Raw genomic sequence first — 115343 nt, 5'->3', positions numbered from 1 at the left:
GCGCATATGGAGGCGCTGAAGGGCCAGCCGGTGTTCAACGTGCGCGATGCGGAACGGCATCTGCTGCTGGCGCGCGACCTGCCGGGCTATGACGTGCGGCTGGCGCTGCGCCCGGCGGGAACGGCGCCCGGCGAAGTGGTGGGCGAGGTGCAGGTGGTGCGCCAGCGCGTCGAACTGGACGTCAACATCCAGAATTACGGCAGCAACGCGGTCGGCCGCTTCGGCGGGCTGGCGCGCGTGCGGTTCAACGACATGACCGGCCTGGGCGACAGCACGCTGTTCAGCATCTTCAACACCGCCCAGCCGAGCGAGCAGACGGTGCTTCAGGTCGGCCACAGCATGGCGCTGGGCAACGACGGGCTGCGCCTGTCGGGCGACCTCACCTATGCCTGGAGCAAGCCGGGGATCGACGGCATACCGCTATCGTCCGAAACGATGATCGCGACGGCGGCGCTCGCCTATCCGCTGGCGCGGCGGCAGGTGCATACGCTGCTGGCGACGGGCGGGCTGGACATCGTCAACCAGGACCTGCGCTTCGGCACCGCCAAGCCCAAGGTGCCGCTGTCGCGCGACCGGCTGCGCGTGCTGTTCCTGCGGCTGGAAGGCGAGCTGATCGATCCCGACAGCATCGTCAGCACCCTCGGCTATTCGGGAATAGAGCCGAAATGGCGGCTGGGCGGCATGGTGGAGGCGCGCCAGGGCCTGAAAGGGCTGGGCGCGAGCGATGCGTGCGGCGCGGCTCTCGTCAACTGCGCTTTCCCAAGGACGCCGATCAGCCAGTTGGACGGCGATCCTTCCGCATTCGTGCTGCGGGCGAGTGTCCAGGCGGAATATCGGCCGACCCCGAAGCTGACCTTCACCCTGTCGCCAAGGGCGCAATATAGCCCGGACGTGCTCCTTTCCTACGAGCAGATGAGCGCGGGCAACTACACTGTCGGACGCGGCTACGATCCCGGCATCATCACCGGCGACAGCGGCGTCGGCATAGGGGCGGAGCTGCGTTACGGACGGATCACGCCGCGGGCGCCGGGCGCCATCGCGTTCCAGCCCTTCATCTTCTTCGACGCGGCCTGGATGTGGCATCACAGCGCCAATTTCGCCGGGCTCGACCCGCAGAAGCTCTATTCGGCGGGCGGCGGCCTGCGCGCCACGTGGGACAATCATGCCCGGCTCGACCTGACACTGGCGACCCCCCTGCGCAAGGCTGGTTTCCAGACCGAAAGGGGCGACACGCGGCTGCTCCTTTCCCTGACCACGCAAATCTTGCCGTGGAGGCGTTGATGACCAGGAAGCATGGCACATTCTCGCTCTGGACCCTGCTGGGCCGCACAAGCGCCGTGGCGCTGGCGGTCGGGCTCGGGGCCGGCGCCGCCATTGGCCAGAAGGCGTTTCAGGGCACGCCATCCATAGTTTCGGGCGACGCCTATATCCCGCCGAGCACGGACAGCGTCTCGCTGAACTCGACCCAGGCGGTGATCGACTGGACGCCCGACGATCGCGGGCCGGCCAATGCCGGCACGATCGACTTCCTGCCCCAGGGCAACACGGTCACGTTCAGCTCGTTCAGCGACTTCACGGTGCTGAATCGCATCCTTCCGCTGGACGGCAACGGACTGCCCGTATCGCGGGCGATCGCGTTCAACGGCACGGTGCAGAGCCAGGTCAGCGGCAGCCCGCCAAGCACCGGCGGAGCGGTGTGGTTCTATTCGCCCGGCGGCATCATCGCGGGCGCGAACAGCGTCTTCAACGTCGGATCGCTGGTGCTGACCGCCAACGCCATCGACATCAGCAACGGCCTCGACAGGAACAATATCCGCTTCGCAGGCCCGGCGGGCAGCACATCGTCCGTCGAACTGCTTCCGGGCGCGCAGATCAACGCGCTTTCGGCCGGCAGCTATGTCGCTCTGGTCGCGCCGCGCGTGGTGCAGGGCGGCACGGTCACGGTCAACGGATCGACGGCCTATGTCGGGGCCGAAGCGGCCGACATCCGGATCAACAACGGCCTGTTCGACATCGCCATCACGGCCGGCACCACGGACGCCAATGGCGTGGTGCACAGCGGCACGACGAACGGCCCTGAATCGGCGGGCAGCACCGACCCGCAGCGCATCTTCATGGTCGCGGTGCCGAAGAACAACGCACTCACCATGCTGCTGTCGGGCAATGTCGGCTACACGCCAGCGACGGCGGTCACCCCGGACGGGAGTGCCCTTGTGCTCTCGGCGGGTTCCGACATCGCCCATGACGCTGACGGGAACCTCATCGCCACGCGCAACGCCACGGCGACGGTGGAGGCGGGTTTCAGCATCGGATCGGGCGACTGGCAGAACGACCTGACCGGCACGGCGACCGGTGACATCGTCATACGTCCCGCCGCGACAACGCATTTCCTGGGAAATGTCGCGCTGTCCGCCGAACGCGGCATCACCCTGCGGGCCGATCAGTCCGGCGCGATCGCCGCGGACAGGGACATGATCCTCACCGCCGGAAGCGGCGCTACGGGCGGTCGCATCGACCTGCTCGCCTTCGGCGGCAGCGGCGCGGCCCTGACCAACGGACAGATCGACGTCACCGGCAATCTGATGCTGAACGCCAGCGGCGATGGCGGGGCGGGCGTCAGCGCGCCGCCCCTGATCGGCGGGGACGCGATTGGCGGGACGATCAACCTGATCGCCATGGGCGGATCGATCGCGGCGGCCAGCCTGATCGCCAATGCCGTGGGCTATGCGGGCTATGGCAGCGACAGGTCGGGCAATGCCACGGGCGGGGCGATCACCCTCTCTGCGCTGACCGCCGCCGGGCCCTCCGGCACCGAGGGAGGGAGCCTGCGCTTCGGCAGCACGGCGCTTGACGCCTCCGCGGGCACGGCTTTCCAGGTTTCGGTGCCGCCGGTCGATGGCGGCAGCGCCATGGGCGGCAGCGTTGCGTTCAACGGCACGTCCGGCAGCTTCATAACAGGCGGCCTTGACCTCGGGACCGTCAGCGCCAGGGCGCAGGCGACTGGCGGCATCGCCAGCACGGGCGCGGCGGGCAACGCGACCGGCGGCGACATCCGTGTCGCCATTTCCAGCGGCACGCATGAATGGACCAGCCTGAACGCCGACACCAGCACCGCGCCGGGCTATGCGACGGAGGGCGGCAGCTATGGCGCGGCCATCCCCGGCACCACCGGGATCGACATCGACGTCGGCGGCACGGGCAACCTCAATATCCTGACATCCGTTTCGCTCTATGCGGATGCGCGGGCCTCTGGCGGCGGCGCGTCTGGCGGCACGCTGCGGGCCGGGCGGATCAACATCTCCGCGCATGACGGGGGCAGCTTCGCGATTGCGGAGGACCTCTTCGCCACCGCCAATGCGTCCAGCTTCCCCGCTTTTCCGGGATCGACCTTCCTGACGCCCCGAACGGCCGACGCCTTTGGCGGGACCATCAGCATCGGCGCGGCGGGCGGCAGCTTCGGTGCGGCGGGGCTTTATGCCAGCGCCGGAGGCTTTGCAGGCGATGCGCCGGGCGTGGCGGGGAGCGGCACCGGCGGCGGCGTGACCCTGTTCGCCAGTGCTTCCGGCGGGCAGCGCGGCAGTTTTTCGCTCAGCGACTGCGCCAGCTATTTTTGCCGCGTCTCGGCCGATGGCTGGGGCGCGGCGGGCGCCGACGGATCGAACGGAACGGGCGGTTCCATCCTGCTCCATGCCAGCGATGCCGATTTCTCGGTGCCTGGCGAACTGACGCTGCAAGCCCAAGGCGTGGGCGGCGGCGCGGCGTCCGACGGCGTTGCCGGTCGCGGGGGCGATGGGCTGGGCGGCAGCATCCTCGTGGAAAGCCGCCTCGGTCTTGCCGGTACCGGCGACCTCAGCTTCGGCAGTCTGTTCCTGTCGGCGGAGGGTGCCTCGGCGCCCTCCAGCGACGGCATGTCCTTCAATGGCGGCGATGCCGGCAACGGCACGGGCGGAACGGTCAACATCAACATATCGGGCGGCAGCCTGACCGCCGATCTCCTGGATGCGCAGGCGAGCGGCTTCGGCGGCGCGGCGGGCGAGAACTGCCTTAGCTGCGAAGGCGGGGGCACTACCGCGTTCCTTGCGGGCAGCGGGCAGGGCGGCTCGGCCGGCTTCCTGATCTCCGGCGGCGCGGCGGCCATCGGCACGCTGACGCTGGCCGCTCACGGCACCGGCGGCGAAGCGGACGGCGCGAACGGCCCGTCGTCAGCGGCAGCCATTGCCGGTGCCGGCCTGGGCGGCCATGCACTGCTCGAATCGCGGGGCGGCACGCTGGAACTGGCGACGCTCGGCATCGATGCCAGCGGCACGGGCGGTCTGGGCTATCCGGTCTTTCAGGCCGACGGGGCGGATGGCGGAACCGGCACGGGCGGTACTGCGGGTCTGCTGATGACCGCCGGGAGCGGCGGGCAGGTCACGATCAGCGGCGCGGCCGTCGTCCGCGCATCGGGCCAGGGCGGCGATGGAGCGGAGACGGGCTCCGACGGTCCCGGCAATTATGCCGCCGGTTCCGGCGGCAGTGGAACGGGCGGCGTCGCGGATGTCACGCTGGCAGGCGGCATGCTGACCGCGCCTTCGCTTCTGATCTCGGCGGAGGGCCTTGGCGGGGCGGGCGGCAATAACGGCAGCGACGGGCCGGGCGCGGCAGCGGGCGATGGCTTGGGCGGCACCGCGCGCTTCTCCTATCTGAACGAAGGCCATGCGATCGGCACGGTCACGGTGAAGGCCGACGGGCAGGGTGGGGGGGCCGGCAATAGCGGCTTCTTCAGTTTCGACAATAACGGCAATCCGACATTTTTCTATGGCGTCGCGGCGGGCGGAGCCGGCGGCCGGGGAACGGGCGGCGTCGCCGCCATGCTGGTCGACGTCGATCCGCTTTTCGCCAGCCTGACCGTCAGCGCCGACGGCATCGGCAGCATGGGCGGCGGCGGGGGGACCGGCGGCGCCGGCGGTACGGGGACGGGCGGCGTTGCGACGCTCGATCTGGCGTTCGGCACGACGACGGTGAGCGGCGCGCTGCGCGTCACCGCCGCCGGCCTGGGCGGTGCTGGCGGCACGGGCCATGACGGCAGCGGCGGGCGCGGCGGCGATGCCTTTGGCGGTAGCGCGACGTTCGGCCTGACCGGATCGTCCACCCTGCTGGATGCCGGCGACATCGGCGTGCTGGCCGAGGCGCTAGGCGGGGCGGGCGGCCAGAGCGGCGTGCGCAGCGGCGCAGGCCTTGCCGGGGCGGATGGCGGCGACGCGACCGGCGGCACGGCGCTGCTCGATCTCAATGCTGGAGCGGCGGCGATAACGGGTCTCGCGCTGCGTATCAGCGGCAATGCCACGGGTGGCGATGGAGCCATCGGTACGGCCGGGCCGGTTGGCGGCAATGGCGGTGCGGGCGGCAATGGGTTCGCTGGCTCTGCCACCTTGCATATTGCGGATGCGCGCATGGCGGCTGGCAGCGCTTTGCCCCAGATGCCGGCCTACAGCATCACGGCGGTCGGCCTGGGTGGCAACGGAGCAGATGGCAGCGCGGGCAGCAATGCGGGCCTCACCGGCGGCCTGGGTGGTAGCGGCGGGAACGGCACGGGCGGCCTTGCGGCGTTCGACGCGGGTAATGGCGATTATGTGATGGGCGGCCTCACCCTGCGCGCGGATGGATTGGGCGGGCCTGGCGGAATCGGCGGCGCCGGGCCGGCGGGCGCATCGGCCGGGGGCGCGGCGGGCCCGGGCAGCGGCGGCACCGCCAGTCTTGCCAATGGCGATGGCGGCCTGCTGTCACCGGGCGCGCAGCGGCTGATCGACGCATTGTTCATGAGCGCGAACGGCGACATGAGCGGGCTGGTCCGCTTCACCGACAGCAGCACCGCCGCCAACGGTGGGCTGCGCGTCAACGGATCGCTCGCGCTTGCCAGCCTCGGTGTTCCGGTCGCCGGATTTTCCGGGATCTCCTTTGCGGCGAGCAATGCCGTGCAGGTGAGTGGGAATGCCGGCTTCACGAGCGATGGACCGCTTTCCTTCGCCTTCACAGGGTCGGGGGGGCTGGCCGCGACCGGCGCCCTCACCGGAACTTCGGGCACGCGCATCGACCTGAGCCATGCCGCGCGGCCACTGGGCGGTGACAGCCTGTTTGCGAACAGCATCCTGTTCACGACTCCCGGCGATGTCACCCTGCTAACGGCGGGCAGCCTGCGCGCGGTGGCAGGTCTGACGATCCTCGCCACGGGGGGCAATATCGGCCTTGCCAGCGGCAGCGCCCTGACGGCGGGCGGCGACCTGCGGCTGTTCGCGCAGGGCAGCGTCAACGGCACGGGCGCTGCCGCCAGGGCGGGCGGCACGGCAGCCATCGGCCTGGGCGGGGCGGGCGACATAGTGCTGGGTGATCTGGCGTCAGGCACATTGCTCGATCAGGTCGATTCCGCCGGCAATCTGTTGGGGACGGGCGGCATTGCGATCGGGGGCGACTTCGCCGTCTCCGGCCGGCTGGACATTGGCGCGGGCACCGGCACCCTGTCCGCCGCCAATATCGACATCGGGGCGCTGTCCGCCGATACCCAGCGATTGGCGGCGTCCGGCGCTCCGGTCCGCATCGGCAATGCGCTGATGAGCGGCGATCTGATCGTCAATTCCAGCCTGCTGCTGGGCAATGCCGATATTGCAGGACTCCTCCAGGTGCGCGCGCCGGGGCCGTTAGGCCTTGCGCAGCTTGGCGGCGCAGTGGCGGCGGGCGCGATCGACATCGCCGCGGGCGCCATCGTCAGCAGCGGCCTGACGGCGCGCAATGGCGACCTGTTGCTGCAATCCTCAACCGACCTGAACGTGACGGATGCCCGTGCCTCAGGCGCGATCGTCATGGCCGCCGCCAATCGCCTGACCATCGGCAACGCAGCATCAGGCAGCAGTCTGGCCCTGTCCGGGCAGGGGATCGACGCCGCCAGCCTAAGCGCGGGCGGCCAGAGCCTGCTGAACGCGGGCGCCGGCAGCCTGATGGTGGGCGACATCGCATCGGCTGGAGCGATAACGGCCAGCGGAGGCGTGGTGAGTCTCGGCGCGACCGGCAACATGACCGTAGCGCAGGCCACGGCATCGGCAGGCGCGTTGCTGTTGAACGCTGGCGGCGCTCTTTCCATTGTCGATGCGAGTGCGGGGGGCAATATGACGCTCACCGGCGGATCGATCGATGCGACCGCGCTTGACGCCGCGGGATCGCTGACGGCCACCGCCTCGGGCGTGGCGAGTTTCGGCAATGTGACGTCGCAAACGGGCGGCATCCTGTTTAACGCGGGAGGGTTGCTGAGCCTGACAGCTTCCGTCGGCGCACGGACGATCACGATGGCGTCCGGCGACATCGTCCTTGGCGGGGCAGCGCGGATCGGCAGCCTGAGCGGAACGAGCCGCATCGTCTTCAACGCGGTGAACCTGCAACAGCCCGCTTATGTCGGCGGCAGCGACGTCGCCGGAACCTACAGCCTGTCGGCGGCGGAATTGGCGCGGGTAGCGGCGGCGGACATCGCCATCGGCGCGCCCGCGCGGGGCGTTGCGGGATCGCCCGACATCGTCGTGCGGGATCTGACCCTTGGCACCGCCAATCTGCCGGGTGGCGGCCTGCTGACGATCGGCGCCGGCGGGCATCTGCGCGTCGAGGGGGCGGTACGGCTGACCGGACGCTCGGGGCAGGGCGGGCTGGTCCTGTCGGCGGGGCAGATGTTGGACATCGTTGCCGGTCCCGGCTCCATCGACATCAGCGACGGCAATGGCGGATTGGGCGGCGTTTTGACACTGGACGGCCCGAACATCATCGCCGCGTCCCTGTCGGCCATGGTGGATGTCGCTTCGACAGGCTCGCTCATCGCCAGGGAATTGCGGCTGGCGCAGAATGATGGGCTGGTGAACGATACGGGCATCCTGCGCGCAGGGACGATCCTGGCGAATGCGAGCCAGACCTTCTTCATCCAGAATAGCGGCCTCTCCAGCACGATCCCGGACCGGCGCGGCTTCACGGCCTATGCGCTGCTGATCGGCTCGGGCGGCTCCGCGTTGCAGATCGCCATCAACGGGCGGCTTGCCCTGCCCATGGGCGGTTTCGCGCAGGGGCTGGAGACGGTTCCGCTGGTCGCCGTCAATGGTTCCTACGCCCTGGGTTCGAAGGTCAACGGCTGTCTCATCGGCAATCCCGCCGCCTGTACCGGCACCGGCTTCGACAGCCGGGATACATGGAACGGCGTGCTCGATCCTTCGGTGTCGGTCAGCCGCATCTTCACCCTCTCCCTCATCGAATTGCGCGACATCGTGGCGCAGGGCTATCCGCCGCTGATCGACGAGCCGGTGACGGGCGCTGGCAATGAGGATCTGTGGGAACGCTCCTGCGGCGGACCGGATGAACCGGACTGCGCGGAAGGCGGCGCGCGATGATCGGCGGACAAAGGTAAAACGGGATTGAAACAACGGGTTGAACCCGTAGAGAGAAATGCACGGCGGACGCAGGGGAAAGCGTCCGAATCAGCCGGCACGGGGGCGTGACGAATGGGGGGCGGTAAGCGCAGGGTGATAGGCAGGTCCTTGGGCGGCATGGCGCTGGGCGTCATGCTGCTGGGATGGCTGCTGCTGTCCGGCCTGCCCGGTGGCGAATGGGGCGTGGCGGATGCCGCGCCGGCGGCGCGCGCCTATACCGGCGTAGCCTCCTGCGCGGGGTCCACCTGCCATGGCCGGATGGAGGGCGACGGCAAGGTCGTGCGTCAGGACGAACTGATGCGGTGGCAGGAGCCGTCGACGCCGGGCGGCGCCCACAGCCGCGCCCATGCCGTGCTGAACGGCACGCGCGGCCAGCAGATCGCGGCGACATTGGGGCTGGGCGACGCCGCCTCCGCGCCGGCCTGTCTTGGCTGCCATTCCACCCCGGCGGCGGCGCGCGGCGCGCGTTTCCTGACGCAGGATGGCGTCGGCTGCGAGGCCTGCCATGGCCCGGCGAGCGGCTGGATCGCCTCCCACTATGCCGTGGGCGCGAGCCATGCCGCCAATGTCGCGGCGGGCATGACGCCGCTCGACCGGCCGCAGGCACGGGCATCGGTCTGCCTCGATTGCCATTTCGGCAGCGCGCGGGACGGTCAGTTCGTCACGCACCGCATCATGGCGGCGGGTCATCCGCGCATCTCCTTCGAACTCGACCTCTTCTCCTCCATGCAGGCGCATCATGACGAGGATGGCGACTATGCGCAGCGCAAGGGGCGGACAGACAGCCTGAAGCTCTGGGCCGTGGGGCAGGCGATGGCGGTGGAACGGGCGCTGACCCTCTATGCCGGGGAAAAGGGGACGGAGGGGGCCTTCCCCGAATTCTATTTCTTCGATTGCCAGAGCTGCCATCGCCGCATCTACGACCAGGCGGAGCGCAGCAAGACCTGGGAAGCCAATCCGGGCCGGCCCATTCCAGCGGGCATGCCGCCCTTCAATGACGAGAACATGATCCTGCTGTCCGCGGCGGCGCGTGTGGCCGCGCCGGGACTGGCCGGGCGCTTCGATGCGGACAGCCGCGCCTTCCATGCTGCGATTGCGCGTGATCGGGCCGGGGCGGTCGCGGCGGCGGGCAGACTGGCGGGCAGCGCGCGAGCGCTGGCGGATGCCTTTGCGGCTGGCGGGATGCAGGGCGACATGGCCTTCGCCATCGTGCGCGAGATTGCGGGCAGCGCCATTTCGCCGCGCTTCACCGATTATGAAGGGTCGGTGCAGGCGGTGATGGCGGTCGACACGCTGCTCAACGGTCTGGTGAAATCCGGGCGCGTCACCATCGGCGCGGCGGCGGGCATCCGGGCCGACGTCAACCGCGCCTATGCAGCCGTCAGGGAACCGAACGGCTATCGCCCCGGCGATTTCCGCGCCGCACTGGGCAGCGCGGCGCGCAGCATCGGGGCGCTGCAATGAGGGCGCAGCATCATCGGCTGAGCGCACTCGCCGCGAGCGCAGCGTTGATCCTCTCCTCCTGCGGCGGGGGAGGCGGCGACAGCAGCGGCACGCCGACGCCAGCGCCCACCCCGACGCCAACGCCGGCCAGCCTCTATGGGACGCCCGCGCAGGAATCGCTGACGGTCGCGGATGTCGAAACCGTGGTGGCGCATGCCGTGGCGGAGGCAAAGGCGCGCAACCTGCCCGCCGTGATCGCCGTGACCGACCGGGTGGGCAATGTGCTCGCGGTCTTCCGCATGACCGGCGCGCGGGCAGGCGCCACCACCAGCGCCGCACCCAATGGCGACAATATCGACGCGCAGAACCTGACCGTTCCCGCAGAGGCCGGCGCCATCGCCAAGGCGATCACCGGCGCCTATCTGTCGAGCGGCGGCAACGCCTTTTCGACCCGCACGGCGAGCATGATCGTGCAGCAGCATTTTCCGCCCGCGCCGACCACGGCCGGGCTGGAAAGCGGGCCGCTGTTCGGCGTGCAGTTCAGCCAATTGCCCTGTTCCGACCTTTCGGCGCGCTTCGTCTCCTCGGGCGCGCAGGCGATGATCGGGCCGAAGCGGTCGCCCTTGGGGCTGGCGGCCGATCCGGGGGGCTTCCCGCTTTACAAGAATGGCGTGGTGGTCGGCGGCATCGGCGTCATGGCGGACGGCGTCTATGGTTCCGACGGCAATGTGCTGGACGACGACAATGATCCGGAAGAATATATCGCGCTGGCGGGGACCCTGGGGTTCGAGGCGCCCGAGACTGTCCGCGCTGATCGCATCACGGTGGACGGCACCTCGCTGCGCTATTCCGATGCGGCCTATTCCGGGCTGATCGCGACGGGTGCGGTGAGCTTCGCCGCGATCAACGGAAGCGAAGGCGCGCTGGTCGCGGTGCGCGGCTATTATGGCGATCCCGCGCCGATGATCCTGGCGGGTGTCGCTTATGGTACAGAGGCGTCGGGCGTCCGGCGGGCCCGGTCCGCCGAATTTCCCAAGACCGACGCCTTCGTCCTGACCGACGGGTCGGGCAATGACCGCTTCCCCATCCGCGCCGGAACCGACGCGGGCGATGTGGCGCAGCCGCTCACGACGGCGGAAGTGACCGCGATCCTCGAAGAAGCCTTCACCGTCATGAGCCGGGCGCGGGCGCAGATCCGCCAGCCGCTGGACAGCCGGGCGCAGGTGACGATCAGCCTGGTCGATACGCGCGGGCAGGCGCTGGGCATCGTCCGGTCGCCCGACGCGCCGATATTCGGCACCGACGTCAGCCTGCAAAAGGCCCGGACGGCGGCCTTCTTCTCCGGTTCCCACGCGGCGGCGGACCTGCTGGGCAGCAGCAGCGCCGATGTGGCGGCCTTCGTGGGGAAGGCGCGGACCTTCCTTAACGATCCGTCCGCGTTGACCGGGCGATATGCCTTCACCGATCGCGCCAATGGCAATCTTTCCCGTCCCTATTTTCCCGATGGCGAGGTTGGGCGGCCCAACGGGCCCTTTTCGCGTCCCATAGCGCAGTTCAACCCCTTCTCCACCGGCTTGCAATCGGCGCTGGTGGTGGGCGATCTCGCCGCCCATCTCGCCTTCGTGACGGGGGCCAGCGCGACGGACGCGCCGCAGCGCTGCTCGGCCGTGCCGACCGTCTCCGACCGGAACCGGGTGCAGAACGGCATCCAGATCTTTCCCGGTTCCGTGCCCATCTATCGCGGCAATGTGCTGGTCGGCGGCATCGGCGTGTCGGGCGACGGCATCGATCAGGATGACATGATCAGCTTCCTTGGCCTGCACAATGCCGGCCTGCGCATGGGCGGCGTCGGCAATGCGCCCGCCGCGATCCGCGCCGACCGGATCGTGGTGGACCTGGGCAATGCGACGGTGCGGCTGCGCTATGTGGGCTGTCCCTTCGCGCCGTTCCTGGACAGCGCATCGCAAAATGTCTGCACGGGGCTGTAGGGGATGGGCCTTGTCTCGCTCCTGCCCCTGTTCGCGCTGGCCCAGCCCGGCGAGCCTATGCCGCCCCCTCCGCCGGAAAACTGGCAGGAGCTTTTGGATGCCGACCGTCAATCCATAGAGGGCCGCCGCCGCCCCGGCTATGAAGCGCCGCTGCCCCAAGCCGTGACGCAGGACAATAAGGGTGCGGTTCGAGCGCCGCCGCCGGAGGCCTTTCCGACCGATCAGGTGCCGATCCCGGATCGCTGGCGCCTGATCGAAAGCCTGGGGGTGGTGAAGGAACGCTGGTTCGATCCCTATAACCAGAATATGCTGAAGGGCGACCGGCCGATCGACCGGGAAAAGGCCAAGTGGCTGCCGATCAAGGGCGACGACTGGTTCTTCGTCGCCAATGCGGTGAGCGATACCGTGCTGGAACCACGGACCTTCCCGATTCCGGTGGGCGTGCAGACGACGGAGCGGCCGGGCAGCATCGATGTCTTCGGCAAGGATGCGAGCTATGTGTTCAGCCAGACCTTCATCGGCGGCGTGGCGCTCATCAAGGGCGCGACCGCCTTCAAGCCGCCGGAGATCGAATATCGCCTGACGCTGGCGTTAAACGTCAATCATGTGAACGTGCCCGAACGCCGCGTGCTGTTCGTGCAACCCTCCCGGCCGTCGCGCCGCACCGACCATTTTCTGGGCGTGCAGGAAGCCTTTGTCGACTATCACCTCGCCAACACGTCGGACCGCTATGACTTCCGCTCGCTGCGCGTCGGTATCCAGCCCTTCCAGTCGGATTTCCGCGGCTTTCTGTTCAATGATCAGCAATTGGGCATCCGGCTGTTCGGCAATCGCGACAATAACCGCTTCCAGTTCAATCTGGCGGCTTTCTGGCGATTGGAAAAGGACACCAATAGCGGCCTCAATTCGGTCGTGCAGTCGCCGCGCAGGGACTGGATATTCCTTGCCAATCTCTACCGGCAGGATTTCCTGATCCCCGGCCTCACCAGCCAGATCACCGCCGTCTACAACATGAACCGCGAGAAGCGGGACATAGAGATCGACGACAACGGCTTTCCGGTGCGTCCGGCGCTGCTGGGCGACCTGCGCGGGCGGGAATATGATGTCGTCTATCTCGGCTATAATGCCGACGGGCGGATCGGACGGCTGAATCTGACGGCGTCGCTTTACGGCGCGCTGGGGGAGGATCGGAACAGCATCTTCACTTCGCGGCCCGCGCAGATCAGGGCCTTTTTCGCCGCCGCCGAAGCGAGCGTCGACAAGGACTGGATGCGGTTCCGCATTTCCGGCCTCTATGCCAGCGGCGACGGCGATCCCCATGACAATCGCGAAAACGGGTTCGATGCGATTTTCGAGAATCCCGTCTTTGCCGGCGCGGACACCAGCTATTGGATCAGGCAGTCCATTCCCTTTGCCGGCGGTGGGCGCGTGATCGGGATCAACGGACGCAACGGCATATTGAACTCCCTGCGTTCCTCGAAGGAACAGGGGCAGTCGAACTTCAACAATCCCGGCACGATGCTGCTGGGCGCGGGGGCCGATTTCGACCTGATGCCGGAACTGCGGCTGTCGACCAACGCCAATCACCTCTGGTTTCAGAACACGGCCACGCTTCGGGCGCTGCGCAACGAGGGCAGCATTCCCACGGCCATTGGCTGGGACCTGTCGACGGCGGCGATCTGGCGACCCAGGGCGACGCAGAACATCGTCTTCCGCCTGTCGGGCGCGACCCTGTTGCCGGGCGCTGGATTTCGCGACCTCTTCACCAATAGCGAGCGCAACCGGAACTATTATTCCGTGCTCGCCAATTTGATCTTGAGTTACTGATGCGTTGGCCTTTTTCCCCTCTGTCATTCCCGCCTTCGCGGGAATGACGGTGGTGGTGGTGCTTGCGGCGTTGCTCCTTCCCGTGGCTATCCTCTACGCTTCCGACGCCGAAAAGCCGGTCGAGCGCCACTATGCCCCCGCGCCGCCAGCGCCGATGAGCCAGACCGCCGAGCAGGTCGCGGCGAAATCGGACGGCTGCTATAGCTGCCACAGCAAGACCGACGAGCCGTCCATGCACGCGACCCCTGCGGTGATGCTGGGCTGCACCGACTGCCATGGCGGCAATGCGGCGGTGCGGGGCGATCCCGCATTGGGCTTCGAAGACCCCGTCTATGTCGCGGCGCGGGAGAGGGCGCATGTGCTGCCGCGCTATCCCAAGAGCTGGCACTATCCCTCCTCCGCCAATCCGCAGCGGACTTACACGTTGCTGAACCGGGAAGCGCCGGAGTTTGTGCGCTTCGTCAATCCCAGCGACTATCGGGTGGCGCGGGACGCCTGCGGGTCATGCCATATGCAGGTCATCGAGGCGGCGGAACGCTCGCTGATGGCGTCGGGCGCGATGCTGTGGGGCGGGGCGGCCTATAATAATGGGATCGTGCCGTTCAAGAACTACATCTTCGGCGAGGCCTATACCAAGGATGGGAAACCCGCGAAGATCGTCTCGCCCGGCAGCCCGCCCGGCACGCTGACCGCTGAACAGAAGGCGCGCGGCGCCCTGGCGGAACTCTATCCGCTGCCGACATGGCAGGTGATCCCGCCCGGCGACGTATTCCGCGTATTCGAACGCGGCGGGCGCAATATCGGCACGCAATTTCCCGAAATCGGCCTGCCCAATCCCACCGGATCGATCCAGCGGCTGGAGGAGCCGGGGCGGCCCGACCTCAAGCAGTCCAATCGCGGCCCCGGAACGGGTTTGCGCGTGGCGATTCCGGCGCTCAACATCCACAAGACCCGCCTCAACGATCCCTATATGTGGTTCATGGGGACCAACGACCAGCCGGGCGATTATCGCCATTCGGGCTGTTCGGGGTGCCATGTCGTCTACGCCAACGACCGCGAGCCGCGCCACAGCCTGATCTACGCCCAATATGGCCGGGACGGGCAGACCGCCACGGTCGATCCCACCATCGCGGCCAAGACGAGCCATGGCGGATTGAAAGGCCCGCATGGCGAGACCGTCAAGCCGGATCATCCGGCCAGCCCCGAACACCCTGTCGGCGCCGTCAAGGAAAGCGGCCATCCGATCCGCCACGCCTTCACCCGCGCCATCCCGACCGCCCAGTGCATGAACTGTCACATGCACCAGCCCAATATCTTCCTGAACAGCTATCTGGGCTATACGATGTGGGACTATGAGTCCGACGCCCCGCTGATGTGGCCGGAAAAGCAGAAATATCCCACCGGGGCGCAGGTCCACCAGACGCTGGAACGCAATCCGGAAGGCGCTTCCCCACGCGGCAAATGGGCGGACCTCGAATTTCTGCGGAATGTCTATGACCTGAACGACAGGGCGAAGGACACGCAGTTCGCGGACTATCACGGCCATGGCTGGAACTTCCGCGGCGTGTTCAAGCGCGACCGGGAGGGCAATCTGCTCGACGCGGACGGCAATATCGTGTCGCCCGACGATCCGGAAAAATGGCGCCGGAAGGGGGAGGACAAGTTCGTCCCCGTCGGCACCAATCCCGGCAAGTCCGTGCACCTGATGGACATTCATGCCGAAAAGGGCCTGCAATGCGCCGACTGCCATTTCGCGCAGGACAGCCACGGCAACGGCTTCATCTATGGCGAAGTGGCCAATGCCATAGAGATCGGATGCAAGGACTGCCACGGCACGGCAGATGCCTATCCGACGTTGCTGACCTCCGGCCCGGCCGCGCCGCCCAAGGGCACCAATCTCGCCCTGCTGCGCAATCCGGATGGCAAGCGGCGCTTCGAATGGTATTTCGACGCCAGCGGGCGGCAACGGCTGATCCAGCGGTCGATCGTCGATCCGAAACTGGAGTGGGAAGTGAGCCTGGTGAAGGATTCGGTCGACCCCGCCAATCCGCACTTCAACGCCAAGGCCGCCCGCGCCAAGCTGATGAGCCGTTCGGGCGCGGAGGATGGCAGCTTCGCCTTCGGTCCCGGCGTCGCGAAGGAAGACCGGGCGCATGGTGACGACAACATGGCCTGCTTCACCTGCCATCTGAGCTGGACCACCAGTTGCGGCGGCTGTCACCTGCCCATCGAGGCGAACTGGAAGACGTCGCTCCACCATTATGACGGGGAGGAGACGCGCAACTTCGCCACTTACAATCCCCAGGTGGCGCGCGACGAGATGTTCCAGCTTGGCAAGCACATGACCACCAAGGGCAATGAAACCGCCCCGGTTCGCTCGACGTCGGCGCTGGTCCTGTCGTCCACCAACATCAATCGCGAGCGCATCTATATCCAGCAGCCGCCCATATCCGGCATCGGCTTCTCGTCGCAGGCCTTCGCACCCCATTTCCCGCATACGGTGCGCCGGACGGAGACGAAGACCTGCACTGACTGCCATTTGTCGGCCAAGGACGACAACAACGCCATCATGTCGCAATTGCTGCTGCTCGGCACCAATTTCGTGAACTTCGTGGGGTTGAATGCCTGGATGGGGCTGGAGGGTGGGTTCGAGGCGATCCGCGTCACCGAATGGGACGAGCCGCAGGCGGTGATCGGCAGCTATCTCCAGAAATATGCCTATCCCGATTACTGGAAGCTGCATGTCGACCAAAACAAGCGCGAACTCAGGAACTGGGTGCGCGGCAAATATTTCGACAAGAAGGCGTCGGGCGAGACCCAGGCCGTGGAGGAGTTTCGCAATGTCGTGAAGGGCACGGCGGGCCGCGTCGGATGCCTGCAACTGCGCGGCGAATATATGTATGTGGCCGAAGGAAAGGGCGGGTTCCGCGTCTATGACGTGGCCTCCATCGCCAACAAGGGCTTTTCCGAGCCGATCCTGAGCGCGCCCTTCTCGAAGCTGGGTCACAATAGCGGCGTGCCGTCGAAGCACGCGACATGCATGGCGCTGGCCACCAACCAGCCGGTCAACCCGCTGCGCAACACGCCGGAGCTGCGGCGGATCAACCAGGAACAGCCCTTCCTGCCGATCTACAGCTATGCGGCGGTGACGGACAGCGTCGAGGGGCTGATCATGGTCAATATCGAGACCATGGCCGATGGCGAATTCCGCAACAATTTCCTGAAGCGGGCCGTCACCTGGAACCCCGATGGCGTGCTCAACGGAGCGCGGCATATCCAGTTGGCGGGGCAGGTCGCCTATATCACCGCCGACGCCGGATTGGTCGTGGTGGACCTCAGCGATCCGCTCCATCCCCGCCTCGCCGCCGTCCGCCCGATGAAGGACGCGCGGGCGAGCGCGATCCAGTTCCGTTATCTGTGGGTGACGGATGCGGAGGGCCTGAAGCTCTTCGACGTGACGAAGCTCACCGATCCGGTGGCGGTGCCGTCCGCCACCGTGCCGCTGGCCGATGCGCGCCGCATCTATCTGGCGCGCACCTATGCCTATGTCGCGGCCAAGTCCGAAGGGCTGGCGATCGTCAACATCACCAACCCGTTGCGGCCGGTCGTCTATGCGAAGGAGACGTTCGGCGGGCAGATGACCGATGTGGAGGATGTGATCGTCGGCACCACCAATGCGTCGCTGTTCGCCTATGTCGCGGACGGCCGGAACGGGCTCAAGGTGATCCAGCTCACCAGTCCGACCAGCCAGCCGAATTTCTATGGCTTTTCACCAGCGCCCAAGCCGGAACTGATTGCCTGGGCAAGGACACCTTCGCCGGCTTTGGCGCTGTCCAAGGGGCTGGACCGCGACCGGGCGGTCGATGAAACGGGCGGGCAGATCGCGGTGTTCGGACGCCTCGGCTCGCGGCCCTTCACCCGCCTGGAAATGGAGCGACTGTTCCTGAACTCCAGGGGGATTCCCTATAAGGTCAGCGACGAGGTGGATATGAAGGGCTGGCGGCCGCCTCTGCTGCGCTGAGCCAGGGTTTCAGGCGCCCGGCACGCCCAATATCCGCGCCTCATCCCTGATCCGTCCCGCCTGCGCCGGATTGGCCGACCGCGCCTGCGCATAGGCCGCCGTCGCCTTGCCCGTCTCGCCCAGCGTCATGCGGCTGCGCATCAGCATGATCCAGCCGTCGACATTGCCCGGATTGGCCTTCAGCCTGGCCTCCAGGCTGGCCACCATGCCCTCGACCATCGCATCCTGCTGCCCCTTGGGAAGCTGCGCCGCGGCCTGCATCTGCTCGCGGCTTGGACCCGGTATCGCCGCTGCCGCCACGGACATGCCGGCGCCCATGGGAGGATGCGGCGCGGTCGGCTTCACCGCCGCCAGCCGCTCCGCGACATTGATGCCGTTGATCTTTCCCACCTGCTCTATTGTCCGGCGCAGATCGGCTTCCCATGGCGCGCCCGGCGGCGTGTCGCCCAGCAGGGCCAGCCAGTCGCGGATCGCGCCCTCATGATCCTTCGCCAGATCCTTGCGCACCGCCAGGAAATAACGTGCCCTGGGGTCCTTGGGGTCGAGCGAGATCGCCTTGTCGAAGGCGTCGGCCGCCTCCTTCGGCATGGGATCGCGCTCGCTCGCCATCACTGCCGCTTCGCCAAGCGAGGACCAGAAGGTGGCGTTCCCCGGCGCCAGCTTCGTCGCATGGCGATAGGCGCGCACCGCATCGGCATGGCGGCCGCTCTCGAAATAGGCCCAGCCCAGCCTCTGCCAGCCCTCCGCATCGTTGGGATTTGCCCCGACCCGGTCCTGTAGCGCGCGGATCGCCGCTTCCGGGTCGCTCGGCCCTTCGTTCGTCAGCGGCGAGGGCAGGACGGGCGCTTTCGTCTCCTCCGGCGCGTGCGTCAGATTATAGCCGATCGATAGGGCGGCGATGCCGACCGCGCCCATCAGGACCACGCGCCTCCAGTTCCAACCCATTATTCTTCCACTCCCCGGCTGTTCCCCGCGATCTTCTCTAGCGTGACGCTGCGGAAATGATAGAGTGCCGCCCGGGACAGGCATCCGGTAACAGCCGGAACGCAGGGGCATATTGGGGGATAATCATTGACTGACCGCGTGCGTATCGCGATCGTCGGATCGGGGCCGGCGGGGCTGAGTGCGGCCGCGCGCGCCGCTGCATTGGGGCTTTCGCACCTGCTGATCGAGAAGACGGACCATCTGTCCGACACCATCTTCAAATATCAGAAGGGCAAGCATGTGATGGCGACGCCCAGCCAGCTCGTGCTGCGGTCCGACTGCGATTTCGAAGCCGGCAAGCGCGAAGCGATTCTCGACCGCTGGAACGCGCAGGCGGCGGACCAAGGCGTCAATGTCGCCTATAATGCGGAGGTGAAGGCGATTGTCGGCATCGGCGATCCCATCCCCGGCAGCATCCAGAAGATCGTCGAGCGCAGGCGCGACGGCACGACCGAAACGAAGGAAATCCAGCGGCTCGCTCCGCCCTATCGACTGACCCTGAGCGACGGGCGGGATGTGATTGCCGATGCGGTCGTCATGGCCATCGGCACGCAGGGCAATCCCAATCTGATGCGTGTGCCCGGCGCCGACCTGCCCCATGTCCAATATCAGCTGGACGATCCGGGGGAATATAATGACGAGCATATCTTCGTCGTCGGCACGGGCGATGCGGGCATAGAAAACGCCCTGGGCCTGGCCGCCGACGTGGCGCAGGGCAATGCCGTCACCATCCTCAACCGCTCGACCGAGTTCGCCAGCGCCAAGGCCGCGAACGTCAAGGCGCTGATGGCCGCCGCCGAAGCAGGACGCCTTGCCATCATGACCGAAACCACCACGGCGAAGGTCGAACCCGGTTTCATCACGCTCGACAGCCGCGACGGCGAGGTGAAGCTGAAATGCGACCGCATCATCGCCCGCATGGGTTCCGCCCCGCCGCGCGCCTTTGTGGAGAGTTGCGGCATTGAGTTCACCAGCGGCGACCGCCTGGCCTTCCCGAAATTGTCGCCGGTATTCGAAAGCACCGCCCCCGGCATTTTCGTGATCGGCGCGCTGGCGGGTTATCCGCTGATCAAGCATTGCATGAACCAGGGTTATGACGTCGTCGAATATATCAACGGCAATCGCGACCTGAAGCCCGCCGACGAACCCATACTCGCCGCCAAATTCGCGGGTTTGCCGGAAAAGAAGAGCGTCGCGGACTGGCTGGAGCATCTGCGCGCCAACGTCGCCATCCTGGAGGGCCTTTCTCCGCTCCAGATGCGCGAATTCATGCTGGACAGCGAAGTGCGCGCCTATCGCAGGGACGATGTGATCTTCGAGAAGTTCGATCCCGGCTCCTCGCTCTTCGGCATCGCGCGGGGGCAGGCGCTGGTGGAGGTCGCGCCGGGCGTCGACATACCCATCGACCAGGGATCGATCTTCGGAGAAGTCGGCCTCATTTCCGGCCGCCGCCGCGGCGCGACCGTGCGGGCGGGCGCGGACTCGATCATGGTGGAGGTGTCGCGCACGGCGGCGCTCAAGCTCATGTCCTCCAACCCGCCGGCCAAGCGCGCCATCACCCGCATCTCGACCGAACGGCAACTGCTCCAGATGTTCGGCGCCGGCCTGACCCCGGCGGATCTTGCCGACATTCTCGACACGGCGGAAATCCGGACCGTGAAGGCGGGGGAAGCGATCCTCAGCGAAGGCGACCTTGGCAATGACATCTATGTGATCCGGGTCGGCTCCATGATCGTGGAGAAGAAGATCGGCGGGAAAAACGTCTTCCTCTCCTATCTTCCCGCCGGCAGTTATGTAGGCGAAATGGCGCTGATCGCGGGCGGGCCGCGCACGGCCACGGTCAAGGCGACGGTCAAGTCGGAGGTCATCAGGCTGAATGGCGACGCCTTCGCCCGGCTGATGGCCGCCAAGCCCGCCCTGCTGGAACGCGCCCGCCGCGACATGGCGGCGCGGCAGGACGTCAACGCCTTCATCGAAAGCCGCAAGGACAGCTTCTCCACCGTTGTCGACATGTATTCGGAAACGGCGAAGTTCCTGGTCGACAACGGCATCGGCGAAGCGACGGACGTGCTGCTGATCGACGAACATCTCTGCGTCGGCTGCGACAATTGCGAAAAGGCCTGCGCGGACAGTCACGACGGCCTCTCCCGCCTCGATCGGGAGGCGGGCCGGACCTATGCCCATCTGCATGTGCCGACGAGCTGCCGCCATTGCGAGCATCCGCACTGCATGGCCGACTGCCCGCCCAACGCCATCCATCGCGGCCCCGATGGAGAGGTCTTCATCGACGAGACCTGCATCGGCTGCGGCAATTGCCAGCGCAACTGCCCCTATGGCGTGATCCGCATGGACAGCGTGCCGCCCAGGAAGCCGGGCCTGCTGAACTGGATGTTCTTTGGCGCAGGCCCCGGCCCCGGCGAACCATCGAAGAAATGGCGCACCAAAAATGCGGAGCCCAACGTCGAAAAGCCGAAGAAGGCGATCAAATGCGACATGTGCTCCGGCATTGAGGGCGGCCCGGCCTGCGTCCGCGCCTGCCCCACCGGCGCGGCCATCCGTGTCGCGCCGGAGGATTTCCTGACGGTCGCCCGGCTGGGCGGGGAGGCGCGCTGATGGCTGCCGGAGTCGCCAGCCCCATTCGCCGCGCCAAGGGTGAAGTGCTGCATGACGGCTTTCTTCGTCACGCCGGTTTCCGCTGGCTGAAGATCGCGACGCTGATCTGCGTCCTGTCGATCGCCAGCTACATGCTGGTCGACGTCACGCCGCGTCATAATGGCGGGAGCTGGTACGGCTATGCCATGGGCACGATCGGCGTGCTGCTGATCCTTTGGCTGACCCTGCTCGGCCTGCGCAAGCGGGCGATGACGCGGGGACGCTGGTCGCTCAAGGCCTGGACCTCCGCCCATGTCTATCTCGGCCTCAGCCTGATCGTCATCGCCACGCTGCACACCGGCTTCCAGCTCGGATGGAATGTCCATACCCTCGCCTATGCGCTGATGATGCTGGTGATCCTGTCGGGTCTGTTCGGCATCGCCGTCTATGCGACGCTGCCCGCCGCGCTCAGCAACAACCGCGCCGAAATGACGCAGGTGCAGATGCTCGACGCGGTGCGCGCCATCGACCGGCAACTGCATGATGCCGCGCAGCCATTGACCCATGAACAGGCCGCGCTGGTGCGCCAGTCGCTGGAGGATGATCCCTTCGGCGGCGGCCTGATCGCCCGCCTGTCGGGCCGCTATCCCCGCTGCGCCACGGCGAGGGCGCAGGCTGCGTTGCGCCGCTGGACGGGCGAGACGCCCGATACCGGCAACGACCCGCTGGAGAGGATCGACGCCCTGCTGGAGCGCAAGCAGGCCATGCTGGCCCGTCTGCGCCGCCACCTGAAGTTGAAGGCGCTGCTGGAAATCTGGCTCTACGTCCATGTGCCCGCCACCTTCGCCCTGCTGGCCGCGCTGACCGCGCATGTCGTCAGCGTCTTCTTCTACTGGTGAGCCTGAGATGAGCTTTCTAGTCCGCCAGATCAGCCTCACCGCCGATGGCCGTGAGATCGTTCGCGCCGCCACCATCGCCCAGGCGCAACTCTCCTTTGGACGAGCGGCGGAAAGCGACATCCACTTGCCCGACCTGGCGCTGGAGCCCGACCATGCCCGGATCGAGCAGGTCGACGAACGCACCATCCGCGTGCGCGCCACCGGCACCTTGGGCTTCGAGCTGGAGGGCCGCACGGTGCTGCGTGCGGAGATCGACCCAGCCAAGGGCGCGGAACTGCGCTTCGGCGGTCATCGCGTCACCCTGTCGCGGGGCGACGACGGCGCGACCATTCTCTCCATCCGCCGCGTCGACGCCGTGTCCGAAGCCTCGGAGGAAAAGGAGGAGACGAAGGTCTTCTCCCTGCGCGGCCTGCTGCCCGGCAAGCGGCTGACGGCCTGGGCGCTGGCGCTGGCGATCCTGATCGGCTTCCTCGCCATTCCGATCTGGAGCTATGCCGGTCGTCCCGCGGACGACACGCGCAACATCTACAAGATGGTAGGCGACAAGGCCTGGTCATCCGGTCCGCTCAGCCAGGCCCACCACGCCCTCGAAGGCCGCTGCGAAACCTGCCATCGAAAGGCGTTCGTCTCGGTCCGCGACAGCGCCTGCCAGACATGCCACAGGGATGCGCACGACCATGCACCGGCCGCCCGCATCGCCATGGCACGGGCTGAAGGGGGGCTGGGCGACAAGCTGCTGGCGGGAGTGGCCGCCGCTTTCGGCAAGCCGCCTGAGGGCGCCTGCGTCGACTGCCACCGCGAACATGAGGGCGCAGGTCCGATGCAGCCGACGCCGCAGGCCTTCTGCACCGACTGCCACGGTACGCTGAAGGACCGGCTGAAGGACACGAAACTGGGCAATGCCGCCGATTTCGGCACCAGCCATCCGCAATTTTCCGCGCTGGTGCAGGCGCGGCCGGGCCAGCATCCCCGTTTCTCCCGCGCATCGCTCGACAGCAGGCCGATGGACGATAGCGGCCTCAAATTCCCGCACGACATCCACCTGTCCGCGAGCGGCGGCGTCGCGAAAATGGCGCGGACGATGAAGGCGCAATATGGCTTTGGCGACGCGCTTGCCTGCAAGGATTGCCACAAGCCGACCGCCGACGGCGTGCGCTTCCTGCCAGTGGACATGGAGCGCGACTGCCAGATGTGCCACAGCCTCGCCTTCGAGACGATCGGCGGCACCGTCCGCACGCTGCGCCACGGCCAGCCGGATCAGGTGGTCGCGGACCTGCGGGCCTATTTCCGTTCGACCGGCCCGGCCCAGCCGGCGGCCTTGGGCGGAACGGCGCGGCGGCGGCCCGGCGATTATGCGCAGGGGCGGCTCTACCATGCCTATTTCGGGGCGGCGGCGGCACGTCCGTCGCGCGCGGACGACGCCGTCACGGCGGTCTTCTCCAGGGGCGGCGCCTGCTACGACTGCCATATCGTCACGCCGCCGGGCACGAACGGCAATGCGGGTTGGCAGGTGCTGCCGGTGCATCAGCCGATGCGCTATATGATGAACGGCTGGTTCGACCATGCCGCACACCGGACCGAGAAATGCGAAAGCTGCCATGCCGCGCCCAAATCGCACGATGCCAAGCAGCTGCTGCTGCCCGGCATCGACAGTTGCCGCACCTGCCATGGCGGGGAAAAGGCCAAGGCGGACGTGCCATCGGGTTGCGCCATGTGTCACAGCTATCATGCCGGCGATGACGCGCCATGGGTTCCCGCCAGCCGTTCGATCGGGAAAGATGCGGCCGACAAGCGGAAGGCGCTGAGCACATCAGCCTATCGCGTGCTGCTGCGCGGGCGGGAGCCCGGTTGAAACGACGGAACCGGGCATAGCCTTTGCAGGAGCGGATGGCGCCGAAGAGTGGCCGAGGACACGAATAAGGGGAGCAAGGACCAATGCTGATCGCGCAGGTCACGGACATCCATCTGGGGTTCGATCCGGACAATCCCGCCGAGTTCAACCGCAAGCGGCTGGACCAGGTCCTGCGTGCCCTGAATGATGGTCCCAACCGGCCCGATCTGTTGCTGGCGACCGGCGACCTGACCGACCGGGGCGATGCGGACAGCTACCGCCGCCTCGCCAACGCCTTCAGCCAGTGCGACTTCCCGGTGTGGCCCTGCATGGGCAATCATGACGACCGGGCGCATTTCGCCGCGCATTTCCCCCACATTCCCCAGGAGGATGGCTTCGTCCATTATGCGATCGTGCAGGATGGGCGGCGGATCATCATGCTCGACACGCTGGAGCCGGGGCGTCATGGCGGCGCCTTCTGCGAGCGGCGCGCGCAATGGCTCGCCGCGCGGCTGGACGAGGACAGCATCACTCCGACGCTGATCGTCATGCACCATCCCCCGGTGGAGGTCGGCATCGACTGGATGAACACCCATCCCGAAGAAGCCTGGGTCCGGCGCTTCGCTGCGACGATCGCCGGTCGCCCCAATCTGCAAGCGATCCTCTGCGGTCATATTCACCGATCCGCAGTGGCGCCGTGGAAAGGCACGACCATTGCGATCTGCTCGTCGACCGCGCCGCAGCTTGCCCTCGACATGCGGCCGATGGACCCGGACGCTCCGGACAACCGCCCGATGATCGTTGCCGATCCGCCGGCCTATGCACTCCACCGATGGACCGAAGAGGGGCTGATCACCCATTTCGAAACCGCGGACGATCATGTGATGCTCGCGAAATTCGACGGCAGCATGCAGCTTCTGGTCCGGACGCTGATGAACGAGCGGCCCTGAGGCAAGGGTTGTGCATTGCCGGCCCGTTCCGGGCTGCTGCCCGATGCCTCGGCATGCGTTATCCTTGTTCACAATTGGATATGGCCGGGGCAAAGCCGGCAAAAGGAAGGAGCCGATATGTCGCGCATTTTCATAACCGGCAGCACCGAAGGCCTGGGACGTGCCGCCGCCGAAGCGCTGATGGACGATGGGCATGAGGTGATCCTGCATGCGCGTTCGCCGGAGCGGGCTGCGGCACTGGACGGGCTGGGAAAGCGGTCCGGCGGGATTGTCGTGGGCGATCTCGGCAGCGCCGCCGAAACACGCGACGTGGCCGATCAGGTCAATGCCCTGGGCAGGATGGACGCCATCATCCACAATGCCGGGATCTACAGCACGGCGGACCGGGGACCGGCTGCAGAGGGACATGCGACGATCTTCGCCGTGAACAGCCTGGCGCCCTATATGCTCACCGCCCTCATCGATCGGCCGTCACGCCTCGTCTATCTCAGCAGCAGCCTGCATTGGGGCGGCGAGGGCTCCCTTGACGATCTCGACTGGGAAAAGCGCGAATGGGACGCGGGCAAGGCCTATGCGGAGACCAAGCTTCATGTCGCTGCCCTTGCCGCCGCGCTGTCGCGCCGCTGGCCGGATGTCGTCTGCAGCGCCGTCGACCCCGGATGGGTGCGCACGCGCATGGGCGGGGCCAGCGCGCCCGTCGACATAGACACAGGCCGCAGGACTCAGGTTTGGCTTGCCGCCAGCAACGACCCGGCGGCGCTGGTCAGCGGTCGCTATTGGCACGATCTTCAGATGGAGGAGCCGGCCGGCGAAGTGACCGACACCGGCTTTCAGGACCGGCTGCTTCAGAGGCTGGAGGAGATAACGGGCATAGGCCTGCCCTGATTGCGGCAGCCTGCCGGACATGACCTGCCGCCGCGATCAGGCGGCGAGCGCACCCCGCGTCGAGGAGATCAGAAGGGCCTCAGCCAGCGCCAGACATTGTTCGAGCGACGGGCCGGCCAGATGCGTGTCGCTGCCGTCCCAATGCCGGATGCTCAATTCCCAGAGCGTTCCGCTGTCGATGCAGGCGGCGCGAGCGTCCTGACCGGCGAAATGCAGCACGTCGCCGAGCCGCTCGCGGTGGAGAAGATGACGCGCAACCGTTGTGTGGCTTTCATGATGCGCGTTGAAGTGCAACTGGATATTTTCGCTATTGGCTGCCAACCATGGAAGAATATTGCTGTCGATCATCGTGCCTGCTTTGCATGACGCGGCCGGTACACAGATCGCCGCTTCTGGCGTATACTCGCGGAACCTGCTTATGTTCCTCGACATTTCTCCTTATTCACTCAGGTTAATGAAATAGGGGGTGCTGGCGAACATTTCGGCTGCCAGCTGATCGACATCACCCTCCAACCGGCTGTCGCTCCACCATTGGGCCGGGGGCAGGGCGCCCTGTTCGGTCAAAATCCGTCCGCAGCGGATCATGACGGCGCAGCAAAGGCGCACGCCCGCATGACGGCGTTCGAACGCGAACATATGCGCCGCCAGGGGGCCAGCCGGGCAAAGCGGACGATAGCTGCCCAGCGCGAACAGGTCGGGATGATCCTTCCGGTAGCGGAGCAGGCGCTGGATGAGGGCCATCTTCTTCCCCTCTGCCACGTCGCCCTCGTCCAACAGGCGGAGCCGGCGTGCATAGTCGACGGGCCGCCGGTTGTCGGGATCGACGAGGCTCAGGTCTTCCAGTTCGCTACCCTGATAGATGTCGGGCACGCCGGGCAGGGTGAATTTAAGGACGGTCTGGACCAGGCTGTCGGCGCGCGCCGCGGGGAGGAGCCGCGCCACGAAGGCCCCCATGTCCTGCGTGAATTCCGGTTTTGCCAGAAGGTGATGCAGCAGCTTCCGGGCGTCCGCCTCATAGCCCGCTTCGGGTTGTTCCCAGCTCGATCGCAGCCGCGCTTCGCGGAGGGACTTTTCAAGCCAGCCGGAAATACGGCCGGGAAAATCCTCCGGCAAAGCCTGATCGGCCGATGCCGGCCAGGCGCCGAAAAGCGTCTGAAAGAGCTGGTAACGATCAGCGGGATGAACGTCCGCGCCGCATTCGTCCGCCATGCGCGACCATCGGCCGACCGCCTCCTCCCACAGTCGCGGGACGGCGCTCAGCACCGCAAGCCGGGCACGAACATCCTCCCCGCGCTTATGGTCATGGGTCGCCGTCGCGAGCATGGCATGGGGAAAGACCTCTGCACGGGCCTGCACCCTTCGGTGAAATTCCTCCGGAGAAAGGGCGAACCGTTCCGGATCGGCGCCCACATCATTGGCGGATAGCAGCGGGGCGTAGCGGTAGAAGGCGGTGTCCTCCACGCCCTTGGCGGCGATGGGTGCGGAAAGCTGCTGGAAGCGCCGCACGGCCTCCGCGGCGCAATCGGCATCGCCCGGACCAGTGCCTCCCAACCAATCAAGGATATGCCTTGCCACCTCCGCCTCGCCGGGGGGGAGGTGCGGCTGAACGGCGTTCCAGGCCCGTTCGCGGACCGTCGCGTCGCTCATCGGCGCAGCGCGGCCGTCGCCATAGGTGCGATAGACGGGAAAGACCCAGAGCAGCCGTTCGATCGCCCTGCGGATCATTGCGGGGGTGACGGCTTCCAGCGCGGCGTCGGCGGTCCGCGCCGAACCGGCAAGGGCAGCGAACGCAGCGACGCAGCCGGCAAGCTGGCCTTCGAACTGCCAGGACAGCATGTCGCGGCGCGCCTCCAGCACCACCCTGGCCGGATCGCCATGATTGGGGTCGAGGTTCTGCCACAACGCCCGGAGCGGCGCTTCACCGGACGGATCGTGGAGAAGCGCCGTCATGTCGCTCATGAAATCATAGCCGCTGGTGCCGTCGACTCCCCAATCGGGCGAAAGCGGCTCGTCCGCGGCCAGGATCTTCTCCACCACGATATAGGCGCGATCCGGTCCGGAACGGATCGCATCGAATGCGGCGCGCAGGGACCGGCAATAGGCGGCGGGATCGGACAGGCCATCGACATGGTCGACCCGCACGCCGTCGATCAGCCCCTCCCGGAACAGGTCGAAATATAGCCGGTGCGTGGCATGGAATATGGCGGCGTCCTCGATCCGCAGGCCCGCCAGATCGTTGATCGAGAAAAAGCGCCGCCAGTTCAGCAGGTCATTGGCGGCGCGCCAGTGGACCAGCCGGTAATGCTGCATGTCCAGCAGGCGGCGCAGCTCGTCAGGTTCCTGTTCCAGCGATCCGGGCTTTAGCGGCAGCCGTTGGTCGCCATAGAGCAGCAGGTGCGGATCGTTTCCGGCTGAAAGCCTGATGTCGCCATCCTCGATCGCTTGGGTCAGGGCCGCGCCCAGCAGCGGCAGCACCAGCGGACCGCTCTGCCAGTCGATGTCGAACCAGCCCGCATAGGGGCTATCCGGCCCAAGGCGAAGAACGTCGTTCCAATAAGGGTTTTCGCCGCCCGCCACGCCCATGTGATTGGGCACGATGTCGATGACGATGCCCATGCCCCGCGCGCGAAGCGCGGCGACGAGGCTGCGGAAGCCGCTTTCGCCCCCCAGTTCGGGATTGATGCGGGTCGGATCGATCACGTCATAGCCATGGCTCGATCCGCTGCGCGCCATCGTGATCGGGGATGCATAGACATGGCTCACCCCCAGCGCCGCCAGATAGGGGACGATGTCCTCCGCCGCCGTGAAGGGGAAGTCGCGGGTCAGTTGCAGGCGGTAGGTAGCGCGCGGGATCAAGCGCCCCGCTCCCGGTTCAGCCGGTCGATGCGGCGGGATACATCCGGCCGGTCGAGCAGCTTTTCCATCCTGTCGGGCAGGCGCCGCCGCCAATTGGGATGCGTGTCGACGGTGCCCGGCAGATTGGGCTGTTCGATCATGCCGACCATATCCTCCATCGGAACAAGAAGCAGGGACGAAGGCGTCCCGGCCAGAAAGGCGAGCGCCCGGTCGATCACCATGTCCGGATCGTCTTTCGCGGGCATGGGCGTTGCTTCACCGATGGCGCGCCACAGCGCCTTGCGGTTCTGGTCCCGCTCCGCCCCGCCGTCCCCGCCGCGATCCAGCAGGTGGCTCCACTCAAGATCGCGTCCGGTCCACCAGCCCGCCAGCGTCGGCGTGTCATGTGTCCCGCTCATCGCCACCGATCGCGCCGGATAGGCGGCGGCGGGCAGGAATTCGCCAGCCTCATCGCGCGAGAAGGGCAGCACCGCCATGCCATGGATGCCCGCCGCCTCCAGCGCGGCGCTGAAGCCTGCAGGCCGGGTGCCCAGATCTTCCGCGATCACGATGGCGCGGGCGCGCCACGCTTCCAGCTTCACCAGCCGCAGCAGATCGTCGAACGGATAGCGGAGATAGGCGCCTTCGCTCGCCGCCCGTCCCTCCGGCACGACCCAGAGCCGTTGCAGGCCAAAGCCGTGGTCGATGCGGATGCCGCCGCCCGCGGGCATATTGGCGCGCAACATGGCGATGAAGGGTTCGAAACCCCGTTCGACCAGCGCCAGCGGGCTAAAGCCCGTCAGCCCCCAATCCTGCCCCCGGGGGCCGAGCGGGTCGGGCGGCGCGCCGATCCGCAATCCCTGAAGAAAGGCGGCGGGATCGGATCGGGCGTCGCTGCCGCCGGGATCGACGCCGACGGCAAGATCGGCGATGAGGCCGATGGCCATGCCCGCCTCCCGCGCCGCTTGCTGGACGGCATCCAATCCACGCCGGGCATGGGATTGCAACAAGCCGGCGTCGTCACCGCCGACAGTCCGGCGGAGCGCCGCCAATTTGGCCGGGCCGGCCTTGCTCCAGTCGATCAGGTCCGATCCATCCGCTGCGGCTATGGGCTCGGCTTCCCCGAAAAGGATGTTGAGGGCAAGGCGGCTGGAAGGGGAATAGGGCGCGAAGCGGGCAGGGTCGTCCAGCGCATGGACCGGGCTGATCGCCACGGCATCGGCGCCCTTCGCGCCCAGCAGCCGCACCGCCTCGCAAAGCGTGCCGAAATCCCCGAAATCGCCGGAGCCGCGAAGGGATGGGATCTGGATGGCGACACCCCAGCAACGGCGGCCTATCGGCGGGCAGCGATCCGGCGCGATGGCGATGCGGATGCTGCCCTGTGCGGATTCCAGGCGGTAATAGCCCGGTTCCGCCACGCCGGATCGACGCAGGCTGTCCATGCCGATGTCGACGGCATGGCCTGCTTCGTCCAGCAATTGCGCGTCATGCAGCCGGTCGGGCAGGGGGATGGGCTTGTTCCGGTCCGCCGTGATCATGGCCGGCAGGCGATCCAGCCGGTGGCGGAGCGAGGCCCTGCTTCTGGCGATCTCCTCCGGCGTCCCGGCCGGCAGGTCCAGCGCCGTCAATATGGCGCGCAGGCTGCCGTCGCTGACCTCCTGCCGCGCGCCATCGGCATCGGTCCAGCATCGCATCAGCCCGGCTTCGGCGGCAAGGCGGTGAAGGTCGCTCATGGCTCCTCGATCCAGGCGGCGAAGCTGGCAGGGGCGCCGGGGGAATTGGTGGCGAACAGGGGTGGATCGGCCAGGATCGGATCGACGGGTGCGTCGCCCAGATTGAGCAGAATGGAAAGATGGCGGCCTGTTCCCAGCCGCCACCGGGCGCTGACGCAGTTCGGGGACAGCGCCCGGGCGCCCATTGCGCGGCATCCCTCCAGACCGGGCACGACATAGGCGTGGCGCAGGGCAAGCAGATTGCGGTAGAGGGTGCGCCATTCCTCCGCATCCTCGCCCGCAGCGATGCGGGATTGCCCGAAAGCCTCAATGGCATTGGGGTCGGGAATGCGCGCGCGGGCTTCCGCGCTGGAAAAGCCGGCAAAACCGGCGAATTCACGCCGCCGCCCCTCGCGCACGGCATCGGCCAGTTCGTCATGGAAATCGGTGAAGAAGAGGAACGGGCTGCGCGCGCCCACCTCCTCCCCCATGAACAGCATCGGGATTTGCGGCATCAGCAGCAGCAGCGCCGTCGCCGCCCTGAGCCGCGCCGGATCGGTCAGGTCGATGATCCGCTCGCCCATCGCCCGGTTGCCGACCTGATCGTGATTCTGGAGGAAGGCGATGAAGGCCGTGGGCGGCAGATGCCCGCTGGGTGCGCCCCGCGTCCTGCCCTGCTGGTGCGGCGAGGCTTCGCCCTGATAGATGAAGCCCTGTTCGAGGCAGCGGGCGAGCTTTTCCGTAGGCTGCCGGGCGAAGTCGGCATAATAGGCGTCCCGCTCGCCGGTCAGCAGCACATGCAGGACATTGTGGAAATCGTCGTTCCATTGCGCGTCATAGCGGCGGCCGGGCATGAGCCGGTCGGGATCGTTGCGTTCATTTTCCAGCATCAGGTGGACATGGCGCTGGGGGCCGATGGCGCTGCGGATTTCACCCGCTAGCCAGTCGAGGAACCGGTCGTCGCCTATGGCATGGACGGCATCGAAGCGCAGACCGTCGAAGCCATAGTCGTTGAGCCACATCAGCGTGTTTTCGCGGAAGAAGGCGGCGACCGGAGGACGGTCCACGGCGACCGCGCCACCCCAGGGCGTATGCCGCTCCGCATGGAAGAAGGGCGAGGCATAGGCGCCGAGATAATTTCCGTCCGGCCCGAAATGATTATAGACCACGTCCATGAAGATCATGAGGCCATGGCCATGGGCGGCATCGACCAGCGCGCGCAGGTCTTCCGGCGAGCCATAGGCTTCGGCCGGGGCGAAGGGCAGGACACCGTCATAACCCCAGTTCCGTGCCCCGCTGAAGGCATTGACCGGCATCAGTTCGATCGCTGTCACGCCCAGTTCCGCAAGTTCCGGCAACCGGGCCCGGACTCCAGCGAAGCCCTCTGCAAGACCGGCATGGATTTCATAGATGACCGTTTCGGTCCAGGGACGGCCGCGCCAGCTTTCGGCCGGCGGGTCGAGCGCCGTGATGACGCTCCACCCATGGACTCCGCCGGATTGCCGTCGGGAGGCGGGGTCGGGCACCGCCCGTTCCGGATCGAGGCGGAAGCGGTAGCGCGTTCCGGGCCCGGCGGGCGCTTCGGCAAGGAACCATCCGTCCGCCTGCGCGGCCATGGCGATCGGCGCGGCGTCTTCGATCTCCAGCGTCACCGCATCCCGGTCCGGTGCCCAGAGGCGGAAGCGCCAGCGGCCTTCTTCCAGTTCGACAGGGCCCCAGAGCGTCATGCGTCCGGCTTCTCGCCCACCCAGCGCACCAGCACGGCCGAATGGGCCTGCACGCCATAATCGCCGGCGATCTCGAACGATTCCCGCTCGGGCTGGGCGCTGTCGATCAGCACTTCATGCGAAGCGGAGGGCGCCGACAGGTGGAAGTCGATGGGCGCATCGCTGGCGTTCAACAGCAACGAAAGGGCCTCTACCCGTCCGTCCTCCAATCGGTGCGCGCGGCGCATCGCCAGCGCGCGCCCCTCCGGATTGTTCCAGTCCTCCTCGCTCAGCGGGTTCCCGCGCTCGTCCCACCATTCGATGTCGCCCACACCGGAGCCCGGGCCGTCCTGGCCGTAGAGAAAGGTCGATGCGCGCAGCACGGGATGGCTCCTGCGCAGGGCGATTAGCCGGGCGGTGAAGTCGAACAAGGCCTGGCCGGCCTCGCCCTCCATCATCGACCAGTCGAGCCAGCTTATCTCATTATCCTGGCAATAGGCATTGTTGTTGCCGCCCTGGGTCCGCCCGAACTCGTCCCCCGCCACCAGCATCGGCGTGCCGAGCGAGGCGAGCAGCGTCGTCAGCATGGCCCGCCGTACCCGGTTGCGCGTGTCGTTGATGGCGGGATCGTCTGTCGGTCCCTCCGCGCCCCAGTTGCGCGAGAGATTATTGTCATGCCCGTCGCGATTATCCTCTCCATTGGCCTCATTATGCCGCTCCTCATAGGAAATGAGGTCGGCCAGCGTGTAGCCGTCATGGCTGGTGAGGAAATTGACGCTGGCCCAGGGCCGGCGGGCGCGGCGGTCGAACAGGTCGCCGGACCCGGAAAGCCGCGCGGCGAGATCGGCGCGCTGCCCCGGATCGCCGCGCCAGAAGCGGCGGGTGGTGTCGCGGAAGCGGTCGTTCCATTCGGCAAAACCCGGCGGGAAATTGCCGAGCTGGTATCCGCCCATGCCGACGTCCCATGGTTCCGCGATCAGCTTCAGCCGGCCCAATATCGGGTCCTGCCGCAGCACGTCGAACAGCCCGGCATTGGGATCGAACCCATGGTCGGTGCGCCCCAGCGTCAGCCCCAGGTCGAAGCGGAAACCGTCGACGCCGAAGCTGGTCGCCCAGTAACGCAGCGAATCCGCCACCATCTGGATCACGCGGGCATGGGTCAGTTTGAAGGTGTTGCCGGTGCCGGTGTCGTTCAGGCAATAGCGTGGCTCGCCCGGCACCAGCCTGTAATAGGTCGCATTGTCGATACCGCGCCAGGACAGGGTCGGCCCCAGTTCGCTCCCTTCGCAGCTATGATTATAGACGACGTCGAGAATGACCTCGATCCCCGCGGCATGCAGCCGGCGCACCGCGACGCGCAGTTCATCATGCGTATCCCCGGCGAAATAGCTGGGTTCCGGCGCGAAGAAGCTGAGCGTGTTATAGCCCCAATAGTTGCGCAGCCCCTTTTCCTGAAGGAAGCGGTCCTGCACGAAGGCGTGGATCGGCATCAGCTCCAGCGTCGTGACGCCCAGTCGCTTCATATGGTCGATGACCCTGGGGTGCGCGAGCGCGGCGAAGGTGCCCCGTTCCTGCGGCGGCGCGGCCTCCAGCAATTTGGTCAGTCCCTTCGCATGGGCTTCGTAGATGACGGTTTCCGACCAGGGCACGTTGGGCCGCACGTCGCGGGACCAGTCGAAACTGTCATGAGTCACCACCGCCTTGGGCATGGCCGCCGCGCTGTCCCGCCGGTCGAAGCCCAGATCGGTGCGCCGCCCCCGTACCGGATAGCCGTGCAGCACGTCGTTCCATCGCAGGCTGCCCGACAGGCGCCGGGCATAGGGGTCGAGCAGCAGCTTGTTCGGGTTGAAGCGATGCCCCTGTTCCGGCGCATAGGGTCCGTGCACGCGATAGCCATAGAGCAGGCCGGGCCGCGCATCGGGAAGATAGCCGTGCCAGACCTCATCCGTGCATTCCGGCAGGGTCAGGCGGGCGATTTCCTTGCGGCCTTTCGGATCGAACAGGCAAAGGTCAACCCGGTCTGCATTGGCGGAGAAAAGGGCGAAATTGACGCCCAACCCGTCGAAGGTGGCGCCCAGGGGGTAGGGTGATCCGCCCTCAAGGCGGTCGGGATATTGGCTCAAGCGGGCTCCGGCTATGCTGGAATGGACGGATCAGGCCGATTTCGTTCGGGAGGCGGGCCTGGAGAGCAGCTCGGCGGCGGCACCGGTCGCCAGCGGATTGGGGAGGGTGCTGTCCTCCGGAAGTCCGCCGATCTCCGCCTCGGCCTGCCGCCAATGATCCTCGGCCAATCCTTCGGGGTGGCCCTGCGCCTCCCATATGGCATAGGCGCGCTCGCGAATCCTGTCTTCGGTATCGTCCGGCATGGAGCCTCCCTCGGCGGCCCTGATGGCTGCCTCGGTCAAATGCGCGGGATGCGAATAGGATGCGCGGTCTGATCTGGATCAGTAAAATTTCAGCCCGGACGTCAGCCCCGCCCAGCGCCATTGCGCGTCATTCGGTAGCAAGTTCGGGATATTTCTCCATGATCGCGCTGGTCACGCCATTGGTCCAACCGAAGCCGTCCTGTGTCGGATATTCGCCGCCGCCGCCGGGCTTGCGTTCCTCCACATCATATTTTTCCAGCATCCGGCCGGTCTCGACATAGGCGGCCGTCACCGTGCCCAGCCAGCGCCTGGCGATTTCGCGCGCCAGCGCGGCTTCACCCGACCGCTCAAGTCCCGCAATCGCGATCCATTGCAGCGGCGCCCAGCCATTGGGCGTATCCCATTGCTGGCCGGTGCGCAGCGTCGTTGTGCGCAGCCCGCCCACCGCCAGCAACCGGCTCCGCACGGTCGCGCCGACCGCCTTCGCCTGGGCGGGCGAAGCGGCGCCGGCGAACAGCGGGTAGAGCGTGGCGGCCGACAGAACCGGCGTCGGCTTGCGGGCGGTGCGGTCCCAATCGGCATAGCGGCCCTCGCGCGCTACCCAGAAATAGCGGTCCAGCGCTCCGCGCCTCTGCCTTGCCAGACGGGTGAAGCGATCGGCGCAGGCGCCGTCCCGCGCTTCGCCGCAACGGCGGGCGATGGTCTCCTCCACGATCAGCATCAGGCTGTTGAGGTCGACGGGCACGATGTCGGCGGTGCGGATCGATGAAAGCCGGCGCGGGTCCGCTAGCCAGCGGCTGCTGAAGTCCCATCCGCTTTCCGCCCCGGCGCGCAGATGGCGGTAGAGCGCCTGGGCGGGGCGCGTCCGGTCCTCTGCCGCCGTCGCCACATCTTCGGCATAGGATTCGTCGCGGGGCTGCGGAACATCGTCCCAATAGCGGTTGAGCAGCGTGCCGTCCGGCATTTTGACGACCCGCGCGCATGCGCCGCCGGCGTCGACACAGCTGGCGCCCCTCATCCAATAATCATATTCGCGGCGCAACGCGGCAAGCCGTCGGGCGTCGACCGTGGGATCGCCCTGTTTCGACAGGCCCAGCATCAGCGCGAAAAAGGGCGGCTGCGACCGGCCCAGATAATAGCTGCGCATGCCGTTGGGAATATGGCCATAGCGCTCGATGGCCGCCGTGAAATCCGTCAGCATGGATTCGATCAGCGGCTGCTGCCCGTCGACGGCCAGGCCGAGCATGGTGAAATAGCTGTCCCAATAATAGATTTCGCGGAAGCGGCCGCCCGGCACGACATAGGGCGCCTCCATCGGCAGGGCGGAACTGCCCGGCGCCACGGCTTCGGGCTGGCGCACCAGCGTGGGCCAGAGCGTCCGGATGTGCCGGCGCAGGGTGCCGGCGTTACGGTCATTGACGCCCGGCACGGCGAAATTGGCAAGGACGAAGCTGCGCAGCGCTTCCTTGTCCTGCGGCCTGCTGCTTCGGAAATCGGCCATGATCGCGTCCGGCGCGCGCCGGGGCACTGCGTCGACGAAGGTCTTGCCGTCGGGGAACAGCCGCTGCGTTTGCACGGCCCGGAACAGGTCGCCATAAATCTCCGCCGGGGAGGTTTGGGCCGAAATCGACGCCGGCAGCGTCAATATTGCAGCCAGCATGACGATACGCCGCCAGGGCGACGACTTCATGGCCGATCGGACGTGCATGGTTCCTCTCTCCTTGACCGAAGACTTTATTATGATGCGCTCCCGTGCCGCGCGGACCGGCTTCTTCTCGCTCTCTTCACCGGAGGGATCAAAGGAAAACCTCTCTCCATTGAGACATTAATGCAACGATTGCGCGGAAAAAAGAAGAGCATAGCGGCTATGGATGCACTTTCCATTCCGTCATCGAAAATAGATGCAGTATGTCAGCGGCAGATCGGCGGGGCATCGATCGCGCCGACTTCGGAAGAGGGAGGAAGTCATGCCGAAAAGCCTTCAACGCCGCCTGATGGCGGGTGTTACCGTCAGCGCCTTTTTCACCGCCTTTCCCGCCCTGGCCCAGGTTGCAGGCGGCAGCGCCGCTCCGCCGGAAGAAGCCAGCGACGTGGAGATCGTGGTCGTCGGCACCGCCGGCGCGGGCACGCGGCGGCAGGATGCGTCCTTCGCCGTCACCTCGCTCAATAGCGAAGCGATCACGCGGGCGGCGCCCAACAGCACCGCCGACCTTCTGCGCACCGTGCCGGGCGTCATGGCGGAAAGCTCCGGTGGCCAGAACGGCGCCAATATCTTCGTGCGCGGCTATCCGTCGGGTGGCGACGCGCAGTTCGTGACCTTCCAGCTTGCCGGCGTGCCGATCTTTCCGCCGCCGACATTGTCCTTCCTGGAAAACTCGCAACTCATCCGGCTGGACGAGACGGTGCAGCGCGTCGAAGCGGTGCGCGGCGGCACCGGCTCCCTCTTCTCCAGCGGCCAGCCGGGCCTGACCGTAAACGTCGTGCCGCGGATCGGCGGGGCGGATTTCAAGGGTTCCGCCAAGATTTCCTATACCGATTATGACGAGATTCGCGGCGACGCCTGGGTCTCCGGCCCGCTCGGCCCCGACACGGGTTTCATGGTCGGCGGCTTCTACGCGCAGGGCAACGGCATTCGCGATCCGCGCTATCGGGCGGAAAAGGGCGGCCAGATCACCGCGAACATCCATCATGACTTTGGCGGCCGCGGTTCCGTGGAGGTATATGCCCGCTATCTCAACGATCACGGCCAGTGGCTGCTGCCGATCCCCGTCGTCTCGAACGGCGGCAAGATCAGCGCCTATCCGGGCTTCGATGCCGGGACGGACACGCTGAACGGTCCGGATACGCGCCGCGTCACCAATCTGGTCGGGCGCGCCGTCGATCTGGCCGACGGACGCGGGGCCAAGGTGATCAACACCGGCATCACCTTCGATTACGAACTGGTCGACGGGCTGCGTTTCCGCGAGCGCATGAGCTTCCTGGGCGGGCGCGCCGACACGGTCGGGCTGGTGCCGGTGGCGGCGCCGGTGGCCGCTTCCGCCATGGCGCAGACGCTGGGCGGAACGGGCGCGACGCTGGCCTCGCTCACCTATGCCAATGGCGGTGGCGTGGTTCCGACCGGAGCCAATACGCAGGTGCTGCGCGCCGGCATCTGGGAAGTGCGCAAGAAAATCTCCTCCTTCGTCGCGGACAGCGCGCTGGAATGGGCATCGGGCAACAACAAGCTGACCGGCGGCTATTATTTCGCGGACTACACCACCCGCGACCAATGGGTGCTGGGCAATCAGGTGCTGTTGCAGGCGGAACCCAATGCGCGGCGGCTCGACATGACGCTGACCAGTGGAGCCGGGGTGTTGCAGGCAGCGACGCTCAACGGTTTCTCCAGCGGGCCCGCCTTCCAGGTGCGCGGCAATTATGAGGGCAAGGACTATGCTTTCTACGCGGTGGATGAATTGCAGATCACGCCCGAACTGCGCGTGGATGGCGGCGTGCGGTGGCAGCGCCATGTGGTCGATGCGACGCTCAGCACATCGGCCGATGGCGGTTCGTTCGATCTGGATGGCAATCCCAACACATTGTACGACAATGCGATTACTCGGCTGGGGCCGCCACGCTCAATCCGTTACCGGGACTCGGCCTGGTCGTGGACCGTCGGCGCGAATTACGATTTCAGCCGGGAGATCGGTGTGTTCGCCCGGTACAGCCGGGGCAACAGCTTCCCGCAATTCGACAATCTGCGCGAGGCGTCCGCCACCAATATTGCAGACAAGACCGGCCTTGCCGCCGTTGCCGAGGTGGATACCTATGAGGCAGGCGTGAAAATATCGACTGCCCTCGCCAATCTCTATGCGACGGTGTTCCACAACAAGTTCGATGGTCTTGCCACCACGACGCTGATCAACAATGTGCCGATCAGTTCGAATGGCGGCGCGAAGGCGACGGGCGTGGAACTGGAAGGCGCGCTGCGGCCGTTCGAGGGGTTCAGCATTTCCGGCGCGCTGACCTGGCTGGACGCCACCTATCGCGGCTTTTTCAGCGGCGGCGGCACGATCGACAACACCGGCAACCGCGTGCAGCGGCAGCCCAAATGGGCCTGGCGCGTCACCCCTGCCTATGAAGTGACGGTGGGCAGCCTCAAACCCTCCGTCTTCGCGACGCTGCAATATACCGGGGACCGCTTCTCCGATCCGGAGAACAACCAGTTGCTGCCGAATTTCTACCAGCTTGACGCGGGCGTGGCCGTTACCGTCAACGACCGCATCCGCCTGGCCGTCACGGGCAACAACCTGACCGACGAGATCGGATTAACGGAGGGCAATCCGCGCATCATCGGCGGGCAAGGCTCCGGCCCGATCCTGGCGCGCCCGATCCTGGGCCGATCCTTCCGGTTCAGCGCCGCGGTCAATTTCTGATCGCTGATGGACCGGCGCGACCTTCTGAAGGGAATGGCCGGGGCGGCGGCAGCGTCCGTCGCCCCGGCCGGCCTGTCCCAGACGCGGCGGGGCAGGGCGCGCAACGTGCTGCTGCTGATTTCCGACGATCAGGGCCTGGACCTCGGCTGCTATGGCGTGCCGATCCGCACCCCGCGCATCGATCGGCTGGCGGGGGAGGGGACGCGCTTCACCCAGGGCTTTGCCGCCGTATCCTCCTGCAGTCCCAGCCGGGCGGTGATCAATAGCGGGCTCTACACGCACCAGAACGGCATGTACGGGCTCCAGCACGACATCCATCACCAGTCGTTGCTGCCGGGACTAGAAACGCTGCCCTCGCTCCTGCGGCGGGCGGGCTATGCGACGGCGCTTGTGGGCAAGAAGCATGTGGGGCCGGACTCGGCCTTTCCCTATGAGGCGGAACTTGTGCCCGAACGGTCGGGCATCCGCGATGTCCGCGAACTGGCGATTGCGGCGTCCAGCTTCATCCGCTCCACGGACGATCGGCCTTTCTTCGTTACCATCGCCTATAGCGATCCGCATCGCGCCGCCGTCGATTATGGCAATGACCGGCCATGGCCGGGCGTGAAGCCGGCCCGCTACGATCCGCGCAAAGTGCCCGTTCCGTCCCATCTGCCGGATCTGCCGGCCATCAGAGCCGACCTGGCGGAATATTATGAGTCCGTCAGCCGTCTGGACAGCGGGGTCGGCATGGTCCTGGACGATCTTGCCGCGACCGGCCGCGCCGACGATACGCTGGTGATCTTCCTCAGCGACAATGGGCGGCCCTTTCCCGGCGCGAAGACCAATCTCTACGACGCCGGACTGCACCTGCCGCTGATCATCCGCGCCCCGGGAAGCGCGACCGCGGTCAACGATGCGATGGTGAGCTGGGTCGACATCGCGCCGACCATATTGGAATGGACCGGCGTCGCCGCGCCGACCGCCTATGCGCTTTCCGGCCGTTCGCTGCTGCCGCTGCTGGGCCGTCGCGCCGATCCGCAACGCGACGCCGTGTTCGCCAGCCACGACTTTCATGAGATCAACCAATATTATCCCATGCGGGCCATCCGCACGCGGACGCACAGCTATATTCTCAACCTCGCCTCGCCGCTGGACTATCCCATCGCCGGAGACGTGGCGGGTTCTCCGGCGTGGAAGGCGATCAGCGCCGATCCCGCCATCCGCCTGGGGAAGAGGACGCAGGCAGCCTATATCAAGCGGGACGCGGAGGAGCTTTACGACCTGACGCGCGATCCGGATGAGCTGGGGAACGTCGCCGCCGATCCCGCCTATGCCGGGGTGAAGCGGACGCTGGCCGAACGTCTGCATGCCATGCGGGCGGCGACCAAAGACCCCTGGCTGGCCGGACAGACCGATCCCTATTCGCATATGGGACGGCCGTGATGGCGGACGAGTTGGACCGGCGCGGCCTGTTGCTGGCCGGCAGCGCGGGGGCATTCGGTCTTTACAGTTGGGCGGCGGCGGATGCCGCGGCCGTTCCGGCCAAAAAGAAGCGGTTGAAGCTGCGCCGCCGCGCAGGGACCAGGCCGAAGAATATCCTGGTCGTCCTCACCGACGATCATCGCTACGACGCGATCGGCTTCATGAAGGCGCAATCCTTCGGGGAGACGCCGACGCTGGACCGGCTGGCGCGGGAGGGGGTGCATTTCAGGAACGCCTTCGTCACCACCGCCCTGTGTTCGCCCAGTCGCGCCACGATCTTCACGGGGCTCTATGCGCATCAGCACAGGGTGGTGGACAATAATCATCCGATACCGGCCGGCCTCATCTACTATCCCGAATATCTCCGGCAGGCGGGCTATGAGACCGCCTTCATCGGCAAATGGCACATGGGGCAGGAAACGGACCAGCCCCAGCCCGGCTTCGACCATTGGGTCAGCTTCAAGGGGCAGGGCACCTATCTGCCGGGCGAGGATGGCCTGAACGTCAATGGCCGCAAGGTGCCGCAAAGGGGCTATATCACCGACGAACTGACCGACTATGCGATGGACTGGATCGGCAAGCGCGACGGCAAGCGCCCGTGGATGATGCATCTGGCGCACAAGGCCGTCCATTCGGAGTTTATTCCCGCCGAGCGGCATGCAGGGCGCTATTCCGGGGAGACGTTCCGCTATCCGGACACGATGAAGCCAGATGTTCCGGGCCGGCCGATGTGGGTCGAAAACCAGCGCAACAGTTGGCACGGCGTCGACTATGCCTATCACGGCAAGCTCGACATCGCCGATTATTACAAGCGCTATATGGAAACATTGCTGGCCGTCGACGAAGGACTGGCGCGTATCATGGACCTGTTGGAACGAAGGGGCGATCTGGACGACACACTGATCCTCTATATGGGCGACAATGGGTTCATGTTCGGGGAACATGGGCTGATCGACAAGCGCGCCGCCTATGAGGAATCGATGCGCGTGCCGATGCTGATGCGTTGCCCCTCCCTCTTCGGCCCGCGGACGGTGGAGGACATCGTCGCCAATCTCGACGTTGCGCCCACCATGCTCGCCGCCGCGGGGCTGGAGGCGCCGGATGGGCTTGCCGGCATGGACATGTTGCCGCTGGCGCAGGGACGGGCGGTCCCGTGGCGCAAGGATCTGGTTTATGAATATTATTGGGAACGCAACTTCCCGCAGACGCCGACCGTCCATGCCCTGCGCGAGGATCGGTATAAATATATCCACTTCCACGGCATCTGGGACGTGGACGAACTGTACGACCTGGCGGCCGATCCGCAGGAGAGCGACAATCTGCTGGCCAGGCCGGGGCATGAGCAACTGGCCGAACGGATGAGCGCGAAGCTGTTCCGGATGCTGGAGGAAACGGGCGGCATGCAGATTCCGCTCAGCCCGGATGCCGGGGAGCGGAACGAACTGCGCGATCCCAAAGGCTCGCCGGCCGCCCCTTTCCCGCCGCGCTTCTATCGGCCATCGGGAAGATAGCGACGCGAAGATAGGGCGGGGCGGACGGAAGGGGACCGGAAGATGAAATTGGTCATCGAACCGTTGCCGACGCCGCCATCACCGCGCGCCCGAACTCGTTGCGCTCGACGACAGCTATGCACCTCTGCCGGCCGAGGAATCGCCGCCGGAAACGCCATCGTCCAGTCCCACCGTATGGGGTCGGAAACCGGCATGGCGCGGCAAGGCATCGGCCATTTCGAACCATGGAATGCGGCTGGCATCCCAGATGTGGAATTGAGGGGCAAGGGCGGAGGGATCGTCAAGCGTGGCAATCGTGAAGTCGATCGTGTCGGGCTGGTGATCGACCTGCATGGTGAGAGGCGTTCCGCACGCGGCGCAAAAGCCGCGCTCGCCAAAGTTGGAGGACCGGCGGACGGCGCGTTCGCCCGCGACGATGCGAAAGTCCCCGACCGGAACCGTGGCGAACGCCATGACCGGCGCGCCGCTCGTCAACTGGCATAGCCGGCAGTGGCAATAACCTGCATCGAAGGGCGGGGAATGAAGCGCATAACGCACCGCGCCGCAGGCGCAGCCGCCGGAAAGCATGGCAGAGGCGTTCATCATCCCTTCTCCCTGGCGCGGGGCGGCGGCGCATCCGCCAGTTCGATCCAGACCGGCGCATGGTCGCTGGTCTTTTCCCAGCCGCGCACGTCGCGATCCACTTCGGCGGCGACGAGCCGGCTCGAAAGGGCTGGGCTGAGCAGCAGGTGATCGATCCTGAGCCCCGCATTGCGCGCATGGGCGTTCCGGAAATAATCCCAGAAGGTGTAGATGGTTTCATCGGGATGAAGCGTGCGGAGGCTGTCCGTCCAGCCCTGGTCGAGCAGGCGGAAATAGGCCGCCCTGACCTCCGGCGCGAACAGCGCGTCGTCGCGCCAGCGTTCCGGCTTATAGACGTCGAGGTCCGTGGGCATGACGTTGAAGTCGCCGGCGAGTACGACCGGCAGTCGCTGGTCGATGAACCCGGCGGCATGGTCGATCAGCCGGTCGAACCAGCGGAGCTTATAGTCGAACTTGGGGCCGGGGCGGGGATTGCCGTTGGGAAGATAGAGGCCGCCTATGAGGATGCCGTTCACCGCCGCCTCGATATAGCGGCTGTGGCTGTCGTCGGGATCGCCGGGCAGGCCGCGGCGGGTTTCGTGGATTTCGCCGACGCGGCTGAGGATCGCCACGCCGTTCCAGCTTTTCTGGCCATGCCAGACCGCATCATATCCAAGGTCACGGATCGGCCCTTCCGGAAACTTCTCGTCGGGCGCCTTGAGTTCCTGAAGGCAGACGATGTCAGGCCGCGCCTCGGCCAGCCAGCGAAACAGGACAGGGAGCCGGCCGTTGACCCCGTTCACATTGTAGGTCGCGACCTTCACGGCCCGGGCGGCTGCCGGCGGGCGTCATGGGCCATGACTGCCGCATCTCGCGCCAAAATATCGTCGCCTGTCTTCATGGTGATTCAGGAGACGCCCGTCCGCGGGACTCGTTCCGCCCTCATGTCGCTTCTTCGGCCATTATCCATGCGGCGCGGCTTTCTTCGTCAGAATTGCCATAGCAGCCCCGCCCGCGCGGCATGGTTCTGACTGGCCGGCGAGAGCGCGCCGCTGTAGCCGAGATTGATCCGCATGTTCGATCCCACCGCCGCTTCCAGCCCGATCTCGCTGACCAGCGTGTCGCGAGCGATCGGCAGGCCCGTCACATGGAAACGCTGGCCGCCCAGGGCGGCTCCCACCACCGGAAGCTGATCTCCGAAAGCATGCTGCCAACCGGCCGAGGCGCGCAGCGTCAGCGATGAAGCGCCCCATTGCAGCCGGGTGTCGCCGCGCAGACCGGCGGTCGCGAAGCTGGTCCGCATCGAATCCCCGCCCAATGCCAGCGCCGCGCTGCCGCCGCTTTCCTGCCCTTTTCCGACCCGAAGCTGCACATGCGCCATGCTGATGAAAAGTTCCAGCGCTCCGGCGGACAGGGCGAAGCGATGGGCCGCCTCGGCAAAGGCCTGGGTCGTCGTGGCGCGGTACCGTGTGCTGAGGCTATCCGCGAACCCAGCGAAGGCGACCGAGCGTCGCGCATCAATGTCCTGCCAACTGACGATAAGACCGCCACGCAGCGTGACTGGCGCCAGCGCAGCGCCGCCATAGAAACCGGCATGGTAGCTGTCGATGTCGGCATAGCCCTGCGCCCTCATGGCGGCGCGATGATGGCCGCCGACGATACCCAGCCGCAGCGTCGTTTCCGGCACCTGCCATTCGGCCCCGAACAAGGCGCCCGACGAACCTTGCGCCACGGCCGACGCATTGTCATGGCCCCGCCGGTTGCCCCATTCGTCAAGCGCCTTCACCCAATAGGCAGGCCCAGGCCGGTCGTCGGCCGGACCGCGCAGCCGTTCCAGCGTGGCATCGCGCGAAAGGCCGCTGGCCTCCACCAGCGCCGTATGGATCGAGGCGTGGAACGCCCCGGAGAGCCGGTCGAAGGCATTGCGCGCCGTGTCCGCATCGCTCAGCAGCACGGCGTCATAGGCCGCATTGCCCGAACCCAGTGTCTGGAGCGCGGCTCCGGCGGCGCGCTGGTTGGACGTGGCGGCCACCTCATCGAACCGGACGTCGTTGCGCCTGAGCGTCAGGGTGACCGCATTGGCCGAATAGCCAAGGCTCGGCGTCAGGAAGGCGAAGGAGGAGGTGACCGTGTCGAACCGCCCCCGGATTCCAGCCTGGGCGGTGAGGATGGTATAGGTCGCGCTTGGCCGATATGCGCCGTTCGCGCCGATATGCGCCACCGTGCCGCCAAGCGTCGCCGCGCCCAGCACATCGATGCGGTCAGTGACCGTGCCCGATGGATCGACCTCGATCTCCGTACGGCTGCTCGGCGACAGTTCCAGATCGCCTTCCACCGTGAGTGTCGCGATGCCTGGCCCCGGCGCCATTATCCCTCCCGGTGCGATCCGCACCGAGCCCAGGCGGCCCCGTCCCGCCAGAAGGCTGCCGCCCTCCACCGCCAGCGCGCCGCCTAGCGCGCCGTCGACCGTCAAGCGACCGAACCGCACTTGCGTGGCGCCGGTAAAATCCCGCGATCCGCCGGTCAGCGTCAGATCGCCGGTTCCTGCCTTGATGAAGCGGCCGGCACCCGCCAGCGTGCCTGCATAGCGGCTGTCGCCCGGTTCCTCGAACAGCAGTTCGGCGCCCGGGTTCAGAACGGCGTCGCCGGTGAAGCGGCTGGCGGCGGTGGCCAGCCGCCCTTCTTCCAGCCGCCAGTCCAGCGTGCTTGCTCCCATGAGCGTCAGAACGCCGCTGCCGCGCTTCACCATCCGGCCCGCAATGCCGCCAAGCGGGCGGATGCCACCGGCAAAGCCTTCATTGGTTCGCTGGTCGAACACTATTGTCGTCGCGTTCGATATGTCGCCGCGGATCGACAGCGCATTGCCGACCAGCGTGCCCGCCGCAACCTCCGTATTGCCGGCATAGCCGTTCACGCCCGACAGGATCAGCGTGCCCGCGTCCTGCTTGACGAGCGTGGTGTTGCCCGAAAGAGCCACCGCGATTTCGGCGGTCATCGTTGTGCTCCAGACGCTTCCGTCACCGACCCGGATGACCGTGCGGTCGCCTCCCGTCAGCGTCAGCCCGCTTCCCGACAGTTGGTAGCCGGTCACGGCGAACTGCATGCCTGCGGTCGACAATGCCCCCGCGCTGCCGTCCAGGACCACCTGTCCGCCACGCCCGGCAAAGATGGCGAAGGCTGCGGGATCGGCTGTGCGGCTACTCGCGCCATCCTCCCCGGTCCAGTCCGGCGTCCCGGCGCGCCATGTGCCGGGCCCGCCATCCACCCTGCCATCGGAATGGCGCGTTGGATCGCCGCCATCCCAGAAAAGCAGCGGGCGTGCGGACGCGCCGGACAGCAGGTTCACCTGGCCCGCCGTCGCCGTCTGAACCGACAGCCTGCCTGGAACCTGTCCGGGCGGCGGGGCGCCGAGTTCCAGGCCATGATCGGTCAACTGCCCGCCATAGCTGAACAGCCGGTAGAGGCCGTCTTCCAGAGGATCGCTGCCGCCAAGGTCGAGGATGCCGTCGAGTGTCAGGTTCCCGGCTATATCGAACAATGCCGGATCGCCCGACCGGCGCAGGGCGGCCACGACGACCGATCCCGAACCCAGCTTCAGGCTGGCCATGTGGAGCGTGTCGCCACCCCTGCCCAGCAGGCGGCCGCCGCCTCCGACATCGACCGCGCCGACCCGGCCCGTGCCGCTCAGCACGCCGCCGTCGGAAAGGCGAAGCGTGCCGCCCAGCGCGCCATCGACCCGCAATGCGCTGCCTTCGACGCGGGTGGCGCCAGTGAAATCGCCCGATTGCCCGGTCATCAAGAGCGTTGCGGAGCCGGTCACGTCGAATCCCCCGCTGCCGGATAGCCGATAGGGATATACCGTTTCCGCGCCCGTTATGTTGCCGGAGGAGAAGGTCAGCGCACCTCCACCGCCGATTTCGGCATCGCCGCCAAATCCCTGGGCGCGGGCGATCAGCCGCCCCTCGTCCACCCGCCAGTTCAGTGCATTGCCGCCGCCCAGCGTGAGGGCGCCCGCGCCCTGCTTGATCATATATCCCCAGAAGCTGAACACCCCGCTGACATTCCCGGCGAAGGTCGCGTCCTCCTCCTGGCCGAAGATCACGGTGCCGCCATTTTCCAGATTGCCCCGGATCGAATGGACATTGCCGATGACGGTGCCGCCATCGACCCGCGTGTTGCCCAGATAGCTGTTCTTGCCGGTCAGCACGACCGTGCCCAGATCGTTGAAGAACACCCCGCCCGTGCCGGTCAGTTCCGCATCGATCCGGGTGGTGGCGCCCATTTCCGACCGGATCGAGGTATAGGCGCCGCCGTCCAGCTTCAACGACCCGCTGGTGAGGCGATAGCCGTCCGACCGGAACAGCATGCCGGTGACGGACGGCACGCCCTGGCTGTCGTCTATGGTGACCGTTCCCGGCCTTCCCTGGAATATCGCAAAGGCGGGCACCGGGCGCATCGGGCCGTTGATGACGCCGTTGCTGTCGGTCCAGCTCGGTTCCGTCATGCGCCAGAGGCCGGCCCCCCCGTCTATGGCGCCATTGGCGTGCAGTTCAGGATCGCTGCCATCCCAGAAGCGGAGCGCCGTCTGCGCCTCCGCTTCGGCGGGCGTCATCATCATGCCCCCCAGGAAAAGCGCTGCGGTCGTGTCCCGCGCGATCGATCCGGACTGCGCAAACCCTCCGCGTCGACCCCTACGTCGCATCGGCCTGTTCCCTTTTCACGCCAGCCCCCGAAGGGGATTGCGCCCGCTAAGCAGTTCATCGGCAACGCTTTTGCGCCGATCTGTGAGATTGGCGCGGGGAAGGGAGGCGCGCAACATTCCATCCGCCGATGGAGCGCGGGCATGCCGCAGACCGCTGGCGGCAAGCGACGGCGCGCTCCGGGATCAAACGGCGTTTCCATCGGTTCGAAGGCGATGGACATCGCGACCAATCCCGAATGGCAACGCCTTCTTCCCTATGCACTGGCAGGCGCCGTCTTCCTCATCCTGCTCTTCAACATTCCCTTCATCGGACGCGTCCTCCGCGCCCTCCTATCGGTGGCTCTGCTGGCGCTGTGCCTTCTGATCCTTGCGCAACAGGCCCCGTTCGACCCCAATCTGAGCCCGCTGATGAACCGATTGGGCCTTAGCAGCCAGCAGGTGACGGGGGATATGATCCGCATCCGCATGGCGGCGGATGGCCATTTCTGGGCACGGGCCGAACTCAATGGCGTGAAGCGCCGGATGCTGATCGACAGCGGCGCGACGGTGACGGCGCTCTCCCGGGAGACTGCGCGCCAGGCCGCGGTCAGCGTGGACGATGGTCTGGTGCCGGTCCTCATGCGGACGGCGAACGGAACCATCCGGGCCGACACCGGCACCGTCGCGCGTCTGAAGGTCGGCGGAATGGAAGCCCGCAACCTCAAGGTGATCATTTCCCCGGCGCTGGGAAATGTCGACATATTGGGCATGAACTTTCTGACGCAGCTCGCGTCCTGGCGGGTGGAAGGACGCGAGCTGATACTGGTGCCGGCCAAGGATCGGGACGGCTGAAGCAAAGGGAAGCCGCCTCCCGCATCGGCGGCCCGCTCAGGCGGTAAGAAGGGCGTCCCGATAACGGGGCGCGACATCGCTCTTGGACAGATTCGGTCCCATGGCGAGGCGCGCCTCCTGCAAGGTCAGCCATTGCTGTTCGTCGGACAGCGGCGGAATGGTGACGGTCTCGCCCCTGTCGAAGCCGAGCAGGGCGGCATCCACCATATCGCCCGCTTCCATCACGAAGCCTGCGGGAAAGGCATCGACATCCTTGCCCGACCGCGCCCAGATTTCGGTTCGCGTGGCGCCCGGCAGGACGGCCTGCACGCGGACGCCCTTGTCGCGCAATTGCGTGGCCATCGACTGGCTGAGGTTCAGGATGAAGGCCTTGGTTCCGCTATACACCCCATCGAACATCTCGGGCGCGAGGGCGAGCACGGAGGACAGGTTGACGATCGCGCCACGGCCCGCCGCGACGAAGGCCTTGCCCGCCGCGGAGGCGAGCCGGGTCGGCGCCGTCACGTTGAGGGCGATGATCCGCGACAATTGCGGCGTGTCATTGTCCAATATGCCGCCGTTCAGCGACATGCCCGCATTGTTGACGAGCATGGTGACGTCGCCTGCGGCCAGGCGCTCCTCAATCCGTTGCAGGTCGCCCTCGGCGGTCAGGTCCGCCGCGATGACCTCCACGTCCACGCCCGCTTCGCCGCGCAGCCTTTCGGCCAGCGCATCCAGGCGCGGCCGGTCCCGCGCGACGAGAATGAGGTCGAAGCCGCGTCTGGCCAGGCGGTCCGCATAGACCGCGCCGATACCGGTCGAAGCACCTGTGATAAGGGCAATGTTCTTTTCAGCCTGTGTCATGGCAATACTCCTGGGGATGGTCGGAAGAGCCGGTGAGGCCCGTCACATCAACGGCGGCATCGAAAAGGCGGCAGGCTCCAGCACGGGCTGGTGCCGGTGAATCCTAACATTATCTCGGGCTGCATCATCGCCCTTCCTGACACCGTTGCGAATATGACGAACATCATATATATGACGATTGTCATTTGTCCAGAGGGAAGGGGCATGGCAAAGACGCAGAAGAAGAGGAGGACGAGCGGTCATGGCTGACAAGAGCGCGCACAAGGCGAAGACGCGCGCGCGTATCCTGGGCGAGGCGGCCGGGGCCATGCGCATGGCGGGCGTGCAAGGGATCGGCGTCTCGGCGCTGATGCAGCGGGCGGGCCTCACCCATGGCGGCTTCTATGCTCATTTCGAGTCGCGGGACGATCTGGTGGCGCATGCCGTCGACCGCATGTTCGAGGAAAGCGCCACGATATTGGATCGCTTTCTGGGGGAAAGGCCGGACCTTGCCAGCCTGATCGACCATTATCTGTCGGAAAGCGCCTATCGAGCGGCGGACCGTGGTTGCCCCTTGCCCGGCCTTTCGGGGGAGGCCGCACGCATGCCACCCGACGCGCGCCTGCGGTTCGAAGCGGGGGTCAGGCGGTTTCGAGAAGGGATTGCGCGGGCGCTGGAGATTGCGGGCCGGTCCGATGGCGCGGCGCTCGCCCATTCGCTGCTTGCGGAGCTTGTCGGGGCCATGACGCTGGCGCGGGCGATGTCGGATGAAGGCGCGGCGCTGGATTTCCTCGCTTCGTCTCGCGACCGGCTTAAGGAACGTATCGGTCTGGCCTGACCGCGGCTTCCCTTCTGGGGGTGTTCATCGCCGGCCCCAGTTCATGCAGCAGGCAATCCACGACCTGCCGCACCTTTGGCAGCAGATGCCGCCGCTGGGGATAAACCGCCCATATGGGCTCATCGTCCGGCTGGACATCCTCCAGCAGCAGTTCGACCATGCCGTGCTTGAGATAGGGGAGGATGTAGAAATCCGGGAGCTGGCAGATGCCGAGCCCCGAAATGCACGCTTCCATGACGGCGTGTCCGCTATTGCACCTGAAGCGCCCCTTGGGCCGATGGATCATTTCCTGGCCATCGACCTTGAAATGCCATGTGCCTGCGGAGCCCGCGATGCATTCATGCCCCGCCAGCGCACCGACGCTGGCGGGGCGGCCCGCGGAAGCCAGATAGCTGGGGGCTGCGCAGGTGTAGAGCGTGCGCGATGCCACCCGCGTCGCGATCAGGCGAGGGTCGTTGACCGTCCCCGTCCGCACCGCGACGTCGAATCCCTCGCCGACCAGATCGATGACCCGGTTGGACAATTCGATCGACACGGCCAGCTTGGGATGCTGCATGGCGAAGCGGCGGATGATCGGCGCCACGAAGCGCTCCCCCATGGCCGTCGAGCAGGTGACGCGCAACTCTCCCTGCGGCTCGCTTCTCTCTCCGATCAGGGCGATGGCTTCGTCCCTGTCCTTGGCGATGCGCTCGCACCGTTCGAAGAACACCCGGCCGGTGTCGGTCAGCCGGACGGTCCGGGTGGTCCGGTGGAAAAGCTGCGCCTGCACGCGCTGCTCCAGCGCCATGATGGACCGGCTGACATGGGTGGTGGAGACACCCAGCGCCCTTGCCCCGCGCGTGAAGGAGCCTGCGGTGGCGACACTGATGAACTCGTCTATGCCATCCCAGTTGGACATTTGATTATACCAGCTCAGGAATAATGATTTTCCGAAACACTATATTATCACCATTGCGGAACAGCGCTAGGGAGGGCGGAAAGAGAGGGCGCGGCGGGAGCCATGGCCTCTCTTCTCGCAAATGATCATGACGAGGAATGAGAGATGAAGACCCGCGCCGCCGTCGCCTTCGAGGCGAAGAAGCCACTGGAGATCGTCGAAGTCGATCTGGAAGGCCCGAAGGCGGGCGAGGTTCTGGTGGAGATCATGGCGACGGGCATCTGCCACACCGACGCCTATACGCTGGACGGTTTCGACAGCGAGGGCATTTTCCCCTCGATCCTGGGCCATGAGGGCGCCGGCATCGTGCGGGAGGTCGGCGCGGGCGTCACTTCGGTGAAGCCCGGCGACCATGTGATCCCGCTCTACACGCCCGAATGCCGCCAGTGCAAAAGCTGCCTGTCGGGCAAGACGAACCTGTGCACCGCGATCCGCGCGACCCAGGGCAAGGGACTGATGCCGGACGGCACGACCCGTTTCAGCTACAAGGGCCAGCCGATCTTCCACTATATGGGCTGCTCCACCTTCTCCAACTTCACCGTCCTGCCGGAGATCGCTGTGGCGAAGATCCGCAACGATGCGCCCTTCCAGACGAGCTGCTATGTCGGCTGCGGCGTCACCACCGGCGTGGGCGCGGTCGTCAACACGGCCAAGGTGCAGGCGGGCGAGAATGTCGTGGTCTTCGGCCTGGGCGGCATCGGCCTCAATGTCATCCAGGGCGCGAAGATGGTCGGCGCGGACAAGATCATCGGCATCGACATCAACCCGGATCGGGAGGAATGGGGCCGCAAGTTCGGCATGACTCATTTCATCAACAGCAGGGGCCTGTCGCGCGAGGAGACCGTCGCCAAGATTCTGGAGGTGACGGACGGCGGCGCCGACTACAGCTTCGACGCGACCGGCAATACGGAGGTGATGCGCACCGCGCTCGAATGCTGTCATCGCGGCTGGGGGGAAAGCATCATCATCGGCGTCGCCGAAGCGGGGAAGGAGATCAGCACCCGCCCGTTCCAGCTCGTCACCGGCCGGGTCTGGAAGGGTACGGCCTTCGGCGGCGCGAAGGGCCGCACCGACGTTCCCAAGATCGTCGACTGGTACATGAACGGCAAGATCGAGATCGATCCCATGATCACCCACGTCCTGACGCTGGAGGAGATCAACAAGGGCTTCGACCTGATGCATGCGGGAGAGAGCATCCGCAGCGTCGTGCTGTTCTGATACGGCGAGGAGAAAATTTATGGCGGTGACTTCCGGTGCCGTTTCCACGCGATCGGATGGCAGGTGATCATGGAACAGGTGAGCGCCAACAAGGCCTTTGGCGGCGTGCAGGGCGTGTACCGGCACGCCTCCGCCTCGACCGGGACGGACATGACCTTCTCGGTCTATGTGCCGCCCCATGCGGAAGGGACGAAACTGCCGGTCGTCTGGTATCTGTCCGGACTGACCTGCACCCATGCCAATGTCACCGAAAAGGGCGAGTTCCGCGCCGCCTGCGCCGAACTGGGCCTGATCTTCGTCGCGCCGGACACCAGCCCGCGCGGCCCGGACCGCAACGGCGATGCCGTGGCGGACGATCCGGACGGGGCCTATGATTTCGGTCTGGGCGCCGGCTTCTATGTCGACGCGACGCAGGCCCCCTTCGCCGCCCATTATCGCATGTGGTCCTATGTGACCCAGGAACTGCCCGCGCTGGTCGCGGCCAATTTCCCCGCGGACATGGAACGCCAGTCGATCATGGGTCACAGCATGGGCGGCCATGGCGCGCTGACCGTCGGCCTCACCCTTTCTGACCGGTACAAGGCGGTATCGGCCTTCGCGCCGATCGTCGCGCCGGGGCAGGTGCCCTGGGGACAGAAGGCGCTGGCCGGCTATCTGGGCGACGACCCGGCCGCCTGGCGCCGGCATGACGCGGTCGCGCTGATCGAGGACGGCGCCCGGGTTCCGGCGCTGCTGGTCGACCAGGGGACGGCCGACAATTTCCTGGAACAGGAATTGCACCCGGAACTGCTGAAGGCGGCTTGCGCGGCAGCGGGGATCGACCTGACGCTGAACATGCGCGACGGCTATGACCACAGCTATTATTTCATTTCCACCTTCATGGCGGACCATCTGCGCTGGCATGCGGCCCGTCTTGGCAAGGATTGATCGATGGTGCAGATTTTCGTGACCGGCCGCGACGGCGTAGAACATGCTTGCCATGCCCATGTGGATGACGAACGCGCAGCCGGTCTGCCGCCGCTCGGCCCTGATGAGAACGACCTGCTCGACAGCAGCGATCATCGTATCGACCGGTCCCGCCTGTCCTGCCAGATTCCGCTGACGGTCGAACCGGACGGCCTTCGCGTCACCATCGCGCCGGAGGATTGAACGCCATGGCTGCGGACCTGCTCGGTCGCTATTATGCGGCCTTCAATCGCGGCGACAGCCCGGCGATGCTCGATCTGCTGGCGCAGGATGTCGTGCACGAACCCTCGCAGGGTTCAGCGCGGGAAGGGAAGGCGGCCTTTGCGCAATTCCTCGACCATATGAACCGCTGCTACAGGGAAAGGGTCATCGATCCCGTGTTCCTGGCCTCCGCCGATGGAAAACGGGCGGCCGCGGAATTCATGCTGGAGGGCGAATATATGGAAACGGACGGCGATCTGCCTCCTGCATCCGGCCAGCGCTATATTTTGCGCGTCGGCGCCTTCTTCGAACTGCGCGACGGCGTGATCGCGCGGGTCAGCAACCATTATAATCTGGCCGACTGGCTGGATCAGGTGAAGGCGGGATGAGGCAGGCCGGGGAGGGCGATCATCCGACGCGCTTCGGGCGGAAGCCGCTACGGGACTCCGAATGACCGACGTCCGCATTGCAGCCGCGCAATATCCGATCGAACTGTTGCCGAGCTACGGCGCCTGGGAAGCGAAGCTCAGCCGCTGGATGTCGGAGGCGGCGGCCAGGCGCGCGCAGCTCCTTGTCTTTCCGGAATATGCCGCCATGGAACTGGCCGGCACCGATCCGGCGGCGGCGGCCGATCTTCATGCTTCGCTCGACCATGTCGTGGCGCTGGGGGAACGGATCGACGAACTGCACCGGCAACTCGCCATCCATTATGGCGTGACGATCCTGGGCGGCAGCCGCCCGTGCCGCGACGCCCGGGGAGCGGTCGTCAACCGCGCCCGGCTCTTCTGCCCCGATGGCCGGACCGGTTATCAGGACAAGATCGTCATGACGCGGTTCGAACGGGAAATCTGGGGCATAACGGGCGGCGAGGCCGTTCATGTCCTGGATGCGCCCTTCGGCAGGGTAGGGATTTCCATCTGTTACGATGCCGAATTTCCGCTGATCGCGCGGGCACAGGCCGAGGCGGGCGCCAGGATCATCCTGGTGCCGTCTGCGACCGACAGCATGCAGGGCTATTGGCGCGTCCGCATCGGGGCGCAGGCCCGCGCGCTGGAAAACCAATGCTATGTCGTCCAGGCGCCCACGGTGGGGCAGGCGCCCTGGGTGCCCTCTCTGGATGACAATCACGGCGCGGCAGCCATTTACGGTCCGCCCGACGGCATCGCGCCGGATAATGGCGTATTCGCGGTCGGTGAAGTCAACCGGCCGCAATGGCTGTTCTCGGATGTCCGGCTGGATCAGGTTGATGTGTGGCGTGGCTCCGGTACGGTCCTGCCCTTCCTCCACTGGCCCGAGCAGCATGTGGCCATGCGACCGGATGATGCCTGCCGGGACGAGCCTGCGCTTCCCGCTCCAATCACGGCTCCGGACAAGTCTGAGGATCGTCCCGAACCGATCTTCGGAAGTCTTGAATGAGCAGCCATCGATTTTATCGAGCCTGACCGAAGCTGGCGCAGATGCCTCGCGCCATGTCCTCTCATTTCCACCAAGCAGATACAGGATATTCCTGTCGGGTCGTCCAAAGTCGCCGGACCCTATTACCTAAGTTATCTGACATAGGTTAAATGCAGAACAATTTTCAGCCCAAAGGCAGAAGCGTTAAATCAATCATAACCATTCGGGGCGCAGTCAAACGGCAAGACAAGGCTGGTCAGACGGGGGCTCTTACATCGTGCGGCATCTAGCCCCATTGACAGGTGCACTTCGCCGCCTGCCCGGCGCTATCCTGCCGCTCATCGCGTTGACGCTCGTGACCTTCATGACCTGCGGCATCCTCGTCACCGTGCTTGTTTCGAGGATGGACGATGCTGCGGCGCTGGAAAAGGCGCGCATGGTCAACGGCGCCATGAAGCGGGAGACCAATGCTCTTGCAGCCACGGCCCGGGATTATGCGCTCTGGGATGACGCCGTCGATCATCTATACGGCGGGATCGACCGTGAATGGGCAGCCTCGAACTTCGGCGGCGCCATGCCCCTATATGTTCTCGACGAGCGCGGCGGGACCATTTTCGGCTGGCAACCCCGATCGACTGTCAGAACCACGCTGATGAGGGATGCCCCGGAAGCGCTTCGGCATCTTGAACGCACGCTGCCCAAGCATGTCGATGATCGCCGCAATTTCCCCATCCGCCCGTTCATCCAGCTTTATCGGGGCCGTCCGGCCTTGTTCGCCGGCGCCCCGATCCTTCCTTTTTCCGCCAACCGGCCGCTCCCTTCCGGGCCGCTCCGCCATGTCGTCGTGGTTCGCCCGCTGGATGCCGAGCTGTTCGCCAGTTGGGAACAGGCCTATGCATTGGCGGACATCAGCTTCAACCCGCCGGAAGCGGATGCCGAGACATCGCCCGGTCATCCCTTGATCAGTCCTGACGGCGCCGATTTGGGCCATATCCACTGGTTGCCGGTGCGCCCGGGCATAGCGGCGCTCAAGAGCCTTTCATGGCTGCTGGCATCGGCCGCCGCGCTCTTCATCCTGTTTTTCCTCGCCGTCTCGCGCGCCATGTTGCGGACCCATGCGTCGTTGCTCGCCGGCCGGTTGCGGGCCGAACGCATCTCCAGGGATCGGGAGAATGCGACTCTGGCCGCGGAAGAGGCGCGCCAACAGGCGGAACAGGCGAGGGAGCAGATCGCCGCCATTGCAGAGCGGGAAGGGCGGGAACAGGCCGAACATCGCGAAGCGCTGCGAAACGCCGCGCATGAGGTCGCCAATCTTCTCTCCACCAGCGTGGGTGACCTGTCGGGATCCTTGCTGAGGCAGGCGGATCAGCTTGAAGCCAGCGCCCGCGACACGCTGGCCGCTCTCGCGGAACAGCTCACCGGGACGGCCCTGGTCCGCGACCGCAGCCGTGCGTCGGCGCAGGCCGTGCGCGAGATCGAGGCGCATGTGCAGGAGTTGAGCGTCGCCATTGGCCAGATCCACACCCAATCGATCGCCACCCGTCAGAACATGGACAAGACGGAAGTCGAGGCTCGCGCGGTGATGGGCGCCAATGACCAGTTGCAAAGGGAGATAGAGGCGATCGACCTTGCCACCCGCACCATCCGGCAAATAGCGGGCCAGACGAACATGCTGGCCCTGAACGCCACGATAGAGGCTGCGCGGGGCGGCGAGGCGGGAGCCGGCTTTGCGGTCGTCGCCGGCGAGATCAAGACGCTGGCGAACAGGGCCGGCGACATGGCGGGCCAGATCGAGCGGCGGATCGAGGCGGTGAACGCATCCGCCTCCTCGATCGCGTCGCTGCTCAACCTGCTGAACACCGTCGTCCGCCAACTGGAGCGCAACGTGTCGGATGTGTCCCTGGCCGCCGATAAGCACCATCAGGGGGCCCGTACGATCCTGGCGAGCAGTCAGAGCGTCGGCGGCGACGCGCAAGCGGTGCACGACGCCATCAGCGTCATCGCCGCGGGCCTGGATGCGGTGAAGGCGAACGCCGAACATACGCTCAATGTAGGGGCCGCGGTCCGGTCCAGCGCCAGCGAGCTGACGCAGCGGTTCGATCTGGTCATTGCCCGCCTGCGCGCGGCGTGAAGGGGTAATCATGCATCTTCGTATCTTCCCGGCCCTGACGGCCTGTGCTGTCATGCTGCCGCATTCCGCCTCTGCCGAGGACCTGCCGAACCCCATATCGGCGGCGGAGATCACCGTCACGGCGCAGCGCCGGGAGGAAGCCATCCAGACCGTTCCCGTGGCGATCTCCGCCTTCGGCGAAGCCTTTCTCGACCGCACGCGGCTGGACGACGTCAAGGACATCGTCACCTTCACGCCCGGTTTTTCAGGCAATTCGGACGACAGCTATATCGACAGCATCGCCATCCGGGGCATCACCTCCAACGACTATGGCATTGGCGGCGATCCTTCGATCGGGATCTTCAAGGATGGGGTCTATCAGGGCAGGACAGGCGCTGCCGTGACCTCCCTGTTCGATGTCGCGCAGGCGGAAGCCTTGCGAGGGCCCCAGGGGTTCCTCTTCGGCCGCAATGCCATTTCCGGTGCGATCAGCATCATGACCAACAAGCCGGATCCGGGGCGTATTTCCGGGCATCTCTATGTCGGGGTCGCCAGCTTCGGCCGCAAGGATGCAGAAGGCGCCATCAACCTGCCGGTGGCGGAGGACTGGACGCTTCGCATTGCGGGCTATGCGACGGATTATGATGGCTGGATAGACAATGCCTTCACGGCCGGCCGCAATGATCGCCTGATGGGCGGCAACAAGCAGGCCGGCCGCGTCGCCCTGCGCTACAGGGCCGGCGATGCCGATGTCCTGCTGAGTGCCGAACATGAGCGTCGGCGGCTCGACGGCGCGCCTTATCGGGCGTCCAATGACGATCGTGAAGTTCTCGACTATCTCAGCGAAGTCTTGCAGCGGGATATTGTTATCCGGGGGTCTCGCCGCGACGTGGATACCGATCTCCTCAGACCGCGTGACGATGGCGACATCACCAGCCTGACCGCATCGATCGATCTCGATCTTGGATCGGCGCGCCTCAACAGCCTGACCGCCTTTCGCAAGTCCGATTTCCATTATCTGGAGGACTATGACGGAACGGCGCTGCAACTGGGCAATTACGACCAGCGCCAGCATGCCCGCTATGTCAGTCAGGACTTCCGGCTGATGTCCAGAGACGATCGGCGCCTGACCTGGTCGGCGGGGGTCTCGCTTTATTGGGAGGATGTCGCGGCGCGCTTCACCAACCAGGCTGCCGAGGATCTCGTCTGCACGGCGGGCTATGGCTATGCCGATTGCGGCGGGATGACCATGGACCTTTACGGCGCGCCCTACCGGCCGGCGCCGGGCGGCCTGCTGACCGACATCAACGACGTGCGGTCCCGCAACCGCGGATGGTCCGTTTTCCTGGATACCAACTTTCATTTCTCGAAAGCGCTGGAGGCTGGCATTGGCATTCGATATGCGCGAGACCGCAAGCATTTCAGCATCGATGTGCTGCCCAGCCAAAGCAGCCTCGGCAATGTCTGGACCTTCACCTATTTCACCGATGGTCCCGTTTCTTCCAGCAAGAGCTGGGGCGGACTGACGCCACGCGCCTATGTGCGATATGCGGTGGGGCCGGACATCAACCTCTACGCCAGCATCACCCGCGGCTACAAGGCGGGCGGATTCGGATCGTTCACGGTCGCCGCGCCTGTCCCGGTCGAGGCGTATCGGCTGGTGCCCGACGGAACGAAGCCCGACGCCTTCGCGCCGGAGACGATATGGAGCAAGGAGCTGGGGATAAAGGGCCTGGCCCTCGCCAGGACGCTGAGCTTCGACATAACCGGCTTCCATTATCGCTACCGCAATCTTCAGACGGTCTATTTCGACACGGAAAGCCGGACCCAGCAGGTCGTGAATGTCGGCAGCGTGACCGGATATGGCGTGGAAAGCGCCCTCAATTGGAAGCCGAGCCGCTATTTCGACCTATCGGGCCATGTGACCTGGACGCGAACCGAAAAGCAGGGGGACCGCGACTGTGGACAAAAGGATTGCGGCGGCCTGCCCAACCCGATCTGGTCGAGCGCGGGCGTCGCGACCGGCCATTATCCGATCGGCCCGGCCGAGATCTATCTGCAAGGCGAGTGGATGCATGAGGGGCGTCGAAGGGAGAGTTTCGACTGGCGGGGCATCACCCGACGGGAAGCTTATACGCAGATCAATCTGAGGCTGGGCTATGACAGCGGCAGGGGCGTCGAAATCGTCGCCTATGCGCAGAACCTGTTTGACGCCTATTTCGTCAGAGGGGTGGAAAATGGCGGCGATCTTACGCCCGCCAATAGCTGGGGCATCGCCCAGCCACGCAGCTTCGGCGTCGACCTTCGATTGCGGTTCCGGTGACGATCCGCGATTCCCACGGCGCGCTCGCGACGATTGCGCCTGCCCGGTAACGCTGCCGGCCGCGGATGCCCCTGCCGACTTGATCCCTCACGTCATGGCAGATCGAATGTGCTCGTGACGCGCGGTCAGCGCTGCACGAGCTGTTCGGTCAGTCGGCGCAATCGGTCTCTTTGTTGTCATAACGTCTCCGAGCGCCGCATGCGGAACAAAAAATCTGTTTATTACAGAAAGATAAGTCGATATTCTTGGACCAGGATGTCTTTTGCAGAGGCACATGGTTCCGACGCTTTATGTTGGCAAAAATGATGGTTGAAACAGTCGTTCTCTGCCCGGTCCAACCCAAGCTCAGGGGTTGCACCAGTGTTAACAGATGAAATTATTCAGGCGTTGGGTTCTACCGTCCGCGTTGTGAAAAGTTCTGATGGCGGTGGCTTGTATATTTCAATCACACCTGGCGGTACCGCGCGATGGTATCTGACCTATCGTTATTTAGGAAAACAGAAAGCAATATCCGGCGGCAGGTATCCAGATGTGAGCATAGATCGGGCTCGTGTATGGCGTGAAGAAATCAAAATATCACTAAAAAGAATTGAATTGATCCTGAGAAATGCAATATTAATAAGGAGATAGTATCGGAAAATGATATGAAGTTTGAGAAACTAGCATATGAGTGGATGGAGAAAAAGCGTTGTGATTGGGGAAAGAAGAATTTCAATCAAATTGAGAGTTACTTAAAACGTGATGTTTTCCCTTATATTGGTGAATTATCGGTGCGCTCGATTACCTCAGCAATGATGCTTGAGGTGCTGCATCGCATTGAGCGTGGGGCGTCACCGTGGTTCCTCACCTCGTCAGATCGTATTGCAGTGAGATATTTCGTTCGGGTATTCCAGATGGACGTGTCACGATAAATCCTTGCCGTGACTTGGATGTGGCTGTGCGGCGCCGGCTGTTGATTATGGGATGGCCCGCCCCTTTTCCCTGACATCGGATATGATGTCGGTGCTGAAGAGGAAAGGAGCGGGCCATCCCATAATCAACACTGGGTCGAAGCACGATCATGACCTTATGCAAACGAAGCGGCAAAGCCTTAACACGTCGGCTAGACATGTAAAGATTCCACGATTTTCTTTGCACGTTTTCTCGACGTGCAAACGCTGGGAGATGACAGTATCGCGATGGCTATTTGGTCCCCAATTCAGTCTAAAACGAGAACGAGAGCCGTCCGTTGAGCGAGATGAAACTATTCTCATGCGCGGGGTCGGTCGCGCTTAAGTGCCTAGCCGGAAACGATATTTGACCACATTCGGAGTGCAGAGCAAGTTTGTGCGAAGCACCCGAAAATAGCTGTCTATTGACAGCACATCCTACGCCCGGCGCGTTGACGGTGAGATAGCGAAGCAGATGGGGCAGCACGACATGCAGACAATAATCGCTCATGGCGATGCGGCATTCGTAACGGGCAGTGGCGGGGTCGAAATACGGGCGCGTGTCGAGCGCCGTCTGCACCATGAGTAGGGCTTCGCGCACGGGCACGACCAATGAATGCGCCAGCGACGTCAGTTCCAGATGCCGGCCGACACGCGTGAGAATTCATCGTCAAAATACCGCCGCAGCCGCTGCAAGGCGCTGCTGGCCGCCTGCTGCGTGATGAAAAGCCGCTCGGCGGCGTGCGTGACATTGCGTTCCGTTAGCAGGATGTCGAGCGCGCGAAGCAGGTTGAGATCAAAATGGCTGAGTTGCACTTTCCTCTCCCGCTGGCCTCTCCCGCCGGTCCCGTCAAGCATGTACATGAGTTCGAGCGTTCCTCAAGTTCCCAGCGCGATCTCCTGCAAAGCCCGATCGGACTACGAAGTGGGCGCTCTCGACCAAGACGTCGTCAGCGGGCGCGGTAAAACCATCCTTCATAAGAGACATATGGAGGGGATCAGATGAAACGCACTTATATCCGCGCAGTTGGCGCTGCGTTTGCGGCGGGAGGCGCGGTGCTTGCCGTCCCGGCCTTCGCGCAATCGACAGGAGTTGCCGACAATGGCGCGATCGAGGACATCGTCGTGACGGCGCAGAAACGCAGCGAGCGCCTGCAGGATGTGCCGATCGCGATCGGCGCGATCAGCGCATCCGCCGCCGCGGCGAAGGGCATCAACGATACCGCGTCGATCCAGGCCATGGTGCCTGGACTCGTCATCAACCGCACCGCCAATGAGGGCAATATCTTCATTCGCGGCGTCGGCACCAACCTGTTCGGTCCTTCCAGCGAGCAGACGGTCGCGGTCTATGTCGACAATGTCTATTACGCCTCCCCGGAGGCGAACCTCTTTTCCTTCAACAATATCGAGCGGATCGAGGTGCTGAAGGGACCGCAGGGCACCCTGTTCGGCCGCAACACGACCGGCGGCGTCGTCCATATCCTGACCCGCGAGCCGGCCGATCATCTGACGATGGAGGCGAGTTTCGGTTACGCCAATTACGACACCGTCAGCGCCTCCGCCTATGTGAGCGCGCCGCTGACCGATACGCTGGGCGTCGATCTGGCGGTCAATTACAGCGATCAGGGCGACGGCTGGGGACGCAATCTGACAACGGGCCGCGACAATGCGATCATGGCGGACGGCAATTATGCGCTGCGGTCAAAAATTCGCTTCGCCCCGGCCGACGGCACGACGATCCACCTTGGCTTCGACTATTCTCATTCGGTCGCCCGCTTCGCCTATCAGTTGCGGGAGGGCATTATTGGAGTGGATGGCGTATCGACCTATCCCGGCGAGTATAATGCCGTGGGCGGGCTGAATGACTTTGAGCGGCTGAACACCGGCGGCGCATCCCTGCAGATCGAGCAGGCGCTGGGCGAACTGAAGCTTGTGAGCATCAGCGCTTATCGGGAATCGGATGTCGGTTATTTATTGGACCAGGACGACACGCCGCTGGTCGTGGCCGACCTCAGCCTGCCGTCAAAGGCGCATAGCTGGTCGCAGGAACTGCAATTGCACGGCGCGGCGGGGGCGCCGGTGAAATGGATGCTGGGCGCTTTCTATTTCGACGCGGAGGCCGCCTATGATCCGGCGGACATCAACAATGGCGTCGTCATCATCGAGGACGCGCAGAAGACCCGGTCGCTCGCCGCATTCGGTCAGGCGAGCATGGAGATATTCGCGGACACCAACCTGACCGGCGGATTGCGTTACACCTATGAACGGCAGAAGTTGGAGATCGGGCGGTTCGCCGTCGGCGGCACGGACATAGCGCTGCCCAACGACCGGCAGAGTTTCCGCAAGCTGACCTGGCGCGCGGCGGTGGACCATCATTTCAACCGGGATGTGCTGGCCTATCTGTCCTATAATCGCGGCTTCAAGAGCGGCGGCTATAATCTGCTCGCGCCCAACACCGCGCCGTTCAAGCCGGAGGTGCTGGACGCCTATGAAATCGGCCTCAAGTCCGAATGGTTCGACCGGCGGCTGCGCTTCAACATCTCGGCCTTCCTCTACGACTATAAGAATATCCAGGTGAACATCCCGACGCTGGGCGGCACCGTCACGCTGAATGCCGCGCGGGCCCGGATCAAGGGCGTCGAGGCGGAAATGCAGGCAAAGCCCTTTGGCGACCTGACGCTGAACGGCAGCATCGCCCTGCTCGATGGCCGGTATCGCAGCTATCCCAATGCCCTGGTGATCGGACCGAACGGGGAATCGACCGACGGCGACGGCAATCCGCTCACCATGGATGCGCGCGGCAACCGGACGCTTTCGACGCCGAAGCTGACCGCAAACATCGGCGTGGACTATGCGATCGAAACGGGCATCGGCACGTTCCGGCCGGCCATCAACGCGGCCTATAATGACGGCTTCTTCTTCTACGCCGACAACCGCCTGGCCCAGCCCAGCTACTGGCTGGTCAACGCATCGCTCAACTGGGCGCTGCCGGGCGATCATTTCCAGGCGCAACTATGGGTCAAGAACCTGACCGATGCGACCTATTGGGCCGGACGGTCGGAGCAGGCGGGGCTGGGCGACGCCCAGCGGCAGGCCGCGCCGCGCACCTACGGCCTCACCCTGACGACCCGTTTCTGAAGGATCAGCCATGCAGACACGCAACGACACCCTGCTCTGGATGTACGAGCATATGGCGCTCTCCCGCTATTATGAGGAGCGCATCAAGGCCGCCTACATGATCGGCAAGACGCCGCTGTTCAACATGGCGAACGGCCCCTTGCCCGGAGAGATGCACCTGTCCAACGGGCAGGAACCCTGCGCGGTTGGAGTATGCGCCCATCTGGGGCCGGAGGATTTCGTGTCGGCCGGGCACCGCCCGCACCATGTCGCCATCGCCAAGGGGGTGGACCTGCCGGCGATGACGGCGGAGATATTCGGCCGGTCGACCGGGCTGTCGGGCGGGCAGGGCGGCCATATGCACCTGTTCGATCCGGCGGTGAACTTCACCTGCTCGGGGATCATCGCGCAGGGCATGGGGCCGGCGGTGGGTGCCGCGCTTGCTTTCAGGATGCGGGGCGAACCGCATGTCGCGGTCGCCTATGTCGGGGAGGCGGCGGTGAACCAGGGCGCTTGGCATGAGGCGATGAACCTGGCGGCGGTATGGAAGCTGCCCTTCATCTGCATCGTCGAGGATAATGGCTGGGGCGTATCCGTATCGAAAGCCGCGTCGACCGCCGTGCCGCGCAACGATGTGCGGGCGGCGGGCTATGGCATGCCCGGCGTGCATATCGCCGACAACGACACGCTGGCGATCCACGCCGCCGCCGGGGAGGCGGTCGCCCGCGCGCGCGCCGGCGAAGGACCGACGCTGATCGAGATCGAGACCTTCCGGCTGGAGGGCCATTTCATGGGCGATGTCGAGACCTATCGGCCAGAGGGCGAGAAGGAGGGGCTGTTCGCCAGGGACGAGATACCGCGCTTCCGGGCGATGCTGATCGAGCGGGGCATCGCGGACGAGGCCACCATTTCCTCTATCGAGCAGGGCGGCCGCGCCCGCGTCGATGACGCCTTCGATCATGCCCTTGCCAGCCCCGAGCCGATGGCTGGGGAGGCATTTGCCACCGTCTTCGCTGAAAGTGAGGAATTATGACTGGGACATCCGTCCTGCTCGCGCCGCCAAGGCCCGCGAAGCAGCGCAAGATCAGCATCGCCAAGGCGATTACCGAGGCGACCGCGCAGGAGATGCGCCGCGACCCGTCGGTGTTCGTGATGGGGGAGGACATCGGCCTGTTCAACGGCGTCTTCGGCATGACGACCGGCCTTCTGGAAGAGTTCGGCGCCGAGCGGATACGCGATACGCCCATTTCCGAAACCGCCTTCATCGGCGCTGCCGTCGGCGCGGCGGCAGTCGGCCAGAAGCCGATTGTCGAACTGATGTTCGTCGATTTCCTGGGGGTGTGCTTCGACGCCATCTACAATCTGGCGGCCAAGCAGTCCTTCTTCTCCGGCGGCAACGTAACCTGTCCGATTGTGATCACCACGTCTGTCGGCGGGGGCTATTCGGACGCCGGGCAGCATTCGCAATGTCTCTACGCGACCTTCGCGCACATGCCAGGCATGAAGATCATCTCCCCCTCCAACGCCTATGACGCCAAGGGCCTTATGGTCTCGGCCATCCGCGATCCCAATCCGGTGATCGTCATGGCGCACAAGGCGCTGCAGGGCGTCGGCTGGCTGGGCACGGTGAAGCGCACCATCGTGCATGTGCCCGAAGATTCCTACACCATCCCGATCGGGGAAGCCGCGATCGTGCGGGAGGGCAGCGACGTCACCATCGTCGGCTGGGCATCCACCGTGCATACCGCCATCGACGCGGCCGACAAGCTCAAGGAGCAGGGCGTCAGCGCGGAGATCATTGATCTTCGCTCGCTCGTTCCCCTGGACATCAACACCATCCTGGCCTCGATCCGGCGCACTGGCCGGCTGGTCGTGGTGGATGAGGATTATGCCAATTGCGGCATCGCCGGAGAGATCGTTGCGCGGGTGAGCGAAAAGGCATTTCGCGACCTGCGCAGCCCGCCCGCGCGCCTCGCCTATCCCGACATGCCGCCGCCCTATGCGCGGGCCCTGGAGCAGAATGCCATTCCCTCGGCGGACGGCGTGGTCGAAATCGCGATGGAGATGATCAGTGATGAGCAGCACTGAAATATGCGTGCCCGAAGGACTGGGTGGCGAGGATGAGGAGATCGTCGTCGCCAATTGGGTGGCCGACGAAGGCGAAGCGGTCGACGCGGGCGACCTCGTCTGCGAACTGATGGTGACGAAAGTGACCTTCGAGATCGTGGCACCTGCGTCCGGCAGGCTGGAGCAGCGGAAGGCGGTCGAGGATGTGGTGTCGATCGGCGACCTGCTTGGCGTGATCGTGGCCGGATGATCCCGGAGCCCTCCCATGTCGCACCGATCGGCGGCGCGCGCCGGATGATCGCGCGCAAGATGATGGAGAGCCTAGCCAGCACGGCGCAACTCTCCTTCACGACGCGGGTCGACGCCACGGCGCTGGTCGCCGCTCGCGCAGCGTGGAAGGCGGCGGGGGTGGCGGCCGGATATGAGGATCTTATCCTCATCGCCCTGCGCGACACACTGCTGGAATTTCCCCGTTTCAACGCCATCGCCACGGCCGATGCGCTGAAAATCTATGACGAGATTTGCGTGTCGGTCGCCATCGCGCTGGACGACAGTCTGGTCGCGCCTGCGCTGCCGGACCTGCGAGGCATGGCCTTGCCCGATGTCGTCGCGGCGCGGCGCGCGCTGGTCGACCGCGCGCGCTCGGGCAAGCTGACCGTCACGGAAATGAGTTTCGGCACCTTCACCATCAGCAATATCGGGACCACGCGGGTCGATCATTTCACGCCCATCCTGAACGGCGGGCAGGTCGGCATATTGGGCATCGGCCGGATCGCGCCGATGCTGTTCCTGCGCGACGATGGGCAGGTCGCGAGCCGCCTGGAAATCTCCCTGTCGCTCACCACTGATCATCGGGTGATCGACGGCGCCCCCAGCGGCGCCTTCCTGAGCGCGCTCGCGGCGCGGATCGAGGGCGCTGCCTGACCAGTTTTTGCGGGTCGGCGCCCAAGAATCGCGGCTGCCGTTCCGCTATTCCAGTTCCATAACCCAGGAGAGCGATCATGAAGTCCAGAGCCGGCAATGAAATGCATGTCACCAAGGCTGAAAAGCCTGTGTTCAGGGATATTATCCCGTTCGCGTCGGAAGGGGTGGAGATGGAAGTGATCAGCACCGATCCGTCCACCGGCGGCTTTTCCTGCATCTTCCGGGGCAAGGCGGGGGCGACCTTCGCGCCGCACCTGCATCTGGCGGGCGCCGACTATCTGATCCTGAGCGGCGCGCTCAACTATCGCGACCAGCTCGCCCCGGCGGGCGATTCCGGCTACGAACCCTATGGATCGCTGCATGAGATGACGATCTTTCCGGAGGATACGGAGATGCTGTTCATCACCCACGGCCCGATCATGTTCATCGACGAGGAGAAGCGGCCGACCCAGGTCATGGATTCGCGCTGGATCGAGGAGCAGATCGCGGCGGGACGGACGCGCGCGGCGTCGGCTGCCTGAAGCCTTCGACCGCGGACTGCCTGCCACGCATGGCGGGCAGTCCGCATAATGTGATAGGCTCCATCAAGCGACAGGATCGGGCCACGATCCGTCACAGGCGGGAGAGGGTAGATGCCGAGTGCGGTGCAGGGTTTCACGCCCCCGGACGGATTTCGTCCGGTCGATGATCGCATGTGGACGTCGCAGCATCTCGGGCGCGGCATGCCGCGCGGCAATTGGGACGAGATGGTGTCGACGCACACCATGCACGAATGGCATTTCGAGCGGGCGCGAGCCGATGGCGGCGCGGGGATCAGCCGGTTCCGCACCATATTCGATTCCCGCGTCGTCGCCTTCAGCGGCGAAGGCGGCGTGCGCTGCCTGCACGACCGCTCCGCCGCCCGGCGCACGACGCGCCGCGACCTGTCGATCATCTATACGGCCATCGGCAGCGGCGAGCTGGAGATAGCGGGCCGCAGCGTCGACCTGTCCCCCGGCATGTTCACGATCACCGACAGCGCTCTGCCGATGACGCTCGACCTGCCTTCGCATTTCCGCCAGATCTATTTCATCTTTCCGCGCAGCCGGGTTCTGTCGGTCTTCCCCTTCGCGGAGGAGTTCGTCGGCGTGCCCTTCGACCGGAGCCAGGGCCTGCTGTCCTTCTTCATCGATCATCTGGCGTCGATCGAGCATCATCTTGGCACCTTCGACGACGCGCACGCCAATACCGTCCTGAACGTCACGCTGGACCTGCTGGCGATGACGCTGAGTTCGCTGGACGCGGATCGCATGATCACGCCGCGGGAGCGGCAGTTGACGCGGATCAAATCCTATATCGAGGCGAAGCTTGGCGATGCCGATCTGGATATCGCGACCATCGCGGCGGACAACGGCATCAATGTCCGCTACCTGCACAAGATATTCGCGGGCACCGGGGTCAGCGTATCGAACTGGATCCGCAAGCGGCGGCTGGAGATGTGCCGGCGCGATCTGGACGCGCCCGCGCTGGCGCGGCGCAGCGTCACCGAGATAGCGCTGCGCTGGGGCTTCAACGACATGAGCCATTTCAGCAAGGCGTTCCGCCGCGAATTCGGCGCGGGGCCGCGCGAATACAGGTATCGCGCCAAATTATGATCATCGGCATCCCGCTCGATGCGGTTGGAGGGGTTGGGGCATGACGGATATATTGGCCATGCCCTTCCATGACGCGCATCATAGACCGCTCAGCCCGTTGACCTTCCTGCCCCGCGCGGCGGCCATCCATTCCGACCGGCCCTCCATCGTCCACGGCACGCTTTCATGGACCTGGCGGGAAACTCATGAGCGCTGCCTGAAGCTTGCTTCGGCGCTGCGTGGGCGCGGGATCGGGCGTGGCGACATCGTCGCCATCCTCGCGCCCAATATCCCGGCCATGGTCGAGGCGCATTTCGGCGTGCCGATGGCCGGCGCGATCCTGAACACGCTCAACACGCGGTTGAAGGCGGAAGAAATCGCCTTCCAGCTCGCGCATAGCAAGGCGCGGCTGTTGCTGGTCGATCGCGAATATGGCGAGACGGTCGCCGCTGCGGTCGCCGCCATGGCCAGCCCGCCGCTGATCGTCTGCATCGACGACCCTCTTTACGATGGCGCGGCACCGCCGATCGGTTCGCTCGATTATGAAACGCTGCTCGCGGAGGGATCGGCCGATGCGCCATGGTCGCTGCCGCTGGACGAGCGGGATCCCATCGCGCTCAACTATACGTCCGGCACGACCGGCGATCCCAAGGGCGTCGTGACCCATCATCGCGGCGCGCATCTCAACGCGCTGGCCCAGATCGTCACCTGGTCGATGCCCCTGAACCCCGTTTATCTCTGGACCCTGCCGATGTTCCACTGCAACGGCTGGTGCTTCCCCTGGGCGATCGCGGCGCAAGGCGGCACGAACATCTGCCTGCGCCGTGTCGATCCACCGCTGGTGATCGACCTCATCGCCGCGCATGGCGTATCCCATATGTGTGGCGCGCCGATTGTCTATACGATGCTGATCGAGGAAATGACGAAGCGGGACCGAGCGATCCCGCTTCAGGTGCAGGCGATGGTCGCGGGCGCCGCCCCGCCGAGCGCGATGATCGCGGCCGGGGAGCGGCTCGGTTTCGACTTCACCCATGTCTATGGCCTGACGGAAGTCTACGGTCCCGCGGCCGTCTGCGTGATGCAGCCCGAATGGATGGCCCGGCCGGTCGAGGAGCGCGCCCGGCTCATGGCGCGGCAGGGCATGGCCATGATCGCGCAAGAGGCGATGGCGGTCCTCGATCCTGAGACAATGCAACCGGTTCCCGCCGATGGCCGCACGATCGGGGAGATCATGTTCCGGGGCAACGCCATGATGAACGGCTATCTCAGGAACCCGGACGCGACCGCCGCCGCCTTTGCCGGCGGCTGGTTCCACACCGGCGACCTCGCCGTTCTCGATCCCGACGGCTATGCGCGGATCACGGATCGATCGAAGGACGTGATCATATCGGGCGGCGAGAATATCTCGTCGCTGGAGGTGGAGGATGTGCTGCACCGGCACCCCGCCGTTCTCCATGCCGCGGTCGTCGCGAAATCGCACGAACGCTGGGGCGAAGTGCCATGCGCTTTCGTCGAAATGCGCGAAGGGCAACAGGTCGCGGCCGATGATCTACAGATTTTCTGCCAGGCCCATCTGGCGGGCTTCAAGGTTCCAAGATCCTATATTTTCGGGCCTCTTCCGAAGACGTCGACGGGCAAGGTCCAAAAGGGGATTTTGCGGGAGGCAGCGCGCGCGTCAAATCGGGAATGATGGACGTCCGGATCGCATGACGGGTCCGCATGCGACCTCGTTCAAAACCGCTTGCCGACGGAGCCGCCCGTTCACGGCGATCCCGTCGGCAATCCGGCCTTTGTCACATGCCGGATGCGGCTATCTGAGATGCGAAGTCGCGATAGGAATATAATGGCCGCCCCAAAATCCCGGTCAGGCGCTCCACGTCGCCAGCCTCCGGGATCATGCCGTCGCTGACATAGCGCTCGGCCATCAGGCGCATCTCATACGCCGTCCATTTCGGCATGAAATTCGCCATATTCAGTTCGAACCCGCTGGGATCGTCGCCGCCATAGGCGACCGGGCGGCCCAGAATGTCCGACCAGATGGCGGCGACGTCCGAACCGGTCAGCGTATCGGGGCCTACCAGATTGATGGTCTCGACCGGCATTGCGTCCGGGGCTTGGTCGCGGCGGATGAGCTCGATCGCTGCGACCTCCGCTATGTCGCGGGCGTCGATCATGGCGATGCCCTTGCCGCCGATGGGCATCGGATAGACGTCGTGGTTCAGGATCACCTCCTTGATCATATGCTCATTGTCGATGAAGTAGGACGGTCGCAGGATCGTGGCGTTGAAGCCCATTTGTTCGATCATCCGCTCGGCTCCTGACTTCACCGCGAAGTGCGGTACGTTCACGAAGCGGTCGGCATGGATGACGGACAGATAGACGAGCCTGTCGACGCCAGCTTCGCGGGCGACGTTCAGGGCGATGAGCGCCTGGGTGAATTCGTCACCCGTGACCGCATTGAGCAGGAACAGCGTGCGTATGCCGGAAAATGCGGCGCGCAATGCGTCCATGTCGAGCAGGTCGCCCCGGACGACATCGACGCTGGCCGGGAAGTCGGCCTTGGCGGGATCGCGGGTGAGCACGCGCACATGGGCGCCCCGCTTGATGAGCTGATCGACGACATGGCGGCCGACACGGCCGGTGGCGCCGGTGACAAGAATGGTCATGGGGTTCTCCTTGGGTTTGTCGCAATCGACAAGCCGGAAATTAGTGATCCAAATTTTCTGCAATAGACGCTATATCTGGACAGATCGTCTCTCTGGTGGAACATATGGATCTGCTCGCCCTCACCGATTTCAACCTTGTCGCCAGGCATGGCGGGTTCGGACGCGCCGCACGCGCCGCCGGGCGCCCCAAGGCAACCTTGTCGCGCCGGGTGGCGGAACTGGAGGCGAGCCTGGGGTTGCGCCTGTTCGAACGTGGGTCCCGCGACCTCAAGCTGACGGAGGAGGGGCGGGCGCTCCACGCGCGTACGGCCGCGCTCCTCACCGAAATCGATGAAACGGCGGCGGCGATCGCCTCGGGCGGCGACAGCCCGCGAGGGCGGCTGCGGATCAGCGTACCCCTGCTCTTCTCCCAGACCGCGATGGGGAGGCTGGCCGCCGGTTTCGCGCTGGAATATCCTGAAGTGCGGCTGGAGGTCACGGCCGACGATCGCGCCGTCGACATGATTGAAGAAAGTTATGACCTTGTTATCCGGGTCGATCCGCGAGCGGATGAGAGCTTGGTGGGGCGGGCTTTCCTGCATGACCGGCTGGTGGTCGTGGCGGCTCCGGGCCTGACTCGACCTGCTGGCGATTCCTCCATTCCCGCCGTCGTGCGCGGCTCGGCCGACCCTGAAAATATCTGGAGCATGACTACACCGGGCGGACCGTTTTCCATTGCGGTCGATCCCATCCTGTCCCTCTCTTCGATGGTCATGGTCCGCGACGCGCTTCGGCTGGGCATCGGCGTCGGGCGCCTTCCCCTTTCATTGGTAAGCCGCGATCTTGCTGGCGGCCGGCTCGTCCAATGGGGGGAGGTGGAGGGGCCGGATACCATGTTGTGGACATTATATCCGTCGCGGCGGTTGTTGAGCGCCCGCGTATCCGCTTTCCTGACGTACCTCCGAAAGGCGTTTCCCAAGGGGACGCCCGACGAGCTGGCGGCCTTCATCGATTAGAGCCCGTTTGAGAATGCGCCTATTGGCGCATTGCGGCACCAGCCCTCTCCCCCATCCGGCCCCCAACGGCAGTATTTTATGGGTGGCCGGGTGGGGGAGAGGGCTGGTGCCGCCTCGGAAATCGCTCTTCCGCGATTTCTCAAACGGACTCTTAGCCGTTCCGTCGGGTGGGATGTTACAGAAAGTAGATTGGTAAAGGAAAGGAGATTAGAACATATGTTAATGGAATCGTGATAATGTAAAAATTATTGATCTACGTAAAAAAGTCCTCACCCATTTATAAGGGTGAGGCCAGTTGGTCGCAAAACAGGCAAAGCCTTTAATTTTATTTAATCATTAGCCCTTTTATCTGAAATAAATCAAAAAAAATAGATTTGTAAAATATTTACAGATATTTCAACAATTTAAACGAACAAAATCCCCGGCCTGCGGGGCAGACGGGGAGTGGTTTCGCTACGGTGTCGATGGGATAATTCATCAACAGATAATTGGTTCAATATCCTCCCAAGAAATTCGTTCGAATTTTCCTGTGAAAGACTTTTTCCATCAATTACCTGATGTTGAGGTCTGGCGGTCGATGACCGGCTTTTCTCCACTTCCTTGTAGATCGACATGGACCGCGATCGAACCTCGCCATCCTTGCGGACACGCGTGTTCGTCATGGACCGCGCCCGTTCATCGTCGTCGCGCGCCGTGGCGATGCGCGTTTCCCGCGATAAGAAAGCCACTCAAATCAAATTGCCGATGAGCAATTTCTGCGCTGCCAAGCCAGCCCATGTAAAGCATCAGCGCCGCCCCAAGATTAAAAAGGCCCAGAATGAACAACGGAATGCGCAGCTTCATGCCTGATCGCTCATAGATTTCTGCTTCACGATTAAGCATCCCTGATACACTTCCACAGCTACCATGACAGTCAGTCGAATACCTCGTAAGCGTCAAGATAAACGGCAACAAATGGTCGCCTGCCGCTGGGCCGCTTTCCAAGCCCCGAACCAGACCATCGCCTTGTCGGCGGCAAGGAGCGATTTGCAGGCTGGGAACGACGCTCGGGGGTGGCGAGCGGAATGTCAGGCTCATGCCGCTGGTTCGGGCGCCGATATGTCCTTGCTGGCTGGCGGCGATGGAAGTGGTGAAGGTCCGTCCACATAGCCGGTGAAAACATCCCCGGCCTTGAGGCGGGCGCTGTCCCCTCCGGTGAGCAGGCCAAGAAGGCCGAACCCCACGACCGCCAGCACCACGCCGGCGCCATTGCCATCGCCCCGGTCGGCATAGTCTCCTCGTAGGGGAACCTGGCCCGAAGGCAAATCGAGATAGAGAAGTTTCGCGCCCAAGCGACCGCCCTTGCCCACTGCGCCGTTCTTTTCGACGCTCGCGATCTCGCCCCACGCTGTCGAGCCGACGGGCACCACTGGCACCCCATTGATGTAGATCGGCTCATCGACGCGCAGTTTGAACCGGTCGCCTAGCCGGGCCGTACGACTGTTGATTTCCTTAAGAACCATAAGCCGCACAGGCGTACCTGCCGGAAGCACGGGAGCTATGGCCCCTGGAGCGCCGGACTGCGCGACTGATTGCGTCGGCACTCCTTGCATGATTTGATCGCGCGGCGCCGCCGTCTCGGGCAGGGAGACGGCAAGCGCAACGGCAAGGACAAACATCAATTGCTCGCGGGCGGCGCGGGATCGAGGAATTTGATCGCAACGCCGGTGGCGGTGCTGGAACCCCAGCTCAACGCCGTCACATGCGCATCACCATATTGCGCCTTGATCACCGCGTCCGCACCCAACTTCTCGCCGCGCTCCCACAGCTCACGATAGATTTTTTCCTGACTGGGCGCCTTGCTGAAGATCGTCGCCTTGCGAACGCCGGCCTTCACTTCGCCAATCACCTGATAAGGACGGTCCGTGATGTCGTAGGGGAAGACGGGAACGCCTGCCTCTTCATTGACGATGGCATGATGCTTGGCCGTATCCGCCGCAGTCGCTTGAGCGGACAGAATAGCGACCGACGCGACTGCGACGGCAAAAAATGCTTTAACTTTCATGATATCCCCCGATTTGGAAGCGAACGATTGCACTACCCGCGATGCTCGTCAAGCCATGCCACATATCACTGTCATCCAGATAGGTTGGATCAGGAACGTGTTCCCTGCAGCGGTCCGCTGCCGGATTGCGGCGGAACGGGGAGCAACAGATACTGATTACATTCTCACATCGACACCCATTGATCCCAGCTTCGCAAATATGAGCGACTTTGCGATGGCTCCCATCGTTTCCAAAGACCAGATACCCGTCTTGCGCATCGCTGCCTTGGTGAAACGCCAGACCTCGGGATCGCGAACCTGATCAAGATATTCATGTCCACGCCAGGTTAGACGCACCGCGATCCAGCAACGGTCATTTGGAGAAATATATCCTGCTGTCGCAAGGCCGGCCTCGACCAACAAGCGGAAATGATGCTGGACCTGGTGCGGCTCGTGTCCGACCAGCCTTGGCACTTTGAGCAGCTCGGCACTTTCTTCGCTCTCCATTGCGAGCATCAGATCACGAATCAGTTCAGGGTCGCGTTTCATACCGCAAAAGAGAACAAAACAGGATCGAATAGGAAAGGCAATTTATCATAAGACCAACGGCCCCATCTCGACCGCCACGGCTTTCTCACCGAGACCGGCGGAACAAGATCTTCCCGAGCTGCGCAAAACCGGCCATCAAAATCCACCCAAGGAGGAAATGACCAAGGACGAACGTCCAACCAAAACCTTCGTCGCCGTCCGCAACCGCAACGAGGGCGGCAACGAGGGTGATAAGCGCATAGGAGGCCCAGCTGAGGCCAGAACTTGTCCGCATGATGTGCCTTTCTGAGCCTCCCCTACGCATCATCGACAACGCCGGCAACCGTCGCCAGCAGAAGGAGCAGTCCACTGCCCCGCGGACCAGACTGATCTTTCAGGTCACGCTCAGCTTTTCCCGCATGGTCCGAGGACAAACATATTTGAAAAACGCCTATTACTCCTCGCCTATACCCTTTCATTCTCGCACCGGCATCGCCAGAAAGTCAGATGGGATGTGTTCCGGGGGGATCATGAGAATCAGTGCTGTTGCGTCCGCCATCGGGCTGGCGGGCGTGATGTCCGGCGCTTCGGCGCGCGAGCCAAACAAGGAAACCCGTGCCGGTTCTGAAACGGCGGAGGCGGGATTGATTGTCACAGGCGAGAAGTTCCGCCGTTCCCTGAAGGAAACGCCAGCAAGCGTGGCTGTTGCGACAAACCGTGCCATCGACGAGCAAGCGATGGTCTCGGCCTATGATGTTCTTGATCGGACGCCCAATGTGGCCGTCGACGGAAGCCGGACCAGCTTCTCGATCCGAGGCATCGATGCGTTCAATGTGTCGGGAGCCGGCGAGGGCACGCTGGCCAGCGTGTATGTGGATGGCGCGGCCATTCCCCGCCTCGCATTGGCCTCAGGGCCGCTCGATCTCTTCGATGTAGCGCAGGTCGAGATATGGCGTGGCCCGCAATCCACCGTCCAGGGGCGCAATGCGCTCGCCGGAGCGGTCATCATCAATACGGCGGACCCCACTTTCAGCTGGAGTGGAAAAACCCGGCTGCTGCTGACGGACGAGGATGGCCAAAGGCGGCTCGGGATGGCGATCGGCGGCCCCATCGCGGAAGGCGAGGTCGCGTTCCGCCTGGCGGGCGAAGCTTCCAAGGCGGGCGGCCTCATTCATAATGTGACAAACCAGGCCGACGGCGATCCGCAGCACTCGCGGACATTGCGAGGAAAGCTGTTGCTGCAACCACGGGTCCTACCGGGCCTGCGCCTGATGGGCGCGCTCCTTTATGACCGGCATAAGCGTGGCACCTTCTATACCGAACTTGATCCGCCCTATGACCCGCGCGCACGGATCACGACCTCCGACGTCCAGGACAAGAAGCAAGTTACCAGCGTAATCGGAACGGTCTTGGTGGAATATGAAGTCGACGCCGGGTCCGTTCTCAAATCCGCGACCAGCTACAGCCGCATCCGCTTCCGCTCACTCTCCGATGCCAACCGCACTGCCGTACCAGGCCAGCTCAGCCATATCGACGAGCTCGATCGAGTCTTCCAGCAGGAGGTCCGCTTCCATTTTCGCAGAAGCTGGGTCGAAGGATTGGTTGGCGCCTATTATCTGCAGGAACGGCGTGCCTATGCCTATAGCGCATTGCAGAGCCTCAGCCTTGCAAGCCTCGGGATCGGACGGCAGTTGCAGGCAGCCGGCCTCGGCCCGTCGACGGTGGAGGCGGTCCTCGATCTCTATGGCGGCACCCTTCCCATCAGCAATGGTCTCACTCGTCCAGGGGTGACAGACAATCATGCGGGTTTTGCTGACCTGACATTCCCACTTGGCCGCCAACTGCATATCCGCATGGGCCTGCGCTACGATGTCGAGACCTCCAGACGGCAGGCGGCGCAACATATCTCGATCGACCATCCTCTGCCCAATCCTGACGAACTTGCGGTTCCAGCTCTTGGTCCAGTAGTCCGCCGGTTGAACGACCTGCTCCTCAATCTCGTCCAGGGCGCCAACAGCGCCGAACCGCCCCGTCGCGTACGTTACGAGGCCTGGCTCCCCAAGCTGGGCCTCAGCTATGATATCGCTCCGAATATGGCGTTGAGCCTGACGGCGCAACGCGGCTATAGGGCGGGAGGTTCGGGCTTCAACGAGCAGCGCGCGGCAAGCTATGATTTCGAGCCCGAGTACAGCACCACCTATGAATGGGCGCTGCGCTCGTCATGGCTCGGAAACCGGCTTTCGCTCAACGCCAATCTCTATCGTACCGACTGGAGGGACCAGCAGGTGCTGGTTCAACTGACCCCAGGAGCCCTTTACGATACCAGGATCATCAATGCAGGCAAATCCCGGCTCCAAGGCTTCGAGATAGAGACGCATGGCGCCGTCTCCCGAACGCTCACCCTGCACGCAGGCCTCGGATTTGGAAGCGCCCGGTTCAAAAACTTCCCCATCGCCCAAGGCAACACGCTCGAGAATACCCAGAACAAGACATTTCCACGCGCGCCACGTTGGACGCTTTCAGGCAGCGCGAACTTCACTCATCCCTCTGGTTGGTCAGCGAACGTCAACGCCAATCATCGCGCCGCCTATTACCAGAATGTCATGGATCAGCGCGCTCGCGACATCCCTGCCCGGACGTTCGTCAACGCGAAGGTCGGATGGCAAGGAAAGCATATGGGGGCGTTTCTAACGGCCGCGAACATCTTCAATGTGCAGAAGCCAAACCAGTTTTTCGTGGATACCGACGGTCGCAGGCGCGGCACGTTGAACGCGCCGCGCATATTGGGCGTTTCGTTCGAAGGACAACTGTGAGCCAAGTCGAGAGCATGGCGAGTTTCAATGCCCTGTCCGCAACGATTGCCAGGGAATTCGCGCCGCCACGCTCAACAGCCAGGCCCGGCATCCAACTGTCCCTCCTCGTTTTTTTCCGCGAATTCTCTCTACACAGCCTAGGAAATTTCCGCCACAGACATGGTTAATGAGGGAGACTATCGGGAGGCGCATGTTGGACGATCGGATCGCCAAATTATCCGATGTGCAAAAGCGGTGTCTCCGCCTGACGGCGGAGGGACGAAGTTCGAAGGAGATTGCGCCGCTGGTGGGCCTGACTCATCAGACCGTCGACCAGTATCTTCATCGTGCCCGGATGATTTTGAATGCGGAGAATCGGCGCGAAGCGGCACGGATTTTCGTGGAAATCGACCGCGCAGTTCCGTTCAAACAATTTGAATTAAAGCCGACCGACGTTGAAATCCGCGAGGATGCAGGCATTTCCGAGGAACCGGTCGAGCGGCGACAGGCGCAGCCCAAGTCGCTCGGCCTTCCCCCTATCGGAGGTCCAACCAATGACCTGACACGCACTCAGCGCCTCATGGCGATCGGCAGGATCGCGCTCTTTCTGACGATCATCGTCCTGACGGTGATCATCCTCTTTGCGGCGGCACTCGACGCCCTGTCGAGATGACGCTCCGCTTCACGACAACCAGCTCTTACAAACGCACGCCCCAAGGGATGGTGCGAAGGAGACTTCATGACCGAATTCAATCCGCTGCAGGCCCGCAAGATCGTGACCGATCTTGGCCGGACGCAACTTCTGATCGATGGTGCGCTCAAGAAATTTTCCATGCTGACGACCGATGTGATCGAAGCCTTTTCCGAAGCAAAGCTGAGCGATGCGGCGGGCCAGCCTGCGCTCGAGGAACTGGCCGACGGCTTCAAGACCTTCGTGGAAGGCCGCCGCAACTTCGTGAACGCTCACAAGATGCTGATCGATATGAAGCAGGACTCAAACCTGCGCACCGTCGAAATCGGCTGTGACCCTGGCCCGCTATGCCCTTGGATCGCGCCGGAATCGCAGTTGCAACTGGTTGCCTAAGGGCTGCTTAGGTGCTTTGGCCGTCTTGCACAATATGGAAGACGGCCAGAGTTCATGCTTTTGATCTTGTATTGGATTATGACGCTATGCTGCTGTCTGTATGCCGCATGCGCAGGCGGTTCGGTAGGGCGCATCGGCGCGGGATTGATCGTGTTCAAGACAGTCGCGGGATTCTACACCTCGATCCTCGATCAGAGCTGGGGTCACACTCTTTACCCGGTGCTGTCTGTGGACGTGATATGTCTTGTGGCATTCGTCATTCTCGCACTTCAGAGCAACCGGCATTGGCCCCTTTGGACCAGCGGTTGCGCGCTCGCTGCTGTTGCGGTCCATTTGGGGTCAATCGCCCAGATCGGGATCGATCCGAAGATTTACCATGGTCTGAGGAGTCTATGGGCTTTTCCGATGCAGCTCTTCATGGTGCGCGGAATCGTGCTCGACATCCGATATCGGCGATCCTGCGCGAACATGGCTGCCAGAGCCTTGGCCTGATCCCTTATTTCGAAGCGCGCATGGCCGCGCTGGCCGAGGAACAAGTCCGCGTTCTATTCTTCAATGATGCTTGCGACGCCATAGCCGACGAACGCATCTGGCCCGGCACCGCAACGCATGTGGAGCTCCCTTTGGGCGAACTTGTGAGGCACGCCATAGCATGCGGATCGCCAATGCTTCTCTTCGCTCACAACCATCCCTCCGGCGTGCCCCAGCCTAGCCGGGCGGACGTTGAGTTCACGCGAAGGCTCGTCAGGATCTGCAAGGAACTGCAGATCAGGGTGCATGACCATATCATCGTCTCCCGGAACGGCTCGTTCAGCTTCCGGAACCTGGGCTATATGTAGCCCTTCTCCGCGCCTGCCCATCTGCCTTTCCCCTTCGACCGACGACGCATAGGTAGAATCCCGTATTACCCTCACGGGGGAAATATGTCCCTGGGAATTGCGACCAACCGAGAGGGTAGCGACAACAGAAATTTGCCAAAGCCTGATTTTGAATTAACGTAAGATAAGTCCGGAACCACAGCTAGCTAGATATGATGATGGAAGACGTTCGTGCGTTATTGGATGAGAAGATTGCCCAAAGCAAAGCCACCTATTCCGACATCTCGCGCCTGATCGGCAGAAATCCGGCTTATATTCAGCAGTTCATCAAGCGCGGGACCCCCCGCAGGCTGGATGAGCAGGACCGTCGAACGATCGCACGGTTCCTTGGCATATCCGAACATCTGCTCAGCGGGCTGCCGTTGGAAGGGGCCGAGCCCGCACCGCCTTCCAAACCGGCAAGGTCGGTCTCCGTGCCGAGACTTTCTCTGGGCGCTTCGGCCGGGGCGGGCGCGCTCGACATTGATGAAAGCGCATCCGACAGCGTGGCGATCGACAGTCGCTGGCTCCAGGAGATCGGGGTTCGGCCGCCCTATGTCTCGATCATACGCGTCGATGGCGAATCCATGACCCCGACCCTGAACCATGGCGACGAGATCATGGTCGATCACAGCGACAATATGAGCAGGCTTCGAGACGGCATCTATGTCTTGCGCCTGGACGACGTGCTCCTGGTCAAGCGCGTTGCGATGGGGCTGCGACGCGACGAGTTCAGCATATTGAGCGACAACAGCCTCTATCCGAGCAGGACGAACGTCGATCCCGCGCTCGTCACTATTGTGGGCCGGGTCGTTTGGTCAGGGCGCATTTTCCGTTGATATGCGGCTAAGGCTCTGATGGAACGGTCGGCAAGTCGGCAATCAGATCGAGCAACTCAATAGGCGGCACGGCTGCTTGCCCAGGCAATGCGTCGATCGCCGCGCCCAGATGCGCTCCTGCTTGAGACAGGCCCAGTTCATCCAGGAAACCAAGGCACCGATTGAGGATCCTGGCGATGTCCGCCACAGGCTGATCGAGCTGTACTTCGGGCAGGGGGGTTTGGAGATCCTCCGTTGCTTGCACCGAAGAACGACGAGTCCTCTCCACCATATCTCCGTTCCCTTCATGAGGCCCTGCTACTCTCGCGAAAGGCGAATGGGAAAATCTTTCAAGTCCGAAATGGTTAGTGAGTGGCTCTGCGAGGGGTTTAGCCAGCCGCTGACGGCGCAGTTGCCCTATGCAGCTATTCATGCCTTGTCCGCTAACGTGTGAACAATTCGTCGGCAATAGGATCGGGCAGTGACCCAAGTATGCAGAAATTTCAGTTGCGACCCTTCCTTGCCGTACGGGATCCATTTTCGCCCTCCAGCTCCGGAAGATCAGCTGTCCGATATACGCATCTCGAAGCAGGCGATTCCCGAATGACGGCTTAGCGGCGGGCGGCTTGGCAAAGCTGCCCTGCCCCGTAGTGGGGGCAGCTGCCGCGCCCCGACGACTTTCCGGCCCTCCGACGGTTCGCTTGTTAGCCCCAGTCAAAGCCGACTGAGAGCCTCTACGATTTGGCGGAAGGGGACAGGCTTCTGGAGTCTCGGCACATCTTCCAGCTCCGGCGGAATCTTGTCGGGATCGTATCCGGTCATGAAGAGGAAGGGCACGCCGCGTTCCTTCAGCAGGCGCGCGATATCGAACTTCGGCCCCCCGCCGCCCAGGTTCAGATCCAGCACTGCATGGGTGGGCGTTTGCGATTGCAGAAGATTGAGCGTCGCGTCCTCGCTCGGGCAAGGACCCAGAACATCGGCGCCCGCGCCACGAAGCGCTGCGGCGGTGTCGCCCGCGATATAGTAGTCGTCCTCGACCACCAGAATCTTGCGACCGCTCAGGTCCGGTGCCTCCGTCATATCGAGCATTCCTCCGAAAAAAGTCATGGGCGCATCGGTCTCGAGGATGCTTTCGCCGTCCTTGAGCGGAAGCTCCATTCGACAGTGTGCGCCGCCGGGCTGGAGACTCAATGTCCCCGTTCCTCCAAGTTCGTAGGGGATACGGCCCTCGATCAGGTCGCTGCCAAACCCTCTACGTTTGGACGGTTCCAGCAATGGAACACCGCTCTCCGTCCACTCCAGCGCCAGCCAAGCGCGTTCCCGCTTCTCAAAAGACTCCCACGACACGCACAGACGGCCTTCCGGGACTGAGAAAGCCCCATATTTCAACGCATTGGTCGCGAGTTCGTGGATAGCTAAGGTCAGCACTTCCACCGCCTTGGGCGACAGCCTGATCTCAGGCCCGTTCAGTTCGAATTGATCCTCCCGATGCGCTTGTGCGCCGACCTCACTCGCGATGATCTCTCGAAGGAAACCACCGGCATTGGCCTCGCGGGTTAGCAGGACCTGCACGCGCGCCAATGCCAAGAGGCGCCCTTCCAGCAGCGACCTGTAGTCAACAACGTCCATGGCGCCATCAGCTGTGCGCAGCGCCATAGACCGGATCATCGCCATGATGTTGCGCACCCGGTGCTGAAGCTCCGCCAGCAGCACGCCTTGATGTTCCATGGCGCGCTTCGCGTCGGTAATATCCTCTGCGATCCCACCGATCCGCTGAACGCGTCCATCGGCATCCTCGAGCGGGAAGTCTGTGTTCCTGATCCATCGGAACGCCCCGTCGGATGGCCGCTGGATGCGAAACTCATGGATGGCAGTCTCTCCCGCCAGCGCAGCCTCCATCCGCGCAAGGGCGCCATGTCGGTCCTCGGGCACGACCAGTGCCGCCCACCGCTTCACGTCCCCGAGCAGCCCGTCGGGTTCCACGCCGTAGATCGCGGCGGCAGCTGGGCTGGCAAATTCCATTGCCAGACTATTCGCGTCTCTGATCCACAGACCAGTCGAGGAGGCGTTGGCAAACTGCCCGAAGCGCTCTTCGCTCTCTCGCAGCGCAGTCTCTGCTGCGGCCCGATCCATAGCCGCCCAGGTGCGCTCGGAAACTTCTTCGAGCAGAGCAATCTCACCTACCGACCAATGCCTGGGCCGAGCGGATACCGCAACCAGGACCCAGAGCGGGTTCTTCTCACCACGGCGCAGCGTTGCAGCGACAAGCGCTCCAAAGCCGAGCGCCGCCATATTATGTCTGTCCGTCTGGGAAATGCCCGCAGTTCGCGCGACGTCATCGACCACAAGCGTTCGATCAAGCACCTCGCGATAGGCTTCCGGGAAGTCGGAGAGCCGTATTTCCCGAGGCATGGCTGGGACATCGTCGGTGCCGACCTGATGGGTAATGTCGGCACGGTCCTCCGCCAGCCGGTACGAGGCCAGGTAGCAGCGATCCAGCTTCAAATGGTCGAGAACTTCGCTGATCCCGTGATATGCCACCGCCTCGGCATTGGGCATAGTGCGAAGCGCGTCGCTCAGCCTGAGCAGGAAAGCTTTTCGCTCCTCGCTCTCGCGCAGCTTTTCGTAGGCCTGCTTGCGATCGGTGATGTCTCGCCACTGGATGGCGATGTTGCCGTGAGTGGTCGGATATGCGCGAGTATCGACCCACATCGTCTTGCCGTCCGGCCAGCTATAGCAATGCTCCATCGCCTCCGGTAAGCGGTCGCGCATGACGCGCTTGAACATTTCGCCCTGCGGCGAGTCCTCGCTTCCGGGGAAGGCCTCCCAATGGTTCCGCCCCACGAGTTCATCGCGGGTGCGCCCGTCGAGCCTCAGCGTTTCCGCGTTGACATCGAGGATCGTGAAGTCGGCATCGAACAGCGCGAATCCTTCCGATATCGAATCGAGGACGTCGCGTAGCTGCTGCTCGCTCGCGCGGAGCGCTGATCGCTCGGCTGTGGCTTCGTCGAGGGCCAAGCTCATCTGGAACGCCGCTGCGGTAAAGCGGGCCAGGCTTTGCAGGATGCGCGCATCTTCTGCATCGAACCGTCCCTCGGGGGTGTGCTTGATCGCCCAGAGGGTACCAACCGCCTTGCCCTCAGCATGCCAGGGGGCGAGCAGGTTCTCGTAAATGCGTGGTTCGACGATCCGGAGGGCCGGAAAGAACCGCTCAGCCTCACGGAACAGAAGGACGCAGTTGCGTTCCATCACCGTTCCGCAGGGGCTCGCCTCCCGGGGCATGGTGCCATGAAGATGCGGCGCAAATCCGCCTGCTGCGGCGTGCCAGCGGAGGATGCCGCTTGTTCCGCCGGGCTCCAATATGCTGATGCCCGCCGAGTCCGCATGGCACAGCGCCATGACCAGTTCCGCGCATTTCTGGAGCACGCCGCGCGGATTGGTTGCCATCTCCTGGGCCAAAAGACCGAGCGCCCGGCTCTCGGTTTCATGGTCTGGGCTCCGGGAAGCGCGGCTCGCCAGCTCGGCCGTGATCAGGACATCATCGACCCCTCTCATCAGGGGTTCGGAACCGGCAGCGCTTGTCATCGCAGCCTCCTGGAGCCCCGTGACCGCCCAACCCGGGCTCGCCTCTCCGCGTCGATCAGGTAGCCGAAGTCGATCTCATCGCCCAGGGCGCTGCAGGCGATCAACGCGTAGGGAGCAGCACTTACGGCCTGCCCGAGTTTCTCGAACGCGAGAAAGGTGGAACTCTCCGGCGCGAGCACCTCGTCCGCGCCGTCGCGAAGGTGATGGACATGATGGGTCACGGATGCTCCTGGTGGCGGACACGCTTCATCAGGGCGTGACCCTCCCGCTGATTGTTGCACCACCCATAGCAACACAGCATGTGAGTCGCCCCAACTTAGGTTGGCCGTGTCCGCTTCCACTCACTTCTGAGTGCCGCGATTTGCTGGTGGCGCCAAGAAGAATGCGAACTCATCCGACGGCCGGTCGCATCGAGAAACGGACAAGTTCAAGCTTGTCCGGCGCCTGGGGGTCGGGCTGGTAAACCGACAAGCCTGGCTCGCCCGTCGCTATGTCACCGCGCCCCAAAGCGGCCAGCATGCTCGTCATAGCTTCATAACCAGCGTGCCAGCGCGCCGCGGCAGATTGGCTGGAGAAGTCGAATGCCTTGCCAGCAACCTCCTTCGCCTGATCGGCATAGGCAAGGCGCAGCACCGTGACCGAAGCCGCTCGCTCGCCCTCGGCATCGAAAAGAGCCTGCCAGGCCGCGAGCGCGCGGCGGCTTTGGGTCGCGAACATGAGGTCCTGGCTCCGCTTTGCGCTGTCGCCCAGCGTGCGCGGACGGCTGCCAGATAGCGGCAGCAGATCTACGGCGATACAGAGAAGCGGGCGAGCAGGCTTTTCGGACAGAATGACATCGAGAGGCAGGTTCACTGAAATGCCCGCGTCTCCCAGCAGCCTCTTGCCGACCGCGACCGGCGGGAACAGCGGAATGAGCGCGGCGCTCGCGCGAATTTCGTCGCAGCCGATCCAACGGCACCTCGTGTCGAAAGCGACATCCTCTCCGCTTTGAATATCAACAGCTGTAAGCGACAAGCGCGGCGAGCCTTCATTGAGTTTCGCAAAATCGACAAGCCGCTGAAGCGTGTCGGCCAGCGGCCGGAGATCGTAGAGGCTCGGGGGTTCGTCATTGCCCAGCGGGTTCCACCAGGGGCCGTAAATTTGACGGGGCACGAAAAGCCCAGGATGTCCGCCAACCAGCGTCAGTGCAGTCGCCCAGCTACGCCTTACCGTCTCGGCGATTTCCGGTAGATCGAGTGGCCTAACGTCGCCGTCATATTTCCACAGTTCACGAAGCCGGCTGACCCGGTCGGAAGCCCTGTTGCCGCAAATCACCGCTCCGTTCACCGCGCCTGCAGACGCACCCGCGATCCAGGAAGGCTCAAGCGCCTGATCGTGAAGCGCCTCATAGGCTCCAGCCTGATATGCGCCCAGTGCGTTGCCACCGCTCAGCACCAGCACAACATCATAGGGTTGACCGTTCAAAGCGAAGCGCCCGCAGCCGAGCTCGGGTCACGGTGGAAAATGACAGGCGCCACACAATCTCCTGCGTTGTAGCATCCCCAAACCGCTCGCGGGGGGCGTCGTTCCACGTTGCGATGCTGCTCGTCGCCCCCTTTCGGTGCGTCTGGCGTTCCTGCATCGTGCCTGCCGGAAAAGCCGGCACTTCCGGGAGCACATAGATTGACCCGTTCGTTTAGGCGGCGGACGCACATCGCCGCGTGTCCGCGCTCATGATGAGCCTCATTATCACGCTGGCCTCTGGGGCATCCGCCTTGAGCACGCCAGCGCCCCCGAAACGGTCCGGCCACAATGCCGCAGGATTGTTCAGAGACCTCTCTCCTTATTCAATCGACCTTGTGCCTGGCCGCCAGTCTGGCACAGGCGCCCGGCGGCATGGGGAGCAAACCGCTTCCCTGCTCGCCGCCCGGGCCGATGGCGCGGGAACTTCCGGCATTGCTTATGAAGCGACACTGCTCTCCATCCGAGCGGACCGTGACGGCTCCTGACTGGAGACATGCGCCTTCGACCCCAGTTTTGGCCCAGGCAATCGACTATGTGTGGATCATGGGCGAGCGTCATCGGCATGCCGATGACATCAAGCCAGGCGATCCGCGCCCTAGAAACCAGGGCGCTTGGCCCACGAAATGCAACAATGACTGATGCTTGGCGGAAACCCGCGCCCGCGCCGTTACTGCCGCCAGCGGCTCTACGCTCTTGCGCGTCACTGGCATCATCAGCCCTGTGCAATAGTCCCGGAGCGGTTCGGCTCGGTCCGCATGCCCGATCACCTCCGTCAGTCCCTTCACATAGACTTCGAACGCCTCCGCTGCGCGACCGCCTGTGCTCTCCATGCCGCTCATCCATCGCTGTGAATCAGCAGCGTATCACACCTAAGTGGCGAGCGAATCCCCGGGACAACGTTTCGTGAATCAGTAAGACTAGGGGCTAGTCAAGGGCAAGACGCAGACCCATCTGGCTTGGGACAAATGGGAAAATTCCAATCTGGAAGGGCTGAAGGAAAAATGGTTTCACGACATTTCCGATGCTGACGGCACCTCTTATGATGAAAATGAGGTCGCTTTTCTTCGACTGATCAGCAGGCTGGACGAAATGACGGCATGATCCCGATCAGACTGCGAGTGAAGTGGTATGCCCGGCAGTCGAGTTGCAAAAAGGAATTTCCGAACAATTGGGAAAAGGGATCGGCACGCAGCCTAAAGGCCAGTGGGCACCACCTGCGTACGATTATTCGCCGCAGGACGAAAAGCGAGCTTCTGGTAACCTGCGTTGCACGCGCAGGAAGCGAAAGCAGGTTGGCGGCATTCAATGTCCATGAACGGAAATGACGGACATTTATCGCACGATGCTGCCACCGCCGACATTCTGCATGGGTGGATGGGGACCAGGGTGCACGTGATCCTCGCCGATATAACCAATGTCGTTGGCCATCGCATCATGCGCAGCCCCGGATTGGCGGCGCATCGCATAGATTTTGCGAATGGCGGCGTCGCCAAGATATTGTTCACCTGCGACGGGCTGCTACAGCAGTTCGAAAGCTATAGGATCGATGTCGTGGCACGTGATCGGAAGATCATCCTGATCAACCGCTGCGGCTGAGCGGCCTGCGCTCACCATCGTCGCCATTTCAACGAAAGCTCACTCCAGCGCGACGTCCGAGGCAGGTCATAACCGTAAGCGCCGCCAGCAGGTTCGCATGCGCGGCATGGTCATCGTCGCTCAGCTCTGGCGCGATCTGGATCATGACGACGTTGATCATCGCGCCACGCGGCAAGCGACGACCTGAAAGCGCTGGACGTACAACGCGCCGAACGGCAAGGCCGAACTGATGGGTTTCAGCACTTCGGCAACAGCGTCAAGCTTTCTTGCGGCGTCAGTTACCCGCCATCGGCGAACTGGACCTGCCTGCAGTCTTCGAAAGGTTGGAAGCAATGGACCTGATCCACGTGGATGGAGATCGCGTAACCATTGCGAAGGATGAACTCGGCAATAACAATCACCTTCCACCACTCTCGGAGCGTTCGGACGTCTTGCCCTTGCCCCTGGTCTTTGAAGCCGGCTTGGTCCCGCGCGCATTGTTACCGCCGCCCGGACCCGTTCCCGTGCTGCCGCTGGCGCCATCGCCGCTCTTTTTCCCGACTGTCCCGGAGTACCACCTTCACCTCCTTGCGCCATTTCGATCCTCCTCAGATGAGAGGGCGCGGACCCCGGCACGGCCCATCCGTTCCGCTCCTCCTGATCCACGATAATGCCTTCTAGTGATGCTACCCTAAGTTTGAGAGGCCGCAACAGGGGGCTCGTCGAACCCATCAGGCCCATTGCCCTATCGGAGACTGACGCATCGTCAATATCTGGCGGTTGCCGCAATTGCCGCGTCCCTCGCGACGTGTGCACCAACGGACGAGGCGAATTCCGGGGACTCCAGCGTTCGCGTCCAGGAACACGGCCTCCGGGGCCGTAACTGACGGCATTCCCAGCAAAAGGGTCGGCTCAGCCCGGACGGATGCACGATCTAATGGCAGAGCACGTGGCATCCGGATCGCCGATAAACCTGAGTTATCGGTTCGGAATCACTGATCAAGACGTAAAGGTGCTCGCAGTGAAAGCAACCATCGGCCCCGATTGCCTGCCGCGGCCTTGATCGAGTTTGGCTAAACAGGCCTTGGCCCTGGGTTGATACGTGATAAGGTCGAACCATCGCCGATCAATTGCCCGCAGGCTTCGTCGACTGAGAGTGGTTCGTGCTCCCGCTTGCAAAGACGGGATGCGTCCATTGCCTTACTCCCCCAACCTGCAGCTTTTTCTCGACAGGCTTTCCCGTTAGCGTCCGCGCTCGTGGTGTAATTTCTGGTGTAGATTGAGATGATCGCATGGGGTGGGGCATGCCCCACCCCATGCGATTTCGATCTCGGTGGCCACCGGGCTCATCGGTAAGGTGGAGTTACCACACTTCACACGCCCACCGAGGAGTTGATCCCGATGACCGACGACAGACTACCGCTTGCCGAGCTGATGGCGAAGACTGGAGATGGAGATTTCCTGCGCACGATCGCCGAGAGCGTATTACAGATCATCATGGAGGCCGACGTCGATGGCCTGGTCGGCGCTAGCCGACACGAGCGCTCCGGCGACCGGACGACCTGGCGGAACGGCTACCGCGACCGCAGCCTCGATACCCGGCTCGGCACGCTCAACCTGAGGATTCCCAAGCTACGGACCGGCGCCTACTTCCCTGGCTTCCTGGAACCCAGGAAGACCGTCGAGAAGGCGCTGGTCGCGGTGATCCAGGAGGCGTGGATCGCCGGCGTCAGCACCCGGCGTGTCGACGAGCTGGTGCAGGCCATGGGCATGACCGGCATCTCCAAATCCTCGGTGTCCAAGCTGTGCAAGGATATCGACGAACGTGTCCATGCCTTCCTTAAGCGGCCGCTCACCGGCGACTGGCCCTACCTCTGGCTCGATGCTACCTACCTCAAGGTGCGCGAGGGCGGGCGGATCGTCAGTGTCGCCGCGATAATAGCCGTTGCCGTCAACACCGAGGGCAAGCGCGAAATCGTTGGCCTTCACATTGGACCCTCCGAAGCCGAGCCATTCTGGTCGAGCTTCCTCAAGGACCTCGCACGCCGCGGACTGACCGGCGTGAAGCTGGTCATCTCCGATGCCCACGAGGGCCTCAAGGCAGCGATCACTCGCGTGCTCAGCGCCACCTGGCAGCGGTGCCGCGTCCACTTCATGCGCAATGCCCTGGCCTACGTGCCCAAGGGCCAGAACACCGTCGTCGCCGCTGCCATCCGCCAGGTCTTCCTCCAGCCCGACCATGCCGCCGCGACACAGGTCTGGCGCCAGGTCGCCGACCAGTTGCGTACCCGCTGGCCAAAGCTCGGCGCCTGCATGGACGATGCCGAGCACGACGTGCTGGCCTACATGACCTTCCCCGAGCAGCACCGCGTCAAATTACATTCCACCAATCCACTGGAACGCCTGAACAAGGAAGTGAAGCGCCGCGCCGATGTCGTCGGCATCTTCCCGAACGAGGATAGCATCATCCGCCTCGTCGGCGCCGTCCTGCTGGAGCAGAATGACGAATACCAGCTCCAGCACCGCTACATGCAGATCGAGGGCATGGCCGCCCTTGCTACACCAATGATCGAGGAGGCACAGCCGCTACAGATTACACCCAAGGCCGCCTGAAAATGCAGCCCGCTGGCCACACCCAATTCTACACCACATTGACGGACGCGACCGGCTTTCCCTTCGCTCGATCCTCACTGAGGAAGAACGGGGAGCAATATTAAGCTTGCCGGGTCATGCCAAACAGGTCGAAGCGAATGTTGACTTCGTGGCTCTGGGAGAGACGGTCACTCATTCCTGTCTCGTCGTGGCAGGGCTCATCGGTCGTTTCGACCAGAACATGAATGGGACCCGTCAAATTACGGCGATCCACATACCCGGCGATGTGGCCGATCTTCATTCAGTGGTGCAGCCACAGGCGACCTCCGCTCTCCAGGCTCTCTCCGTCGCGACTGTTTTACAGATTCCCCATGCCGCGCTGAGACGCGCGACGGCACAGCATCCGGCCTTGGCTGAAATTCTATGGCGGGACTGCATGGTGGATGCCGCAATCCTTTCACAGTGGATTGTGAACGTAGGGAGGCGAGAAGCAAAGGTTCGCATCGCTCATTTGCTTTGCGAAATGGCTTCGAGGCTCGGCGCGCCGGCTGCTGCCAACTCCTTCTCGTTCCCGTTCATGGTCACCCAGGTTCAGCTCGCGGACGCGACAGGGTTGACGACCGTTCATGTTAATCGGGTGCTGAAGACACTGCGAGAGGACGGCTTGGCGGACGTTCGCCGGCGCGAGGTAGCAGTTCACGACTGGGAAGCTTTGGTTGCGGCGGGAGATTTCAATCCTAACTATTTGCAGGCTGATATCAGGCCAGACGAGAGACTAAGGATCGTTCAGACCGCCTGAGTGGCTCGATTGACTACAACGGTCCGGAACGTCGTTATCAAAGCCGGGCATGGCCTCGAGTCGGCCCCTAATGTGGGTTAGCGCTCACTCCTTTTTAGCTTCCGCATCGGAACTGGCAGCCGCCGCGACGATTGGCACCTTCACCCATGCGAGCAAAAAAGTGGCCGCATCCGGAAAAGGATCGAAGACATGTCCGTTCTCGACAGGCTCGTCGCGGCCGTAACCCCGCCGGAATCGGAAGAAGACCGCGCGGCAGCCCGGCAAAAGGCGCGCTCGGCGGCAACGGCTGGGGACTGGCTCGACCAGATACTCAACCATCATGAGCAGGTGGAAGCCGCCTTCTCCGCCGCAAAGGCCGCGACTGATATTCAGAGCCGCACCCTAGCACAAAGAAAATTGGCGGCTCTTCTGACAGCGCATTCCAGCGCAGAGGAGGTGATCGTCTATCCCCAGCTCTCCCGCGATCACAAGACGCGCATGGTGATGGCCTATGAAGAACAGCAAGCGGCGAAGGTTCAGCTTGCCCTGCTGGAAGATATCGATCCGCTGAGCCATGACTGGCTGGAGAAGCTGGAACATATTCGCGGCGCGGTCACGCACCATGTCTATGAGGAAGAAAATGATCGCTTCCTCCATCTGAAGGAAGAACTGCCACCTGCCGACCAGGACCGCATGACGGCGCGCTACCGCGAAGAGATGGCGCGTTATGACAGCGGCCTTTGATCCGCGAAATGGACGTCGCCAAAGCCGCCGCGCTCCCTGCTGAGCGGTTCGAAGGGGCGCCGCACGTCATCATTCTGGGCGGCGGCTTCGCCGGTCTCGCTTGCGCGCGCGAACTGGGCGGCAGCCCGGTACGCGTGACGGTCATCGACCGGAACAATTATCATCTGTTCATACCGCTCCTCTATCAGGTGGCCACGGCGGCGCTTTCTCCGGCCGACATCGCCCAGCCCATCCGCCGGATAGTGCGGCGGCACGCCAATATCAGCGTCGTCCTGGCGGAAGCCTGCGGCCTGGATACGCACAGGCAGCGCTTGTTGTTGGCAGATGGATCGTCCATGCACTTCGATCGGCTGGTGATCGCAACCGGCAGCCGTTACAATTATTTCGGCCACCCGGAATGGGAGAGTGCGGCACCCGGATTACGCAGCATCGATGACGCCCGTCTGCTGCGCAGCCGCCTCCTTCGCAGTTTCGAACTGGCCGAACGCGAGCCCGATCCCGTTCTTCGGCGAGAACTCATGACCGTCATCATCGTCGGCGCCGGGCCGACCGGGGTCGAGATGGCTGGTGCCGTCGCGGAGCTGGCGCACCACACGCTCGTGCGGGACTTTCGGCACGTCGACCCTGCCGATGCCCGCATCCTCCTGGTCGAAGCAGGCGACCGGATACTGGCGAGCTTTCCGCGGGAACTGGGCATCTACGCCCAGCGCCGCCTCGACGAACTGGGCGTCCAGATCGTCTGCGGCCGCTCCGTGGAGGCAATCGACAATGAATCCGCCGTGATCGCGGGCGAGAGGCTCCGCGCAGGAACAATCATATGGGCGGCGGGGATCAAGGCTTCGCCGGCGACTGACTGGCTGGCGGCAGAGCGCGACCGGAGCGGGCGAGTGCGGGTCAGTCCCGATTTTTCGGTTCCCGGCGTCCCGCATGTCCATGTGCTTGGCGACTGCGCAGCCTTGGACGATCCCAAGACCGGACGGCCGCTCCCTGCACTGGCCCAAGTGGCGCAGCAGCAGGGCCGCCATCTGGGGCAGTCGCTCGCGCGCGAGCTGAGCGGGTCCACGCCGCTGGGAGCATTCCACTTCCGCGACCGCGGCAACACGGCCATCATAGGCCGCAATGCCGCAATCTTCGATTTCGGCCGCCGCCGCCTGAAAGGATGGCTGGCTTGGCTGCTATGGGCCATCGTCCATGTCTATCTGCTGATCGGCTTTGAAAAGCGCCTGCTGGTCAGCATCCAGTGGCTATGGCGCTATTTCACCTATCAGCGTGGAGCCAGACTGATCACCCAGCCGCCAGAGCCGCGGCCTCAACCCGCGCCGGCAAAGGAAGAATATCATGACACAGGAGACATCAGCCCGCATGAAGCCGGGGGATCGAGCGCCGGCCGGCACTGAAAGCAGCCGGGACAATCTCTGCCCAATATGCAGTGGTAAGGCTATAATCGGCGAGGAACCATGTCCTCACTACGAGGACAGTGGGCATGTTATCGAAGACATCGGCGGAGCCTGACCGGGTGAAGGTCAGCGGGTGAATCGGGACGCAAGCCGCAGCGCGACGGATGGTGCAGCCGGCGACCTGCAAGGCCATCTAGTCGATCAAACCAGCCTCCGCCGGGTCTGCCAGTTGGAGGCCGAAGGGGTTGTCGAACGCTATGTCGCCTTGGTGGACCCGGAGGTAGTCGGCCTTTCCGTGACAGCTCCGTGACAGCCTTCGTCCGTGTCCGCTTGGACCAGCAAGACGACCGTCACCTTGCTTTCTTCGAGAGCGCCGTCACAGAATTCCAGGAAGTGATGGAAATGCTATCTGATGTCCGGCGAGGCCGATTACCAGCTACGCGTGCTGGTCCGTTCATTGGGGGCATTTGAGGATTTTCTGCGCCATCGGCTGACCAAGGTGCCGGGCGTCGCCAACGTGACTACCAGCTTTGCCCTCCGCCCGGTGATTTACAAGACCGAATTGCCTTCCCTCGAATGGTGACACGCCTCGAAGAGGAGACCCGGATCGGCAAGGGCGGGACCCTGGCGGGACAGCTCTCGGGGCTCGACCTGGTGGTGCTCGATGAGCTTGGATATCTGCCGTTCGCGCGCTCTGGTGGCCAGTTGTCGACACTTGCGATATTCTGGCAGGCGCTCCCAGCGATCCTGATCTAATTCGGCGATGGGGCGGCGTGGCGGACGAGGCGCCTCATGGCTCGTAGGGTACCGGGCAGGTCAACATAACTAATCTAAATGGCGTCCGCGCAAAGTGGGTGCAGTATCGACCAGCGGCCGCTATTCGCCGAACGGGTAGGTGTCCGGAACTCCCGGCCCATGGTGCTCCGTCCCGAGCGGCGTCAGCGCCTCCGTCTCGTCGAACCAGACATAGGCGTCGAACTGCTCGGATAGAACCGCCTGCGAATAATGGCTCCAGAGTTCGGTATCCGGGCGATAGATGACACCGATGAAACGCTCCAGGCGCGGCTCCGCCAGCCGGCGCCTCAATGCATCATGCTTGCCCGGCGCGAGATCTAGCAGGAAGCGCGGCTTGCCCGCATCGTGGCATAGCCGCTCATAGCTGTCGCGGCGCGAAGGAAGCACGCGCTTCACCTCCATGTCGCCGTCCCAGTCGGTCGCGGCGGCGACCGTGCCGCTGTGCGTGCCTAATCCGATCAGCGCCGCGTCGCGGCCGAACCGTTGGCGGCAAAGCTGGCCGATGTTGAGCTCGTCGCGAACCGCACCCATGTCGGTATGGCGGGCATCGCCGATGTGACTGTTGTGCGCCCAGACGATCGCCTTGGCGTCGCGGCCCTTGGCTTCGAGGATATTCTCGAGCGTCTCGAACATGTGCGTGTCGCGCAGATTCCAGCTCTCGGAGCCGCCATAATACATGATGCGGTAATAGCGCTCGGCCGAGGCCACCAGTCGCGCGTTCTGCGCCGCATCGAGGAAGCTCTCGCCATCGGCCTGGGCATAGTCAGCCTGTCTGGCGAGCAGCGCGCGGCATTGCTCGATCACGGCGGATTCGCATTCGGCATAGCCGCTTCGGAGCGCGGAGCGGCCATAGGTGGCCGGGTCCTTCTGCCAGGGGGTGAGGCAGCCATAACGCTCACGGGCGGTGGCCGCGGCGTCCGGATCGACCCTATCGAGATAGTCGAGCACGGCCGCGATCGAGCCGCGCATGTTGTACATGTCGAGTCCGTAAAAGCCCGCGCGGCGATCCATGTCGGCGATGGCTTCATTATGCCCGCGCATCCACTCCGTAAGGACCGCGATTTCGGTGTTGCGCCACATCCAGGTCGGAAAGCGCTGGAACGGCGGTTCTGCGGACGTCCTGCGCGGGCGATGCCGCACGTAGCGGTCCACTGCCTCGGCATCGGGCCAATCGGCCTCGACCGCTACGATCGTGAAGCCATGATGTTCGATGAGGTGCCGGGTGATCGCAGCGCGGGCGCGATAGAACTCGGCCGTGCCATGGCTGGCCTCGCCCAGCAGCACGACGCGGCGATCCGCGAAGCGATCGAAGAGCGCCCCGAACGCCGGATCTTCGAAGTCGGGGAGCGGCTCGGCTGCCTCACCGATCATCTCGGGCAGGCTCAGTTTGCGCGTGGCACCCGGCAAGTGGTTCGCCGCCGAGCGGCGCCCGTCCTCGGACCAACCCTGCGCGCCGATCAGTGGTACAAACCGGACCGTGCCGAGATCCTCCTCCGCATAGCTACCAGTGCCAGTGCGCGTGATCTTGCACAGCGATTGCTCGCCCGCATCGCCCACCGGCACCACGAGGACGCCGCCGACCTTAAGCTGGTCCTTGAGCGCCCGCGGCACCTCGGGACCACCGGCTGAAACCAGAATCGCGTCGAAGGGCGCCTGATCGGGTAGCCCGAGCGTGCCATCGCCGATGCGCAGATCGACATTGCGATAGTCTAATGCCTGCAGCCGCGCGCGCGCCGCACGGCCGAGCGCCTCGTGCCGCTCGATGGCGAATACGTCTCCCCCGATGCGACTGATGACGGCAGCTGCATAACCTGAGCCCGCGCCGACCTCGAGCACGCGGTCACCCGGCCCGATCTCCGCCGCCTCGATCATGGCCGCGACGATGTAAGGCTGGGAGATCGTCTGTCCTTCCTCGATAGGCAGCGGCGCGTCCTCGTAGGCGAACTCCTCCATAGCTTCCGGCACGAAACGCTCGCGTGGGACCTCGCGCATGGCGGCAAGCACCGCTTGGTCGCGGATGCCGCGACGGGCGAGCTGGACATCGATCATCCGGTCCCGCTGCTCAGCCAAATCAGCCATCGGCCGTCTCCGCGGGGGCGGCCCTCATCGGTACGCCGAGCGCGTTGAGTTCGGCGAGGGTCTGCTTGGCGCTGCGGTGATGAACGAAGGTGCCGCCGGCGTCCTGCCAAAGAGGGGCGTGCTTCGGCTGATCGTCGACGAGGATGTCGCCGGACTGGCAATGATTGCGTTTGTCGACGGCCATCACCGTCAGAATGCGGGTGCCCGGAAAATGCTCGGCCGCCCAGCGCACCTTCTGCGGGGCAGCCCATTTGCCGCGCGGAAGGCCAGTCAGGATGATGGGATCCAGGTGCCGCACCCCCTCAAACAGGATCATCGCATCCGGCATCAGCGGCAGGGTGCCATAGAAGTCGGGATGGCGGGCGATCTCGCGCCAGAAGGCGGGGAGGCCGCGGCGCTTTTCGAAGACACGCGGCGGCATGCCGAGCAACTCGGTCGCGCCGCGATCGAAGTCGGCCAGTACGCCGTCGCAGTCGAGATAGAGCTGCATCAGCTAAAACCTTGCCGGTTGGATATAAATCGGAACCGGCGTGGGCAATGGCTCCCAACCCCGTTCGGCGATCACGTCATTGCTCTGGACGGCCTTGCGGCCCCGGCTTCGGTCAAGCGACCAGGTGATGTGGTAGGTGCTGCCGTCGGGCCGGTCCGTGCTGCCGTCGATCGAGACGATCAACGCCTGCAGACCTTCGCCATCATCGACCCTCCCGACGATCTCGGCAGCCTCTTGTGCGGGCAGAGGCTCATTGGCGGAGGCACCCGCGTGGAGCGTGACATGATCGGCTATCACGTCGGGCCAAGTCGGCGGAAAGCGTTCGAGCAGCTGTGCCCGCACGTTCCGATCGAGTTTCCAGCCTGTGACTGGCATCGTTCAGGACTTTGGATAAGGGTCGGCCGGCGGCGCCTTGTCCGCGCGGGAGGTCTCGCCGCGAGCACGATCGTCGGGCGACGGGTCCTCGCCCGCCGCGCGGACGTTGCCGCCGATCTCCGCTTCTTCGCCGGGCTCGGGGGCGGGCTGGCGATGGGCGCCCTCAGCCTCATGTTCCTTCAGGGTCGGGTCGCGCAGATTGTTCTCCGCATCACCCTGTCCGCTATTTTCGCGCATTCTCTCTCTCCATTTTCGATTACTGAACGGTCGGAAGCGCCTTGCGGCAGTCGGCCGCGCACTCCCGGCACATCTCGGCGCAGAGCCGGCAATGCTCATGCTCATGGCGTGCGCATTCTTCCGCACACAGCTCGCACACCCTCGCGCAGGTCTCGAGCATCAGCCGCAACGTCTCGATATTCTGCGCCGTCCGCCGGATTGCGAGCCGGCCTGTCGCGGCACACACATCCGCGCAGTCGAGGCACGAGCGGATGCACTGCGCCATATCCATCTTCTCGGCGACACAGGCGTCGGCGCAAGAGGTGCACATTTCCGAGCAGAACGTCGCGTGGCGCGCCGCGGTCGCGAGCGCCTCGTTGAAGTCCTCACCCACATCGGGATGGAGCGCGATCATCTTGTGAATGGACATGGCGGTCTCCTAGATGATCGGCTTGCCGCCGGTGACGGCGATGGTGGCCCCGGACACATAGCTCGCCTCGTCGGTAGCGAGCATCACATAAGCCGGCGCGAGTTCCTTGGGCTGCGCCGGTCGCCCGAGCGGCGTGTTCTTGCCGAACTCCTTCACCTGGTCTGGCGGCATGGTGGACGGAATGAGCGGGGTCCAGACCGGCCCGGGTGCGACGCAGTTCACACGGATTTTCTTCTCGCCGAGCAGCTGCGCCAGCCCGCCGGTGAAGTTCTGGATCGCGCCCTTGGTCGTGGCATAGGGCAGCAGGGTCGGCTTGGGCGTGTCGGCGTTGACCGACGTCGTGTTGATGATGGCGCTACCCTCGCGCATATGCGGCAACGCGGCCTTGGCCAGATAGAACATCGCGTGGATGTTGGTCGCGAAGGTCTTGTCCCACTCCTCGTCCGGGATATCCTCAAGCTGCTCATAGGTCATCTGGTGAGCGGCGTTGTTCACGAGAATGTCAACACGCCCGAACGCTTCGACCGCTTTGTCGATGATGGTGCGGCAATGATCGGCGCTGCTGATGTCGCCGGAAACGAGCACCGCCTGGCGCCCCGCCTTCTCGATCCAGCGCGCGGTCTCCTGTGCATCGTCGTCTTCACTGAGATAAGCGATGAGCACGTCCGCGCCTTCGCGGGCGTAAGCGATCGCCACTGCGCGGCCGATGCCGCTGTCGCCGCCGGTGATGATCGCCTTTTTCCCCTCGAGGCGACCCGACCCTCGGTACGTCTCTTCACCATGGTCGGGACGCGGATCCATGTCTTCTGTCTTGCCGGGAACCTGCTGTTGCTGCTCCGGGAGAGGCGGCTTTACCGCATCGAGGGCTTGATCGCTCATCACGGGATACTCCTTGGACGCTCAGTAGAAGAGCACCTTTCGAACGGCGCAGTTCCGGCGGGAGCGGTTCGGACAGACCAATTACAGCCGAACCGTGCCGCCTATGTGATTATCCACGTCAATGAATCACATGAGTTAAGATGGCGTTCGTCTGGGCGGGCAGGCTGATCTTCTACTCGCCGCATGAGGAACTCTGGCTGGGCGGCGTGCAGAAATATCGCCGCGCGAGATCACAGTCATGACTTTAAGCAAGCAAGGCATCGCAGGGCCCAATCAGGACGAAGATCTCAAGGAGAATTCCGGAATATGCCAAGGACGCTTACGGCTCGGACGAGGAACTCGACAATGCCTAGGGCTGGCAACACCATCTACGGCGATCTCGACAATGATCCGGCAGCGGATGGCAGCATCGATCCCGATCGTCTCGGCCGTGTCATTGAGCAAGAGTGGATATACGGAGCCGATCGCTCAAATCCCGCATACTCAGCTCTTGCTGCTATGTTCGGGTTTACCCTTGCGCTTGGTCGAAGCCATTTTCTCGAGTTCCTTCTCGCTCATCGATTCCTCCATCGACTTCGACGCGCCCTTCAGCTTGCTCTTGGGCGTGTCGCCGCGCTTGGCGGACAGCGCGGCTCCCGCCGCCTTCTGCTGCGCTTCGGATTTCGCTGGCATGACAGTTCTCCTTTGGAAGTGCAGATTCGGTGGTTTACGGCCCCCCGCGGCCGCCCACGGCACCGAATATCTGACCGGTCGTATAGCTGAACGCCGGATCGGCGAGGGCCACGTAAAGTGGCGCGAGTTCGGCGGGTTGGCCCGGGCGACCCATCGGCGTGTCCGATCCGAACTCCGGGAGCTTCTCCGGCTCCTGACCACCGGTCACCTGCAGGGGCGTCCAGATCGGTCCGGGCGCCACGCCGTTGACGCGGATGCCTTTGCTCGCGAGCTGCTTTGCCAGCCCCTTGGTGAAGTTCATGATGCCAGCCTTGGTGCAGGCATAATCAATGATGTTCTCGGGTGGATCATAGGCCACGACCGAGGTGGTGTTGATGATCGCCGCGCCTGGTTTGAGCAGCGGGATCGCCGCTTTGGTGATCCAGAACATAGCATAGAGGTTGGTCTTGAGCGTCGTGTCGAACTGCTCGCTCGATATGTCGAGGATCGATTTCTGGCTGATCTGCCGGGCAGCATTGTTGACCAGGATGTCGAGCCCGCCCAACTGGCGCGCCGCGTCTGCCACGAGCTTGCGGCAGAAAGTTTCGGTGCGGATGTCGCCAGGCAGGGCTGCAAACTTTCGGCCCGCTTCGCGCACGATCGCGCCGACCTCGTGTCCATCAGGCTCCTCGTTAGGCAGATAGCAGATCGCGACATCGGCGCCTTCCCGCGCGAACGCAATGGCGGCGGCCCGGCCGATCCCGCTGTCACCGCCGGTGATCAGTGCCTTGCGTCCCGCCAGCCGCCCAGAGCCGCGATAGCTTTGCTCTCCATGGTCCGGACGCGGCGTCATCCTGGCTGTCAGACCCGGCCAAGGCTGCTGCTGTTTGGGAAAGGGCGGCTTGGGATAATTCGCTGACTGGGCGCTGGTCGGCGCGCCCGGCTGATGCTTCTCCTGCGCGAGCGCCGGCGCGGCAGCGACCGCAGCCGCACTGACGACGACGCCGTCAACCAGTGCCCGACGAGATACTCCACCCGGATTTTGCCCCTCGTCCTCCCCCGCCTCCAGGCGATGGCCGTGATCCGTTTCGGTCATTTTCGCTTCTCCTCGGGATCGAAGGTAAAAAGGGCGGTCGGCAGCGACGGCGGCGCTCCCGGCTTGAACCAATAGGTGTCTTGAATGTGGCTCGCCGTGACGTAGATCGTGCCTTCGGGGCCTTCGGACAGCGTGTCGGGCCAGCGCAGCCGATCATCCTGGACTACAATTTCGACCGCGCTTCCTGTCCATCGCTTCACCGCATTGTCGCCGGGTGACGTGATGTAGAGCGTGCCGGTGCTGCTCATCCACAGCCCGTCCGCAACACAGGTCTCGCCTTGCTTCTGCACGGCGGCCTCAATCTCTTCCTCCGGCGTGTCTGGCACCAGCGTGGCAGTGTCGATCGCGTAGAGAGTGCGGCCGGTCAGCGCCTGCCAGTAGAGGGTCCTGCCGTCATTCGAGATGGCGATGCCATCGGAGGAGAAGACAGGCTGACGGCCGTCCGGCCGCCTGAGCGGCGCGCCATCGACCTCGACCACTACATCCTTTTCAACCTGGGTGGACGAATGGCCGTCGAGCGCCCGAAAGGAGTCGCCACTCTCCAGATCGACGACGATGATCGCGCCGCGCGTGCCGGAATCGGTGATGTAGCCATAGCGGCCATCGGGGCTGAACCGGATGTCGTTCAAATAGGTCCCTTGAAGCGCGACGTTCTGCGGGAAGGCGATCACCTGCGTCACGTGGTTGGTCGCGAGATCGATCCGCACCAGCTTCGGTCCGCCCTCCAGGATCTTTTCATTGCCGGGCGCGGCAGGGTCGAGCACCCAGAGAGCGCCGTGGCGATCGGTCACTACCGACTGAATGCACACGAAATGCTCGGCGACGGACATCTCCATCGCCTTCGCATTGCGCCAGCTGTTCCATGCCTCGTCCGGGTATGGACGCAGCGAGCCATCTTCGGCCAGTTCGGCGACCGACATGGGCGCATCGTCGGTCCAGCGCGGGAAATTGACGAAGACGCGGCCGTCCGGGCTGACGGTTACGCCCGTGACCTGATGATCGAAGACCGCGACCTGCCTGAGCTCGGTCATTACACATTCCTCCTTACAGCAAGTGTTCAATCCGAACGGGCAGCTTGCGGATGCCGCGGCCGGTCGCGTGCCAAACCGCGTGAGCGACGGCCGCGTTGCCGGTCTTATCGAAGTCGCCCTTCCTCTTTTGGTCGATCATCGCAGCTCTCCTGAGTAGTGATAGGGTCAGCTTTTCAGCATTGTCAGGGCCGGCTCACGCGCGAGTGCCCGTCGGATTTCGTCAGCGCCGGGCGTCCGCTGAGCGAGCGCCTTCTCGAGGTTGCTCACATATTTTTCGATGCGCTTGGGCGGGAGCAGCGGATCGTTGGGATCGACCGTCGCCTCGATCAGCGCGGCGCCCGGATGCGCCAACGCTTCCGCAGCGACCTGCCCCGCATCGGCACCCGAGTCGAGGTGCCAGCCGCGGATGCCGCAGGCCTCCGCCACTTTGACGAAATCGATTGGCGTCAGGTCGCACTCATATTCGACGTTGCCGAGGAACATCATCTGTTCCCACTTGATCTGGCCGAGCGTGCCGTTCTTGATGACGACGATCTTGATCGGCAGCCGATAACGAGTGATCGTCGCCAGCTCTCCCATCAGCATGGAAAGCCCGCCGTCGCCGATGAACGCGACGACCTGCCGGCCGGGAAAGGCTAGCGCAGCGGCGATCGCGTAGGGAAGGCCACACGCCATCGACGCCGACAAGCCGGAACCGCCATACATCTGCCCGGCCTTTGCGATCACGTATCGGGCCATCAGCCCGGTATTATGACCGCTGTCCCAAACGACGATCGCGTCGTCGGCGAGCCGATCGCCAACCTCCTGCACAATGCGGCCGGGCGGCATCGGCGCGTCGCCCTTCTTGATCGTGGACCGAAGCAGGTCGCGCCAGGCGCGCGACTGCTCCTGTGCGAATTCGAGGAAGCTGCGATCGGTCTTGCGCTCGATCCGCCCGTTCAATGCTGCGAGCGTCATCTGCGCGTCGCCGCACAGACCGACCTCTACGGGATAGCGCAACCCGATCCGCGTCGGATCACGATCGATCTGGACGCCGCGCGCCTGACCGGGCTGCGGATAATATTCGATATAAGGGAAGGTGGAGCCGACGATCAGCAGCGTGTCGCATCGCTCCATGACCTCCTGGCTCGCACGCGTCCCGAGCAGGCCGATGCCGCCGGTGGTGAGCGGATCATCGTCGGCCAGCAGCCCCTTGCCGAGCAAGGCCTTGGCGATCGGCGCGCCGAGCAGATCGGCGGTGCGGGTCAGTTCCTCGATGGCGCCAAGCGCACCCTGGCCCGCCAGGATGGCGACCCGCTTGCCGCTATCGAGCAGGTCCACCGCACGAGCGATCTCCTGGTCGGGCGCGCAATGGGCGGCGTCAGCCGGGACGAGGGACGCATGATGAGGGATGTTGCGGTCCGAAGCCTTCTCGGACTCCTCCGGTTCCTCCTGCACATCGACCGGCACGCTCACATGGCCGACCCCGCGATGAGCGATCGCATGCCGGCAGGCGAGGCTGACGGCATTCTCCATGTGCCGAGCGCCCATGACGCGGGCGGAATACATCGCCACGTCCATGAACACCTTTGCATGATCGATATCCTGCTGGGTGAAGCTGTCGTTCAGGTCATGATAGGGCGCGCCGGTGATGGCGATGACGGGGGCGCGATCGAGTTTGGCGTCGTAAAGGCCGTTGAGCAGATGAACGCCCCCCGGCCCGGTGGTCGCCAGGCAGCAGCCAAGCCTGCCGGTAAACTTCGCGTGCGCCGCCGCGGCGAAGGCTGCGGATTCCTCATGCCTGACCTGGATGAAGCGGATCCGATCCTGCCGAGTGCGGATCGCTTCCATGACGCCGTTGATGCCGTCGCCGGGTAGACCGAACACGGTGTCGACGCCGAACGCAATCAGCGTTTCGATCAGGATATCCGCGCCATCTCGAGGCATCCGGCCGCTCCCATTGAAATCTCACCGATCGCAATGCTCCGACGGCGGAAACGGGATGCGGCAGACGCTGTCGGTAACGGTCGCGAAAGATCGCCGTTCCAGGCTGCGGAACAAAAGGCCGCTATGATTACATAGGTTAGCGGCTGCTTCATGTGCTCGGGCCAATTGCTCGGAATATTCCGGCTCCACATTCGCTCGGGCGGACGGTTTTCGCGAGGTAAAGTCGCCTCTCCAATCCGAGAAAATGAAGACAGCTTAATTTGCTTTCGCAGATCGACTGCGGGCATGTCCGTCGTACGGAGTGTCAGAACGACAGTCTTCCCACTCGGCACTGAGGCGAGGTTTTGTTTGAACGGGTCATTGAAGGGGCGACATTGAATGTCAGCAAAGTCCCACGTGCCGCCTTCCGACGTCGACCATCCCGGCCGTCCGCGCACAAATTTGCTGATCCTAACTGCTGACCGTCAGCTATTTCGAGTGCGAATATTTCGGCCAGGACTAGATCAGCTTATCGAGCGTTAGGGGCAGGTCGCGCACGCGCTTGCCGGTTGCGTTGAAGACGGCGTTGGCGATGGCGGCCGCTACGCCGGTCGTTCCGATTTCGCCGATCCCTCGCGCACCGAGCGGCGTGCGGGGATCGGGGATGTCGGTCCACAGCACATCTATGTCGGGCACGTCGAGATGCACCGGCACATGATAGTCGGCGAGCGACGTGCTCATGATGCGGCCGCTGCGCTCGTCGAGCAGCGTTTCCTCAGTCAGCGCCATGCCGAGCCCCATGATCATGCCGCCCTTGAACTGGCTGGTCGCCGTCTTGGCATTGAGGATGCGGCCGCAGTCGAAGGCGCCGACGAGGCGATCGACGCGGATTTCACCCGTGACCTCGCTGACGCGCAACTGACAGAAGTTCGCCGACGTGCTGTGCATCGAATATTTCATGATCTCCAGCGGTGCGCCGCTTTCGCCGACCACGCTAACCTCGCTCCGGCCGGAACGGCGTAGGATGGAAGCGAAGCTTTCCTGGCGGGCGGGATCTTCGACGCTGCGGAGGCCTCCGTCTACAAGCTCCACTTCGCTGGGCTTGAGGCCGGCTAGCGGCGTGTCGTTACCCGCCAGCCGCAGCAAGTCCGTCACCAGCTTGCCACTCGCTGCGGTGATCGCCGAAGCCAGGGAGGCGGTTTGCGACGACCCGCCGGCAAAGCTCGCGAAGGGCAGGCTCGAATCCCCGATCGTCACTATGACGCGGTCAAGTGGCAGGCCCAAGCGATCGGCGGCGTGCTGCCGCTGCACCGTCGCCGTGCCCATGCCCATTTCGTGCGCGGCGCTGGCGACATGGGCATTGCCACTGGCGTCGATGGTGATCCGCACGGACGTGCCAGGCATGCGCATGAACGGAAAGGTGCCGGTGGCGCAGCCCATGCCGATCAGCCACTCGCCATCGCGCCGCATGCCCGGCTCGGCCAAACGCCGATCCCAGCCGATGCGCGCCGCGCCAAGGTCGTAGGCCTCCATCATCGCGCTTTGCGAGTGCGGTGCGCCGCTCACCGGATCGCGGGTCGCGACATTGCGCCGGCGCAGCTCGATGGGGTCCATGCCAATGGCATGCGCCAGTTCGTCGATCGCGCATTCGATCGCGAAAGTGCCGGGCGTCTCGCCCGGCCCGCGCATGAAGCTGTTCGCCAGCAGGTCGAGGTCGACATAATGCTGGACGATATCGAAGCTCTCGCTGGCATAGAGCGAGCGGCCGGTGAGGGTGAAGCCTTCATCGCAGATGCTGTGCAGCGGCCTGACGCCGTAGCCATGGTGCAGCAGAGCCTTGAGCTTGCCGTCCGCATCCGCGGCCAGCGCCACCCGCTGCTCTGTTTGCATGCGCCCGCCGATCAGCCGGTGCATGCTGGCGCGTGAGAGGGCGATACGCACGGGCCGGTCAGCAAGCTTCGCCGCCGCCGCGCCCAATATCTGGTGATCCCAAAGACCCTTTGCGCCAAAGCCTCCGCCCACGTAGGGGGAGCTGACCTCGACATCGCCGGCCTTCAGCCCGAATGTCTTCGCGAGCGAACCGGCTGTCCCGTGGATCATCTGGGTCGCATCGTGAACGATCAGCTTGCCGTCCCGCCAGACGATCGTCGCGGCATGCGGCTCGATCGGATTATGGTTCTCCCAGGGCGTCGTATAGACGGCGTCGATCTTGAAGGCGGCCCCGGCGAACTTTCGGCTTGGGCCGCCCTTCTCTAGGCGATTGCGTTCGACGAGGATGGACTCCGGCGTATAGGCGCTGGCCTTGCCTTCCTCGAACCGGGTGCGCGACGAAGCGGCGTCATAGCGCACACGGACCAAGTTGGCCGCATGGTCCGCCTGCTCTCGCGTTTCGGCCAGTACCACCGCGACGACCTGACCGTTCCAGCGTATCTCTGCGTCTTGCATGATCGGCAATGTATGATTGCCAGCGGCCTTGAGGTTGGTCATCCCGATCGGCGGGGGAACGCTCATTTTGGGGGCGTTGCGATAGGTCATGACGAGCGCGACGCCGGGGGCCGCCTCGGCCGCGGACACATCGATCTCCGCGATGCGGCCCCGCGCGATCGTGGAATGGACGAAGGCGCCGTAGAGGAGACCCTCCATCGGCACTTCGGCGGCGAACCGCGCCGCGCCGCGCACCTTGTCGGGTCCGTCGACCCGCGACTGCTGCTCGCCGAGCGACACGCGCTTGTCGATCAGGGGATCGGGCGTGCCGCCGGGCAGCCAGCTTGCCGGCACTTGGCCAATGACGGCGCGCACGCCGCCGACGATGGCGTTTTGCAGCTTCGTCATGGGTGCGCTCCTGCAAGGGCGGTCAGGACGGCGACCACCGTGCGTTCGACGAGACCTATCTTGAAACCGTTGCCAGATAGCGGCCGCGCGCCGGCCAGCTCCTCTCGGATCGCGGCAAGGAAAGCCTCGGGCGTCGGCGCGACTCCGACCAGCGCCGCCTCTGCCTTAGTCGCCCGCCAGGGCTTGGCCGCCACGCCGCCGAGCGCGATGCGGGCTTGCGTGACGCGACCATCGGCAAGCGCCAGGCCGCCCGCAACGGAGATCAGCGCGAAGGCGTAGCTGGAGCGATCGCGGACCTTGCGATATTCGGCATGCGTCAGCGCGTCAGAAGGAGGCGGCAGTTCGACGCCGGTGATCAGTTCGCCCGGCTTCAGCACGGTTTCTACATGCGGCATAGCATCGGGCAGGACATGGAAATCATTCAGCGGCACCGACCGATTGCCATCGGGCCCGGACAGATGGATCACGGCATCGAGCATGGTGAGCGCCACGCACATGTCAGAAGGATGGGTGGCGACGCACTGATCCGACGCGCCCAAAATGGCATGATAGCGGTTGAACCCGTTGATCGCGTCGCATCCGATGCCCGGCTGCCGCTTGTTGCAGCGCGCGCCTTCGACATCGTAGAAATACATGCAGCGCGTACGCTGGAGGATATTGCCACCGACCGTGGCCATGTTGCGGATCTGTGCAGAGGCGCCGGCGAGCAGTGCGCGGGCAAGCACCGGGTAGCGGCGGCGCACGAGCGGATCGGCAGCAACGGCGGCGTTCTTGACTGACGCGTCAATGATCAGCCCGCCGCCTTCGCTTTCGCGAATGGTGCCGAGCGTATGGCTGACGTCCACCAATTCGCTCGCCTGTTCGACATTCTGCCGCAGAAGATCGACAAGGTTGGTCCCGCCGCCCAGAAACCGTGCGCCACTCTCAACGCGGGCGAGGGCGTCGGCCCGATCCGCCGCTCGGACATAGGTGAAAGGCGTCATGCCGCTGTCTCCGCCAGCATCGCCTCGATCGCCTCGACGATCCCGTTATGCGCTCCGCATCGGCAGAGATTGCCGCTCATGCGCTCGCGGATCTCCGCGCGTGTCACGACCGGTGAGGCGGTGATATCGAGGGTCACATAGCTGGGGTCGCCCCCGCGAAGTTCCTCCGCCATCCCGATCGCCGAGCAGATCTGGCCGGGCGTGCAATAGCCACATTGCAGTCCGTCATGCGCGATGAAGGCCTGCTGCAATAGGTGAAGATCGCCGCCTTCACCTGCTAGGCCTTCGATCGTCCGCACCTCGCTACCGTCCGCCTGAGCCGCCAAGGTCAGGCAGGACAGGACGCGGCGGCCATCGAGAAGAACCGTGCAGGCGCCGCAGGCACCCTGGTCGCACCCCTTCTTGGTGCCGGTGAGATGAAGATGCTCGCGTAGCAAATCCAGCAGCGAGACCCGGGCATCGCCGGGCGGTGGAACTTCCGTGCCGTTCACACATATCGTCATGACTTGGCTCCATCCGTTGGCGCGACGCGGCTCGTGCGATGTCACCCACAAGATACAACGAAGTTCGGACTATTCAATCATCGTTGTAGACGATCTTTGTAATCATCGCGATGAACCGATCTCGTTCCTCAGCCGACAGCCGCGAAAGCATCAGCATATACATTTGCCGATATGTCTCGACCTGGGCCTGGGCGTAGGCCGCGCCAGCCTCAGACAGCGTGAGCGCGACCGCCCGGCGATCCGCTTCGATACGCTCGCGCTTCAGGAAGCCTCGCTTCACGAGCCGATCCGTCGCCGAAGACAAGGTCGTCGTCGGCACCGCGAGGAAGCGCGCGACATCGGTCGGGCCGCAACCGGCATGGTCCGCGACATAGAGCAGCACGGCCTTGTCCAACTCGGCGAGCGGCCGCTCGGAACGCCGGGCGTCGGCCAGCTTGTATCGCCGCGCGAAGGTGTCGAACGCAGTGCCCAGTGCAGCGAGCTGTTCTTCGGTCGGATCGCTCATTTCGCCCACATATCGCGTCTTTGCCTGCGCGAGAAGCGCGACTGCGTGCAACCTGGCAGAACTGCTCAAGACGGGAAGTGCGATGCTTGTCGATGCGACGGCTGCTTTGCATCCTTTGTCGGTGCCCGTGCTTTGCGGCACAATGTTAAGACCGAGATGGATGGACGCAAGCAGCACATCGTCCCGAGAGGTTCCATACACAGCCGACCCTGGGTCGCCATTCAGAGGCTAACTTCCGTGGTCCAGGTTCGGACCGTCAGCTATTCGAACTGATAGCTTTGCGGTCGTCAGCCGGCGAACGCTGCCATCTAAAGTGAAACGGCCGACGAGGAGCCGTCTGGATGCCGATTGACGTCGCTGCCCCTTCGCCCGTCGCGCCCGCCAAACGGAGCGCGTCGGGCCAACAGAAAATTTGTGGCCAATGAGAGCGAGCCTGAAAGTCAAAAGAAGCCCAGTCCTTGGTTCACCGCCTTAGAATGACTCGCATGAAAGAGCGCGGCCGCTCAGAAGCGAAAGCCAATGGTCCCCATGACATTCCGGGGTGCGCCCATGAAACAGTCGCCACGCGCCAGGCAGGAGGCGTAGAATTTGTTGTTGAGCAGGTTCGTCGCGTTGAGCGCGAAACGCCAGTTCTGCCAGTTGATTTCCGCCAGCGCGTCGACGGTCGTGCGCGAAGGTGTAATAATCGACCAGAGCGAACTGGTCGATACGCTCTTGCCGTTATAGACGACACCCGCGCCGAGGCGAAGCTGCCCCGCGTCGGGGAAGCCGAAGGTCTTGGTCGACCAGATCGACGCGGTGTGGCGCGGCATATAATCGAGGCTGGTGTTCACCTCCGACTTAAGCTTGCTGTAGCCATAATTGGCCAGCAATTCGAAATTGCCGGGCAGCGTGTGGCTGGCCTCGACCTCGAAGCCCTTGGTATTCAGCACGCCCGACTGGGTGGTAGCGCTGTTGGCGAGATAGAGGACGCGGTTACGCTCCTTGATCTTGAACGCCGTGATCGTGACGAGCGTGCTCGGCGCAGGCTGCCACTTCACGCCGGCTTCATATTGTGTGCCCGTGAGCGGGCGATAGGGAGCGATGGGGGCGCCGCCGACATCCTGAACCGAGCCGGCGACCGGCAGGAAGCTCTCGGTATAGCTGAAGAAGGGCGAGAAGCCGGCGCCGACTTCGCCGATGATGCCGGCGCGGAAGGTGGTGGCGTTATCTTTCTGGCCCGAGGAGCCGGTGACACGGTCGCGGCGGGCGCCCAACACGACCGAGACGCGATCGTAGAAGCGGATCTGGTCCTGCACATAGATGCCCAACTGCTTCTGCGATTCACTGAAGAAGGCGCCGCTGGGGTCGTAGGTCAGCAGCGCGTCGTAATCGATGTCGTAGAGGTCGACCGTCTCGACGCCGCCGGCATAACGCTTGCTGACCTTGTTCCAGCTATAGTCGACCCCGACGAGCAGCTTGTGCTCGATATTCGCGCCGGTGTTGAAGTTGAATTGCAGATTGTTGTCGGTTGAAAAGACGTTCATCCGCGCGTCGCTGGCGTCGGCGTAGAGGCCGATGGTGCGGCCATCAGCTCCGAACGGATTTTCAGGATTGCTGTAGCTGTCGGCATAGTGGGTGTTATATTCAAGGTCGCTGTCGATGTAGCGGGCCTTGAGGCTGAGCCGCACATTGTCCGAAAACTGGTGAGTGATGGAGCCGCCGCCCTGGAGCGAGCGGCCGGCATAGCGGTCCCAGCCCGGCTTGCCGACGAACGTGTAGCGATCGAGCTGCTCGCCAGCGACACTGTTGGGCCGGAAGGTGCCAACAATCGGCAGGAACTGCGATGTCGAACCCGTGTCATCCTCCTGATAGAGGCCGGTCAGCACGATATCGGTGGCGGGCGTCGGCTGCCAGCGGACCGACGGGGCGAACATCACGCGGTCGTCGGGGACATGATCGATATAGGTGTCGGCATCACGAACCCGGGCCACCGCGCGGATCGCCAGATTGTCCGCGAGCGCGATGTTGACGTCGCCCATCGCTTCCTTTCGATCATAGCTGCCATAGACGAGGTTGATTTCGCCGCCGCTCCTGAATTCCGGGGTTTTCGAGACCAGGTTGACGAGGCCGCCGATCGAACCCTGACCATAGAGGACGGAGGCCGGGCCGCGCACGATTTCCACGCGGGAAAAGTTATACGGGTCCGAGGTGATGCTGGCATAATAGCTGAAGATGTCGCGCATCCCGTCCCGGAACTGGAGCGCGTCGATGCCGCGAATGTTGAAGCCGTCGATGCGGGTGTCGCGACCATAGGGATTGGCCAGGACGCTGGCGCCATATTTGACCGTGTCGCTGATGCTGATCGCACCTTGCGCAAGATATTGGTCCGCCGTGATGACCGTGATCGGCTGAGGGGTTTCGATGATAGGGGTTTCGGTCTTGGTTCCCGCGAACTGAGCGGTAACGACGATCGCATCGGCAGTGCCTGGCTCGCCGTCAGCAGTGGCTTCTGCCGCCGACGCGGCCTGTAACGAGAGCATCCATGCCACTGCCGTCAACCCGATCATTCGCATCTTTCATCCCCTTCGAATAGGCCGCCGGGCGCCATAGATATGTTGCGAGAAGTTCGCAATAGCATTCTTCTTGCGAAGCATGAGCATCAAGAATAGGACAGGCGCAGGAGGGTCCATCGACCGCCGGATGGAGGAACTATGTCACTTGCGGCGCGGAAATGGACCCGCATTGCCTTTGCAGGACCCGGGGCGGTTATCGTCACCATCGCTATGATCGCGGGTATGGCGCTTTGGCTGCCGGGCGGCACGGCGGGGATCGACAATCTCGTGCTGCCGCTGGTGCTGATGCCGCTGATCTGGGCTGCGCTGTTCTTTCATGCCTGCCTTGACCGCCGGCTCGGCCGTGTCGCCCTGGTCGCGCTCGGGCTGCTCGCCGTCCATGCTGGTTTTGTCGCCAACAAATTTCTCGACCATGGCTCCGCCACGATGGAAGCCCGACCATGATCCACCTTGATAGGCAAGAAACCAAGTTGATGGTCGCCGTCCACGGCTGGTCGGGAATCATTTTGGGCTTGCTGCTCTATGCCGTGGTGCTGACCGGCACGGTCGCGGTTTTCGCCGAGGAGGTCGGCATTTGGTCGGCAGGCCATGTGCAGACCACATCCGTCTTCGAACGGCCGATCGACCGCGCGGTTCGGGATCTGGGCGCGCGCACGCCCGCCAAATATCATGAAGGCGTCGATCTGTTCGAAATCGGCGATCATCAACTCGGTGCCTTCTTTCATCGCCATGAAACCGATCCCGACGGCAGTTTCGTCAGCCGCGGCATCTATTATCAGCTCGACCGGAACATGCGCGTCGCCAAGAAATTGTTCGGCACCGGCGAGGAGGTGTTCGGGCCGCGCAATGATGATGCGCTCAGCAGCTTCCTGGTCGACACCCATGTCCGCCTGCATGTGCCCGATCCCTGGGGCTTGCTGCTGACGGGCATAGTAGGGCTGGCGATGCTGGTGGCGGCCATTTCCGGCCTGCTCATCCACCGTCACCTGTTCAGGGATATTTTCACCCTGCGGCGGAAGGCTCATCCGGTCCTGGTCGAGCGCGACCGGCACAGCGTGGCGGGCACATGGAGCCTGCCCTTCGCCTTCATCCTGGCCTTCACGGGCAGCTTCTTTTCCTTCTATTCGACGGCGGGCGTGCCGATCGTGGCGATGGCGGCCTTTGGCGGCGACGTGGCCGCGCTGAATGAGGCGGTCTATGGCAATCCCGGCAAGGCTGATCCCCGCGTGACGGGCATCGGCAATCTCGACGGGGTTATGGCCGACGCAATCCGCCGGACCAAAGGACGCGCGCCGACCTTCGTGACGATCGAGAATTTCGGTCGCGCGGATGCGCAACTTACCACCTATCATCAGCCGCCACCGGGCGACATCGAGCCCGCCACGCTGCTTTATGATGGAGCGACTGGTCAGTTCGAGCGCACCAAGCCGGCGATCGGCACCCGTCCTTCGGCCGGCGGTACATTGACAGCCATCATGGCGCCGCTGCATTTCGGTAATTTCGGCGGATTGCTCTCCAAGGCGATCTGGTTCGCGCTGGGCTTTGCCATCTGCTATGTGACGCTCACCGGCCTGCGCCTGTGGCTGGCGCGACGGACCTTGGATGTCCGATCTCTCGGCTGGCTGGACCGCTCGGTGTCGGTGGTCGGCTTCGGCCTGCCTTTCGCGCTGGCAATGTCGGCCGCCGCTTTCCTCATCACCCTTCCGTTGGGCACTGCCGTCTTCTGGACGACGGCCGCTTTCCTGATTGCGGCCGGCGTAGCGATCCTTGGCGCTGCTTGCCTAAGGTCAGCAAGGGCGGTAGCTTTGACCATGCAGTGGGGAATGGCGCTCGCGCTGATCGCTCTCCCGTTTCTTCGCCTTGCTACCGGTGGGCCGGGCTGGACGAGCGCGCTTCAAGCGAACCAGCCGATCATCATCATGATCGACGTCGCCTTCGCGCTCGGGGGCAGCGCGCTGCTGTGGCGTCTTCAGTCGCCCAGGCCAAGGTCAGACAACCCGCATGTTTCGGCACGCTTGCAGGCGGCGGAATGATGCTACCGGCAGTCTTCGCTCTTGGCGTTTCAGCGGTCGTCGTCGTTTTTCTGTGCATCGGTGACCCCAAGCGTCGGCGATCGAGCGGAGCATCCGGCAAGGTGCAGAGCAGGATGCAGCGATGGTGCCTGACCGGCGTACTTTGCCTGCCGGGGATTGCTTTTGCGCTGTCCGGCGATGCCGCCGCTTTCATGATGTGGCTCGGGGGGACGGCCTTCATCGGCTGGATCATCGCGCAGATACTCCCCTGGATAAAACCCGCAGACTGACAACCCGTTCAGACCGTAATCACTGAATTTCGGTTGCCACCTAAAGCATCCCACCTGCTGCGTCATGGCCTAGAAGCTCAGCAACCGACCCATGCCGGACTTTCAGCGCCTAATTTTCGATCCCCAGCAGCAGACATTCGCTTTTCTGCCAGCTGTCGAGCAGCAAAGCGTGAGGATGGTGCTGTCTAGAGAAGTTGTCACCACGCTGATCAGAATTGCGCGGACCAACTTCCCTCAGGCCGAGCGCTCATTTCTAGCGTGATGGTCCCTTGGACAGGGTAAGGCGTACCGTGATGACGTCGCCTTCGGCCAGCTTTTCTGCTTTTCTTACACTCGCCTTGATAGGCAGCATGTAGCCTTGAATGGCCTTGCTCGGGAAGACCGATGTACGCCAACACGTTTTGCCGATGCCAGCCTCTACGTAGACCGATCCCCAAGCCGCCGAGTAGCCAGACGATGCTACACGGATGGCTTCGGCGACCTCGCCGTCGATCGTCAGAAAATGCCACGACATCGATGAGAGCTGGCCATCCTTGCCTTCCCCGCGCCACAACCAGATAGGGCCGACATGCTCCCAAGCTGTTTCGGCAAGTGAGACGTCTCCGCCCAGTTCTTCTCGCAGGAAACGGATCAGCTCGAGATCTGTTGGGCCATCGTTCGTTTGCATCACGGGATCATTGGCTGTTCGCTTGTTTGATGCAACCCGATCTGGCGCTATCATTTGCGTATAAGTTGTCTTTCGTTGGATGCCGCAGCCGACCCATCCCCGTCATTAAGAGCTCGAATTTCACTCCTCGGATACGGGCGGCTAACAGCTGTTCCTGGGGTGGCCCGGTTCGGATTTAATGACCCTTGCGCCGAAGATGATGCCCCTTTATTGCAAATAGATCGCATTAGCGAATCTTTTGATAGGGGGCTGCTTTGTCCATCATTCGTGGGGCGCTGCTCGCGTCCGCTTCTTTCTGCAGCACCGTGGCCTATGCTGAACAAATAGCTATTCCCTCCACGGAAGTTGTTGAGGGGAACCAGATCGTCGTTACCGGCCGCGCCCAACGCCTGTACCGAACAGAAATTACGACGGTAGGCAAGAGCGCGCAAGACCCGCTCGATATTCCGCAGGCACTGCAGGTGATCAACAAGGATCTGTTCGCCGATCAGGGCGCGCGCGACGCGACGGATATCTATCGCAACATCTCGGGCGTCAGCTTCTTCAGCTATGCCGGCGTCACCTTCCGCGGCTTCCGGCAGGATCAGTCCTTCTACGACGGCATGCGGGGCAACCCTTTCATCGGCTTTTCGGTGCCTCAGCTCTTCAACATAGAGCGGGTCGAGGTGCTGAAAGGTCCGGCGGGCCTCTTCTTCGGGCCGGGCTCGCCGGGCGGCATCATCAACTATGTGTCGAAGGTGCCGGATACCAAGACGGCCATGCGGCTTGTGGCGACCGGCGGCAATTACGACCGGCGCGGCATATCGGCCGAAGCGACCGGCCCGATCGACAGTGACGGCATCGTCACCTATCGCCTTGGCGGCTTCTACGAGGCGATGAACCCGTATCGGCTGAACACGAAGAATGTGTCGCTGATCGGCGATGGCGGCGTCGCGATCCGGACGAACGAAGGCGGCAAGCTGACGCTGCAGGCGACGGTCTACGACAATGACCTGCAAGCGAACCGCCTTCGCGGTGTGTTGACCGACAATGCCGGCAATTTCCTGACCAACATCCGCTGGAACGCCAACGAGCCTACGGACTTCCTGCATCTGAAGTCGCAGGCCTATCAAGCGCGCTACGCCACGGCGATCGGCGATGCCGTCACGTTCGACGCTGGCGTGCGCTATTTCAAGGCGACGGAGACGCAGCAATATCACGAGCCGCGCGGTTTCGTGACGGGAAGCACCGATCTGGTCGCGCGGGAGTTTCGCGATCAGATCCGCGATGTGGACGGCCTTTCCTTCTCCGCCAATCTCACCGCACGCGTCAATCTGCTTGGGATGCGGCATAAGCTTCAGACTGGCGCGGACTGGTATGACGAAACCAGCGTGCTCAACAGCCGCATCCTGCGCGCGGGTGTGACACCGCTCAGTCTCAGCAACCCGGTCTATACCAACAGCGCGCGCGATGTGGCTCGGGCGGCGCTGCTGCCCTTCACCGCCACCGATACCCGCACCAAGCGCGAGGGCGCCTATCTGCAGGACCAGATCAGCCTGACCGATAGGGTCATGCTTGTGGGTGGTGTCCGATATGACAGGTTCGAGGATGGCGTGGTCGGCAACCGCTTCTACAGGGACGATGACGTCACTCTGCGTACGGGCGCCATCTTCAAGCCGCGTAAGGACGTTTCGGTCTATGTAAGCTGGTCGCAGAGTTTCGAGCCGCAGAGCGCCTCAAGTCAGACGGTCGATGCCGGTGGTCCGTTCGCCCCCGTGACGGGCGATCAGTTCGAGGGCGGGGTCAAGACGGACTTGTTCGACGGCCGCCTTCAGGCCAATTTCGCCGCTTACCGGATCGTGCGCAAAAACATTCTGCAAGCAGACCCCAGCCTGCCTCCGGTCAACGGCCAGGATCAATTGCGCCCGATCGGCGAGGTCACGAGCAAGGGGTTCGAGGTCGACCTTTCGACCGACATTACGGACAATTGGGTCGCGCTGGTCAACTATGGCTATAATGATACGAAGATCACCGGAACGATCGCGGGGCAGGCGATCACCAACGCCGTGGGCGATCGCTTCGCAAATGCGCCCAAACATAAGCTCGGCTGCTGGACCCGCTATCAGGTGCCGGCGATTGACGCGGCCTTCGCCGTCGGCGGCGAGTATGTGTCGCGGCGCATCAGCCTCTCCGGCCAAGGCGTGAAGCCCTACACGATTTTCGATGCGTCCATCACCAAGGGGCTGGGCTTTGCCGAACTGATGCTGCGCGTCGACAACATCTTCGACAAGGTCTATGCGGCCTCCGGCTTTTCCGCGCAGAGCGGGCATTTCCCAGGGGAGCCTCGCACCTTCCTGGCCGAACTGCGCTTCAGCTTCTGATCCATGGGTAAGGCGCATGCCAAGAGGGGTCGCTCGCTCTGGTGGGTGGTGCATAGCTGGATCGGGCTCAAGCTCTCCATCTTCCTGACCTTCATCCTTGCGACCGGTACGCTCGCCGTCTTCGCGCATGAGATCGACTGGCTGGTGACACCCTCCATGCGCGTTTCGCCGCGCCCGGAGCCGGTCGCCTCCTGGGGCGCCTTGGCGGAAGCCGCGGCGCGCGCAGCGCCGGAGGCACGGCTTCAGACGCTCTACGCCCCCATCGACCCGTGGTTCGCCGCCGAAGCATGGGTCAGCCATGGCAAGGGCGCGCCCGAGCGGATCTATGTCGATCCCTGGACGGCAGAGGTGACCGGCCGGCGTGGGTGGGCCAATGTCCACCGCTTCCTGCGGCAGGTGCATCGCCATCTCATGTTGCCGACGAAGATCGGCATTCCACTGGTGTCATCCCTGGCGCTGCTGCTGACGGCGTCGCTGATATCCGGAATCGTCACCTACAAGAAATGGTGGCGCGGCTTCTTCCGCGCACCGCGCACGGGTGACACGCGGCGCCTGACCGGCGACTTGCATCGCCTGATCGGCTTGTGGAGTCTCTGGTTCGTCGTGCTCATCGCGCTGACAGGCGTCTGGTATCTGGTGGAGACATTGGGCGGGAACGCACCCGTGCCCGAAATGCCGCAGGTTGCCGCCGGTACTCCCCCGGTCGGCGCCCGGCTGGATCGCCTTGTGGCGAGCGCCCGACGATCAGACCCGAAGCTCGACATTCGGGAAATCCGCTTCACGCCGGAGCACGGCGTCATACTCCTGGGGCAGTCGTCTGCCTGGCTTGTGCGCGACCGCGCCAATGGCGTCGCGATCGATCCGGCAACCCAAAGGGTGATTGCCCGACTGGATGGGCGCGACCTCAGTGTCCATCAGCGCATTTCCGAAATGGCCGACCCGCTGCACTTCGGCACGTTCGGCGGGCTGTGGACGAAGGTAATCTGGTTCCTCTTCGGCGCGGCACTCACCGCCATGGCAGTGACCGGCACCGTGATCTATGCGACCCGGTTGGCAAAGATCGCTCAACTGCATGGTAACGGCTGGCAGCTAGCCTGGCGCGGCATGGGAATATGGGCTTATATCGGCATAGCGCTCATCCTGATGGCTCTGGCGCTCACGCCAGGCGCTATCGCCGGCGCGAGTTGAGAATACGACCCTTCCCGGCCACTCGCTCCCGCTTTTAGTCTTCCTAAAAGCGGACATTGTTTCGGCGCGCGCCGGAGGGTCGCGCATGTCGGAAAAGTTGGACGATCCGGAACGGCTCCTTTCGGGAGCGCTGATAGGGATACCGGACG

Annotated in this window: 93 protein-coding genes and 3 pseudogenes (1 of these 96 running past the window's edge); 52 read left to right on the top strand and 44 right to left on the bottom strand. The window is 64.1% G+C overall.

Features of this window, described 5'->3' with window-relative positions; all coding sequences use genetic code 11:
• The 6 genes from TZ53_RS06630 to TZ53_RS27910 all read left to right on the top strand — a co-directional run.
• A protein-coding gene (locus TZ53_RS06630; RefSeq protein WP_238320135.1) for a ShlB/FhaC/HecB family hemolysin secretion/activation protein crosses the window boundary here: on the top strand, positions 1 to 1281 show its 3' portion. It extends 507 nt beyond the left edge of the window; the window shows 1281 of its 1788 coding nt (coding positions 508–1788); the start codon falls outside the window, past its left edge; its stop codon occupies positions 1279 to 1281.
• Positions 1281 to 8396, top strand: coding sequence for a hypothetical protein (locus TZ53_RS06625; RefSeq protein ID WP_044660783.1), 7116 nt, complete (start codon positions 1281 to 1283; stop codon positions 8394 to 8396). The genes TZ53_RS06630 and TZ53_RS06625 overlap by 1 nt, the downstream gene beginning before the upstream one ends.
• A gap of 111 nt (positions 8397 to 8507) precedes the next feature.
• Positions 8508 to 9899, top strand: coding sequence for a multiheme c-type cytochrome (locus tag TZ53_RS06620; protein WP_044660782.1), 1392 nt, complete (start codon positions 8508 to 8510; stop codon positions 9897 to 9899).
• Positions 9896 to 11866: a heme-binding protein gene (locus tag TZ53_RS06615; protein WP_044660781.1), complete on the top strand. Its 1971-nt coding sequence runs from the start codon at positions 9896 to 9898 to the stop codon at positions 11864 to 11866. Before TZ53_RS06620 ends, TZ53_RS06615 begins: the two co-directional genes overlap by 4 nt.
• Positions 11867 to 11869: 3 nt before the next feature.
• On the top strand, positions 11870 to 13693 hold the full coding sequence (locus TZ53_RS06610; protein WP_044660780.1) for a hypothetical protein: 1824 nt from the start codon (positions 11870 to 11872) through the stop codon (positions 13691 to 13693).
• A 2083-nt stretch (positions 13694 to 15776) separates the two neighbouring features.
• Positions 15777 to 17714: an LVIVD repeat-containing protein gene (locus TZ53_RS27910; RefSeq protein ID WP_443216145.1), complete on the top strand. Its 1938-nt coding sequence runs from the start codon at positions 15777 to 15779 to the stop codon at positions 17712 to 17714.
• A gap of 9 nt (positions 17715 to 17723) precedes the next feature.
• Here TZ53_RS27910 and TZ53_RS06600 read toward each other — a convergent pair whose 3' ends face one another.
• Positions 17724 to 18629 (bottom strand): TPR domain-containing protein, encoded by a 906-nt coding sequence (locus TZ53_RS06600; RefSeq protein ID WP_044662910.1) that lies wholly within the window; start codon positions 18627 to 18629, stop codon positions 17724 to 17726.
• Between the two features lie 168 nt (positions 18630 to 18797).
• Between TZ53_RS06600 and TZ53_RS06595 the strand changes: the two genes are divergently transcribed.
• From TZ53_RS06595 to TZ53_RS06575, 5 genes are all read left to right on the top strand, one after another.
• The gene (locus TZ53_RS06595) at positions 18798 to 21311 is read left to right on the top strand and encodes a cyclic nucleotide-binding domain-containing protein (protein WP_044660779.1); all 2514 of its coding nucleotides are present in this window, start codon (positions 18798 to 18800) and stop codon (positions 21309 to 21311) included.
• On the top strand, positions 21311 to 22189 hold the full coding sequence (locus tag TZ53_RS06590) for a hypothetical protein (protein WP_044660778.1): 879 nt from the start codon (positions 21311 to 21313) through the stop codon (positions 22187 to 22189). The genes TZ53_RS06595 and TZ53_RS06590 overlap by 1 nt, the downstream gene beginning before the upstream one ends.
• A gap of 7 nt (positions 22190 to 22196) precedes the next feature.
• Positions 22197 to 24041, top strand: a complete 1845-nt coding sequence (locus TZ53_RS06585; RefSeq protein ID WP_044660777.1) for a cytochrome c3 family protein — start codon at positions 22197 to 22199, stop codon at positions 24039 to 24041.
• Between the two features lie 83 nt (positions 24042 to 24124).
• A complete protein-coding gene (locus TZ53_RS06580; protein WP_044660776.1) occupies positions 24125 to 24970 on the top strand; it encodes a metallophosphoesterase in 846 nt (281 codons plus the stop codon).
• Positions 24971 to 25087: 117 nt separating this feature from the next.
• Positions 25088 to 25855, top strand: coding sequence for an SDR family NAD(P)-dependent oxidoreductase (locus TZ53_RS06575; protein WP_044660775.1), 768 nt, complete (start codon positions 25088 to 25090; stop codon positions 25853 to 25855).
• Between the two features lie 36 nt (positions 25856 to 25891).
• Here the strand turns inward: TZ53_RS06575 and TZ53_RS06570 are convergent, their stop codons facing one another.
• The 7 genes from TZ53_RS06570 to treF form a co-directional block, all read right to left on the bottom strand.
• The gene (locus TZ53_RS06570) at positions 25892 to 26203 is read right to left on the bottom strand and encodes a hypothetical protein (protein WP_044660774.1); all 312 of its coding nucleotides are present in this window, start codon (positions 26201 to 26203) and stop codon (positions 25892 to 25894) included.
• Positions 26204 to 26293: 90 nt separating this feature from the next.
• On the bottom strand, positions 26294 to 28711 hold the full coding sequence (gene treY / locus TZ53_RS06565) for a malto-oligosyltrehalose synthase (RefSeq protein ID WP_044660773.1): 2418 nt from the start codon (positions 28709 to 28711) through the stop codon (positions 26294 to 26296).
• The gene (malQ, locus tag TZ53_RS06560) at positions 28708 to 30423 is read right to left on the bottom strand and encodes a 4-alpha-glucanotransferase (RefSeq protein ID WP_044660772.1); all 1716 of its coding nucleotides are present in this window, start codon (positions 30421 to 30423) and stop codon (positions 28708 to 28710) included. Before malQ ends, treY begins: the two co-directional genes overlap by 4 nt.
• Positions 30420 to 32129: a malto-oligosyltrehalose trehalohydrolase gene (gene treZ / locus TZ53_RS06555; protein WP_044660771.1), complete on the bottom strand. Its 1710-nt coding sequence runs from the start codon at positions 32127 to 32129 to the stop codon at positions 30420 to 30422. The genes malQ and treZ overlap by 4 nt, the downstream gene beginning before the upstream one ends.
• On the bottom strand, positions 32126 to 34231 hold the full coding sequence (glgX, locus tag TZ53_RS06550; protein WP_044660770.1) for a glycogen debranching protein GlgX: 2106 nt from the start codon (positions 34229 to 34231) through the stop codon (positions 32126 to 32128). The genes treZ and glgX overlap by 4 nt, the downstream gene beginning before the upstream one ends.
• A gap of 30 nt (positions 34232 to 34261) precedes the next feature.
• A complete protein-coding gene (locus TZ53_RS06545) occupies positions 34262 to 34474 on the bottom strand; it encodes a DUF2934 domain-containing protein (RefSeq protein WP_025550207.1) in 213 nt (70 codons plus the stop codon).
• 127 nt (positions 34475 to 34601) lie between these two features.
• Positions 34602 to 36182, bottom strand: coding sequence for an alpha,alpha-trehalase TreF (gene treF, locus TZ53_RS06540; protein WP_238320133.1), 1581 nt, complete (start codon positions 36180 to 36182; stop codon positions 34602 to 34604).
• A gap of 259 nt (positions 36183 to 36441) precedes the next feature.
• Here treF and TZ53_RS06535 point away from each other — a divergent pair, with 259 nt between their 5' ends.
• From TZ53_RS06535 to TZ53_RS06525, 3 genes are read left to right on the top strand one after another with little or no spacing between them, the layout of a single operon-like run.
• Positions 36442 to 38886 carry a TonB-dependent receptor gene (locus TZ53_RS06535; RefSeq protein WP_044660768.1) on the top strand — a complete coding sequence of 815 codons (2445 nt, stop codon included), beginning with the start codon at positions 36442 to 36444 and terminating at the stop codon, positions 38884 to 38886.
• 6 nt (positions 38887 to 38892) lie between these two features.
• Entirely contained in the window at positions 38893 to 40311 is a 1419-nt protein-coding gene (locus tag TZ53_RS06530; protein ID WP_052628135.1) for a sulfatase family protein, read from the top strand.
• Positions 40311 to 41861, top strand: coding sequence for a sulfatase family protein (locus TZ53_RS06525; RefSeq protein ID WP_084694338.1), 1551 nt, complete (start codon positions 40311 to 40313; stop codon positions 41859 to 41861). The genes TZ53_RS06530 and TZ53_RS06525 overlap by 1 nt, the downstream gene beginning before the upstream one ends.
• A gap of 114 nt (positions 41862 to 41975) precedes the next feature.
• Here the strand turns inward: TZ53_RS06525 and TZ53_RS06520 are convergent, their stop codons facing one another.
• From TZ53_RS06520 to TZ53_RS06510, 3 genes are all read right to left on the bottom strand, one after another.
• Positions 41976 to 42446, bottom strand: coding sequence for a GFA family protein (locus TZ53_RS06520; protein ID WP_197565240.1), 471 nt, complete (start codon positions 42444 to 42446; stop codon positions 41976 to 41978).
• Entirely contained in the window at positions 42443 to 43246 is an 804-nt protein-coding gene (xth, locus tag TZ53_RS06515; protein ID WP_044660766.1) for an exodeoxyribonuclease III, read from the bottom strand. Before xth ends, TZ53_RS06520 begins: the two co-directional genes overlap by 4 nt.
• Before the next feature lie 164 nt (positions 43247 to 43410).
• Positions 43411 to 47040: an autotransporter domain-containing protein gene (locus TZ53_RS06510; RefSeq protein WP_238320132.1), complete on the bottom strand. Its 3630-nt coding sequence runs from the start codon at positions 47038 to 47040 to the stop codon at positions 43411 to 43413.
• Positions 47041 to 47265: 225 nt separating this feature from the next.
• Between TZ53_RS06510 and TZ53_RS06505 the strand changes: the two genes are divergently transcribed.
• The gene (locus tag TZ53_RS06505; RefSeq protein WP_238320131.1) at positions 47266 to 47955 is read left to right on the top strand and encodes a retropepsin-like aspartic protease family protein; all 690 of its coding nucleotides are present in this window, start codon (positions 47266 to 47268) and stop codon (positions 47953 to 47955) included.
• Between the two features lie 36 nt (positions 47956 to 47991).
• Here the strand turns inward: TZ53_RS06505 and TZ53_RS06500 are convergent, their stop codons facing one another.
• The gene (locus tag TZ53_RS06500) at positions 47992 to 48798 is read right to left on the bottom strand and encodes an SDR family NAD(P)-dependent oxidoreductase (protein WP_025550200.1); all 807 of its coding nucleotides are present in this window, start codon (positions 48796 to 48798) and stop codon (positions 47992 to 47994) included.
• Between the two features lie 241 nt (positions 48799 to 49039).
• On the opposite strand from TZ53_RS06500, the gene TZ53_RS06495 reads away from it, so the two are divergent.
• Positions 49040 to 49615, top strand: coding sequence for a TetR/AcrR family transcriptional regulator (locus TZ53_RS06495; protein ID WP_025550199.1), 576 nt, complete (start codon positions 49040 to 49042; stop codon positions 49613 to 49615).
• Here the strand turns inward: TZ53_RS06495 and TZ53_RS06490 are convergent.
• A complete protein-coding gene (locus TZ53_RS06490) occupies positions 49590 to 50513 on the bottom strand; it encodes a LysR family transcriptional regulator (protein ID WP_025550198.1) in 924 nt (307 codons plus the stop codon). The genes TZ53_RS06495 and TZ53_RS06490 overlap by 26 nt on opposite strands.
• A gap of 144 nt (positions 50514 to 50657) precedes the next feature.
• Between TZ53_RS06490 and TZ53_RS06485 the strand changes: the two genes are divergently transcribed.
• From TZ53_RS06485 to TZ53_RS06450, 9 genes and pseudogenes are all read left to right on the top strand, one after another.
• A complete protein-coding gene (locus TZ53_RS06485) occupies positions 50658 to 51770 on the top strand; it encodes an S-(hydroxymethyl)glutathione dehydrogenase/class III alcohol dehydrogenase (RefSeq protein ID WP_044660764.1) in 1113 nt (370 codons plus the stop codon).
• 69 nt (positions 51771 to 51839) lie between these two features.
• Entirely contained in the window at positions 51840 to 52697 is an 858-nt protein-coding gene (fghA, locus tag TZ53_RS06480; protein WP_044660763.1) for an S-formylglutathione hydrolase, read from the top strand.
• Between the two features lie 48 nt (positions 52698 to 52745).
• Positions 52746 to 52919, top strand: a pseudogene (locus TZ53_RS06475) (2Fe-2S iron-sulfur cluster-binding protein); the annotation flags it as partial.
• 5 nt (positions 52920 to 52924) lie between these two features.
• Positions 52925 to 53326: a ketosteroid isomerase-related protein gene (locus TZ53_RS06470; protein WP_044660762.1), complete on the top strand. Its 402-nt coding sequence runs from the start codon at positions 52925 to 52927 to the stop codon at positions 53324 to 53326.
• Positions 53327 to 53387: 61 nt separating this feature from the next.
• Positions 53388 to 54353 carry a carbon-nitrogen hydrolase family protein gene (locus tag TZ53_RS06465; protein WP_044660761.1) on the top strand — a complete coding sequence of 322 codons (966 nt, stop codon included), beginning with the start codon at positions 53388 to 53390 and terminating at the stop codon, positions 54351 to 54353.
• Between the two features lie 274 nt (positions 54354 to 54627).
• Positions 54628 to 56463: a methyl-accepting chemotaxis protein gene (locus TZ53_RS06460; RefSeq protein ID WP_044660760.1), complete on the top strand. Its 1836-nt coding sequence runs from the start codon at positions 54628 to 54630 to the stop codon at positions 56461 to 56463.
• Between the two features lie 10 nt (positions 56464 to 56473).
• A complete protein-coding gene (locus TZ53_RS06455) occupies positions 56474 to 58765 on the top strand; it encodes a TonB-dependent receptor (RefSeq protein ID WP_044660759.1) in 2292 nt (763 codons plus the stop codon).
• 309 nt (positions 58766 to 59074) lie between these two features.
• Entirely contained in the window at positions 59075 to 59395 is a 321-nt protein-coding gene (locus TZ53_RS25975) for an Arm DNA-binding domain-containing protein (protein ID WP_084694335.1), read from the top strand.
• Positions 59396 to 59409: 14 nt separating this feature from the next.
• The gene (locus tag TZ53_RS06450; RefSeq protein ID WP_025548450.1) at positions 59410 to 59676 is read left to right on the top strand and encodes a phage integrase central domain-containing protein; all 267 of its coding nucleotides are present in this window, start codon (positions 59410 to 59412) and stop codon (positions 59674 to 59676) included.
• Positions 59677 to 59968: 292 nt separating this feature from the next.
• Here TZ53_RS06450 and TZ53_RS26670 read toward each other — a convergent pair whose 3' ends face one another.
• Both TZ53_RS26670 and TZ53_RS25605 read right to left on the bottom strand, forming a co-directional pair.
• Positions 59969 to 60277, bottom strand: a complete 309-nt coding sequence (locus TZ53_RS26670) for a hypothetical protein (protein ID WP_157009782.1) — start codon at positions 60275 to 60277, stop codon at positions 59969 to 59971.
• 47 nt (positions 60278 to 60324) lie between these two features.
• The gene (locus TZ53_RS25605; protein WP_084694334.1) at positions 60325 to 60558 is read right to left on the bottom strand and encodes a LysR family transcriptional regulator; all 234 of its coding nucleotides are present in this window, start codon (positions 60556 to 60558) and stop codon (positions 60325 to 60327) included.
• Between the two features lie 138 nt (positions 60559 to 60696).
• Between TZ53_RS25605 and TZ53_RS06440 the strand changes: the two genes are divergently transcribed.
• The 8 genes from TZ53_RS06440 (at position 60697) to TZ53_RS06405 (ending at position 69105) form a co-directional block, all read left to right on the top strand.
• Entirely contained in the window at positions 60697 to 62832 is a 2136-nt protein-coding gene (locus TZ53_RS06440) for a TonB-dependent receptor (RefSeq protein WP_044660758.1), read from the top strand.
• Between the two features lie 10 nt (positions 62833 to 62842).
• Entirely contained in the window at positions 62843 to 63844 is a 1002-nt protein-coding gene (locus TZ53_RS06435) for a thiamine pyrophosphate-dependent dehydrogenase E1 component subunit alpha (RefSeq protein WP_052628133.1), read from the top strand.
• Entirely contained in the window at positions 63841 to 64899 is a 1059-nt protein-coding gene (locus TZ53_RS06430; protein ID WP_025548443.1) for an alpha-ketoacid dehydrogenase subunit beta, read from the top strand. The genes TZ53_RS06435 and TZ53_RS06430 overlap by 4 nt, the downstream gene beginning before the upstream one ends.
• Positions 64886 to 65128, top strand: coding sequence for a lipoyl domain-containing protein (locus tag TZ53_RS06425; protein WP_025548441.1), 243 nt, complete (start codon positions 64886 to 64888; stop codon positions 65126 to 65128). The genes TZ53_RS06430 and TZ53_RS06425 overlap by 14 nt, the downstream gene beginning before the upstream one ends.
• The gene (locus TZ53_RS06420; RefSeq protein ID WP_044660757.1) at positions 65125 to 65802 is read left to right on the top strand and encodes a 2-oxo acid dehydrogenase subunit E2; all 678 of its coding nucleotides are present in this window, start codon (positions 65125 to 65127) and stop codon (positions 65800 to 65802) included. The genes TZ53_RS06425 and TZ53_RS06420 overlap by 4 nt, the downstream gene beginning before the upstream one ends.
• A gap of 77 nt (positions 65803 to 65879) precedes the next feature.
• Positions 65880 to 66323: a cupin domain-containing protein gene (locus TZ53_RS25600; protein WP_025548438.1), complete on the top strand. Its 444-nt coding sequence runs from the start codon at positions 65880 to 65882 to the stop codon at positions 66321 to 66323.
• 111 nt (positions 66324 to 66434) lie between these two features.
• Positions 66435 to 67436: a helix-turn-helix domain-containing protein gene (locus TZ53_RS25595; RefSeq protein WP_025548436.1), complete on the top strand. Its 1002-nt coding sequence runs from the start codon at positions 66435 to 66437 to the stop codon at positions 67434 to 67436.
• A 40-nt stretch (positions 67437 to 67476) separates the two neighbouring features.
• Positions 67477 to 69105 (top strand): AMP-binding protein, encoded by a 1629-nt coding sequence (locus tag TZ53_RS06405; protein WP_044660756.1) that lies wholly within the window; start codon positions 67477 to 67479, stop codon positions 69103 to 69105.
• Between the two features lie 103 nt (positions 69106 to 69208).
• On the opposite strand, the gene TZ53_RS06400 is transcribed toward TZ53_RS06405, so the two are convergent.
• Complete coding sequence (locus tag TZ53_RS06400; protein WP_044660755.1) at positions 69209 to 70081, bottom strand: SDR family oxidoreductase; 873 nt, start codon at positions 70079 to 70081, stop codon at positions 69209 to 69211.
• A gap of 104 nt (positions 70082 to 70185) precedes the next feature.
• On the opposite strand from TZ53_RS06400, the gene TZ53_RS06395 reads away from it, so the two are divergent.
• The gene (locus tag TZ53_RS06395; protein WP_025548433.1) at positions 70186 to 71076 is read left to right on the top strand and encodes a LysR family transcriptional regulator; all 891 of its coding nucleotides are present in this window, start codon (positions 70186 to 70188) and stop codon (positions 71074 to 71076) included.
• A gap of 675 nt (positions 71077 to 71751) precedes the next feature.
• Here the strand turns inward: TZ53_RS06395 and TZ53_RS26665 are convergent.
• The 4 genes from TZ53_RS26665 to TZ53_RS06375 all read right to left on the bottom strand — a co-directional run bounded on the left by TZ53_RS26665 (position 71752) and on the right by TZ53_RS06375 (position 73648).
• Positions 71752 to 71919, bottom strand: coding sequence for a hypothetical protein (locus TZ53_RS26665; RefSeq protein WP_157009781.1), 168 nt, complete (start codon positions 71917 to 71919; stop codon positions 71752 to 71754).
• A 230-nt stretch (positions 71920 to 72149) separates the two neighbouring features.
• The gene (locus tag TZ53_RS25590) at positions 72150 to 72578 is read right to left on the bottom strand and encodes a hypothetical protein (RefSeq protein ID WP_052816674.1); all 429 of its coding nucleotides are present in this window, start codon (positions 72576 to 72578) and stop codon (positions 72150 to 72152) included.
• A 155-nt stretch (positions 72579 to 72733) separates the two neighbouring features.
• On the bottom strand, positions 72734 to 73120 hold the full coding sequence (locus TZ53_RS06380) for a hypothetical protein (RefSeq protein WP_025548431.1): 387 nt from the start codon (positions 73118 to 73120) through the stop codon (positions 72734 to 72736).
• Between the two features lie 156 nt (positions 73121 to 73276).
• A complete protein-coding gene (locus TZ53_RS06375) occupies positions 73277 to 73648 on the bottom strand; it encodes a DUF2513 domain-containing protein (protein ID WP_025548429.1) in 372 nt (123 codons plus the stop codon).
• Between the two features lie 157 nt (positions 73649 to 73805).
• Here TZ53_RS06375 and TZ53_RS27740 point away from each other — a divergent pair, with 157 nt between their 5' ends.
• From TZ53_RS27740 to TZ53_RS06345, 7 genes are all read left to right on the top strand, one after another.
• Complete coding sequence (locus tag TZ53_RS27740) at positions 73806 to 73937, top strand: hypothetical protein (RefSeq protein WP_272947353.1); 132 nt, start codon at positions 73806 to 73808, stop codon at positions 73935 to 73937.
• Between the two features lie 130 nt (positions 73938 to 74067).
• On the top strand, positions 74068 to 76440 hold the full coding sequence (locus TZ53_RS06365) for a TonB-dependent receptor (protein ID WP_238320130.1): 2373 nt from the start codon (positions 74068 to 74070) through the stop codon (positions 76438 to 76440).
• A 190-nt stretch (positions 76441 to 76630) separates the two neighbouring features.
• Entirely contained in the window at positions 76631 to 77092 is a 462-nt protein-coding gene (locus TZ53_RS25585) for a helix-turn-helix domain-containing protein (RefSeq protein ID WP_052628129.1), read from the top strand.
• A gap of 66 nt (positions 77093 to 77158) precedes the next feature.
• On the top strand, positions 77159 to 77503 hold the full coding sequence (locus tag TZ53_RS06355) for a hypothetical protein (RefSeq protein ID WP_044660754.1): 345 nt from the start codon (positions 77159 to 77161) through the stop codon (positions 77501 to 77503).
• 54 nt (positions 77504 to 77557) lie between these two features.
• Positions 77558 to 77995: a hypothetical protein gene (locus TZ53_RS27110; RefSeq protein ID WP_052628127.1), complete on the top strand. Its 438-nt coding sequence runs from the start codon at positions 77558 to 77560 to the stop codon at positions 77993 to 77995.
• A 20-nt stretch (positions 77996 to 78015) separates the two neighbouring features.
• A complete protein-coding gene (locus tag TZ53_RS27105) occupies positions 78016 to 78342 on the top strand; it encodes a JAB domain-containing protein (RefSeq protein ID WP_052628125.1) in 327 nt (108 codons plus the stop codon).
• 194 nt (positions 78343 to 78536) lie between these two features.
• Complete coding sequence (locus tag TZ53_RS06345; RefSeq protein WP_044662902.1) at positions 78537 to 79199, top strand: S24 family peptidase; 663 nt, start codon at positions 78537 to 78539, stop codon at positions 79197 to 79199.
• Between the two features lie 7 nt (positions 79200 to 79206).
• Here TZ53_RS06345 and TZ53_RS25965 read toward each other — a convergent pair whose 3' ends face one another.
• The 5 genes and pseudogenes from TZ53_RS25965 to TZ53_RS06320 form a co-directional block, all read right to left on the bottom strand.
• On the bottom strand, positions 79207 to 79470 hold the full coding sequence (locus TZ53_RS25965) for a hypothetical protein (protein ID WP_084694332.1): 264 nt from the start codon (positions 79468 to 79470) through the stop codon (positions 79207 to 79209).
• A 422-nt stretch (positions 79471 to 79892) separates the two neighbouring features.
• Entirely contained in the window at positions 79893 to 82763 is a 2871-nt protein-coding gene (locus TZ53_RS25960; protein ID WP_084694331.1) for a PAS domain S-box protein, read from the bottom strand.
• A complete protein-coding gene (locus tag TZ53_RS06330) occupies positions 82760 to 82984 on the bottom strand; it encodes a hypothetical protein (RefSeq protein WP_044660752.1) in 225 nt (74 codons plus the stop codon). Before TZ53_RS06330 ends, TZ53_RS25960 begins: the two co-directional genes overlap by 4 nt.
• Before the next feature lie 169 nt (positions 82985 to 83153).
• Positions 83154 to 84227 (bottom strand): patatin-like phospholipase family protein, encoded by a 1074-nt coding sequence (locus TZ53_RS06325; RefSeq protein ID WP_044660751.1) that lies wholly within the window; start codon positions 84225 to 84227, stop codon positions 83154 to 83156.
• A 641-nt stretch (positions 84228 to 84868) separates the two neighbouring features.
• A pseudogene (locus tag TZ53_RS06320) lies at positions 84869 to 85096 on the bottom strand (transposase); the annotation flags it as partial.
• A gap of 556 nt (positions 85097 to 85652) precedes the next feature.
• Between TZ53_RS06320 and TZ53_RS27100 the strand changes: the two are divergent.
• Positions 85653 to 85862: a hypothetical protein gene (locus TZ53_RS27100; protein WP_172668304.1), complete on the top strand. Its 210-nt coding sequence runs from the start codon at positions 85653 to 85655 to the stop codon at positions 85860 to 85862.
• A gap of 28 nt (positions 85863 to 85890) precedes the next feature.
• Here TZ53_RS27100 and TZ53_RS27735 read toward each other — a convergent pair whose 3' ends face one another.
• The gene (locus TZ53_RS27735; RefSeq protein ID WP_272947352.1) at positions 85891 to 86022 is read right to left on the bottom strand and encodes a hypothetical protein; all 132 of its coding nucleotides are present in this window, start codon (positions 86020 to 86022) and stop codon (positions 85891 to 85893) included.
• A gap of 1220 nt (positions 86023 to 87242) precedes the next feature.
• On the opposite strand from TZ53_RS27735, the gene TZ53_RS06310 reads away from it, so the two are divergent.
• The 6 genes and pseudogenes from TZ53_RS06310 to TZ53_RS06285 all read left to right on the top strand — a co-directional run.
• Complete coding sequence (locus TZ53_RS06310; protein ID WP_011950834.1) at positions 87243 to 88454, top strand: IS256 family transposase; 1212 nt, start codon at positions 87243 to 87245, stop codon at positions 88452 to 88454.
• Positions 88455 to 88560: 106 nt separating this feature from the next.
• On the top strand, positions 88561 to 89232 hold the full coding sequence (locus tag TZ53_RS06305) for a Crp/Fnr family transcriptional regulator (protein ID WP_238320129.1): 672 nt from the start codon (positions 88561 to 88563) through the stop codon (positions 89230 to 89232).
• 189 nt (positions 89233 to 89421) lie between these two features.
• Positions 89422 to 89955: a hemerythrin domain-containing protein gene (locus TZ53_RS06300; protein ID WP_044660747.1), complete on the top strand. Its 534-nt coding sequence runs from the start codon at positions 89422 to 89424 to the stop codon at positions 89953 to 89955.
• A gap of 8 nt (positions 89956 to 89963) precedes the next feature.
• Positions 89964 to 91352: an NAD(P)/FAD-dependent oxidoreductase gene (locus TZ53_RS06295; protein ID WP_084694397.1), complete on the top strand. Its 1389-nt coding sequence runs from the start codon at positions 89964 to 89966 to the stop codon at positions 91350 to 91352.
• Positions 91353 to 91764: 412 nt separating this feature from the next.
• Entirely contained in the window at positions 91765 to 91935 is a 171-nt protein-coding gene (locus tag TZ53_RS27470; protein ID WP_238320128.1) for an Lrp/AsnC ligand binding domain-containing protein, read from the top strand.
• Positions 91929 to 92060 (top strand): annotated as a pseudogene (locus tag TZ53_RS06285) (ATPase); the annotation flags it as partial. The gene TZ53_RS27470 and the pseudogene TZ53_RS06285, both read left to right, overlap by 7 nt.
• A 168-nt stretch (positions 92061 to 92228) precedes the next feature.
• Here TZ53_RS06285 and TZ53_RS06280 read toward each other — a convergent pair.
• The 16 genes from TZ53_RS06280 to TZ53_RS06210 all read right to left on the bottom strand — a co-directional run bounded on the left by TZ53_RS06280 (position 92229) and on the right by TZ53_RS06210 (position 108677).
• Positions 92229 to 94226: a protein-L-isoaspartate(D-aspartate) O-methyltransferase gene (locus tag TZ53_RS06280; RefSeq protein ID WP_044660745.1), complete on the bottom strand. Its 1998-nt coding sequence runs from the start codon at positions 94224 to 94226 to the stop codon at positions 92229 to 92231.
• On the bottom strand, positions 94219 to 94716 hold the full coding sequence (locus tag TZ53_RS06275) for a hypothetical protein (protein ID WP_044660744.1): 498 nt from the start codon (positions 94714 to 94716) through the stop codon (positions 94219 to 94221). The genes TZ53_RS06280 and TZ53_RS06275 overlap by 8 nt, the downstream gene beginning before the upstream one ends.
• 3 nt (positions 94717 to 94719) lie before the next feature.
• Positions 94720 to 95091, bottom strand: coding sequence for a hypothetical protein (locus tag TZ53_RS06270; protein ID WP_044660743.1), 372 nt, complete (start codon positions 95089 to 95091; stop codon positions 94720 to 94722).
• Between the two features lie 3 nt (positions 95092 to 95094).
• Positions 95095 to 95328 carry a hypothetical protein gene (locus TZ53_RS06265; RefSeq protein ID WP_044660742.1) on the bottom strand — a complete coding sequence of 78 codons (234 nt, stop codon included), beginning with the start codon at positions 95326 to 95328 and terminating at the stop codon, positions 95095 to 95097.
• Between the two features lie 19 nt (positions 95329 to 95347).
• Positions 95348 to 95737 carry a four-helix bundle copper-binding protein gene (locus TZ53_RS06260; RefSeq protein ID WP_044660741.1) on the bottom strand — a complete coding sequence of 130 codons (390 nt, stop codon included), beginning with the start codon at positions 95735 to 95737 and terminating at the stop codon, positions 95348 to 95350.
• A gap of 9 nt (positions 95738 to 95746) precedes the next feature.
• Positions 95747 to 96616: an SDR family oxidoreductase gene (locus TZ53_RS06255; RefSeq protein ID WP_044660740.1), complete on the bottom strand. Its 870-nt coding sequence runs from the start codon at positions 96614 to 96616 to the stop codon at positions 95747 to 95749.
• Between the two features lie 483 nt (positions 96617 to 97099).
• Entirely contained in the window at positions 97100 to 97288 is a 189-nt protein-coding gene (locus TZ53_RS06250) for a DUF3008 family protein (protein WP_044660739.1), read from the bottom strand.
• A 34-nt stretch (positions 97289 to 97322) separates the two neighbouring features.
• Positions 97323 to 98363 carry an SDR family oxidoreductase gene (locus TZ53_RS06245; protein WP_084694330.1) on the bottom strand — a complete coding sequence of 347 codons (1041 nt, stop codon included), beginning with the start codon at positions 98361 to 98363 and terminating at the stop codon, positions 97323 to 97325.
• Positions 98360 to 99394: an L-dopachrome tautomerase-related protein gene (locus tag TZ53_RS06240; RefSeq protein WP_084694329.1), complete on the bottom strand. Its 1035-nt coding sequence runs from the start codon at positions 99392 to 99394 to the stop codon at positions 98360 to 98362. Before TZ53_RS06240 ends, TZ53_RS06245 begins: the two co-directional genes overlap by 4 nt.
• Positions 99395 to 99407: 13 nt before the next feature.
• Positions 99408 to 99533 carry a hypothetical protein gene (locus TZ53_RS27730; protein WP_272947351.1) on the bottom strand — a complete coding sequence of 42 codons (126 nt, stop codon included), beginning with the start codon at positions 99531 to 99533 and terminating at the stop codon, positions 99408 to 99410.
• 26 nt (positions 99534 to 99559) lie between these two features.
• Entirely contained in the window at positions 99560 to 101320 is a 1761-nt protein-coding gene (locus TZ53_RS06235; RefSeq protein ID WP_044660737.1) for a thiamine pyrophosphate-dependent enzyme, read from the bottom strand.
• Positions 101321 to 101818: 498 nt separating this feature from the next.
• Complete coding sequence (locus tag TZ53_RS06230) at positions 101819 to 104131, bottom strand: xanthine dehydrogenase family protein molybdopterin-binding subunit (RefSeq protein WP_044660736.1); 2313 nt, start codon at positions 104129 to 104131, stop codon at positions 101819 to 101821.
• Positions 104128 to 105114: an FAD binding domain-containing protein gene (locus TZ53_RS06225; protein ID WP_044660735.1), complete on the bottom strand. Its 987-nt coding sequence runs from the start codon at positions 105112 to 105114 to the stop codon at positions 104128 to 104130. The genes TZ53_RS06230 and TZ53_RS06225 overlap by 4 nt, the downstream gene beginning before the upstream one ends.
• A complete protein-coding gene (locus TZ53_RS06220; protein WP_052628124.1) occupies positions 105111 to 105617 on the bottom strand; it encodes a 2Fe-2S iron-sulfur cluster-binding protein in 507 nt (168 codons plus the stop codon). Before TZ53_RS06220 ends, TZ53_RS06225 begins: the two co-directional genes overlap by 4 nt.
• Before the next feature lie 73 nt (positions 105618 to 105690).
• On the bottom strand, positions 105691 to 106122 hold the full coding sequence (locus TZ53_RS06215) for a MarR family winged helix-turn-helix transcriptional regulator (protein ID WP_025548418.1): 432 nt from the start codon (positions 106120 to 106122) through the stop codon (positions 105691 to 105693).
• A gap of 503 nt (positions 106123 to 106625) precedes the next feature.
• Positions 106626 to 108677, bottom strand: a complete 2052-nt coding sequence (locus tag TZ53_RS06210; protein ID WP_044660734.1) for a TonB-dependent siderophore receptor — start codon at positions 108675 to 108677, stop codon at positions 106626 to 106628.
• Positions 108678 to 108815: 138 nt separating this feature from the next.
• Here TZ53_RS06210 and TZ53_RS06205 point away from each other — a divergent pair, with 138 nt between their 5' ends.
• On the top strand, positions 108816 to 109121 hold the full coding sequence (locus TZ53_RS06205) for a hypothetical protein (protein WP_044660733.1): 306 nt from the start codon (positions 108816 to 108818) through the stop codon (positions 109119 to 109121).
• Positions 109118 to 110710 (top strand): PepSY-associated TM helix domain-containing protein, encoded by a 1593-nt coding sequence (locus tag TZ53_RS06200; RefSeq protein WP_044660732.1) that lies wholly within the window; start codon positions 109118 to 109120, stop codon positions 110708 to 110710. Before TZ53_RS06205 ends, TZ53_RS06200 begins: the two co-directional genes overlap by 4 nt.
• A gap of 29 nt (positions 110711 to 110739) precedes the next feature.
• Here TZ53_RS06200 and TZ53_RS26655 read toward each other — a convergent pair whose 3' ends face one another.
• Positions 110740 to 111045: a hypothetical protein gene (locus tag TZ53_RS26655; protein ID WP_157009777.1), complete on the bottom strand. Its 306-nt coding sequence runs from the start codon at positions 111043 to 111045 to the stop codon at positions 110740 to 110742.
• Between the two features lie 187 nt (positions 111046 to 111232).
• On the bottom strand, positions 111233 to 111646 hold the full coding sequence (locus TZ53_RS06190; RefSeq protein WP_052628122.1) for a DUF1905 domain-containing protein: 414 nt from the start codon (positions 111644 to 111646) through the stop codon (positions 111233 to 111235).
• A gap of 461 nt (positions 111647 to 112107) precedes the next feature.
• Between TZ53_RS06190 and TZ53_RS06185 the strand changes: the two genes are divergently transcribed.
• Entirely contained in the window at positions 112108 to 114006 is a 1899-nt protein-coding gene (locus tag TZ53_RS06185) for a TonB-dependent siderophore receptor (RefSeq protein ID WP_238320127.1), read from the top strand.
• 3 nt (positions 114007 to 114009) lie between these two features.
• Entirely contained in the window at positions 114010 to 115194 is a 1185-nt protein-coding gene (locus TZ53_RS06180; RefSeq protein WP_044660730.1) for a PepSY-associated TM helix domain-containing protein, read from the top strand.
• Positions 115195 to 115343 lie beyond the last annotated feature (149 nt).

This window comes from Sphingobium sp. YBL2 (genome assembly GCF_000943805.1).
GTDB classification, from domain to species: Bacteria; Pseudomonadota; Alphaproteobacteria; order Sphingomonadales; family Sphingomonadaceae; genus Sphingobium; species Sphingobium fuliginis.
Note: the sequence above shows the minus strand (reverse complement) of the source record. Positions and strands in the feature narration are given on the sequence as shown.

Coding starts and splice junctions, on each gene's coding strand:
- TZ53_RS06625 (WP_044660783.1), top strand. CDS start 1,281: ATGACCAGGAAGCATGGCACATTCTCGCTCTGGACCCTGCTGGGCCGC.
- TZ53_RS06620 (WP_044660782.1), top strand. CDS start 8,508: ATGGGGGGCGGTAAGCGCAGGGTGATAGGCAGGTCCTTGGGCGGCATG.
- TZ53_RS06615 (WP_044660781.1), top strand. CDS start 9,896: ATGAGGGCGCAGCATCATCGGCTGAGCGCACTCGCCGCGAGCGCAGCG.
- TZ53_RS06610 (WP_044660780.1), top strand. CDS start 11,870: ATGGGCCTTGTCTCGCTCCTGCCCCTGTTCGCGCTGGCCCAGCCCGGC.
- TZ53_RS27910 (WP_443216145.1), top strand. CDS start 15,777: ATGAGCCGTTCGGGCGCGGAGGATGGCAGCTTCGCCTTCGGTCCCGGC.
- TZ53_RS06600 (WP_044662910.1), bottom strand. CDS start 18,629: ATGGGCGCGGTCGGCATCGCCGCCCTATCGATCGGCTATAATCTGACG.
- TZ53_RS06590 (WP_044660778.1), top strand. CDS start 21,311: ATGGCTGCCGGAGTCGCCAGCCCCATTCGCCGCGCCAAGGGTGAAGTG.
- TZ53_RS06585 (WP_044660777.1), top strand. CDS start 22,197: ATGAGCTTTCTAGTCCGCCAGATCAGCCTCACCGCCGATGGCCGTGAG.
- TZ53_RS06580 (WP_044660776.1), top strand. CDS start 24,125: ATGCTGATCGCGCAGGTCACGGACATCCATCTGGGGTTCGATCCGGAC.
- TZ53_RS06575 (WP_044660775.1), top strand. CDS start 25,088: ATGTCGCGCATTTTCATAACCGGCAGCACCGAAGGCCTGGGACGTGCC.
- TZ53_RS06570 (WP_044660774.1), bottom strand. CDS start 26,203: ATGATCGACAGCAATATTCTTCCATGGTTGGCAGCCAATAGCGAAAAT.
- malQ (WP_044660772.1), bottom strand. CDS start 30,423: ATGAGCGACCTTCACCGCCTTGCCGCCGAAGCCGGGCTGATGCGATGC.
- treZ (WP_044660771.1), bottom strand. CDS start 32,129: ATGACGCTCTGGGGCCCTGTCGAACTGGAAGAAGGCCGCTGGCGCTTC.
- TZ53_RS06545 (WP_025550207.1), bottom strand. CDS start 34,474: ATGCCGGACGATACCGAAGACAGGATTCGCGAGCGCGCCTATGCCATA.
- treF (WP_238320133.1), bottom strand. CDS start 36,182: ATGCACGTCCGATCGGCCATGAAGTCGTCGCCCTGGCGGCGTATCGTC.
- TZ53_RS06535 (WP_044660768.1), top strand. CDS start 36,442: ATGCCGAAAAGCCTTCAACGCCGCCTGATGGCGGGTGTTACCGTCAGC.
- TZ53_RS06530 (WP_052628135.1), top strand. CDS start 38,893: ATGGACCGGCGCGACCTTCTGAAGGGAATGGCCGGGGCGGCGGCAGCG.
- TZ53_RS06525 (WP_084694338.1), top strand. CDS start 40,311: ATGGCGGACGAGTTGGACCGGCGCGGCCTGTTGCTGGCCGGCAGCGCG.
- TZ53_RS06520 (WP_197565240.1), bottom strand. CDS start 42,446: ATGATGAACGCCTCTGCCATGCTTTCCGGCGGCTGCGCCTGCGGCGCG.
- TZ53_RS06510 (WP_238320132.1), bottom strand. CDS start 47,040: ATGATGATGACGCCCGCCGAAGCGGAGGCGCAGACGGCGCTCCGCTTC.
- TZ53_RS06505 (WP_238320131.1), top strand. CDS start 47,266: ATGCCGCAGACCGCTGGCGGCAAGCGACGGCGCGCTCCGGGATCAAAC.
- TZ53_RS06500 (WP_025550200.1), bottom strand. CDS start 48,798: ATGACACAGGCTGAAAAGAACATTGCCCTTATCACAGGTGCTTCGACC.
- TZ53_RS06495 (WP_025550199.1), top strand. CDS start 49,040: ATGGCTGACAAGAGCGCGCACAAGGCGAAGACGCGCGCGCGTATCCTG.
- TZ53_RS06490 (WP_025550198.1), bottom strand. CDS start 50,513: ATGTCCAACTGGGATGGCATAGACGAGTTCATCAGTGTCGCCACCGCA.
- TZ53_RS06485 (WP_044660764.1), top strand. CDS start 50,658: ATGAAGACCCGCGCCGCCGTCGCCTTCGAGGCGAAGAAGCCACTGGAG.
- fghA (WP_044660763.1), top strand. CDS start 51,840: ATGGAACAGGTGAGCGCCAACAAGGCCTTTGGCGGCGTGCAGGGCGTG.
- TZ53_RS06470 (WP_044660762.1), top strand. CDS start 52,925: ATGGCTGCGGACCTGCTCGGTCGCTATTATGCGGCCTTCAATCGCGGC.
- TZ53_RS06465 (WP_044660761.1), top strand. CDS start 53,388: ATGACCGACGTCCGCATTGCAGCCGCGCAATATCCGATCGAACTGTTG.
- TZ53_RS06455 (WP_044660759.1), top strand. CDS start 56,474: ATGCATCTTCGTATCTTCCCGGCCCTGACGGCCTGTGCTGTCATGCTG.
- TZ53_RS06450 (WP_025548450.1), top strand. CDS start 59,410: ATGAAGTTTGAGAAACTAGCATATGAGTGGATGGAGAAAAAGCGTTGT.
- TZ53_RS26670 (WP_157009782.1), bottom strand. CDS start 60,277: ATGGTGCAGACGGCGCTCGACACGCGCCCGTATTTCGACCCCGCCACT.
- TZ53_RS25605 (WP_084694334.1), bottom strand. CDS start 60,558: ATGTACATGCTTGACGGGACCGGCGGGAGAGGCCAGCGGGAGAGGAAA.
- TZ53_RS06440 (WP_044660758.1), top strand. CDS start 60,697: ATGAAACGCACTTATATCCGCGCAGTTGGCGCTGCGTTTGCGGCGGGA.
- TZ53_RS06435 (WP_052628133.1), top strand. CDS start 62,843: ATGCAGACACGCAACGACACCCTGCTCTGGATGTACGAGCATATGGCG.
- TZ53_RS06430 (WP_025548443.1), top strand. CDS start 63,841: ATGACTGGGACATCCGTCCTGCTCGCGCCGCCAAGGCCCGCGAAGCAG.
- TZ53_RS06425 (WP_025548441.1), top strand. CDS start 64,886: ATGAGCAGCACTGAAATATGCGTGCCCGAAGGACTGGGTGGCGAGGAT.
- TZ53_RS06420 (WP_044660757.1), top strand. CDS start 65,125: ATGATCCCGGAGCCCTCCCATGTCGCACCGATCGGCGGCGCGCGCCGG.
- TZ53_RS25600 (WP_025548438.1), top strand. CDS start 65,880: ATGAAGTCCAGAGCCGGCAATGAAATGCATGTCACCAAGGCTGAAAAG.
- TZ53_RS25595 (WP_025548436.1), top strand. CDS start 66,435: ATGCCGAGTGCGGTGCAGGGTTTCACGCCCCCGGACGGATTTCGTCCG.
- TZ53_RS06405 (WP_044660756.1), top strand. CDS start 67,477: ATGACGGATATATTGGCCATGCCCTTCCATGACGCGCATCATAGACCG.
- TZ53_RS06400 (WP_044660755.1), bottom strand. CDS start 70,081: ATGACCATTCTTGTCACCGGCGCCACCGGCCGTGTCGGCCGCCATGTC.
- TZ53_RS06395 (WP_025548433.1), top strand. CDS start 70,186: ATGGATCTGCTCGCCCTCACCGATTTCAACCTTGTCGCCAGGCATGGC.
- TZ53_RS26665 (WP_157009781.1), bottom strand. CDS start 71,919: ATGAAGCTGCGCATTCCGTTGTTCATTCTGGGCCTTTTTAATCTTGGG.
- TZ53_RS25590 (WP_052816674.1), bottom strand. CDS start 72,578: ATGGTTCTTAAGGAAATCAACAGTCGTACGGCCCGGCTAGGCGACCGG.
- TZ53_RS06380 (WP_025548431.1), bottom strand. CDS start 73,120: ATGAAAGTTAAAGCATTTTTTGCCGTCGCAGTCGCGTCGGTCGCTATT.
- TZ53_RS06375 (WP_025548429.1), bottom strand. CDS start 73,648: ATGAAACGCGACCCTGAACTGATTCGTGATCTGATGCTCGCAATGGAG.
- TZ53_RS27740 (WP_272947353.1), top strand. CDS start 73,806: ATGACCAAGGACGAACGTCCAACCAAAACCTTCGTCGCCGTCCGCAAC.
- TZ53_RS25585 (WP_052628129.1), top strand. CDS start 76,631: ATGTTGGACGATCGGATCGCCAAATTATCCGATGTGCAAAAGCGGTGT.
- TZ53_RS06355 (WP_044660754.1), top strand. CDS start 77,159: ATGACCGAATTCAATCCGCTGCAGGCCCGCAAGATCGTGACCGATCTT.
- TZ53_RS27110 (WP_052628127.1), top strand. CDS start 77,558: ATGCTTTTGATCTTGTATTGGATTATGACGCTATGCTGCTGTCTGTAT.
- TZ53_RS27105 (WP_052628125.1), top strand. CDS start 78,016: ATGGCCGCGCTGGCCGAGGAACAAGTCCGCGTTCTATTCTTCAATGAT.
- TZ53_RS06345 (WP_044662902.1), top strand. CDS start 78,537: ATGATGGAAGACGTTCGTGCGTTATTGGATGAGAAGATTGCCCAAAGC.
- TZ53_RS25965 (WP_084694332.1), bottom strand. CDS start 79,470: ATGGTGGAGAGGACTCGTCGTTCTTCGGTGCAAGCAACGGAGGATCTC.
- TZ53_RS25960 (WP_084694331.1), bottom strand. CDS start 82,763: ATGACAAGCGCTGCCGGTTCCGAACCCCTGATGAGAGGGGTCGATGAT.
- TZ53_RS27735 (WP_272947352.1), bottom strand. CDS start 86,022: ATGATCAACGTCGTCATGATCCAGATCGCGCCAGAGCTGAGCGACGAT.
- TZ53_RS06310 (WP_011950834.1), top strand. CDS start 87,243: ATGACCGACGACAGACTACCGCTTGCCGAGCTGATGGCGAAGACTGGA.
- TZ53_RS06300 (WP_044660747.1), top strand. CDS start 89,422: ATGTCCGTTCTCGACAGGCTCGTCGCGGCCGTAACCCCGCCGGAATCG.
- TZ53_RS06295 (WP_084694397.1), top strand. CDS start 89,964: ATGGACGTCGCCAAAGCCGCCGCGCTCCCTGCTGAGCGGTTCGAAGGG.
- TZ53_RS27470 (WP_238320128.1), top strand. CDS start 91,765: ATGTCCGGCGAGGCCGATTACCAGCTACGCGTGCTGGTCCGTTCATTG.
- TZ53_RS06280 (WP_044660745.1), bottom strand. CDS start 94,226: ATGGCTGATTTGGCTGAGCAGCGGGACCGGATGATCGATGTCCAGCTC.
- TZ53_RS06275 (WP_044660744.1), bottom strand. CDS start 94,716: ATGCAGCTCTATCTCGACTGCGACGGCGTACTGGCCGACTTCGATCGC.
- TZ53_RS06270 (WP_044660743.1), bottom strand. CDS start 95,091: ATGCCAGTCACAGGCTGGAAACTCGATCGGAACGTGCGGGCACAGCTG.
- TZ53_RS06265 (WP_044660742.1), bottom strand. CDS start 95,328: ATGCGCGAAAATAGCGGACAGGGTGATGCGGAGAACAATCTGCGCGAC.
- TZ53_RS06260 (WP_044660741.1), bottom strand. CDS start 95,737: ATGTCCATTCACAAGATGATCGCGCTCCATCCCGATGTGGGTGAGGAC.
- TZ53_RS06255 (WP_044660740.1), bottom strand. CDS start 96,616: ATGAGCGATCAAGCCCTCGATGCGGTAAAGCCGCCTCTCCCGGAGCAG.
- TZ53_RS06250 (WP_044660739.1), bottom strand. CDS start 97,288: ATGCCAGCGAAATCCGAAGCGCAGCAGAAGGCGGCGGGAGCCGCGCTG.
- TZ53_RS06245 (WP_084694330.1), bottom strand. CDS start 98,363: ATGACCGAAACGGATCACGGCCATCGCCTGGAGGCGGGGGAGGACGAG.
- TZ53_RS06240 (WP_084694329.1), bottom strand. CDS start 99,394: ATGACCGAGCTCAGGCAGGTCGCGGTCTTCGATCATCAGGTCACGGGC.
- TZ53_RS27730 (WP_272947351.1), bottom strand. CDS start 99,533: ATGATCGACCAAAAGAGGAAGGGCGACTTCGATAAGACCGGCAACGCG.
- TZ53_RS06235 (WP_044660737.1), bottom strand. CDS start 101,320: ATGCCTCGAGATGGCGCGGATATCCTGATCGAAACGCTGATTGCGTTC.
- TZ53_RS06230 (WP_044660736.1), bottom strand. CDS start 104,131: ATGACGAAGCTGCAAAACGCCATCGTCGGCGGCGTGCGCGCCGTCATT.
- TZ53_RS06225 (WP_044660735.1), bottom strand. CDS start 105,114: ATGACGCCTTTCACCTATGTCCGAGCGGCGGATCGGGCCGACGCCCTC.
- TZ53_RS06220 (WP_052628124.1), bottom strand. CDS start 105,617: ATGACGATATGTGTGAACGGCACGGAAGTTCCACCGCCCGGCGATGCC.
- TZ53_RS06215 (WP_025548418.1), bottom strand. CDS start 106,122: ATGAGCGATCCGACCGAAGAACAGCTCGCTGCACTGGGCACTGCGTTC.
- TZ53_RS06210 (WP_044660734.1), bottom strand. CDS start 108,677: ATGCGAATGATCGGGTTGACGGCAGTGGCATGGATGCTCTCGTTACAG.
- TZ53_RS06205 (WP_044660733.1), top strand. CDS start 108,816: ATGTCACTTGCGGCGCGGAAATGGACCCGCATTGCCTTTGCAGGACCC.
- TZ53_RS06200 (WP_044660732.1), top strand. CDS start 109,118: ATGATCCACCTTGATAGGCAAGAAACCAAGTTGATGGTCGCCGTCCAC.
- TZ53_RS26655 (WP_157009777.1), bottom strand. CDS start 111,045: ATGACGCAGCAGGTGGGATGCTTTAGGTGGCAACCGAAATTCAGTGAT.
- TZ53_RS06190 (WP_052628122.1), bottom strand. CDS start 111,646: ATGCAAACGAACGATGGCCCAACAGATCTCGAGCTGATCCGTTTCCTG.
- TZ53_RS06180 (WP_044660730.1), top strand. CDS start 114,010: ATGGGTAAGGCGCATGCCAAGAGGGGTCGCTCGCTCTGGTGGGTGGTG.